Origin of the sequence: Streptomyces vulcanius, from assembly GCF_042653945.1 — a bacterium.
In the GTDB taxonomy this organism is placed as follows: domain Bacteria; phylum Actinomycetota; class Actinomycetes; order Streptomycetales; family Streptomycetaceae; genus Streptomyces; species Streptomyces mangrovi.
In genome coordinates this window covers 109,756-217,915 of sequence record NZ_JBHSFK010000018.1, presented here as the reverse complement: position 1 = coordinate 217,915, position 108,160 = coordinate 109,756, and the positions used below count along the sequence as shown (strand labels likewise).

Below are 108,160 nucleotides of genomic sequence, written 5' to 3'. Positions count from 1 at the left end.
GAGATACCCGGCCACCACCCCCACCCAAGCGACCCCCGCGCCGACCAGCGCAACCTCCCGGTCCTCGCCTCCCCCGTCCAGATCCCCGCTCCCGTCCCCGCCGCCGTCCACCGCGTCGCGCGCCGCACGGTGGACCAGCCACACCGGCAGCAGGAGCAACAGCAACGGCGTGACACCGACCGGCGCGGGCACCCCGGACAGCGTGTCGGTGCGTACGAGTTCGGCTCCATGGGCCAACAGCCACAGCGCGGCGGCGACATGCAGCGCCCCGCCCGGCCCGCTGTCGGGATACGGCGAGCTGATCCACAGCACCATCACCAGCGCCGCGAACGAACCGAGCCCCAACCCGGCCGCCAGCGCGCCCCCCAGCACACTTGCCCCGAGCCCGCTCGAACGGTCGCGCAGCCGCGCGCTCATCTGGGTCACGCCCGCCATGGTCCCAACGACACGCGCTTTCCCGTCGTAACGGGCGAACCCCCGCCGTGTCGCTCAATATACGCTTATGTTCTTTTCCGTACGGCGGAGTGTCCGAGGGGGTGTCAGATGAGGCCGGAAACAGAGCACGCGCGCGTACCGAACGAACCCCTGCGCTCCACCACCACCCTGACGCCCGCTCAGGCCTTCGACGCCCTCTACGCCTTCTGCACCCCCGCCCTCGTACGCCAGGCCTACCTCCTCTGCGGCCGGCGCGAACTCGCCCGCGAGTCGGTCGAACAGGCCTTCCAGCTCGCCTGGCAGCGCTGGCCCGAGGTGGCGGTCGACCGTGACCCGGCGAGCTGGGTACGGGCGGCGGCGTACGAGTACGCGCTCTCCCCGTGGCACCGGTTCCGCCCGCGCTACCGGCACCCCGAACCGCCGCCCGCCGGCGCCGCCGACCGCGCCCTGCTCGCCGTACTCCTCACGCTCCCACCGCCCCACCGCCGCACGCTCCTGCTCTACGACGGTGTCGGCCTCGATCTGCCGGAGACGGCGGCGGAGACGGAGGCGAGCACACCGGCCGCCGCACACCGTCTCCTGCACGCGCGCGAGGAGATCGCCGCGCTCCTGCCCGACCTCGCGGACCCCGCCACGCTGCACCGCCGCCTGGCCGAACTGGGCTCCGCCGAACGCCTGCGCGCACCCCGCCCCTCGACCGTACGGGCGAGCAGCGAACGCCGGGCCCGCTACTGGACCCGCGCGGCCATCGCCTTCACGGTCGCCCTCATCAGCGCCACGGCCCTCACCCTCCACACGGCCCCCGCCCAGTACACCGCCCCGATCCCTCCAGGCGAAACAGTCCAGGGAGTCCCCCCGAAACCGGCCCCGGGCCCCCTGACCCCCAAGGAACGCACCCTGAGGAAAAAACTCAAATCCACCCCACCATCCGGCCCCGAACGCCTGACCCCGGACACCCGCTAGCCCCCCGCCCAACTGCGGGCAGGCGAAACGCCGGTAGGCCCGCCCCCACCCCGGGGAACGGGCCTACCGGCGTTCAGTGAGATACCTCAGCCGGCCAGAATCTCCCGCGCCAGCTTCGCCGTCTCGGTGGGCGTCTTGCCCACCTTCACCCCCGCGGCCTCAAGGGCTTCCTTCTTCGCCGCAGCCGTACCGGAAGACCCGGACACGATCGCACCGGCGTGGCCCATCGTCTTGCCCTCGGGCGCGGTGAACCCGGCGACGTACCCGACGACCGGCTTCTTCACGTTCTCCTTGATGAACGCGGCCGCCCGCTCCTCCGCGTCGCCACCGATCTCACCGATCATCACGATCAGGTCGGTGTCGGGGTCGGCCTCGAACGCGGCGAGCGCGTCGATGTGGGTGGTGCCGATGACGGGGTCGCCACCGATGCCCACCGCCGACGAGAAGCCGATGTCCCGCAGCTCGTACATCATCTGGTACGTCAGCGTGCCGGACTTCGACACCAGACCGATACGGCCCGGCTTGGTGATGTCGCCCGGGATGATGCCGGCGTTCGACTGACCGGGGGTGATCAGACCCGGGCAGTTCGGACCGATGATCCGGGTCTTGTTGCCCTTGGACACGGCGTACGCGTAGAACGCGGCCGAGTCGTGGACGGCGATGCCCTCGGTGATGACGACCGCGAGCGGGATCTCGGCGTCGATCGCCTCGACGACGGCGGACTTCGCGAAGGCCGGCGGCACGAAGAGGACGGACACGTTCGCGCCCGTCTTCTCGATCGCCTCGGCGACCGTGCCGAAGACCGGGATCTCGCTGCCGTCGACGTCGACGGACGTGCCCGCCTTACGCGGGTTCACGCCACCGACGATGTTGGTGCCGTCGGCGAGCATGAGCTTGGTGTGCTTCATGCCCGTGGAGCCGGTCATGCCCTGGACGATGACCTTGGAGTCCTTGCTGAGGAAGATAGCCATGGCTGTCTGAGTCCCTCTTCCTTACTTCGCAGCCGCGAGCTCGGCGGCCTTGTCGGCCGCGCCGTCCATGGTGTCCACGCGCTGCACCAGCGGGTGGTTGGCGTCGGAGAGGATCTTGCGACCCAGTTCGGCGTTGTTGCCGTCCAGCCGGACGACCAGCGGCTTGGTGACTTCCTCGCCCTTGGACTTGAGAAGCTCCAGCGCCTGGACGATGCCGTTGGCGACCTCGTCGCACGCGGTGATGCCGCCGAAGACGTTGACGAAGACGGACTTGACGTCCGGGTCGCCCAGGATGATCTCCAGGCCGTTCGCCATGACCTGCGCGGAGGCACCGCCGCCGATGTCGAGGAAGTTGGCGGGCTTCACGCCACCGTGCGCCTCACCGGCGTACGCGACGACGTCCAGGGTGCTCATGACGAGACCCGCGCCGTTGCCGATGATGCCGACCTCGCCGTCGAGCTTGACGTAGTTGAGGTTCTTCTCCTTGGCGGCGGCCTCGAGCGGGTTGGCCGCGTCCTTGTCCTGGAGGGCCTCGTGCCCCGGCTGGCGGAACTCGGCGTTCTCGTCCAGGGAGACCTTGCCGTCCAGGGCGATGACGTCACCGGAGGCGACCTTGGCCAGCGGGTTGACCTCGACGAGGAGCGCGTCCTCTTCGATGAAGGTCTTCCACAGGGTGACCAGGACGTTCACGACCTTGTCGGCGACCTCGGCCGGGAAGTTCGCGGCCTCGACGATCTCGCGGGCCTTCTCGGGGGTCACACCCTCGTTGGCGTCGATCGGCGTCTTGGCGACGGCCTCGGGGCGGGTCTCCGCCACCTCCTCGATCTCCATGCCGCCCTCGACGGACGCGATGGAGAGGAAGGTGCGGTTGGCACGGTCGAGGAGGAAGGAGACGTAGTACTCCTCCAGGATCTCCGGAGCCGTCTCGGCGATCATCACCTTGTGGACCGTGTGGCCCTTGATGTCCATGCCGAGGATGTCCGTCGCGCGGGCGACGGCCTCGTCCGGGGTGGCGGCGAGCTTCACGCCACCGGCCTTGCCACGGCCGCCGACCTTCACCTGGGCCTTGACGACGGACTTGCCACCAAGACGCTCGGTGGCTGCGCGAGCCGCCTCAGGCGTGTCGATGACTTCACCGGCCAGCACCGGTACATCGTGCTTGGCGAAGAGGTCCCTCGCCTGGTACTCGAACAGGTCCACGCGCTTCCGTCCCTATCAGTGATCTCGCGGTTCGTTGGATGCGTGGGCGTGCCGCGAAGGGCAACGTGACGTCCGCTAGTCACAGGGGAGGCGCACACGGTGTCCGAGCGCGCGGCATGTCCGTCTCGCAGGTTATCGCTGCTTGCAGGAGGCCCCTAAATCGAGGGTCACACCTGAGCGGTGATACCTGTCACATGATGCCGCCCTCACTGGCACGGCGTGCCGCGTGTGAGCCGTCGGCCCTGGTCATACGCCCCGTCCGTCGGTGTCCGGTACGGGAAGCGGGCGTTTCTCGATCGCCGCCGCCATCACCTCCGGGAACAGCTCGGGCGTGCAGGCGAAGGCCGGTATGCCGAGGGCCGCGAGCGCCGCCGCGTGGTCACGGTCGTAGGCCGGTGTCCCCTCGTCCGAGAGGGCGAGCAGCGCCACGAACCGCACCCCTGACGCCTTCATCGACGCGACCCGCTTCAGCATCTCGTCGCGTATCCCGCCCTCGTACAGATCGCTGATGAGCACGACGACCGTCTCGGCCGGCCTCGTGATCCGCTCCTGGCAGTACGCGAGCGCCCGGTTGATGTCCGTACCGCCGCCGAGCTGGGTGCCGAAGAGGACGTCGACGGGGTCGTCCAGCTGGTCGGTGAGGTCGACGACGGCCGTGTCGAAGACGACCAGCCGAGTGGTGATCGACCTCATCGACGCCAGCACCGCACCGAACACCGACGCGTACACCACCGACGCCGCCATCGAGCCGGACTGGTCGACGCAGAGGACGACCTCCTTCTTCACCGACTGCGACGCCCGCCCGTACCCCACCAGCCGCTCCGGTACGACCGTCCCGTGCTCGGGCAGGTAGTGCTTGAGGTTGGCGGCGATCGTGCGGTTCCAGTCGATGTCGCGGTGGCGCGGGCGGTGGACGCGGGCGCTGCGGTCGAGGGCGCCGGTGAGGGTGGCCCGGGTGCGGGTGGCGAGCCGCTTCTCCAGGTCCTCGACGACCTTGCGCACCACCGCCCGTGCCGTCTCCCGCACCGTGTCCGGCATCGCCTTGCTGAGGGAGAGCAGGGTGCCGACGAGGTGCACGTCCGCCTCGACCGCCTCCAGCATCTCCGGCTCCAGCAGCAGCGCGGACAGTCCCAGCCGGTCGATGGCGTCGCGCTGCATCACCTGGACGACGGAGGTGGGGAAGTACGTCCGGATGTCGCCGAGCCAGCGCGCCACGGACGGCGCCGACGCCCCGAGCCCCGCCCCACGGTCCCGCCCCGTCGCCGGGCGGTCCTGGCGGGCCTGGCGGTCCCCCTTGCCGTAGAGCGCGGCGAGCGCACCGTCCATCGCGGCGTCCCGCCCGGACAGCCCGCACCCGGTGCCGTCGGCCGAGTCCCCGCCCAGCACAAGCCGCCACCGCCGCAACCGCTCCCGCGCGATCTCTGTCTCTGTCATGCGCCGCCCACCCCCACCAGGCCGTGGCCCGTCTCTCTGTCTTCCTTCTCTTCTTTCTCCTCTTGCCGCGTCCCGAGCAGCAGCCGCACCACCGGCAGCACGGCGTCCGCCCGGCCCGCGTCCAGCGCAGCCGCGAAGCCCCGTATCCCCGCGCCCGCTGCCACCGCGCTTTTCCGCCCGTCTCTGCGGACCAGTTCGCCCAGCGTCCTGCGCACCCCCGGCTCGTATGCCGAGAACGTCCGCCGCAGCAGTGGCAGCACGTCCGTGAACGCCTCCGCCGGCACCCCTGTGAGCCACCCGTCGACCAGCCCGAGCAGCTGCTCGTCGTGCACGAGCAGCAGCCCGCCCCCGGACCCTCCGACGAACCCCTCTATCCACGAGGCCGCCTCCCCCGGCGCCGTACCGGGCGACAGCGCGAGCCCCATGAGCCGCGCCACCTCGTCCCGCTCCACCTCCCCGCCGTCCAGCAGCAACCGCACCACCCGCCCCCGCACCACCCCGGCCGCCCGCTCCCTTCCGGCCAGCCCCCGCAACACATCCCACCAGCGCGCCTGGAGTCCGCCGCCGGCCGGTGTCTCCTCCAGCAGCCCCACCGCCCCGTGCACCCCGTCCACATGGCGCCGCATGTCGCGTGCCGCGTCCTCGTTGAGGGCGGTGCAGGCCGGGGGCAGGCCGACGAAGACCCGCTCGGCGAGGCCCACGGCGACCTCCGCCAGGGCGGTGGTGCCGGTACCGCGCACGTCGCCGTAGCGCAGGGAGCGGACCAGCGCGGGCAGGGCCTCCGCGAGGCGGCCGACGTCCGTGTCGAGGGCGGCCCGGTCGGCGAGGATCCGCATCACCGTGGGCAGCGCGTCCGGCAGGCCGGCCAGGAGGCAGCGCTCGGCCAGCGCGGTCACGTCGGCCAGGTCCGGCGCGGCGACCGCGTCGGTCTCGACGCGGGCGGTCGCCGCCGCGAGGACCGTCGTCCCCCACACCCCCGCTTCGGCGACCCGCACGGACAGCTCCGGCTCCCAGCGCAGCCGCCATGTCTCCCGGAACGTGCCCGTGCTGCCGCGCGAGACGACCGGCTCCCCCCACTCCACGCCCAGCAGCCGCAGCCGGTGCAGCAGCCGGCTGCGCCCGGCGTCGGTCTCCTTGCGCAGGTCGAGCTCCAACTCCCGCTCCGCCGCCTCCGGTTTGAGCCGGAGCCGACGCCGCTCCCGGTCGAGATCCCGCTGCAACGGCACCGCCGGCGCCCCCGCCGGCACCTCCCCCAGTGCGTCCCCGACCACCAGCCGGTCCCGCACCAGCGCCAGCGGCACGTCCGACCCCTCGCACATCACGGCCCGCACCGCGTCGGTCGTCTCGCCCAGTCCGGCCAGCGGACGCCCCCGCAGCGCGGCCAGTGTCTCGGCGAGCCGGACCGCCTCGATGACATGCGCCGGGGAGACGATCCGGTCCTCCCCGCGCAGCAGCCCCGCCACCTTGGTCAGCCACCGCTCGACCGGCCGGTCCGGCACGCCGAACAGATGCGCGTACCAGCCCGGCGAGTCGATCCCCGCCCCGTATCCCCCGTCCCTGGCCAGCCGCCGGTACGTCCACGGCACCCATGTCAGGTCCACCTTGACCTTGGCCAGCCCCTTCAGCAGCGCCCGGTCGTCCGCGACGGCGGCCTTCCGGCGCAGGGCGGGAACATGCCACGCGCCGCACACCACGGCCACGCCGTCGTCCCCGAACTCCCTCTGCGCCGCCCGCACTTGGAGCCGCATATAGGCCTCCCGCACAAGATCCCGGGCATCCCCCTCAGCGCCGCCCCCGCCGACGCCGCCCCCCTCCGTGCCGTCCGTCTCGGTGCTTTCCGTCTCGGTGCTTTCTGTCTCCCGCAGCGCGCCCATGGCCTCCTCCAGGGCGTCGAAGGGCGCGAACGGGTCCCCCTTCCCCGCTCCCCGGTGCTCGACGACGTCCTCCCACCAGCGCTCGGCGTCGTCATACCCGGCGGCCCCGGCGAGCGTGCCCAGCGGATCCGCCCGCAGCTCCCCGCCGGGCACGCCGCCCTCCTCCCCCTCTCCCCCGTCCTTCTCCCACGCCAGCGTGTGCGTGGCCGGCAGATCGACGAAGCGGGCGGGCACACCGTGCGCCAGGGCCCAGCGCAGCGCGACCCACTCCGGGGAGAACTCGGCGAACGGCCAGAAGGCCGCCCGGCCGGGTTCGTCGACGGCGTGGGCGAGCAGCGCGACCGGCGGTCGCATGTCCGCGTCGCCGGCCAGCGGAATCAGCGCGTCGGCCTCGGGCGGTCCCTCGATCAGTACAACCCGCGGGCGGGCGGCGTCCAGCGCCGCCCGCACCGCCCGTGCCGACCCCGGCCCGTGGTGCCGCACCCCGAGCAGGCGCGGCCACCTCGTGTCGTCGTCCCGGCCGGTCTCCCGCATGCCCGTTACGGCCACCGCGTGTCCTTGTCGTCCCGGCCGATCTCCCGCATGCCCGTCATCACGTCCCCCATGGCTGCCTTCCCCCTCGTCATGTTCCTTGTGTTCACGTCCTTCGTCATGGCGTCCCCCGTCATCGTGTGTCCCCTCCTTTCGGTGTCGTGTCTCTGCTGTTCGTCTGTCGCCGTTCATGCGCTCACGCGCTCACTTCTCTGCAGGCCCGGTAGAAGTCGGTCCAGCCGTCGCGCTCGCGGACCACCGCCTCCAGGTACTCGTGCCAGACGACCCGGTCGGCGGCCGGATCGCGGACGACAGCGCCGAGGATTCCGGCGGCGATGTCGCCCGGCCTGAGCACTCCGTCGCCGAAGTGCGCGGCCAGCGCAAGCCCGCCCGTGACGACGGAGATGGCTTCGGCCGTCGACAACGTGCCTGTTGGTGATTTCACTTTGGTTCGGCCGTCGGAAGTGACCCCGTCACGCAGTTCGCGGAAGACGGTCACCACGCGGCGGATCTCGTCGATACCGTCGGGTGCGGTCGGCAGATCGAGGGAGCGCCCGATCTGGCCCACGCGCCGTGCGACGATGTCGACCTCGGCCTCGACACTGTCCGGCAGCGGCAGCACCACCGTGTTGAAGCGGCGGCGCAGGGCGCTGGACAGCTCGTTGACCCCGCGGTCGCGGTCGTTGGCCGTGGCAATCAGGTTGAAGCCTCGGACCGCTTGGACTTCCTGTCCCAGCTCCGGTACCGGGAGCGTTTTCTCCGACAGGATCGTGATGAGTGTGTCCTGTACGTCGGCCGGTACGCGAGTCAATTCCTCGACGCGGACGGTCATTCCGTCCGCCATGGCCCGCATGACCGGGCTGGGCACGAGGGCGTCCCGGCTCGGTCCGTGAGTGAGCAGCTCCGCGTAGTTCCAGCCGTAGCGGATCGCCTCCTCCGGGGTGCCGGCCGTGCCCTGCACGAGCAGCGTCGAGTCGCCGCTGACCGCCGCGGCCAGGTGTTCGGAGACCCAGGTCTTGGCGGTTCCGGGCACTCCGAGCAGGAGCAGGGCTCGGTCGGTGGCGAGGGTGGTGACGGCGACCTCGACGAGGCGGCGCGGGCCCACGTACTTCGGTGTGATCACCGTGCCGTCCGGCAGGGTGCCGCCGAGCAGATAGGTGGCGACGGCCCATGGCGACAGCTTCCAGCGGGCCGGGCGGGGACGGTCGTCCTGCGCGGCGAGCGCGCCGAGTTCATGCGCGAAGGCGTCCTCCGCGTGCGGGCGCAACGCCTCGTTCGGCGCGTCGCCACTTGGTTGAACGGACCTGGGATCTACGGACACAGACATGGCTGAGGCCCCTCCAGCTTCGGCCGGTTCCGATCTGGTGTCCACACTGCACCACGCCACTGACAACGCGTTCCGACCTGCGGAAACGTCCTCGCGGCAGGTTCGACGGGAGCACGGCGGAGCCGATTGTCAGTGGGAGGATCTACCTTCGATGGCATGACTCAGCAGGGGGTGCGTTGGACAGCGGACCAGGTGCTGGCACTGGCGCCTGACTCCGCGTCACGCAAAGCGGGGAGCAAACTCGGCACGGCCGGCCCGTGGTCCGGGACGGGCTGTTCGCAGAAGGAGCCGAAGGCGCGGGAAGCGCAGGAGGGGCAGGAGGGGGCGGTGTGGGGGGTGTGGGGGGTGTGCAAGGGCAGCGGCGACACGCCGTACCGCACGGTCGTGGACCTCGCGGACCGGCCCGGCGCGCCCGGCCCGGCCTGCAACTGCACCTGTCCGAGCCGGAAGTTCCCGTGCAAGCACGCCCTCGGGCTGCTGCTGCTCTGGTCGGACGGGGAGGCTGCCGTCCCGGCGGGGCAGGTGCCGGACTGGGCGGAGGAGTGGATCGCCGGGCGGCGCGGGCCCGCGCAGGAGGAGCGGGAGGAAAAGGGTCTCGCCGATCCGGAGGCGGCGCGCAGACGGGCGGAGCGCCGTGCCGAGCGGATCACCGCGGGAGTGACGGAGCTCGAGCAGCGGCTGGCCGACCTGCTGCGCTCCGGGCTGGCCACGGCCGAGCAGGCGGGCTACGGGCTGTGGGAGGAGACGGCGGCCCGGATGGTCGACGCCCAGGCCCCCGGACTGGCCGCGCGAGTCCGGGAGTTGGGGGCGCTCCCGGGGTCCGGCCCGGGCTGGCCGGTGCGGCTGCTGGAGGAGTGCGCGCTGCTCCATCTCCTCGACCGGGGCTGGCTGCACCGCGAGGGGCTCCCGCAGAACCTCGCGGCAACGGTCCGCACCCGTGTCGGGCTGCCCGCCGCACCGACCGGACCTCCGGTGCGCGACCACTGGCTGATTCTCGCCCAGTACGACCTGACGGACCCGAAGCTGACGACCCGCCGCATCTGGCTCCACGGCACCGCCTCGGGCCGCACGGCGGTCGTCCTCTCCTACGGCGCCGCCGGCCGCGCCCCCGAACTCGCCCTGCCGGTCGGTCTGGCGCTGGACGCGGAGCTGTCCGCCTACCCGGGCGCAGGGCGGCAACGGGCGGCGCTGGGCGAGCAGTTCGCCCCGCCCGCGCCGACCACGGCCCGCCCGCCGGGCCTGACGACCACCGAGGCTCTCGCCCGCTACGGCGAGGCCCTGCGCGAAGACCCCTGGCAGGACTCGGTCCCGGTGACGCTGGACGACGTCGTACCGGCCCGCGACGGCGACTCCTGGCAACTGGCGGACGCCGAGGGCGACACGGCGCTGCCGCTCACCCCGGCCGCGACCGCCCGCCCCGGCCTGTGGCGCCTGGTCGCCCTCTCGGGCGGCGCCCCCGTCAAGGTCTTCGGCGAGTGCGGCCACCGGGGTTTCACCCCACTGACGGCCTGGCCCACCGACACGGGAGAGGCAGTACACCTTTGAACGGAACACACGGAACCCACGGAACAGAGGGAACACGCGGAACAGACGGAACAGAGGGAGTCCGGATGAGCGCGCCCACCCCCTCCTGGGACGACCTGGTCACCGTCGCCCTCCTCGGCACGGACCGCCGTACGCCCCCGGGAGCCGTACCCGGCCGGGAGGCGCCGGCCGCCCTGCTCGACGCGGCAGCCGCGGAGACCGTGCGGCGGCGGGCCGGTCTGCGGCCGGGCCGGGCGGCACCCCGGCCCGACCCCGCCCCCGTCGACCCTCGCCCGGCCCTGCCCGCCCCCGCCGCCCGCAGGCTCACGCTGCTGCTCGCCGACCGCCCCGGCGCCGGGGGAGGCCGCCGCGGCACCACCCCCGACCTCATGGAGCTGCTGCCCCAGTGGCTCGCGGCTGCCAACGCGCGTGGCTTCGCGCCACCGCCCGAGTCCCTGCCCGCCCTGCTCGACGCGGCACGCGGGCGTACGGACCTGCGCCCGGCCGCGCTGGCGTTCGCGGGCCCACGGGCCCTGTGGCTGGCCCGGCTGAACCCGGACTGGCGGTTCGCCCTGCGCGCGGCACCGGGCGGGGACGCCTCGCTGCCGGGCCCGGAGGAACCGGATCGTGTGGCGGCGCTCTGGCGCGAGGGACTGTTCGCCGAGCGGGTCGCCCTGCTGGCCTCGCTGCGGGCCCGTGACCCCGGGGCCGCGCGTGAGCTGCTCGTGTCGTCCTGGCCGACGGAGCGTGCCGAGGACCGTCTGATGTTCCTCGACTCGCTGCGCACCGGCCTCGGCGCGCGCGACGAGCCGTTCCTGGAACAGGCGTTGGCCGACCGCAGCCGCAACGTGCGGGCGACGGCGGCGGAGTTGCTGTCCGCGCTGCCGGAGTCGGCGCTCGCCGCGCGGATGGCGGCCCGGGCCGCAGCGTGCGTGGCGCTGGACCACACGGGTGACACGCCGACGCTGGTCGTGGAGGCGCCGCATGAGTGCGATCCGGCCATGGAGCGCGACGGCGTGACCCCCAAGGCACCGGCCGGCCGGGGCGAACGGTCCTGGTGGTTCGGGCAGTTGGTGGAGGCGGCCCCGCTCACCGTGTGGCGGCGTCGACTGGGCGGCCGTACGCCGGAGGAGATCGTCGCGCTCCCGGTGGCCGACGACTGGCTGGACGAACTGCACGCGGCGTGGTGCCGGGCCGCCGTACGGCAGCGGGACGCCGTCTGGTCCCGGGCGCTGCTCGGGCGGCCCTCGGCGCCCGGGGCGGGCGGCCCCGGCGCGGTCTCCCTCGCCGAGCGGGCGAAGCTGCTGGGCAACCTGCCGGTGGGCGCACGGGCCGAGTGGGTGGCCGGATTCATCGCGGTGCACGGTCTGTCGGAGGCGTTCCAACTGCTCGGCGTGTGCGCGGTGCCCTGGGCCGCGCCGCTCGGCCGGGCCGTGCTCGACGCGCTGAACATCGCCCGGGACGCGGGGAGTTACCCCTGGAGCTTCAGCGGGGTGATGGGCCTCGCCGAACGCTGTCTGGACCCCGCGGAGGCCTCCCGCCTGGACGCCCTGCTCGCCGCCCCCGACGAACCGGAAGACGCCGCACCGGGCGCCGGAGGCTACTGGGCAGAGGCCTTCCAACGCCTGGGCACAACACTCCGGCTGCGAGCGGTAATGACCCAGGAACTGGGTCCGTGAGCCGGAGCACCCGAGCCGGGCGCGCCCTGTGGACACCCGAGCCGGCGCACCTGAGCCGCGGCCCGAGCAGAGCCGGAGCCCCGAGCCGGGGTCCTGAGCTGAAACCCCGAGCCGGGGCCGAGAGGCCCGAGACGGCCGGCACGGTGGCGAGCACGATCATCCAGCGCCACCCCGAGCGGGCACCGCGAGCCGGAGCCTTTGGCCGCAGCCCTGAGCCCAAGCCCTGAGCGGGGGCCCGAGCCCGAGCCGGAGCCCTGAGCCGAACGGGGCTCAGCAGCCCGCCGCCGAGCCCTGTGAGGCGAGGGTTAGGCATCCGGCGCACGGCCTGCCCGAGGCACGGCGGAGGCTGCCGCCCTGAGCCCTGAGCCCAAGCCCCGAGCTCGGGGACCCCGAGCCCCGATCCCTCAGCCTGCACCCCCAGCCCGAGCCCCGAACGGGACCCCTCAGCCGACACCCCGAACCCGAGCCCCGAACGGGACCCCTCAGCCCGGGATCCCGAGCCTGAGTCCCAGCCACGAACGGGCGCCCTGAACCGCAGCGCCCAGCCGGGGGCCCTGGGCCTTGGGCAAGGGGCCGCCCCGGGTGGGCCCCGCGCTCGGGGCGGCCCCGCGGGCCTTGGGTTAGGCCTCCGTCGGCTGGCCGACGTTCTCCCGTACCCACTGCACGATCGAGGCCGTGGTCGCCCCGGGTGTGAAGATCTCGGCGACGCCCTTCTTCTTCAGCGGCGCGATGTCCGCCTCGGGGATGATCCCGCCGCCGAAGACGAGGATGTCCGCCGCGTCGCGCTCGTCGAGGAGGTCGATCACGGCGGCGAAGAGCGTGTTGTGGGCCCCGGACAGGATGGAGAGCCCGATCGCGTCGGCGTCCTCCTGGATCGCGGTGCCGACGATCTGCTCCGGGGTCTGGTGGAGACCGGTGTAGATGACCTCCATACCGGCGTCACGCAGCGCCCGTGCGATCACCTTGGCCCCGCGGTCGTGGCCGTCGAGCCCGGGTTTGGCGACCACCACACGGATCGGACCGGATGCCACACCCATCACTTCCTCTCGATTCCTCCCGAGGTGAACGAACGTTGTCTACAGGATCCTGCAAACTGCAGTTTCGTGACGTGGGCCGACGGGGCATTCTGACCTTGGGACAAGAACGGGAGCCGCACAGAGGTCGCCGTACCGCCGCGTCGCAGGCCGCGCGCCGCGGCGGTACGGCGCATCGGCGCCGGCACGAAGGGCGTACGGGCCGATCTCCTCGGCCGCGGGTTCCACGAGGGCATACGGGGGACAGAGGCGTCCCTCGTGTGCCGACAGGAGGTCGGCCATGCAGGTCACCAGGGTGCTGGAGTCCTTTCGCCCGTTGTGTCAGCGTCTGTTTCCCGCCATGCCGAGCCTGCCAAGCTTTCCCGCCCTGCCAAGCCTCCCAAGCCTTCCGGCCGGGCTGGCCGGGCTCTCCACGGCCCTGCTGAAGGCCACCGTCCTGGATCTCGCGATCCTGGCCGGCCACCTCCTGCTGTACCCCTCCGGCATCGCCCAGGAGCGCCGGCCCGCGCTTCCGGCGGCCGACGGCACCGGCGTTCCGGCAGCGCTGCCGACGCAGGCCCCGCCCCCGGTGGTCCTCCTGCACGGCTTCATCGACAACCGTTCCGTCTTCGTGCTGCTGCGCCGCAATCTCGCCCAGCACGGCAGGCACCGCGTGGAGTCGCTCAACTACTCACCGCTGACCTGCGACATCCGCACCGCGGCCGAACTGCTGGGCCGGCACATCGAGGAGATCTGCGCGCGCACCGGCAGCAGCCGGGTCGACGTGGTCGGACACAGCCTCGGTGGCCTGATCGCCCGCTACTACGCACAGCGACTGGGCGGCGACCTCCGGATCCGCACCCTGGTCACACTCGGCACCCCGCACTCCGGCACCCGGGTGGCGCCGCTGGCGAACGCGCACCCCGTCGTGCGCCAGATGCGCCCCGGTTCGGAGGTGATCGAGGAGCTGTCCCGGCCCGCCCCCGGCTGCCGTACGCACTTCGTGAGCTTCTGGAGCGACCTCGACCACCTGATGGACCCGCTGGAGACCGCCTCCATCGACCATCCCGACCTGCTGGTACAGAACGTCCGGGTGACCGGTATCGGACATCTCGCCCTGCCCGTGCACCCGGCGGTCGCGACGGGCATCCGGCAGGCCCTCGACGCACCGGAGACGGCCACCTCGCGCACCTCGGCCACCTCGGCCACCTCGGCCACCCCGCGCACCGGCGGACTGACGGTGGCCTGACGGTGGCCCGACCCGCCACAGGGGCCCACCACGGCCCCACGGCCCCCTCACCGCTCGAACGCTCTTCGAACATAGGGCCAAACCCGCGCCCGCCGTCCCCCGAAACACGGCCGAATGCCCGTTTCCTTCGAGCACGAAACCTGCGGAAGATTGTCGTGCCCTCGTACTGCCGGGTACAGTCGCCGCACTGCTCTGGCAGCCCTTGTTGTCGAGGCGAGTCGAGGCGAGAGAGAAGTTGGCGAACGACCGTCACCCGTCGGGGACCATGACCACCCCGACTCCGGCTTCCGACGCCGACCCCGCGCCCTACGGCGCGTACGGCACCCAGGAAGCCCAGCACGACGGCTTCGCCTCTTTCCACGGCTACGACACCGGCGCCCACGGCACCGGCCACTTCGCGGCCGACCCCCTCTTCGGCAGCCTCCCCGGTGACGGCACGGACCCCACCGGCGGGTACGACAGCGGCCAGTGGGCGGTCGGCGGCCACCCGACGACGGTGGACGCGAGCGGGCATCAGGTCCTCGACACGGGCAGCCACCAGACCCTGAACTACGACCCGTACGCGGCCCAGCACCACGCCGTCTACGACTCGGGCGCCTACGACACGACCGGCTGGCTCGGCCACCAGCACCATCTGTCGGCCGTTCCGCAGCAGGGCGGCGCGCCCGAAAGCAGCGGTCAGTGGGACGCGAGCACCTGGCTGCAGCCCGACCAGTCCGGCGGTCCGGCCGAGCAGACCCAGCACTGGGAATGGGGCACGCAGGCCTTCGACACCGGTGCCTACGACGCCACCCAGTGGAACTCCGACGGCGGCGAGACCGGCACGGTCGCCTCCGACGAGTACGAGCAGCAGTCGGCCGAGGTTCCCTTCGACCAGCAGGCCACCACCACCTTCGAGACCGTCGGATACGACGAATCCGCCCCGGACGGCGGCGAGTTGGCCGCAACCGGCGAGCTGCCCGTCGTATCCGAGCAGCAACTCCTCGACGGTCAGGAGGAGTCCGCTTCGGCGCCCCCCTCCCGGGTGGCGGCCCGCGCCGCGAACCGTTCCCGCCGCCGGCCGCCCGCGAAGCGCTCCGCGCTGCTGACCGTGGCCGTGCCCTCGGCGTGCGTGATGGGCGTGGCGGGCATCGCCGCCGCCTCCGTCGGTACGCTGACCAGCGGCGACGGCGACAAGGACACCACGGCGTCCGCCTCGGACGCGCAGGCGGTGAAGCCGTCCGCCGCCAACAACAAGCTGGACGCCCAGCTCGAGACGCTCTCCGCCGAGGCCGACGACTTCGCCGACCGGGCCAGCCGGACGCAGGAGCGCATCGACCTGAAGGCGCAGCAGGCGGCCGAGAAGAAGCGGGCGGCTGCGGAGGCGGCCCGCAAGGAGCGACTGCGCCCGAAGTACGCGCTGCCGGTCGCCCAGCGCGGGCTCAGCGCCTACTTCGGCCAGGCCGGCATCAACTGGATGTCCCAGCACACCGGCATCGACTTCCCCGTCTCCTACGGCACGACGGTGATGGCCGCCACCGACGGCACCGTACGGACGCAGTGGAACAGCGCCTACGGCAACATGCTGATAGTGACGGCGATGGACGGCACGGAGACCTGGTACTGCCACCTCTCCACCTACCGTGTCGCCTCCGGTACGACCGTGAAGGCCGGCGACCCGATCGCGTACTCCGGCAACTCCGGCAACTCCACCGGTCCGCACCTGCACTTCGAGGTCCGGCCGGCCGGGGGCTCGGCGATAGACCCGCTGCCGTGGCTGCGCAGCCACGGCCTCGACCCGACGTAACCCCGGCAGCCGGCCCCCGCTGTCGCAGCGGGGCCCCACTTGTGTCTAGAGCTTCTCCACCGGCGCGTACCGCAGCAGCAGCCGCTTCGGCTTGGCGTCGCCGAAGTCGACGGTCGCCTCCGCGTTCCCGCCCGTGCCCTTCACTCCGACGACCGTGCCGAGCCCGAACTGGTCGTGGGTGACACGGTCGCCGACGGCCAGCGCGACCACCGGCTTCTCCGCCGCGCCCCGGCGTGTGGCGAAGCCGGAGGCGCCGGCGGCCGAGGAGCGTGAGCGGGACGAAGCCAGCGAGGCGGTGACCCCGGAGACCGGGCCGGAGGACACGGGCGCGGTGGCCCCCGTCCGCTTCCAGTCCACATGCGTGGCCGGAATCTCCTCCAGGAACCGCGAGGGCGGGTTGTACGACGGCTGCCCCCACGCGCTGCGCATCGCGGACCGGGTGAGGTAGAGCCGCTCACGCGCGCGTGTGATGCCGACGTAGGCCAGGCGGCGCTCCTCCTCCAGCTCCTTGGCCTGGCCGAGGGCGCGCATGTGCGGGAAGACGCCGTCCTCCATGCCGGTGAGGAAGACCACCGGGAACTCCAGGCCCTTGGCGGTGTGCAGGGTCATCAGGGTGATGACGCCGGCGCCTTCGTCGTCGTCGGGGATCTGGTCGGAGTCGGCGACGAGCGCGACCCGCTCCAGGAACGCGGCGAGCCCTGCCGGTGTCTCGCCCTCCCCGGTCTCCTGCTCGAACTCCAGGGCCACGGCGGCGAGTTCCTGGAGGTTCTCGATCCGGGTCTCGTCCTGCGGGTCGGTGGAGGCCTGCAACTCGGCGAGGTAGCCGGTGCGTTCGAGCACGGCCTCCAGGACGGTGGCCGGTCCGGCGCCGGACTCGACGATCGTGCGGAGTTCCTCCATCAGCACATTGAACCGCTTCACGGCGTTCGTCGACCGCGCGGCCATGCCGTATGCCTCGTCGACGCGCTTCAGCGCCTGCGGGAAGCTGATCTTCTCCCGCTGGGAGAGGGCGTCGATCATCGCCTCGGCGCGCTCGCCGATACCTCGCTTGGGCACGTTGAGGATGCGGCGCAGCGGGACCGAGTCCTCCGGGTTGGCGAGGACACGGAGGTAGGCCAGGACGTCCCGGACCTCCTTGCGCTCGTAGAAGCGGACGCCGCCGACGACCTTGTAGGGCAGGCCGACACGGATGAAGATCTCTTCGAAGACACGGGACTGGGCGTTGGTGCGGTAGAAGACGGCGACATCACCCGCCTTCGCGTCGCCCGCGTCCGTCAGACGGTCTATCTCCTCGGCGACGAACTGCGCCTCGTCGTGCTCGGTGTCGGCGACGTAGCCGGTGATGCGCGCGCCCGCGCCCGCGTTGGTCCACAGGTTCTTGGGGCGGCGGGACTCGTTGCGCTCGATGACCGCGTTGGCGGCGGTGAGGATCGTCTGCGTGGAGCGGTAGTTCTGCTCGAGCAGGATCGTCGTCGCGTCCGGGTAGTCCTCCTCGAACTGGAGGATGTTGCGGATCGTCGCGCCCCGGAAGGCGTAGATCGACTGGTCGGCGTCACCGACGACGCAGAGCTCGGCGGGCTGGAGGTCGGACTCGCTGGGCGGTACGTCCACCGGGTGCTCGGCGGTGCCGACCAGCTCGCGCACGAGGGCGTACTGGGCGTGGTTGGTGTCCTGGTACTCGTCGACCAGGACGTGCCGGAAGCGGCGGCGGTAGTGCTCGGCGACGTCCGGGAAGGCGCGCAGCAGGTTGACCGTCGTCATGATCAGGTCGTCGAAGTCGAGCGCGTTTGCCTCGCGAAGACGCGACTGGTACATGGCGTAGGCCTGGGCGAGGGTCTTCTCGAAGCCGTCGGTGGCCTGGGCGGCGAAGTCCTCCTCGTCGATCAGCTCGTTCTTCAGGTTGCTGATCTTGGCGCTGAAGGACTTGGGCGGGAAGCGCTTGGGGTCGAGGTCCAGGTCGCGGCAGACCAGGGCCATCAGGCGCTTGGAGTCGGCGGCGTCGTAGATCGAGAAGGAGGAGGTGAAGCCGAGTTTCTTCGACTCGCGCCGCAGGATGCGTACGCACGAGCTGTGGAAGGTCATCACCCACATCGCGTTGGCGCGCGGGCCGACGAGCTGTTCGACGCGCTCCTTCATCTCGCCCGCGGCCTTGTTGGTGAAGGTGATCGCGAGGATCTGGCCCGGGTGGACGCTCCGCTCGGCGAGCAGGTGGGCGATGCGGTGGGTGAGCACACGGGTCTTGCCGGAGCCGGCCCCGGCGACGATGAGCAGGGGGGTGCCGGCGTGCGTGACGGCCGCGCGCTGGTTGTCGTTCAGCCCCTCCAGGAGCGCTGCCGCGTCGATCACCGGGCGCGGGGCGCCGTCGCGGTAGTAGGCGTCCCGGGGGTGAGCGCCCTGGTTCTGGGCACCCTGGCCGTGGGTGTCCCGGCCGCGGGCGTCCCGGTCCGGGGGCATGTCGAACTTCCCGCCGAACAGATCGTCCGGAAGCGGCTCCGGAGTGTGATCGCCCTCGGGCGGCGGGGGTTCCTCCTCGTGGCCGGCGGGGGCCTGGAGGTTCGCCAGGAAGCTGTCGTCAAAGAGGCTGCTCATCGCTCTCCGAGTCTAGGGTGCCCCACTGACAACGCGTCGCCGTCCCCCGGACATCGCCGCCCTCACCTTCCGGCACGGCGCTATCACAGCAGGTGATCCCACGTGCGGGCTTCGCTCAAGGTCACGAAAATGTATCGGGCATATCGCCCATCAACCTTCACAGGAGCCACACGAGTTGGCTACCGTGCCGAGCAGGCCACACGGATCCCCACCGGCGAACCTCGCCGGGCCGCACGGCCTCCGCCGAATCCGGTGCGCCCCCTGAGCGGCGGCCGGAGCCGGGGACCCACCGAAACTCTGGGGTGAATCGGCCCGACTCCCCTGCGGGACACGGCCGTAGGGCGCCCATCCGCCCGAACCCGACAGCTAACCCGGTAGGCGGACGATGGAAGGAGTCGCCAGTCTTGGCGTCGCAGCACCGCAAGCCGCGTTTCCCGGGCACGCGCGTGGCGGGCATACGCACGCCCGCCCTCGCCACCGCCGCCCTCACCTCCGTGGCCCTGCTCTCCCAGTCGGCGAACGCCGCGCCCGCCGACGACGGCAACCCGAGCCTGGAGGAGGTGGAGAAGAAGGTCGACGATTTCTACCGCCAGGCGGAGTCGGCGACCGAGAAGTACAACGCCGCCAGCGAGAAGACGACCAAACAGCGCAAGCAGGTCGACGGCCTGCTCGACGACGTCGCCCGGCGCACTCAGAAGCTCAACGAGGCGCGCGAGGAACTGGGTTCCTACGCCGCCGCCCAGTACCGCACCGGCGCCTCCGCTCCCGACACGTCGACCTTCGTGCTCGCGGACTCCCCGCAGGACTACTTCGACCAGACCCAGCTGATGGGCCGGCTGACCGAACGCCAGAAGGACGCGGTCGACGACTTCGTCACCGAGCAGTCGGCGACGATGAAAAAGCGCCAGGAGGCCACCGCGAGCCTCGAGTCGCTCAATGACACGCAGAGCGAGCTGAAGACCGCCAAGGCGACCGTCCAGAAGAAGCTCAGCGACGCGCGCGAGCTGCTGTCGCAGCTGACGGCCCAGGAGAAGGCGCGGCTCGCGGCGATCGAGAAGCAGAAGCAGGAGGAGGCCGCGCGCAAGGCGGCGGAACTGGCGCAGCAGCAGGCTGCCGCGGAGCGGGAGAGCGCCGCCGCGTCGTCGGACACGTCTTCCTCGTCGTCCACGTCCTCGTCGTCCTCGTCGTCCTCCAGTGACTCCTCGTACGGCACCAAGGCCGAGAAGGCGCTCGCTTTCGCCCGCGCGCAGATCGGCAAGCCGTACGTCTGGGGCGCCACCGGGCCCGACTCCTACGACTGCTCCGGCCTCACCCAGGCCGCCTGGAAGGCCGCGGGCGTCTCCCTGCCGCGCACGACCTACGACCAGGTGAACGCCGGCACCACCGTCTCCCTCTCCGACGCCCGCCCCGGCGACCTGGTCTTCTTCTACGACGACGTCAGCCACGTCGGCGTCTACATCGGCAACGGGATGATGATCCACGCGCCGAAGCCCGGCGCCTACGTCCGCGAGGAGTCGATCTACTACGACGGCGAGTCGGGCATCCACAGCGTGGTGCGACCGGCCTGAGCACGCGCCTACGGCGCCCCCGTCTGTCCTGCGCCCGCGCGTATTTCGTCGCTCCCGCGCGCGTGCCCTCCCGCAAGCCGTGCCGTGCTCCTTAGCATCGGCATCATGTCCGGCTCCCCCTCCTCCCTGCGCGCCTGGTGGGCGCGGCGTCCGCCGGTGGCCGGGGCCGCCGTACTGGCGACCGGCGTCCTGTCCGTCGGGCTGCGGCTCACGGGTTACGAGGTGCTGTCGCGCGTGACGCTGGCGCTGGCCGGCGTCGGCTGGGTGGCGCTGGGCGTGGAGTTCGTCGTACGGCTCGTGCGGGAGCGCGCGCGGTGGCGCGCCGAGGCGGGCACGCCGGGGGCGCTCACGGCGGTGGCCGCTACGGCCGTGCTGGGGACGGCCGCGTCGGCCCTGGGGTGGCAGACCCTGGCGGCGGTGCTGCTGGCCCTGGCGGCCGTGCTGTGGCCGGTGCTGATGGTGCCCGTCATGCGGCACTGGGAGCGGCGGATGCCCGGGGCCGTGTTCCTGTGCTGCGTGGCCACACAGAGCCTCGCGGTGCTGGGGGCGAGCCTCGCCGAGGCCGAGTCGGTGGCCTGGCCGGCCCGCGCCGCGCTGGTGCTGTTCTGGCTGGGGCTGGTGCTCTACGGGCTGATGCTGATCCGGTTCGACTGGCGGCAGATCGTCGTGGGCGCCGGGGACCAGTGGGTGGCGGGCGGCGCGCTCGCCGTCTCGGCGCTCGCGGGCGCGAAGCTCCTCTCGGCCGACACCGGGAGCCTGTACCTGTGGAACGACGACGACCGGGGCGTCCTGCGCACGGTGACCGTGGCGCTGCTGGTGCTCGACCTGTGCTGGTACGCCGTGCTGCTCTTCGCCGAGGTGCGATGGCCGCGCCCGCGCTACGACGTACGGCGGTGGGCGACGGTGTTCCCGATGGGGATGACGGCCGCGGGGCTGACGGCCGTGGCCACCGCCGTCGACGCCCCTGGGCTGAAGGGGCCGGGGCAGGTGCTGCTGTGGGTCGCGGCGGCCGCCTGGCTGGCCGTCGCGGCGGGCGCGGTGGCCGAGGCGTCGCGAGTGACGAGATCGTCGAGATCTACGTCCAGAGGACGGCGATGAAGATGTTGGCCACCGTCAGCAGGCCGACCAGGCCGAACAGGGGTTTCTCCACCTTCTCGTCGTCCCGTTTCACATAGACCAGGCCGAGGATCACGATCAGCAGGGCCAGCTTCACGCCGATCTTGATGTTGTTGACGTGCTGGTCGTCCGCCTGGTTGAGGCCGACCAGGATCACGCCGGTGACGAGCATCGTCGCCGCACCGTGCAGCATCGCGGGCACGAAGCGGGCCGTGCCCTGGCCCATCGCCTTCATCTGCGTGAGGAAGCCGCCCAGGAGCGCGGCGATGCCGATGATGTGCAGACCGACGAAAAGGTGGATGAGTACGTCCATGAGGCCGGATGCTAATCAGACGGGCACATGCCGCCCGACACCGCCCCTCCGCATGTGCCCCGGCTTGGATATATGTGCCATAGCAGCTCGCCGCGGCCCGATGTCCCCAATCCCCGCATCGGTCAGGGCCCCGCGCGAACCCGACGCACCAGCCCAGGGCACTGGGCGGATGCGGTCGCCCGGCGATCCGATCGTGCCATTTCCGCACATCACGTAACCAACCTCACACAGCCGGGCCTAGCGTCCTTCCCCAGGTGACCGGCTCCCCACCGCCGCCCGGGCCAGGGGCGGCAGTCGGCCACCACCGCCGAGAAAGTCCGGCGGTGGCCTGCTCCCCCTGTGCGGGCCGCCGCCGGACGCGTCAGCCGCTCTCCTCGGTCGCCGTCCGCTCCCCAGCGACGGCCGAGGCGGACCGTCTGACACCCCGTGTGTCCGTCCGACGGCCCTCGTCCGACGGCCGCACGGCCGAGGCGGTCGTACGAAAGGACGTGCAGTCCCACGTGGCAGTGCACCGTAAGTCCCGTCAGCGCCCGCTCGGCGGCAACACCGCTCGCACGGCGTTCACCCTCGCCCTCGCGGGAGCCGCGACCGCGACGGCCTTCGACGGGACCGGACAGGCCGAACCGCAGCTGACGACAGCACAGGTCAACGCCAAGGTGGACAAGCTCTACCAGGAGGCGGAGACGGCCACCGAGAAGTACAACGGCGCGCAGGAGAAGGCCACGGCCGCCGAGCGGACCCTGAGAACACTGCGGGACGAGGCCGCCCGCAAGGAGGAAAAGCTCAACGCCGCCCGGGAGGAACTGGGTTCGATGGCGGCGGCCCAGTACCGCGACGGTGGGCTCGACCCCGCAGTCCAACTGGCGCTCTCCGACCGCCCCGACACCTTCCTCGACAACGCCTCCTTCGCCGAACGCGCCGGCGACCGCCAGTCCGCCGCCGTCACCCGGGTCCGCCGGCAGCTCCGCGAGATCGAGCAGTTGCGCGGCGCGGCGCGCGTCGAACTGTCCTCCCTCAAGACCCGCCAGGCCGAGCTGCAGAAGCACAAGAAGACGATCACCGGCAAGCTGGACACGGCCCGCCGCCTGCTGTCCCGGCTGTCGGCCGCCGACCGGGCCCGGGTCGAGGCGGACCCGACCGCCGGCCGACCCGGCGACCACGCCTCACGCACCACCCCCGGCGCCCGCGAAAGCCTCCGGGCGCCGTCCGGCTCCACTGACACCCCCGCCCCCAACTCCCGCGCCTCAACCGCCGTTTCCTTCGCCTACTCCAAACTCGGCAGCCCCTATGTCTGGGGCGCGACCGGCCCCGACTCCTTCGACTGCTCGGGCCTGATGCTGGCCGCGTACCGCTCCGCCGGGGTCTCCCTGCCCCGCACCACCTACGCCCAGATCGGCGCCGGCCAACGCGTGTCCCGCGCCGAACTCCTCCCCGGAGACCTGGTGTTCTTCTACTCCGGCATCAGCCACGTCGGCCTCTACATCGGCAACGGCCAGATGATCCACGCCCCGAACCCCTCGGCCCCGGTACGCGTGGCCCCGATCGACGAGATGCCCTTCGCGGGGGCGACCCGGGTGGTGTGATCCGTACGACGGGACAACCCGCGTCGGCCCGCGCCGCGTGCCTCGCGCCGCGTGCCCGGTCAGACCAGTCGCCGTGCCGTCGCCCAGCGGGTCAGCTCGTGCCGGTTGGACAGCTGGAGCTTGCGCAGCACCGCCGAGACATGGGACTCGACCGTCTTCACCGAGATGAACAGCTGCTTGGCGATCTCCTTGTAGGCGTAGCCCCGCGCGATGAGGCGCAGCACCTCGCGCTCGCGCTGGGTGAGACGGTCGAGGTCCTCGTCCACCGGCGGGGCGTCGGTGGAGGCGAAGGCGTCGAGGACGAAGCCGGCCAGGCGCGGCGAGAACACCGCGTCGCCCTCCTGCACCCTGAAGACGGAGTTCACCAGGTCGGTGCCGGTGATGGTCTTGGTGACATAGCCGCGGGCGCCGCCGCGGATCACCCCGATCACGTCCTCCGCCGCGTCCGACACGGACAGGGCGAGGAAGCGCACCGGCCGCTCGGCGTCGGCCATCAACGCGGCACAGCGGCGCAGCACTTCGACCCCGCCGCCGCCGGGCAGATGCACGTCCAGCAGGACCACCTCGGGCCGGGTCGCGGTGATGACGGTGACCGCCTGGTCGACGTCCGCGGCCTCGCCGACGACCTCCACACCGGTCTGCTCGGTCTGGCCGATCTCGGCCTGCACTCCCGTGCGGAACATACGGTGGTCGTCGACGAGAACCACGCGCACCCGACGCCCTCCCGCGCCTGCGCCCGCGCCAGAGGTTTCGGTCTGCTCGGCCGGCTCCCCCGCTGTCGCCCTTGTGTTCGCCTCGGTCGGCTCGCTCATGACTGTCTCTCCGCCCTCTCCATCTCCAGCTCGACCTCCGTGCCGCCGCCCGGGACCGCCCGCAGCCGCGCCGTGCCGCCGTTGCGCTCCATGCGGCCGATGATCGATTCTCTGACGCCCATGCGGTCGGCGGGTATCGAGTCGAGGTCGAAGCCCGGGCCCCGGTCCCGGACGGACACGAAGACCGTCCGTCCCTCGACCTCGGCGTAGACCTGCACGGCGCCGCCCTCGCCACCGTACTTGGCGGCGTTCACCATTGCCTCGCGTGCGGCCTGCATCTGTGCGGCCGTTCCGTCGTCGAGTGGGCAGTCGCCGACGACCACGACCTCGATGGGGACGCCGTGCTTGTCCTCGATCTCGGCGGCGTTGCGCCGGACCGCGTCGGCCACGGTGGCCGGTTCGTCCTCCTCGTCCTTGCCGGTGCCCTCGGGTTTGTAGAGCCAGGTCCGCAGGTCGCGCTCCTGGGCGCGGGCCAGGCGGCGCACCTCGTTCGCGTTCTCCGCGTTGCGCTGGATCAGGGTCAGGGTGTGCAGCACGGAGTCATGGACATGGGCGGCGACCTCCGCACGCTCCTGTGCTCGGATGCGCATCAGGCGCTCCTCGGACAGGTCCTGCGTCATCCGTACCAGGTAGGGCCCGGCGAGGAGGGTGATGCCGACGAGGACGGCGAGCGCGGCCTGCAGGACCGAACCGAGGTGGGCGGCGGATCCCTGGAGGACGAAGATGCCCGAGACACCGGCCGTCACCAGGAGGACGCCCGCGCCGGCCCTCAGGAGTGTGAGTGTGCGGCGTCTGCGCCCCACCTCGACCCAGCGGGCCCGGCGGGCGTTGTCCGCCTGGCGCCAGACTAGGGCGACGCCCGCGCCGACGAGGACGGCGGGGAGCAGATAGGCCTTGGCGCCGCTGCCCAGATTGACGTTGCCCACGAAGACCATCGCGACGACGACCATGAGGAGCAGGGCGACCATCTGGCCTCTGTCCGGTCTGCGGGCGACGAGTCTGCGGCGGCCGTCGGGTGCGGTCTCGGTGGTGACGAGGGACGGGGGCCTCTGGTCGCCGACGCCGCCGATGCCGAGCGGCACGAAGAACCAGAAGGCGGCGTAGAGCAGAGCCCCGAGCCCGTCCGCCATGAACAGGCCGACGAAGACGAGCCGCACCCACACGACGGGCAGCCCGATATGCCCGGCGAGCCCCCGCGCCACGCCACCCAGCCAGCGTCCGTCGCTGCTGCGGTAGAGCTTGCGCGGCGGCCGCGGTTCCACGAGTGGCGCTGCTGCGGCTTCCGGCATGCCAACGATGTTCACACGGCGGGCGGGGCGAGGCATCAGGGTTCGCCCCCGAGACCCCCCTGATCTTCGGCCCCGCCCCGGCTCGAACACCTCCCGGGCCGGGACTCCGGGCCGATATCAGGGTCCGACCAGGGTCGTTCCGACTGCCGCTGGGGCCGCTCGACCGCCACCATGGACGCATGGCAGATCACCAGCACGCCGCGGACGCCGTGCCCGACGGGGGCACCGCGCCCGACGCGGCCACCCCGTCCACCGGCGCCCCCGGCGCCGCAGGTGAGAAACCCCCCGCGCACGGGCGCACGGACGCACCCGCGCACGGAGAACAGGGAGAAGCCGGCACGTCCGAGGGGACGGGCCGGGTCGGAGAGACAAGCGTGACCGAGGAGACAGGAGCAACGGGGGTGGCACGGGAGGAGTCGGGCGCGGCGAGGGAACAGGCAGCTGCGGCGCGGGACAAGGCACCGTCAGCACAGAACACGCCGCACGCCGCCCCCACTGCGGCGGAGACCGCGATCACCGACGCCATGCTCAAGGCAGAAAAAGGGCCCGGGGCAGGGGCAGGGCCCGGGGCACGGGAAGCGGGCTCGGCAAGTGGGTGGAGCACCGGGGCAGGTCCCGGCTCGACTCACGGCGCCGGGTCCGGGCCTGGGCCCGGACCCGGATCAGGGGAGGGCGCAGGCTCCGGCGATGGCTCGGGCTCCGGGAAAGGGCCGGGCTCGGGAGAGGGGGCCGGGTCGGCGGAAGGGGGTGGAGTGGGGTGGTCGCCTGTCGGGTTTCGGCGGGATCGGGGGCACAAGGTGATTGCCGGGGTGTGCGCGGGGCTGGGCCGCGAGTGCGACATGGATCCGGTGATCTTCCGGATCACGCTCGCCGTGCTCTCCGCGACCGGCGGCATCGGTCTGATCTTCTACGGCTTCGCCTGGCTCCTGGTCCCGTACTCCGACGACGACCAGAACGAGGTGCGCAAGCTGCTGACCGGCCGCGTCGACGGCCAGGCCCTCACGGCCGTGCTGTTCGCGCTGGTCGGCTGCGGTGTGTTCCTGTCGATGCTGAGCAACGGCGGTGTGCTGACCTTCGCCGTCGTCCTCTCCCTCCTGCTCGCGGGCGCCGGGTACTGGTCGCGGCACCGGGACTCCTCCGATCCCGACCCGCTGGCCGCGCAGGCCGTGGCCGACGCCCCGCCGGAGGCACAGGCGCCGCCGGTGCCGGCCGCCCATTCCTCGTGGTGGCGCGACCCCATAGTCAAGGACGGCACCCACTCCGGCGGCACCGGCTATCTGTGGGGCCCGGGGGACTCCCTTGGCCGGGACATCGCGGCGGCCGTCAACGTCGGCCTGATCCGGCACGCGGGCGAGCGCGAGAGCATACGCATCCCGCCCGGCGACCGCTCCCCCACCCCGCGCGGACCGCGCTGGACGGGCGGCTGGGTCTTTCTGCTCGCCGCGCTCGCCTGCGGCGTCGTCACCCGGTTCACCTGGGACGAGCACCCGCTCGGCACCAGTCTGCAGGCCGGCCTGGCGGCGGCGCTGATCGTGCTCGGCGCGGGCATTGCGATCAGCTCGCTGCTGGGACGCACGGGTGCGGGGTCGGTGTTCCTGGCGATCGTCACGGCGGGCCTGGTGGCCGGTGCGGCGACGCTGCCCAGGGACATCGGCACCCACTGGATCGACGTGACCTGGCGGCCCGCGACGGTGGCGGAGGTCCGGGACAGCTACGACCTCGGCACCGGTGCGGCCACGCTGGACCTGTCCGGGCTGGACCTGGGCAAGGGCCGGACGGTGAGCACCAACGCCGAGGTGGGGGCAGGCCGGCTGCGGGTGATCGTGCCGCCGGACGTGACCGTGAAGTTGACCGTCGACGTGGGGCTCGGCGACATCCAACTGCCAGGAGAGAAGAAGGAGGACGTGGACGTGGAACCGGGCAAGCACCAGGAGACGACGCTGTCGCCGACGTCGGGCGCCAAGAACGGCGGGACGCTCGACCTCGACCTCCAGGTCGGGGTGGGACAGGCGGAGGTGAGCCGTGCTGCGTCATGAGTTCCAGCCCGGCAGGCTGGTCGCCGGCGCCTTCTTCACCCTCACGGGCATCGTCTACGCAGGTGACGCGGGCGGACTGTGGGAGACGCCGTGGGTCGCGGTGATCCCGCTCGTCCTCGTCGGTCTGTTCCTGGCCGGCGCGACGGGTGTGGTGGCCCGGTCCATACGCAGACGCCGCAGAAGAACGGCACGAGCGGTACCGGCCGACCCCACGGGTACCGACAGCCCGCTCTGACCGGACGGTCACCCGGGAGGCAGCCGCAAGGGGGGCGTGGGCAGGCAGCGGAGTGTCGAGCCGGGGGACGGAGCTAGTCGAAGTCTCCGGCTCGCTGGCGGCGGCGGTTGTGCCAGGCGGCGTCGAGGGAGAGGTAGGGGGCACCGGCGAGGACGAGGGGGAGCCAGGCCATGAGGTAGACGAGGTCGTTGCCGTAGTAGTAGGGGTCGGAGGCCCAGCTCACCGTCAGCCAGAGGCTGAGCGAGATCAGCGCGCCACCGAGGGCGGCGAGGCGGGTGAGCAGGCCGATCAGGGCGCCGATACCGACGGCGAGTTCGCCGAGGGCGATGGCGTAGCCGAAGCCGACGGGGTTCTTCAGGGCCAGGTCGACCAGGGCCGGGATGGCCGAGGAGTCACGGACGGCGCGCATGGTGTCGCCGATCGAGCCGGCGCCGCCGTCCTTCATGAAGGCGCTGTCGGTGAGTTTGTCCAGGCCGGCGTAGATGAAGGTGACGCCGAGGAAGATCCGCAGAGGGAGGAGGGCATACCGGGTGGCGGAGTCCCGCCAGCCGTGACCGCCGCCGTCGAGATAAGGGGGGTAGGTGTCCGTGCGCATGCCGTGAGCCATAGCCTGTCGCCGCCTCTCGCCCGCCGTGGTGGACCCCTCAACAGACCATACGTACGAAATGGGGGGTGCGCTCAACCGTTTGCACGAGCTGTCGGTATCGACAGGTTCACTTCGGGGCGGCCGTTCACTCGGTGACGTCGATGGTGTACCGGTTCGTCTCCACGCCGGCCGCGGTGACCACCTGGACCTCCAGCCTGCCGGGTTCCACGTCCACGGGGACGGGGACGGTGAGGACGGCGTCGGTGGGGTTGCTGAAGCCACCGGTGACCGGGACGAGGGGGACGTGGACATGGACCGGGCCGATGCGGACGACCATGCGGGAGAGCCGGTCGGCGCTCTGGGCGCCGGGCGGGACGAAGCAGGCGCCGCGGATCTCGATGTCGTCGCCGGTGCGGATCGGGGCGTCGAGGTCGCCGGCCTCGCGGGAGCGGACGACGGAGAGGATGACGGGGCGACCGCCCTCGGCGTACTTGCCGGCGAGGTAGGTCGCGGCCGAGACGAGGACGACCACGGCCAGGCCCCAGGGCAGGTCGGGCAGCTGGTCGGGGCGGCGGGCCAGCCGGACGGCGGCGAAGACCAGGGCGACGGCGCTGATCACGACGTACTGGATGTCGGCGAAGGTGCCGCGGCCGGAGTCGTCGGTGAGGAGGTCGGCGGCCCGGGGGCGGTGGGCGCGCACCTTCTGGAGCCGCTGGCCGAGGACCCGCAGTCCGACCACCCGGCGGACCAGGACGGCGATGCCGCAGACCACGGCGAGGACGGTCACCACGCCCGCGCCTCGGGCGAGGTCGAGGCCGGAGATGAGGGCGTCGCGTTCGGCGTGGCCGGAGGCGGCGGCGAGCCGGCCGACGAGGACGAGCACGGCGTAGGCGACGAGCAGCACCCAGGCGGCGGCGACCGCGCGGGAGGTGGACAGGCGGTTGTCCTCGCCGATGACGGGGGCGAGGACGCCGCCGCGCGCCCGGTGGAACCAGGAGGAGGCGGTGAGGGTGCCGGCGACGAGGAATGCGGCGAGGAGTCCGGCGGTGCGGGCGGTGCTCCAGCCCGCGCCGATCGCGGTCAGCGACTGGATGAGGAGAAGGGCTGCGACGGCCGCCCAGACCGTGATCGCCGTGCGCCGCCAGAGGTGGGCCAGCCAGGCCTCGCCCTCGGCGCGGCCTCGTTCGGCGACGAGTTCGGCGGACTGGGCGAGTTCCTCGGAGACCCACTGGCGGGAGGCCGAGGCGGAGTGGGCGACGGCGGCGGGCAGTCCCTGTCCGGCGGCGAACTCGTCCCGCTTCAGCAGGAACGCGGCGACCGCGCGCCGGTGCCCCTCTCGGGCGCCGTGCGGGCAGCTCCCGCAGGTGCAGCCGCCGTCGTGCGCGCCCGCGCCCGTGCCCGGGTTCGCACCCTGTCTCGCCTCCTGCACCGCCACGTCCTACGCCTGCCTTCCCCGTGACCTGAACAACCGGATGACCTATATGACCATATGGCCGAATGACCCAGATGACTGGACCCCGATGGCTGGACGCCCCAGACGACTGGATGACTCGGGTGACTCGGATGACCTAATGACCCGAATGAACCGAATGACCGAAAGAGCGGTGGCCCTCGCGGAACCCGGTGCGGGCCCCGGTCGCCGGCCCCCGGCAACTCCCCCTTGATGACAGCGAATTGTGCCCTACGGCACACCGTGTCCCGTCGGCAGGTGTGGTCAGGGCGGGTGAAGCGGGCCGGGGCCGTGTTGACCCGGCTGCGAGAATTTGCGTATGGCCGAGATCATCCAGCGTGACGGGAGCTGGGCCTTCGACGGCACGACGGTCCGGATCACACCGGGACTCCACCGTTCGGTGCCGCTGTTCCGGCAGACGTACGGGGAGATCGCCGTGCCGTTGGAGGCGGTCGCGGGGATCGTCTACGAGCCGGAGCGCAGACGCGGGCGGCTGCGGTTACGGCTGCGCGAGGGCGCCGATCCGCTGCTCCAGGCCACCGGTGGGCGGCTGCCGGACGCGGCGGACCCGTACCGGCTGCTGGTGGACGTGGACCGGTCCGGGGTCGCGGAGTACGTCGCGGAGGAGATCCGGCACGCGCTGCTGCTCGACCAGATCCCGAAGGAGCCGACCCGGGCCTATCTGCTGCCGGGGCCGCCGGTGCCGGTCTCGGTGCGTTCGTCGGACGGCACGGTCTCCTTCGACGGCGGACAGGTGCGTATCGACTGGGCGGACACCTCGGACCGGGTGAAGCGGGCGACCGGGCCACGGGTCATCGCCGTCGGCGATCTCGTGCGGGTGGAGTGGCTGCCCAACTCCGGCCACGAGGACGGCTTCCTGCGCTTCGTGACCCGGGAGGCGGTGTTCTCGAAACTGCCGGCGGAGAAGGACCCGTACGCGCTGGATCTGTGGGGCAGTGTGCGCCGCGATCTGCTGACGGCGCTGGTGGCGGCGGCGGTGACCGCCCGGCTGCCGCATCCGTCCACCCAGGTGAGCGTCGAGGAGGCGGCTCGCGCGGATCGGCGCACGGCTGCCGTCCCGGCCCAGGCCGACCATCACGACGTACTGCTGCGCCGGCTGCGGGAGCTGGGGGAACTGCACCGGGACGGGGTGCTCACGGACGAGGAGTTCGCGAGGACCAAGGCCGTGATACTGCGCGCCTTCTAGCGCGGGAGGTATCAACTCAGGAGGTCCGGTTCGCTTCTGCTGATGTCCTGCCACAGGGGCTGGTAGTTGATCCAGGCCACCAGGTCGCCGCCGAGTTGTTCGCGGGTGGCGGTGGCGGCCCGGTGGTCGATCAGGAGGGGCCGGCCGGCCGCTCGGGCGGTGAGCTGGACCTGGCAGGAGCGTTCCATGGACATGAACCACCAGGCCGCCGCGTCGATCGAGTCGCCGACGGTCAGCAACCCGTGGTTGCGCAGCACGAGCGCCTTGCGGGAGCCGAGGGCGGTCGCGATACGGCGGCCCTCGTCGGCGTCGACGACGACGCCGGTGTAGGCGTCGTAGAGGGCGTGGTCCTCGTAGAAGGCGCAGCTCTCCTGGGTGATCGGGTCGAGGAGTTCGCCGAGGGCCGCGAGGGCGCGGCCGTGCACGGAGTGGCAGTGCGCGACGGCGACGACGTCCGGGCGGGCCGCGTGGACCTGGGCGTGGACGGTGAAGGCGGCCTGGTTGACGTGGTAGCCGCCCTCGACGACCTGCCCGTCGGCGTTGGCCAGCACCAGGTCGCTCACGGTGACGTGCTTGAACGGCATCCCGAACGGGTTGACCCAGAAGCAGTCGCTGAACTCCGGGTCGCGGGCGGTGATGTGCCCGGACACGCCGTCCTCGTAGCCGAGCCGGCCGAACAGCCGTACGGCGCCTGCCAGGCGTTCCTTGCGGTGCCGGCGCTCGTCCTCCACCGAGTCGTGCATCGGCGGCATCGCGAACTGCAGCCGGTCGGTGGGCAGCGGGGCAGGCGGCGTGGGCCCGTGCATCGGTCCTCCAGCACTGGGTTGGTGTACGGGCGGAAGTTACCGTCGGTCAGCGCAGGAGAACAGGCTTGTTATGGAAAGATGACGTACGGCGTCAGAACTCGACACGGCGGTGGACCGAAACACGCCAGAAGTTGTCGGGTATCGGGGTCAGACTCGGTGCATGTCATCGAACTGGGCGAACTGGGCGGCTTTCGCCGCGGCCGAACCCGACCTCGCGACGACCGTCGAGGAGCGCTTCGGCGCCTACACCCACCATGTGCTCGCCACGCTCCGCGCGGACGGCTCGCCGCGGACCACCGGTCTGGAGGTCCGCTTCTTCGCCGGTGAGCTGTGGCTCGGCATGATGCCGGGCTCGGTCAAGGCGCTCGACCTGCGCCGGGACCCGCGCTTCGCGCTCCAGGCCAACCCGGGCGAGGGCACGGGGATGGGTGGCGGGGACGTACGCGTCGGCGGGCGCGCGGTCGAGGTCGACGACCCGGCGGTCAAGGGCGCGTACATGAAGGAGGTGGAACCGCCGGAGCCGTTCCACCTCTTCCGCACCGAGCTGACGGAGGTCGTGCGGACCTACGTCGAGGACGACACGTATCTCGTCGTCCAGATCTGGAAGCCCGGTCAGCCCTTGCGCGTCGTCAGGCGCAAGTGACTACTCCCATTCGATGGTGCCCGGGGGCTTCGAGGTCACGTCGAGGACGACGCGGTTGACGTCGCTCACCTCGTTGGTGATCCGGGTCGAGATCTTCGCGAGGACGTCGTACGGCAGCCTCGACCAGTCGGCGGTCATGGCGTCCTCGGAGGAGACCGGGCGCAGGACGATCGGGTGGCCGTAGGTGCGGCCGTCGCCCTGGACGCCGACGCTGCGGACGTCCGCGAGCAGGACCACCGGGCACTGCCAGATGTCGCGGTCCAGGCCGGCGGCCGTCAGTTCCTCGCGGGCGATGGCGTCGGCGTCGCGGAGCAGGTCAAGGCGCTCCTTGGTGACCTCGCCGACGATCCGGATGCCGAGGCCGGGCCCCGGGAAGGGCTGCCGCTGGACGATCTCCTCGGGCAGGCCCAGTTCCTGGCCGACCATGCGGACCTCGTCCTTGAACAGCTTGCGGAGCGGCTCGATCAGCTTGAATTCGAGGTCTTCCGGCAGCCCGCCGACGTTGTGGTGCGACTTGATGTTGGCCGTGCCGGTACCGCCACCGGACTCGACCACGTCGGGGTAGAGGGTGCCCTGGACGAGGAACTCGACCGCCGGACCCTCGTCCGCGATGATGTCCGCCTGTGCCTGCTCGAAGACGCGGATGAACTCGCGGCCGATGATCTTCCGCTTCTGCTCGGGGTCGGAGACCCCGGCGAGCGCGGCGAGGAAACGCTCCTCCGCGTCCACGACGATCAGCTGTACGCCGGTCGCGGCCACGAAGTCCTTCTCGACCTGCTGGGTCTCACCCTTGCGCATCAGGCCGTGGTCGACGTAGACGCAGGTCAGCTGGGAGCCGATGGCCTTCTGGACGAGGGCCGCGGCCACGGCGGAGTCGACACCGCCGGACAGGGCGCAGATCGCGCGCTTGTCGCCGACCAGTTCGCGGATCGCGGCGACCTGCTCCTCGATCACGTTCCCGGTGGTCCAGGACGGGGTGAGGCCCGCGCCGCGGTACAGGAAGTGCTCCAGGACCTGCTGGCCGTGCGTGGAGTGCATGACCTCCGGGTGGTACTGGACGCCGTACAGCTTCTTCTCGTCGTTCTCGAAGGCCGCGACCGGGACGACGTCCGTGGACGCGGTGACGGAGAAGCCCTCGGGGGCGGCGGAGCAGGCGTCGCCGTGCGACATCCAGACGGCCTGTTCGGCGGGGGTGCCCTCGAAGAGGGTGGAGGACGACCGGGAGACATGCAGATCCGTACGGCCGTACTCACGCGAACCGGTGTTGTCGACCCTGCCGCCGAGGGACTGCGCCATCAGCTGGAAGCCGTAGCACATGCCGAAGACGGGGACGCCGGCCTCGAAGAGGGCGCGGTCGACGGTCGGGGCGCCCTCCTCGTACACGGACGAGGGGCCGCCGGAGAGGATGATCGCCGCCGGGTTCCTGGCGAGGATCTCCGCGACCGGCATGGTGCTCGGCACGATCTCGCTGTAGACCCGGGCCTCGCGGACTCGACGGGCGATGAGCTGGGCGTACTGCGCGCCGAAGTCGACGACCAGGACGGTGTCGGGGGTGGACGCAGCGGGAGTCGCTGATGACACGGGAGCCTTCCGGCGGTGGGGCGGGGGTCTGTGTTTGCCGCCGATTCTACCGAGGTGAACGTCGGAACGGTCCCGCTCCCGGGGGCGCCGCCCCCGGACCCCCGACCTGTGCCCACCCACCGCCGGTCTCGGTGGGCTGAAGAGGTGAGGACGCGGAAAAGGCGCTGTGGCATACTCGGCCCCATGCTCACGCACCCGACCTTCCTCTTTACCTATGGCAACCGGCCCACCGGCTGCCATGGTCGTGCTGCTTGAGCAACTGACAAGCGACTTCCCCAGGCGCCCCGGGCCGACAAGGTCCGGGGCGTCTGCCGTTTCTCCCGGGCCTGCCGCCCCGGGGCACCTTCCGACAAGGAGCCCCGAATGACCGCCCTCGACGTGACCGGCGCCCGTACCACCGAGGCCGCCGACGTGATCACCGGCGCGCGTGAGCGCATCGACGCGCTCGACGACCGGATCATCGGTCTGATCCAGGAACGGATGGCCGTCTCCACCGTCGTCCAGGAGGCCCGGATCACCTCCGGCGGGCGGCGCGTGAACCTCTCCCGTGAGATGGAGGTTCTCGGCCACTACCGGGACGCGCTGGGCAGGCCCGGCACCGCGCTCGCCATGACGCTGCTGGAGCTGTGCCGGGGTCGCATCTGAGTTCGGCCCCGTTCTCACCCGTACGGCGCGTGACCGGCACCGGCGCGCTTCGTTGGTCCCGGTGTCCGCTCCAGCCAGGAGCGGGCTCGGAAGAACCACGCGTGGCTCGCTGGAGCGATGAGGCGTACGGATCGTGCCGTGCGCCGTGGGACCTCGCTCCGGGAAAGTGACCGGACGGCAGGGGACAGCAGCCCGGTCACCCAAGAGAACGGTCGGCCCCGGGGACGCCCGGGGCCGACCGGCGGAATTGCAAAAATGCACAAGGGCTGGGTCAAACGGTTGCGGGCGCCGCGTTCATCCAGCACGATGCGTAGAAAGCCCCAGGATCCCCTCTCCGCAGCTCCAAGTCCCCTTCCGGACAACCGCATTGCGCGCACTGCTCGGTTGTCCGGGGTAACTGCCAGAGGTCCAGACCATTAACAGCGGCGCAACCCCCCGGCGCCGCTCCCCCAGGCACCGGCGCTGCCCTGACGCCGGTGCTGACGATAAGAAGGGCCCCGCGGCTCCGTGCCGCGGGGCCCTTCTTTCATGATCACTCCTCCGGCAATTGAGTGACGTAGATCACATAAAGTTCCTGTGAGGCGAGGGCAACTGTTCACAGAGGTCGCGGGTCACACCTGGCAGAACAACGGCAACTCCCGCGCCCTCCGTAAGGTCCCCATGAAGCTTCGCCGCTCCCTCCTCACCGCAGCCGCGACCGCCGCACTCGTGCCGCTCGCCCTGCTGACCCTGAACGTGGCACCCGCCGCGTTCGCCGAGGAGAACGGCACGCCGTCCGCGGGGACCACCGAGTCGCAGGACTCCACCGCCTCACCGACCGGCACACAGAGCGGGACGACGCCGTCCGCGTCCGACACGACGTCGCCCTCCGCGTCCGGGACGCCGAGCGGCCACCCCGGCGAGCCGCAGGCCGCCTCGTCGTCCCAGTCGTCGTCATCTCAGTCGTCATCCCAGTCGTCTTCCGCCACGCCCTCCTCGTCCGCGCCTTCGTCGGCCGGCGCGAGCGAGGACCCGTTCGACCCGGCCCGGGACTGCCGGTCCGTGGACTGGGACGACGATCTCAGCGCCACGCTCACCGGACTGCCCGGCAAGATCGTCGCAGGCTCCGGCTGGCACGACTTCACGTACGTCGTCGAGAACAACACCGACGCCGACATCAAGAACGTCTACCTGGCTACGTACCTCGAGTACGACGAAGAGGAGATCGACGATTTCCTTTCCGACGGACTCGCGGTCATCCAGGTCAAGGAAGACGGCAAGTGGACCGACGCCTACCAGCAGTCCTGGGGTGAGGGCGACGACACGATCAACATCAGCAGCTCCTTCGTCGCCCTGCTGGACGAGCTGAAGAAGGACACCTCCGTGACCTTCGACCTCCGGGTGAAGGTCAAGGCGTCGGCCCCGGCGGGCTCCTCGCTCGCGATGAGCGAGGCCGTCTACGCGGCCGGGGACTCCGCGTGCCACGTCAGCGGTGACGAGTACGACGTCACGATCCTCGCCGCCGGCAGCGAAACGGGCGGCGCGAGCGACGCCGGCGAGGCCACGCCGAACGGCGACAGGCCCACCGACCGCACCCGGCCCCAGGGCGGCGCCAGGCCGATCAGCGGCAGCCTCGCCTCCACCGGCGCCGACTCCCCGCTCCCGCTGATCAGCCTCGTCGGCGGAGTCGCCGTCGTCGCGGGTGCGGGTGCGGTGTTCGCCGCGCGGCGCCGGAAGGCCGGCGCGCACGTGTGACACAGACCAGCGAAGGGACCTGCGCTCGGAGGGGGGTGCAGGTCCCTTCGCTTATTGCTCGTTCGCTTATTGCTTGGATCGCTTATTGCTCGGACGGTTCGGACGGCTTGGCCGGTACCGCGGGCATTCCCAGGAACGGCAGCCGCAGCGCGCCGAACGCGTCCGCCGGGACGGCCGGCCGGAGCGGCTCCACCGGCTTCAGCCGCTCGTACGCCGCCCCCGGCGCCGGACGCGGGTCCTTCTCGCCCTTGTTCGGCCAGTACGACATCGCGCGCTCGGCCTGCGCGGTGATGGTGAGCGACGGGTTCACTCCCAGGTTCGCGGAGACCGCGGCACCGTCGACGACCGAGATGCCGGGATGGCCGTGGAGGCGGTGGTACGGGTCGATGACCCCCGTCTCCCGCGACTCGCCGATCGGGCAGCCGCCGAGGAAGTGGGCGGTGAGCGGGGTGCCCATGAGCTCGCCCACGTTGGAACCGGCGAAGCCGTTGATGTCGGCGGCGATCGCGGTGGCGGCCTCCGAAGCGGCCCTGATCTGCTTGGGGTTGGGCGCGCCATGGCCCTGACGTGCCGTCAGCAGCCCTTTGCCCACGCCGTTCGGCTTCAGGTGGGTCGTCAGCGAGTTGTCCAGCGACTGCATCACCAGTCCGATGATGGTCCGTTCCGACCAGCGCCGGTTGGAGAGTGAGCGCAGGACGAGGAGGGGGTGCCGGACGGCGTTCGCCAGCCAGCCTCCGACGCGCGACGAGCCCTCCGCGTAAGGCACTTGGAGGATGGAGAGGCCGCCCATCGAGTTGGAGCCCTTGCCGTAGCGGACCGGCTCGATGTGGGTGTTCTCGTCGGGGTGGATGGAGGAGGTGATGGCGACTCCGCGGGTGAAGTCGGCCTTCGCCTCGCCCGTCGCCCTGCGGTAGCGGCGGTCGTCGGTCTGGGCGCCGACCAGGGCCTCGGAGTTGGTGCGGGTCAGCTCGCCCAACCGGTCGGACAGGTACGGGAGTTGGCCGCCCGTCTTCATCCGGTGCAGCAGGGTCTGGGTGCCGTAGGTGCCGGCGGCGAGGACGACCCGGCGGGCCTTGAAGGTGCGGCCCGGGCTCTTTTTCCCGTCCGTGGGGAGGGTCGCCACCGCGTAGCCGCCCTGCGAGTCGTCCGTGACCGACACGACCGTCGTCATCGGGTGCACGGCCGCGCCCGCCTTCTCGGCGAGGTACAGGTAGTTCTCGTTGAGGGTGTTCTTCGCGCCGTGGCGGCAGCCGGTCATGCACTCGCCGCACTCGGTGCACGCGTTGCGGGCCGGGCCGGCGCCGCCGAAGTAGGGGTCCGCGACCGGTTCGCCGGGTGCCGCCTTCGCCTCTCCCCCGGCGTCCTCGCCGTCGCCGAAGAAGACGCCCACCGGCGCCATGTGGAAGCTGTCGCCCACGCCCATCCGCTGGGCCGCCGCCTTCAGATGGACGTCGGACGGGGTCATGGTCGGGTTGAGCCGTACGCCGAGCATGCGCCGGGCCTGGTCGTAGTACGGCTTCAACTCCTCCTGCCAGTCGGTGATGTCACGCCACTGGGGGTCGTCGAAGAAGGGTTTCGGCGGGACGTAGAGGGTGTTGGCGTAGTTGAGGGAGCCGCCGCCGACGCCCGCGCCGGCTAGGACCATGACGTTGCCGAGGAGGTGGATGCGCTGGATTCCGTAGCAGCCGAGCCTGGGAGCCCACAGGTAGTTCCTGAGGTCCCAGGAGTTCTTCGGGAGGGAATCGCGGGTGAAGCGGCGGCCGGCCTCCAGGACGCCTACGGTGTAGCCCTTTTCTGTCAGGCGCAGGGCGGTCACCGAGCCGCCGAAGCCCGATCCGACGACGATGACGTCGTAGTCGTAGGCGTCCTTGGACACGGGGTCTCCTCGTGGGGAACAGGTCCTGTCTAGCGCAGGCGGAGTGCCTTCATGACCCTCAGGCTCGTGCTCATGAACTGGGCGTACTTCTCGTCGTCCATGCCCAGCGCGGGTGCCATCGGGAGGAGTCGCTGCTGGGCGACCGTCTGGGCCTCCGTGTACTTGAGGATGCCCTCGGAGCCGTGGCGGCGGCCGAGGCCGGAGTCCTTCATACCGCCCATCGGGGACTGGACGCTGCCGTAGGCCGAGGCGTAGCCCTCGTTGACGTTGACCGTGCCGGTGCGCAGCCGGGCGGCGACCTCACGACCCCGGCGGCCGTCCTTCGTCCAGACGGAGGAATTGAGGCCGTACGGCGTGGAGTTGGCGAGCTCGACCGCCTCGTCCTCGGTCTTGAAGCGGTACAGGGAGACGACCGGGCCGAAGGTCTCCTCCGTGCACACCGCCATGGGCTCGGTGACGCCGTCGAGGATGGTGGGCTCGTAGAAGTAGGGACCGATGTCGGGGCGGGCGGTGCCGCCGGCGACGACCTTGACGCCCTTGGCGACGGCCTCCTCCACGTGCCGGGTCACCGTCTCCAGCTGGCGTTCGCCGACCAGGGAGCCCATGTCGGCGCCGTAGGCGAGGGAGTTGCCGAGGCGCATGCCCCTGGTGCGGGTGGCGAAGCGCTCCAGGAACGCGTCCGCGATCGACTCGTGGACGTACAACCGCTCGATGGAGATGCAGAGTTGGCCGGCGGAGGAGAAGCAGGCGCGGACGGCGCCGGCCGCCGCCTTCTCGATGTCGGCGTCCTCCAGGACCAACATGGCGTTCTTGCCGCCGAGTTCGAGGGACACGCCGACCAGGCGGGCGGCGGCGCCCTGGGCGACCTCGCGGCCGGTGCGGGTGGAGCCGGTGAAGGAGACGTAGTCGGCGCGCCGCACGACCTCGGGGCCGACGACGGGGCCCTCGCCGAGGACGACCTGGAAGACACCGGCCGGCAGACCCGCCTCGATCAGCAGGTCCCGGGCCCAGAGCGCCGTCAGACAGGTCTCCGTGTCCGGCTTCATGACGACCGCGTTGCCCGCGACGAACGCGGGGAGCGCGTCGCCGACGGACAGCTCCAGGGGGTAGTTCCAGGGGGCTATCTGGCCGACGACCCCGCGCGGGTGGCGCAGTTCGGTGACCTTCGTCAGGGTCGGCATGGCGCCGGCGTGCCGCTTCGGCCTCAGATAGGCGGCGGCCCGGCGGCCGTAGTGGCGGGCCGCCACGGCGACGGCCTGCACCTCCTCGTGCGCGTGCAGCCGCGCCTTGCCGGTCTCCAGCTGGATCAGGTCGAGCACCTCGGCCTGGCGCTCCAGGACCAGATCGTGGAAGCGCAGCAGCACGGCGGCGCGCTCCCGCACGGGTGTGCGCGCCCACACGGCCTGCGCGGTACGGGCCGACTCGAACGCGCGCTCGACGTCCGCGGGGGTGGACTCTGGCAGGTCGGCGAGCTTCTCACCGGTGAACGGTGTGTGGTTCGCGGTACGGCCGGAGCCGACGACGCCCTTGGTCAGCTGAGCGACGAGCTGGGGGGTGACCACGTCGGCGGCGGTGCGTGCGCCGACGGGGGCCGGGGCGAGGGGGTTGGTACCGGTGCTGGTGCTGGTCTTGGTACCCGTCGTTTCCGGGGCCTGCGAGTCCGTCATGAGCCGCAGGGTATGCCGTGGGGAAGGCCATGGGGAAGGCTTTGGGTACCCGCCGGTAACGGTTTCACCGACCGCTTACAAGGCGTCGGCGTTCACGATCTCCAGACGGTCGCGGGCCTCCTCGAACACCGCCGTACCCTGCTCCTCCGGTGTTCCCTTCGGCATGTCGACGCGCAGTTCGTACATCCGGCTGTCGTCGGTGCGGACGAAGAGCTGCATGACGCGGATCGGGGACGGTGCCGGTCCGTAGGTGGTGTCGGCGAGGGCGGCCTCCTCCCCGTGGAGGGTGGTGGGGGCGGTCCGGGTGCGCGCGTCCGGTTCCTGCCCCGCCCACGACCGGCGTGCCTGCTCCGCCCGGTCCGCCGGCGCGTCCGCAGCCCGATCCCACCGCGTCAGGCGTACGTCGACGGAGGCGGCCGAGTAGACCACCACCCTCGGCTGCCGCCCCGTCCCGCCCTTCCGCGCCGCCTCCCGGAACCGTCGCGGCAGGAACAGCACGGCGCCCATCGCCTGCTCCCGGTGCCCCACCCAGCTCCCGGACACCTCCGAACTCGCCGAGACCACTCCATCACTCCCCGACTCCCCCAGCAGCGACGCGCCCAGCCAACCGGCTGTGGCGAGAAGCACGGTGAGAAAGGCGAGGGGGAAGGGACGGCGGAGGAAGGGATGGCGGAGGAAGGGATGGCGGAGGAAGGGACGGCCCGATGCCACCGGCACCGGCGCGTCGGACACCGTCGCCCCGCCCCCGGACGCCACCGCCTCCGGCACCTCGGACACCGTCGTCCCGCCCCCGGACGCCACCACCTCCGGCACCGTCGCCCCGCCCCCGGACACCACCGCCCCCAGCGCCTTCTCCGTCTCCGGCGCGGACGGGCGTTCCTCCGGGGCCTCGGCCAGGAGGCTCAGGACGATGGGGGCCAGGGGGCCGAGGCGGTTCGCGGAGAGGGGGGTGGATCGCGGGGCCGTACCGCGGAGCGGCGGGTGGCCCTCGACGGCCGTGTAGAGGAGGACGCCCAGGGACCACAGGTCGGAGGAGGGACCCGCGCCGCGGCCGGCGATGCCTTCGTGGGCGATGCCGAAGTCGGTGACGACGACCCGGCCGTCCGGGCCGAGCAGGACGTTGGCCGGTTTCACGTCGCGGTGGACGATGCCGACGGCGTGCGCGGCGCGCAGCGCGCCCAGGACGGCGAGGCCGATCCGGGCGGCCTCGGCCGGTTCGAGCGGCCCGCGCCGCAGGACGTCGTGCAGGGACTCGCCGCGGACCGACTCCATGACGATCCAGGGCAGTCCGTCCACGGTGTCGTGCCGCCCTTCCTCCTCCACCACCACGTCGTGGATCAGGACGGCGGACGGATGGTCGACCCGCGCGGCGGCCCGCGCCTCGTGCTGGAGGCGGTGGGCGGCCCGCCGGTGGGCCTCGTCCTCGGGTCCGCCGGGCAACCGCGGTTCCTTGACGGCGACTTCACGGCCCGTCACCTCGTCGTGGGCCCGCCAGACGGTGCCCGTGCCGCCCGAGCCGATCCGTTCGAGCAGCCGGTAACGGCCGCCGACCGTACGGCCGTTGGCGCCTGCGGGGTCACCGTCGTTGCGCATGTCCCATGACTACCACGAGCCCCTCCTCAGAGCGTGTCGGCCGCCAGGTTCGCGATGGTGGTACGGGCCACCTCCCGGCCGCGCTCCGTGAAGTCGCCCCGGCCCGGGTACCCGATCGTGAGCTTGTACATGTCACCGGCGCCGGACTTGTAGTAGAGGATCCTGAGTTCGCGCGGCAGCGGGTTCTGGCTGTCGTCAGTGGTGTAGACGACCGTGTTCTCGGCGGCGTCCCGGCCGTGGAACGTGGCGTCGTCGTCCGGCACGGTCCGCTTCGGCTTCGGCATGTCGAGGTCGTAGTCGCCGGACGCCTTGAAGGTCTCGTCGTCGGCGTACATCTCGTTGTCGGCGGAGGGTTTGATCTCGTTGGCCGTGGCCTCGGCCTTTCGGGTCACAAGCAGCACGACCGAGATGGCCCCGCTGGGGTCGGTGTAGCCGACCCAGTGCGTGTCGTCCCGTTCCCGGTCGGGTGCGCTGCGCACATAGCTGCCGGGCACCGCCAGGGTCGCCGTGACGTCCTTCTCGTGGTGGGTCTTCCAGCCGTCGGGCAACGGTCCGGCCCACGGGTCCGCGAGCACCAGATACCCCGCCACCGCCGCCGCGACGACCCCGGCACCGAGCCCGATCCACGCCGTACGGCCGAACCGGCGCCGCCGCACGGCCACCGGCTGCGGAGGCGGTGGAGGCTGCGGAGGCCGGGCAGGCTCCGGCGCGGGCGGGTTCGCGGCGGCCTCCAGCAGGGCCCGTACGCGCGCCGCGCCGGGACGGCGGGCCGGGTCCTTGTCCAGCAGCCCGTTGACCGCCTCGGCGAGCGGCCCCCGCGCGGCGGGCGGCGCGGGAGTGGCGTTGATGACGGACTGGAGGGTGGCCGGCGTGTTGCTGCGGCGGAACGGGGACACGCCCTCCGTCGCCGCGTAGAGCACCACCCCGAGCGACCACAGGTCGGACGCCGGCCCGGGCCGCTGGCCCAGCACCCGCTCGGGCGCAATGTACTCGGGCGAGCCGACGAAGCCGCCGGTGTCGGTCAGGCTGGTCTCGCCCTCGATCTGGGCGATGCCGAAGTCGGTGAGGACGATCCGGTCGTGCCGGCCGAGCAGGATGTTGTCCGGCTTCACGTCCCGGTGCAGGATGCCCGCCACGTGCGCGGCCTCCAGCGCGCCCAGCACCTCCAGACCGATCCGGGCGGCCTCGCGCGGGCTGAGGGTGCCCTCCTGGAGGGCGCTGCCGAGCGAGCGGCCGTGGACCAGCTCCATCACGATCCAGGGCTGTCCGTCCACGACCGCGACATCGTGCACGTTGACGACGGCGGGATGGTCGAGGCGGGCCGCGGCCCGCGCCTCGCGCCGCATCCGCTCGAAGGCGTTGGCCCGTTCACGTTCGGGAAGGTGGTCCGGGACCCGGGGTTCCTTGACGGCGACCTCGCGGTCCACGGTCTCGTCCTTGGCCCGCCACACCGTGCCCATGCCGCCGTGCCCGAGCTTGGCGAGCAGCCGGTAGCGGCCCGCGACCAGCCGTCCGACCCCGGGTTCCCCCGCCTGCGGGGGTATCGCCGCCGCCTGCGGGTTCGGCGGTTGCAGAACAAAACTCGTCGTCTCGTCGGACTCATGGCCGACGCCCCCGTGGTGACTCATGGTCCATCCATATCGCGCCAGGCAGGCCGGTTTCCACCCGAGGAGCGCAACTACCCTGTCACGAACGTGTCGACGGCGACGTCGAAGTACTCCCGTGCCTCCCGCACCTTTCCGACCGGCGCCGACACCCACACGTCGTACATCCGCCCGCCCTGCTCCCAGCACAGGTCGTAGGTGTGCCGGGGGCCCTCCGCCGCGCTGAAGCCGTCCCAGGTGAACTCCCAGAGGGCGGCCGGGTCTCCGGCGTGCGTGGTCTCGGTGACCCTGCCGTCGTGGTAGCCGGGGTTGGTGTCCGGGCCCTCTTCGGCGGCCCGCCGCATCACACCGAGCGGGCCGCCGGACTCCGGGGCGGCGGTCTTGATGCCGAGCCGGAAGGTCTGCCCGGCGGACATGTAGAAGACCCGCTCGCCCTGCGGCACGCGCGTGAAGCCCTCCGGCACGGCGAGCGAGAACCCGGCGGGGTCGTCGGCGACCCGGTACCCGGAGGGCGCGCTGGGCCGGTCGACCGAGGCGGGGGACGCCGTGGCGGACGAAGACGAGGACGGGGACGGGGACGGGGACGCCGACAGGGACGAGGACGAGGAGGGAGAGGGGGACACCGACGAGCCGGGCACCGTACTCGCACTCGGCCCCGCGCCCGTCCCCGCACCGGCACTCGCGCTCACCGACTCGCGCGACGCCGAAGGACCGGGCGAACCGCCCCCGCCGCCGTCCCGGTTCACCAGCAGCGCCGCCGCCGACACGCCCGCGCCCGCCATCGCGGCGACCAGCAGCGCGGCGATCAGCACCCCCCGCGTGGAACGCTCCCGCGCGGCGGGCGGCGGCTCCTGCCCCAGCCGGGACGGCACCGACCGGGCCTCCTCGGGACGCCGGGGCCGCGTCGGCAGGTCCTCCTGGGTCGGCGTGTACCCGGACGCCACCGCCTGCGGCGTACGCCCGGTGTCCCGGAAGGCCCACAGCAGCCGTTCCGCCTCCGCCGCGCCGAGCCGCCGTTCCGGATCGCGTTCGAGGAGCCCCCGCACCACCGGAAGCAGTGGCTCCGCCTCCGTCGGCGTACGGATGTCGGCGAACACGACGGCGTGCAGGATGCCGCCCAACGAGTCGCGCCGGAACGGCGACTCGCCGCTGAGCGCGGTGCACAGCAGCGCGCCGAGCGACCACAGGTCCGACTCCGGCCCGGTGTGCGCCCCGGACATCCGCTCGGGCGCGGTGTACTCGGGCGAGCCGACGAAGGAACCGGTCTCGGTGAGCGTGGTGGCGCCCGCGACCTGCGCGATGCCGAAGTCGGTGAGGACGACGCCGTCGCCGTCGCGTTCGAGCAGGACGTTGGCCGGCTTGATGTCCCGGTGCAGGACCCCGGCGGAGTGCGCGGCGCGTACGGCTCCCAGCAGGGCGATGCCGATCCGGGCCACCTCGTCCGCCCCGATCGGGCCCTGCTCGGCGATCCGGTCGGCGAGCGAGCCGCCGTCGATCAGATCCATGACGATGTACGGGCGTTCGCCGTCCTCGACGACGTCGTGCACGACGATGATGTGCGGGTGGCGCAGCTGGGCGACCGCGCGGGCCTCGCGCAGGGTGCGGTCGCGGCGGCCCCGCGCCTCCTCGGCGGACAGCGTGTCGTCCTGGATGAGCTCCTTGACGGCGACACGCCGTCCCAGCAGTTCGTCGGTGGCGCGCCACACGACGCCCATGCCGCCACGCCCGAGCCTCGCCTCCAGCCGGTAACGGCCGGCGATGACGCGTACGTCGTTGTGGCCCCCGTCGGTCACCATGGGCCCATCATGCCCCACCGGACGGCCCGCCTCCGGGTCACCGACCGGCCATCCCTCGTCAGGAGTCGCTCGGTTCCCGCCAGCTCTGCAGGACCGACTTGAACTGCTTGGCCGTCGTCTTCCAGTCGGCCGCCGGGGACGACATGTAGATCGCGTACTCCGTGCCGTCGTGGGCGAAGTACGTCTCCTCGATCGCCCGGCGCGGCCCGGGGAACTCGGTGTCCTTTCCGAGCGCGGTCCAGGTGTACTCCCACTCGGAGCCGTCGCGGTCGCGGTAGAGGTTCCTCTCCAGGGTGACCCGGTCGTAGTCGACCAGCCGCTGGAGCTGCTTCTCCAGGTCGACCTGGTGCAGGTACGGGTCGGCGTAGTCGGACGACTTGTCGAGCGCGATACGGACGAAGTGCTCGCCGTTGTCGGGCGAGTAGTCGATCTGCTTGAGGTCGCCGGCGTCCTGGTAGACCGAGCGGGTCCAGCCCTTGGGCAGCGAGAGCCCGAAGCCCAGCGGGTCGTCGATCGGCTCCCAGGACGCGGGATCGGCGCCCTGCCCGACGGGGCTGGTGCCGGAGGACGAGGGGGTCGGCGAGGGAGAGCCGGACGTGGTGACCCCGTCGTTCCCCGACCGGCCCTGGTCCCACTTCTGCAGCCCCACCGCCGTGCCCCCGCCGACCAGCGCGGCGACGACCACGACCAGCGCGAGCGTGCGCAGCCGACGGCGGCGCGGGGGCTCGGGGGGAGGGGTCGGGCCGAGCATCGTGGGACCGGTGGCCAAGGGCCCGGGCGCGGGCGTCGGCGCCTCCGAGGCGTACGGCGTCCCGGTGGTCCCCGAGTTGCCTGTGTCGCTGCTCCCCGTCCCCCGCTCCCTTTGCCCGCCGGGCCCGCCGTACTGCGTCGGTACGAAGGCCTGGGCCGCGTGCGGGCGGCGTCCCTCGACCGCCTCGGCCAGCAGCTGCGCGGTCTCGGCGGTGTCGGGGCGGGTGGCCGGGTCCTTGCGGAGCAGGGCGGTGATGACGGGGCCGAGCGGGCCGGCGTACTGCGGGTCCGCGGCCTCCTCCTCGACGACGGCCTGAAGGGTGGTCAGCGGCGAGGTGCGCCGGAAGGGCGAGCGGCCCTCGACCGCGGTGTACAGAGTGGCGCCGAGCGCCCACAGGTCGGAGGACGGGCCGGGGTCGTGGCCGCGCACCCGCTCGGGGGCCAGGTAGTCGACGGAGCCGACGACCTCACCGGTGCGGGTGATGGTGGTGTCGCCCTCGATCTGGGCGATGCCGAAGTCGGTGAGGAGGACGCGCCCGTCGTGCGAGAGGAGGACGTTGCCGGGCTTGACGTCGCGGTGCAGGACCCCGGCCGAGTGCGCGGCGCGCAGGGCGCGCAGCACCCACATCCCGATGCGGGCCGCCTCGGTGGGCTCGACGCGCCCGTCCTCCTTGACGGCGTCGGCCAGCGAACGGCCTTCGACCAGCTCCATCACGATCCACGGCCGGCCGTCGTGCTCCAGCACGTCGTGCACGGTGACCACGGCGGAGTGGTTGATCCGCGCCGCCGCCCGCGCCTCGGCCCTGGTGCGCGCGAGCAGGATCGCCCGGTCGGCCTCGGCGACGTAGAGCGCGGCGGTCAGCTCCTTGATCGCGACGGCCCGGTGCAGCAGCTCATCGTGTGCACGCCACACCCGTCCCATGCCGCCGCTGCCGATGGAGTCGGCGAGCCGGTAGCGGCCCGCGAGGAGCAGGCCCTGCATCTGATTCACGTTGCCCCGCAATGTTCTTGACAGAGCCAGCGTAAAGACAAGTGCCGGGTCCGGGGAACCAGCGGCGTGCCATGGAGACAGCACTGTGACGGTTGTCGCTTCTCCGGGATCACGGGAACCTCGGCGGCCGGGCCATCCTCAGCCTGTGTACCGGTAGGTGGCCGACGCCTGCTCGTAGAGCCGGGTGACCTCGTCCCGTTCGGCCTCCGGCCCCCGGACCTGTACGACGTGGTAGCGGCCGTTGATGAGAATCGCCGCGTTGCGCACGTACAACTCGCGTCCGTCGCCGCCGGTCCAGGTGAACTGGCCCTCGGCCATGGTCCGGGTGCCCACCGTCGTGGTGCGCAGCCCGGAGGCCGTCGCCCAGCTGGAGTCGCGGTAGGGCTGCAACTCGCTCTCCTTCTCCCGCTGGTAGACCATCGCGTCGCTGCCGTAGGCGGACGCGCTGTCACGGCCGGGTACGACGATCAGCTCGAAGTTGCCGCGCGAGTAGACGACCTGGCCGCGCCCGTTCTTCGGGGTGCGGTTCCAGCCGTTGGCCACGGCGACCTGGAAGCCGGCGTCGTCCTCGCGCAGGGCGAAGCCGTCCGGGACGTCGGCGCCGGACCCGGTCTGCGTCTCGGTGGCCTCCGCGCCGGCGGTGCTGCTCGGCGAGGTCTGGTCGGGCCTCGGCTCACTGCTCGCCTCGGGTTCCTGACCCTCCTGCGTGGTCGCGGTGGCCCCCGCCCCGGTCTGCCGGGTGCCGTCGGTGCCGCTCGCGCCGTCCTCGCCCGACTTGGGCATGAACAGCAGGGCATAGGCGAACGCCGCCGCCAGCAACAGCAGTATCAGCACCAGCAGGATGCGGCCGAGGCTGCGCGGTGAACCGCTCGTGTCGTGCCGGGCGCGCTTGTGCCGGCCGTGCGTGGCGGGCAGTCCGGCGCGCCGCCTGCGCACCAGTTCGCCCTTGCGGCGCACGATCGGCAGCCGGCGCGGGTCGGCGGGCGGCGTGGCGACGACGTACGTTCCCGCCTCCGGCTCCGGCGCGGACCGCACCAGCGAGCGCAGCCAGCCGCTCAGTTCCTCGAAGTCGAGGCGCTCGGTGGGGTCCTGACGCAGCAGCGACTCCACGACCGGCCTCAGCGGCCCGCACTCCTCGGCGAAGGCCGGCGGCTCGGCGCACACCATCTGCACCAGCTCCGCCGTGGACTCCTCCGGGTAGGGGGCGTGTCCCTGTACGGCCCGGAAGAGCAGCGAGCCGAGCGCCCACAGGTCGGTCGCGGGACCGATCGGCGCGGCCAGCTGCCAGTTCTCGTGCACCGGCCCGGCCTGTTCGGGCGCCCACCGCTCGGTGACCGGCCCGACCACGGCCATCCGGGCCTGCCGCGCCCGCTCGGCGGCCAGCGCGGTCGCCGGCCCCCGCCGAACGCCCCCGCCGGCCCGGCCTGCCGCGACGAGATCGTCCCAACGGGCCCCGGAACGGCTCTCCCCGGCGAACCCCGCCTCCTGCGGACCTTCCTGGTGGACCTCATGGGGGGAACCCGGCGCGAAGGGCTGCGGCGCCGGGGCGTACGGGGCGTGGGCGGAGGGCACCGCGCCGGGCGGTGCGCCTCGGACGCCGTAGGGGTCGGCGATCTGCCCCGGCGGATTCCCGGCGGAGGTGCCGCCCGTCGTCCCGCTCGCCAGGCCGTACGGCGACTGCGTCATGGCCCCGTTGGCGGTGGCGCCGACGTGGCCTTCCCCGTTCTCGGCCGGAGGCCGTGCCCCCGGCAGGGCGGCCCGGCCGTTCTGCTGGGCCTCCTGCACCTGGGCCGCCGCCCGCGCGCCCGCCCGGTACGCGGCGATCGCCCCGGCCCGCGCGGCGCGGATGTCCCCGCCGGTCTCCACGGCCGGCGCTCTGCGGGCCACCGTCCCGGACGTTCCGGCCCCGTTCGCCGGCTCGCCCGCGGCCGGCAGCCCACCGGCGGCCCGTGCCTCTATGGCGGCCCGCCGCGCGGCCTCGGGATCACCCGCGAGGGCACCACCGGCACCACCGGGTCCCCCGGCGCCACCAGGTCCGCCGGACCGATCGGGCCCGCCCACGGCGCCGGGAGCCGTTGGCCGCGGCGAAGGCAGGGAAGTGGCCGACGAGGGGGGCGGCGGCGCATCCGTCTCGTCCACCGGTACCGGGTCGTACCCGCACAGCGCCTCTTCCGCTGCCCCGACCGCCAGCCCGGTCAGCATGACCCGCCCGTCGTCGCAGACGAGCACCGTGCGGGCGGTGATGTTCCGGTGCACCCAGCCGTACGCGTGCAGCACCCGCAGGGCCATCAGCACGTCGGAGGCGACCTCGGCGGCCCGGTAGGGGGTCAGCGGCTGCTCGGCGAGGAGCGCGGAGAGCGGCCGGGCGGCCACGAACTCGCTCACTATCCACAGCGAGCCGCCCTCGGCGAACACGTCGAAGACCTGGTCGAGCCGGGGATGGTCGGGAATGCTCGCCGCGGCCTGCGCCGCCTCCACCGCGCGCCGTACGACGGGGTCGGCCGACCGCCGCGTCCCGGCGCCCACGCCTGCGCGTGCTCCCGGCGCACGCGCCCCACGGTCACGCGCAGTGAACCCGGCGGGCAGTCCCTCGGCGTCGAGCACCTCCGCCTCGACGACTTCCGGCAACGGCACCTGGCGCACCAGGACTTCCTGACCGCTGTAGGTGTCGAAGGCCCGGGTCTCGGTGAGTTCGTACTCGTCGGAGGGCGGCAACGGCAGGCGGTAGCGGTCGGCGAGTACTCGTCCCGCATAGTCGTCCACGTTGCCTCCCCCGGCCGCCCGGTCGGTCAATTCCGTTCGTCGCGCGGGCCGTTCCATGCCAATCCGGCCAAGGAGCTGGATGCGTACGGTCCGCAAGCCTTCACGATACGTGCCGGAGGCAACTCTCCGAGAGGGGATGCCATATCTTACTTTTCGCCCTGCTTACTTCTCGCCCTTCGGCTTGAAGGTGACCGCCAGCGTCTGCCAGGTGCTCTCCCGCAGTTCGGTACCCCAGGCGGCGGCCTTCGCCGTGTACATCAGCGCGTACCCCTGCTTGGCGTTCACCACGAACCCGCGGTCGATCACGCGGTACTTGGTACCGCCCTCGGCGTAGGTGAACTCCCAGTCGGCCGTGTTCCAGCCCCGGTAGTTCACCGACTCTATTCGGATCTTCTTGTACTGCGAGCGCGTCATGTAGCGCGCCTGGTTCTCCCAGTCGGCCACCGGGTTGTCCTTGGGCGTGGTCGTCCAGGCGATGAGCAGCCGCTGTCCGTCGGGTCCGGTGAACCGGTCCCCGGCCGAGCTCGCCGTCTGGAACTTCCACCCGGCCGGCAGCCCGATCGAATACCCCTGGCCGCCCTCGTACGTCGTCTGGGCGGTGCTGCCGTCGGCGGAGGTGTCGCCCTGCGCGGACCCGGCCCCGGCCTCGGCGGACTGTGACGCCGACCCGTCCGTGCGGGTCCCACCGGTCTCGTCGCCCTTGCTCCCGGTGTCTCCCTTGTCTTCCTTGGTGCCGGTGTCTTCCTTGGTGTCGGCGCTCGCGCTGCCACTGGCGACGGCCTTGCCACCGCCACCGCCCTTCGAGCCGCTCGCGCTGTCCTCGTCACCGCCGCCCAGCGTGAGCGCCAGCACGGTACCGAGCACCGCGAGCACCACCACGACCGCGATGATCACCAGCGTCCGCTTCGGCACCACGTCGGTCAACGGCGCCCGGGGCACGTGCCGCGGCGGCAGATCCGGCGGCGTCATCACGGGCCACCCGGAACTCCGCCCGCCGGTCCCGCCGGTCCCGCTCGCGGACGGCGACGCGGCCGAAGCCTTCGACGCGGCGGGGGCCGAGGGAGCGGGAGCCGGGGCCGAGGGAGCGGGAGCCGAGGGAGCGGGGGCCGTACCCGTCACCTGAGAAGCAGAGGAGGAGGCAGAGGAGGAGGCAGAGGAGATGGGAGATGTCTTCGCGTCGGAACCGGGAGCGGAGGTCGACGTCGCCGCGGCGACCCCGCCCTTCCGCTTCTCCTCCACCCCCACGGAAGCCGAAGCCGCCGCGGCGCCGGCCGACTTGGTGCGGGACCCGGCCGCCGCGGTGGCAGCACCCGACGCCCCCGCGGTGACGGCCTTGCGCATCGAACGCAGCGCCCCGCGCAGCTTCTCGCCGCCCTCGCCGGCCGAACTCCCCTTGCGGTCGGGCCCGTCCGGCTGGGCCGGCAGCGGCACGACCCGTGTCACGTCCGCCGGTTCGGCCTCCTTGGGTCCGGTCCCGTGGATCACGCTGGTGAGCATCGCCCGCGCACCGGCGTCGTCGAGCCGCCGCTCGGGGTCCTTGGTGAGGAGCCCGTAGATGACGTCCTTCAGCGGGCCCGCGTTCTTCGGCTCCTCCAGCCGCTCGGTCATCACCGCGGTGAGCGTCGCGATGGCCGAGCCCTTGTCGTACGGGGGCGAGCCCTCGACCGACGCGTACAGCAGACCGCCGAGCGACCACAGGTCGGCCGCCGGTCCCGGCTTGTGGCCGCGGGCGCGCTCCGGGGAGATGTAGGAGGGGGCGCCGACGAGCATGCCGGTGGAGGTGATGGAGGGGTCGCCCTCGACCTGGGCGATACCGAAGTCGGTGAGTACGACCCGGCCGTCCTCCGAGATCAGCACGTTGGACGGCTTCACGTCCCGGTGCAGGATGCCCTCGCGGTGCGCCGACCGCAGCACGTCCAGGATCGCGAGCCCGACCTCCGCCGCCCGCTTCGGTTCCAGCACGCCGTCCTCACGGATGACCTCGGCGAGCGACTTGCCCTCGACGAGTTCCATCACGATCCACGGCCGGTCGTCCTCCTCGACCACGTCGAAGACCGTCACCGCGCTGTTGTTGCGGATCCGTGCGATGGCCTTGGCCTCGCGCAGCGTCCGGGTGATCAGCCGGCGTTTCTCGTCCTCGTCGATGTTCCCCGGGAACCGCAGCTCCTTGACGGCGACCGTGCGTCCGAGGGTCTCGTCCTCGGCGCGCCACACCGTCCCCATGCCGCCGCGGCCGAGTACGTCTCCCAGCCGGTACCGCCCGGCGAGGAGACGTGCGCTCTTGTCCTGACGGGATGTCCCCACCGCCCGCTCCGCCTCCGACATGCGTCCCCTCATGCAACCCGCCCTGAAAGAGCCTCCATTGTCTCTCACCCGACAAGTGCCCGACGCCCAGGGTGCCCCTCCGGACATCTGCACTTCCCACCGGGACGGAATCATTCCGGCCAGAAGCCCGGGCGAACTCCGGCCAACACCCCGTACGCACCCAGGCCAACACCACCTGCGGGCGGCCGCGGGAACCCGCCGAACGCCCCGCGGAGCCCTCGGCCGACTGCGATGAAGTCCCTTCCGACCAGCACCGCATGACACTCCGGAGATCCCGGAGCAGCCGGAGAACCCGAAGCAGCCGAGGGGCCGGCCGGTCGGTCATCGCGGCATGATGTCCGGCGCCCCCAGCCGCGCCGCGTCGGCCGTCAGGTCGTCCGGCTGGAGCTGGGACTCCCGCTCCGCCTCCACCCGCTTCTCGTAGTGCTCGACCTCGCGCTCGGTCTGCGCCTTGTCCCAGCCCAGCACGGGCGCCATCAGTTCCGCCGTCTCCCGGGCACTGCGGGTACCCCGGTCGAAGGTCTCGATGGAGATGCGGGTACGGCGGGTCAGTACGTCGTCCAGGTGCCGCGCGCCCTCGTGGGAGGCGGCGTAGACGATCTCGGCGCGCAGATAGTCGTCGGCGTACTGGAGCGGCTCGCCGAGCGACGGGTCGGCGGCGATGAGGTCCAGCAGTTCCTCCGTCATGGCCCCGAAGCGGTTGAGCAGATGCTCCACCCGCACCACGTGCAGCCCGCTGCGCGCGGCGATCCGCGCCCGCGCGTTCCACAGCGCCCGGTAGCCCTCCGCGCCGAGGAGCGGGACGTCCTCGGTGACACACTCGGCGACGCGCATGTCGAGTCCGTGCACGGCCTCGTCGACCGCGTCCTTGGCCATCACCCGGTACGTCGTGTACTTGCCGCCCGCCACGACCACCAGACCGGGTACCGGATGGGCGACGGTGTGCTCGCGCGAGAGCTTGCTGGTGGCGTCCGACTCGCCGGCCAGCAGCGGCCGTAGACCCGCGTACACGCCCTCGACGTCGTCCCTGGTCAGCGGGACCGCGAGGACCGAGTTCACATGTTCCAGCAGATAGTCGATGTCGGCGCTGGAGGCGGCCGGGTGGGCCTTGTCGAGGTCCCAGCCGGTGTCGGTGGTGCCGACGATCCAGTGCCGGCCCCAGGGGATGACGAACAGGACGGACTTCTCGGTGCGCAGGATCAGGCCGGTGGAGGAGCTGATGCGGTCGCGGGGCACGACGAGGTGGATGCCCTTGGAGGCGCGGACGTGGAACTGGCCCCGCTCCCCCACCATCGCCTGGGTGTCGTCGGTCCACACACCGGTGGCGTTGACGATCTGCCGGGCGCGGATCTCGTACACGCCGCCCCCCTCGACGTCCTGCACGCGCGCGCCGACGACCCGCTCGCCCTCGCGCAGGAAGCCGGTCACGCGGGCACCGTTGGCGGCCTTCGCGCCGTAGGACGCGGCGGTGCGCACGAGGGTGGCGACGAAGCGGGCGTCGTCCATCTGGGCGTCGTAGTACTGCAGGGCGCCGACCAGCGCGTCCTTCTTCAGGGCGGGCGCGACGCGCAGGGCGTGACGGCGGGTCAGATGACGGTGCAGGGGAAGGCCGCGTCCGTGGCCGCGGGCCATGGACATCGCGTCGTAGAGCGCGACGCCCGAGCCGGCGTACCAGCGCTCCCAGCCCTTGTGCTGGAGCGGGTAGAGGAACGGAACGGGCTTCACCAGGTGCGGCGCGAGCCGCTCCAGGAGCAGTCCGCGTTCCTTCAGGGCCTCGCGGACGAGTGCGAAGTCGAGCATCTCCAGATAGCGCAGGCCACCGTGGATCAGCTTGCTGGACCGGCTCGACGTGCCCGAAGCCCAGTCGCGCGCCTCGACCAGGCCCGTGGACAGGCCGCGGGTCACGGCGTCGAGGGTGGTGCCCGCGCCGACCACGCCGGCTCCCACGACCAGCACGTCCAGCTCGCGCTCGGCCATGGCCGCAAGTGACTCGGCTCGCTGCGCCGGGCCCAGTGTCGCTGTCCTCACCGCTGCCTCCCGATATCCGTGACCCCCCGCGTCCCCCTTCCCAAGATTCTGACCGGGATGCCCGACTTCAGCCACCAGTCACCCCCAGCCTGTGGACAACTCTCACGGAACCGGAGGGGGCCGACCGGCGAACAGGGCCGATTCTGCGGCTCAACACAGTCGATCAATCCCACATAACGGTCATATTTACTCCTAGTCTGACATTGCGCGCGTCCATCCTGTCCACAGGGCTTGCGCACCTGTCCCGCTTCGGTTACTGGGAAGGACGGCCCACGCCATGCCCGCAGATCTCGCCGTCATCGGACTCGGCCCGCTCGGACTGCCCCTCGCCCAGGCCGCCGTAGCCGCCGGCATCACCACACTCGGCTACCGCACGGGCCCCGAGCCGGGCTCCCTCAGCCCCGCCGAGCTGCGCCGGATGCTCGCGGGGGGCTTCCGGCCCGCCACCAACCCCGCCGAGCTGGGCCGGGTGCGCACCGCCGTCATCTGCGCGCCCACCCCGCGCGACGCCGACGGCGGCCTTGACCTCACCCAGGTGGAGGCCGCCGCCCGCACCCTGGGCGCCCAGCTGCGCCCGCACACCACCGTGATCCTGGAGTCGCCGGTGCACCCGGGGGCGACGGAGGAGTTCCTGCGCCCACTCCTGGAGGAGACCTCCGGACTGCGCGCGGGCCGCGACTTCCACCTCGCCTACTCCCCCAGCCGGGTCGACCCCGGCAACCGCGCCTTCACCCCGGCCACCACACCGAAGGTGATCGGCGGCCTCACGCCCGCGTGCACGGAATCCGCCGCCACCTTCTACGGCCGCCTCACCGACAAGGTGGTACGCGCGCGTGGCCTCAGGGAAGCCGAGACCGTGCAGCTCCTGGAGACCAACTTCCGGCACGTCAACATGGCCCTCGTCAACGAGATGGCCGTCCTCTGCCACGACCTGGGCGTCGACCTCTGGGACGTCATCCGCTGCGCCGAGACCAAGCCGTTCGGCTTCCAGACGTTCCGTCCAGGGCCCGGCGTCGGCGGCCACTCCGTCCCCCTGGACCGCACCGGCCGGACCGGCACCCCACTGCGCATGGTGGAACTGGCCCAGCAGGTCAACAGCCGGATGCCCCGCTACGTCGTCCAGCGCGCCGCCGCCCTCCTCAACGAGCACGGCAAGTCGGCCCGGGGCGCCCGCGTCCTCCTCCTCGGCGTCACCTACAAGGCCGACCTCGCCGACCAGACCGGCACGCCCGCGCGCGAGATCGCCATCCGCCTGATGGAACTCGGCGCCGCCGTCAGCTACCACGACCCCCACGTCCCGTCCTGGAGCATCCTGGACCGCCCGGTCCCCCGCGCCGACTCCCTCTACGAGGCCGCCGCCGACGCCGACCTCACGATCCTCCTCCAGCAGCACCGCACCTACGACCTCCAGGGCCTGTCGGTGAAGGCCCAGCTCCTCCTGGACACCCGGGGGGCGACCCCGACGGGGGCGGCGCACCGGTTGTGAAAGGGGGCGCGTGGGGTGACTGAGCCTCTGGGTCGGTGGCACACGGCCCCGAGCGCCGGTAGCTTGGGAACAGGTGGAGCCCACCGCAGCGGCCACTGCGGCAGGCTCCTTGATGGGTTACGGGTGTCCGCCCCTAGGTTTTGTGGGGGCGGCCGCTCACCATCCGTGAATTCGCAGGATCCACCTCCTCTTGAACTGGACCATCCGAAGACGGATCCGGTCCACCTGGGGCGCTGAGAGGGACGCTATCGCCCGCGACCCCCCTGACCAGCCCGGATTCGCCCCGAAGGCAACCGTGCGCCCCCGCCTCGCACCACGCGCCACCGGGCAGAGCAAAGGGGCCGGTCACCCCACCGAAGTGAGCTGACCGGCCCCTGAAGCCACACCGCGAGTTACTACCGCTGGTGGACCGAGTCCGCGACCGCGACCTCGACCCGCTGGAATTCCTTGAGCTCGCTGTAACCGGTGGTGGCCATCGCGCGGCGCAGGGCGCCGAAGAAGTTCATCGAGCCGTCGGGGGTGTGGGACGGGCCGGTGAGGATCTCCTCGATGGTGCCGACCGTACCGAGGTCGACCTTCTTGCCGCGCGGCAGTTCCTCGTTGACCGCCTCCATGCCCCAGTGGTGGCCCTTGCCCGGCCCGTCGGTCGCGCGCGCGAGCGGCGAGCCCATCATCACCGCGTCGGCGCCGCAGGCGATCGCCTTGGGCAGGTCGCCGGACCAGCCGACCCCGCCGTCCGCAATGACGTGCACATACCGCCCGCCCGACTCGTCCATGTAGTCGCGGCGGGCCGCCGCCACGTCGGCCACCGCCGTCGCCATCGGGACGCGGATGCCCAGCACGTTGCGCGTGGTGTGCGCCGCGCCGCCGCCGAAGCCGACGAGCACGCCCGCCGCGCCGGTACGCATCAGGTGCAGGGCGGCGGTGTAGGTGGCGCAGCCGCCGACGATCACCGGGACGTCCAGCTCGTAGATGAACTGCTTCAGGTTCAGCGGCTCGTGCGAGGACGACACGTGCTCCGCCGAGACCGTCGTACCGCGAATGACGAAGATGTCCACGCCCGCGTCCACGACCGCCTTGGAGAACTGGGCGGTGCGCTGCGGGGAGAGCGCGGCGGCCGTGACCACGCCGGAGTCGCGCACCTCCTTGATGCGCGTGCCGATCAGCTCCTCCTTGATGGGGGCCCGGTAGACCTCCTGGAGGCGGCGGGTCGCGGCCTCGGCGGGCATCTCGGCGATCTCGTCGAGCAGCGGCTGCGGGTCGTCGTACCGCGTCCACAGGCCCTCGAGGTTGAGCACGCCGAGGCCGCCGAGTTCGCCGATGCGGATCGCGGTGGCCGGGGAGACGACCGAGTCCATGGGGGCGGCCAGGAAGGGCAGGTCGAAGCGGTAGGCGTCGATCTGCCAGGCGATCGAGACCTCCTTCGGGTCCCGCGTACGGCGGCTGGGGACGACGGCGATGTCGTCGAAGGCGTACGCCCGGCGGCCGCGCTTGCCGCGCCCGATCTCGATCTCAGTCACGTGTGTGGCCTTTCCCTGATGCGTTCAGCGTCTTCCAGTATCGCCGACGGGTACGACGAAGGGCGGCCCCCTGCTCCGGGGCCGCCCTTACGGGACCGGGTGTCCGCTACTTGTTGCTGTAGTTCGGCGCCTCGACCGTCATCTGGATGTCGTGCGGGTGGGACTCCTTCAGACCCGCCGAGGTGATGCGGACGAAGCGGCCCTTCGACTCCATCTCGTCGATCGTGGCCGCGCCCACGTAGCCCATGGTCTGACGCAGACCGCCGACCAGCTGGTGCAGCACGTTGGCCAGCGGGCCGCGGTAGGGCACCTGGCCCTCGACGCCCTCGGGCACGAGCTTGTCGTCGGAGGCGACGTCGGCCTGGAAGTAGCGGTCCTTCGAGAACGACCTGCCCTGGCCCCGGGACTGCATGGCCCCGAGCGAGCCCATGCCCCGGTACGACTTGAACTGCTTGCCGTTGATGAACAGCAGTTCGCCCGGCGACTCCTCGCAGCCCGCGAGGAGGCTGCCCAGCATCACCGTGTCGGCGCCGGCGGCCAGCGCCTTGCCGATGTCGCCGGAGTACTGCAGACCGCCGTCGCCGATCAGCGGGATGCCCGCGGGACGGGCGGCGCGGGACGCCTCGTAGATGGCGGTGACCTGCGGGACTCCGATACCGGCGACCACGCGCGTGGTGCAGATCGAACCGGGGCCCACACCCACCTTGATGCCGTCGACACCGGCGTCGATCAGCGCCTGCGCGCCGTCACGGGTGGCGACGTTGCCGCCGATCACGTCGACGGACACGCTCGACTTGATCTTCGCCATCCAGCTCAGGGCGTTGCTGTTGTGGCCGTGCGAGGTGTCGACGACCAGGAAGTCCACGCCGGCCGCGGCGAGCGCCTGGGCGCGCTCCAGCGCCTCGGGGCTGGCGCCCACGGCGGCGCCGACGATCAGCCGGCCCTCGGCGTCCTTGGCGGCGTTCGGGTACTTCTCCGCCTTGACGAAGTCCTTGACGGTGATCAGGCCCTTGAGGACGCCCTCGTCGTCCACCAGCGGAAGCTTCTCGATCTTGTGCTTGCGCAGCAGATCCATCGCCTCGACGCCGGAGATGCCGACCTTGCCGGTGACCAGCGGCATCGGCGTCATGACCTCGCGCACCTGGCGAGTGCGGTCGCTCTCGAAGGCCATGTCGCGGTTGGTGACGATGCCGAGCAGCTTGCCGGCCGGGTCGGTGACGGGGACGCCGCTGATGCGGAACTTGGCGCACAGGGCGTCCGCCTCGGCGAGCGTCGCCTCCGGGTGCACCGTGATCGGGTCGGTGACCATGCCGGACTCGGACCGCTTGACCAGGTCCACCTGGTTCACCTGGTCCTCGACCGAGAGGTTGCGGTGCAGCACGCCGACGCCGCCCAGACGGGCCATCGCGATCGCCATGCGGGACTCGGTCACCTTGTCCATCGCCGCGGAGAGCAGCGGGATGTTGACCCGGACGTTGCGTGAGATGCGGGACGAGGTGTCGACCGCGTTGGGGAGCACCTCGGACGCTCCCGGCAGCAGCAGCACGTCGTCGTAGGTCAGCCCGAGTGTGGCGAACTTGTCGGGCACTCCGTCGACGTTGGCAGTCATGACACCTTCCCCAAATGGCCTTGATCGGTGCGGATGTCCATGCTAACGGGAAGTGCACCTCCCGAATTCCACGCTCCGACGCCCTTCCGGGCCTCGTATGTTCGTACGGAATCGGCGGGCGTCCTGCTCGACGAAAGCGCCGGAAACCGAAAGCGGCCGGAGTTGCTGCCGTTCGGCGTCCGCTCCGCTCACTGCTCGGCGAGCGCCCGCAGCCTGCTCAGCGCCCGGTGCTGGGCCACTCGGACCGCTCCGGGTGACATTCCCAACATCTGGCCGGTCTCCTCGGCGGTGAGGCCCACCGCGATCCGCAGCAGCAGCAGTTCCCGCTGGTTCTCCGGCAGGTTGGCCAGCAGTTTCTTGGCCCACTCGGCGTCGCTGCTGAGCAGGGCGCGCTCCTCGGGGCCGAGGGAGTCGTCCGGCCGCTCCGGCATCTCGTCCGACGGCACCGCCGTGGATCCCGGATGTCGCATGGCGGCACGCTGCAGATCGGCGACCTTGTGGGCGGCGATGGCGAACACGAACGCCTCGAAGGGCCTGCCGGTGTCCCGGTAGCGGGGCAGGGCGAGCAGCACCGCCACGCAGACCTCCTGGGCGAGGTCCTCCACGAAGTGCCGCGCGTCGCCCGGCAACCGGGACAGCCGGGTGCGGCAGTAGCGCAGCGCCAGAGGGTGGACATGGGCGAGCAGGTCGTGCGTGGCCTGCTCGTCGCCGTCCACGGCGCGATGGACGAGTGACCCGATCGTCCCCACGGCAGTGACCGCCTCGTCCTCGCGCATCGGTCCATGGTGCACTGCGCCCGATCCGTCCGTGGCGCCGTGCCTGTCGTTGTGCACCGAAGCGTTATGAGCAGGTGCGCCGGAACTCATCCCTTGCGCCCTCCCCTTCCGCTCGACCGACTCGTCCCCGAGAGACTCCACATCTCAAGGATGCGGCATCCGCGCCGAAACGAGCAGCGGGCACCCGACAGACGCCCCGCCGAAGGCCCGCCCCCGAGCACCCCACACGCCCGAACACGGCCCAAGACCGCAGGTGACGACCGATACGACCAAAAGACTGAGCCTCCACTCATCGCCCCGCCAACACCTCCCACCCGCCCCCGACCAACCACACCGACACCACCCCACACGCCCGCACCCAACCCAACCCCGAACGACACGAGGCCGATCGGACCGACGCCGTTCGGGCCGACGCCGTTCGGGCCGACGGCACGCGGCACGGCCGCACGAGGAGCGACCGCGCGCGGGGAAGCGCCGCGCAGGGCAACCGCACGGAAAGCCACCGTGAGCGGGGAATCACCCCGCAGCACAACCGCGCACAGGGCAACCACCCCTGGCCCTGCGGTGCGCGAGCCGGCCGGGCGCGGGGCAACGGCGTGGCGGCCGAACGCATGTGGGACGGCAGCACGTCGGGATACCTTGCGCCGCAGGACGGCGGCGCGTGGGGAAGCCGCACATGGCGCAGCGGCACAGCGGGAAGCCACAGCCAGAACGGCGGCACGGCAGCAAGCCGCACATGGCGCAGCGGCACGGCGGCAGGCCGCAGCCGGAACGGCGGCGCGGGGAGCGGGGGCGCATGGCGCGGTGGGGTTCGGGGCGGTCGGTGCCCGGTCGCGACGACGCCGGGGTCCGCCGACCGGAGCGCGGCTGCCGGAGCCCGCGTCCCCGGGACGATGCGGGCGACAGCCCCCGGCCCCGGGTCCCGTGCCGACCCCACCCGAGCAGGGAGGTTCCGTCATGCCCCGGCTCCTCTTCAGTGACGGTCCGGCCGACTGGTCCGCCGACCGGGTTGCCGATCGATCAGGCAGTGGCAGGGCCGCCGACCGGCTGGGGGGAACAGGGTCGTCGCAGGGACGGGGGGGACGACCGACCGTCACCCCGCGACCCACCGGATTGGGCGGGGACGACCGCCCCCGCCCCGAATCAACCGATCGGCCAGACCGGCCCGGGCCGGCCGAGCCGAGCCGCCGGACAGCCGAGCCCGTGCCCGCCGGGCAGCCCCGTCACCAGCCCGCCGGCGGCCTATGACCGCCGCACGTCAGACCCCGGGCCCGGGGCCCAGGCCCCGCCCACCCGACCGCTGTTCCCGCACGGCGGACCCGGCCCCGACGGACGTCGGCGCGCCGAGCGGTCCTACCGGACCAGGCCCCACCGGAAACCGAGTGCCACCGCGTGTGCGCGGTCCGAGGCGCCGAGCTTCTTGAAGAGGCGGCGCGCGTGCGTCTTCACCGTGTCCTCGGAGAGGAACAGCTCACGCCCGATCTCCGCGTTGGAGCGGCCGTGGCTCATCCCCTCCAGCACCTGGATCTCACGCGCGGTGAGCGTCGGCGCCGCGCCCATCTCGGCCGAGCGCAGCCGCCGCGGAGCCAGCCGCCAGGTCGGATCGGCGAGGGCCTGCGTGACGGTCGCCCGCAGTTCCGCGCGCGAGGCGTCCTTGTGCAGATACCCGCGCGCCCCGGCGGCGACCGCGAGGGCGACGCCGTCCAGGTCCTCGGCGACGGTGAGCATGATGATGCGCGCGCCCGGGTCGGCGGACAGCAGCCGCCGCACCGTCTCCACGCCGCCCAGTCCGGGCATGCGCACGTCCATCAGGATGAGGTCCGAGCGGTCGGCGCCCCAGCGGCGGAGGACTTCCTCGCCGTTGGCCGCCGTCGTCACGCGCTCGACACCGGGCACGGTCGCGACCGCGCGGCGGAGCGCCTCTCGGGCAAGCGGGGAGTCGTCGCATACGAGGACGGAAGTCATGGCCGCCCTCCGCAGCTGATGGTCACCTTGTGCCTCCAGGCTGGTACGAAATCGTCACCTGTGCGGTCGACCGTCTCGGACGCCTGCCCGAGCGTTTGTGTTCTCAACCGCCACCGCACTCTCAACGATGGTCACTCGAAAGAGTTACGGGGCCGCATGCATTCTTCGGCACTCTACGTGAGGGCGCGGACACGGTGGAGACAGCCGCGCGGACCCTCAAGCTTTCATCACAACCGGTGCCCCATTTAGCCCCATTTCTTCCCTTTAGCTGGTGTCTGAGGCTAGATTCGCAATGAGTCATATTTTCATCTCCTTAGATCGTAGTTGTACGGTCGTGGGCACCGTATCCGCTCAGAACGGCTACAAGGGGTCACACAATGGCAGATTTCTCCCGCCTTCCCGGACCGAACGCGGACCTGTGGGACTGGCAGCTCCTGGCTGCCTGCCGCGGGGTGGACAGCTCGCTCTTCTTCCATCCGGAGGGGGAGCGCGGGGCGGCTCGGAGCGCTCGAGAGAACTCGGCCAAGGAGGTCTGCATGAGGTGCCCGGTCCGCGCGCAGTGCGCGGCGCACGCACTGGCCGTACGCGAGCCGTACGGCGTGTGGGGCGGGTTGACCGAGGACGAGCGCGAGGAGCTCATGGGGCGGGCGCGCAACCGCCTGGTGTCGGCGTCGTCCGGCTCCGGCGACCCTGCCTCGAACACATGAAGGAACGTTTCTGCAAGTCCAGCGCACTGAAAGCGGCGGGTACGCGTGCGTACCCGCCGCTTTCACATGGGACGCGCCGCCGCCCGCCCCAGCTGCTCCAGCGTCGCCGCCACCGCCGGCACCTGCGCCAGGTCGGGCAGGGTCAGCGCGACGATCTCCCGCCGCACCGCCGGTTCCAGCGTCACCGCGCGCGCCCCACGGGGCCGTACGGACTCGATGGCGAGCTGAGGCAGGACGGCCACGCCGAGGCCCGCGCCCACCAGGCCGACGACCGCCGGGTAGTCGTCGGTGGCGAAGTCGATGCGGGGCGTGAAGCCCGCGGCCTCGCACACCTCCACCAGCTGGCCGCGGCAGCGCGGGCAGCCCGCGATCCACGGCTCGGCGGCGAGGTCGCCGATGGCGACGGACTCCACGCGCGCGAGGGGGTGCCGCTCCGGTACGAGGGCGACGAGGCGGTCGGTGAGCAGGGGCCGTACGACGAGATCGCCCCACTCCTCCGCGTCCGCGCCCTCCGCCCCCGCTCCCCTGCCCGCCACGCGCGCGTAGCGGAACGCGAGTGCCACGTCGCAGTCGCCGCCGCGCAGCAGTTCGACCGAGTTCGGCGGTTCGGCCTCCTCCAGGGAGACACGGGTGCCGGGGTGGTCGGCGCGCAGGGCGGCGAGGGCGGTGGGGACGAGGGTGGAGCTGCCGCTCGGGAAGGAGACCAGCCGGACCCGGCCGGCCCGCAGGCCCGCGATGGCGGCGACCTCCTCCTCGGCGGCGGTGAGTCCGGAGAGGATGCCCGCCGCGTGCCGTACGAGGGCCTCGCCGGCCTGGGTCAGGCGCATCTCACGGCCGTTGCGCACGAGCAGGGGCGTGCCCACGGACGTCTCCAGGGCCTTCATCTGCTGGCTGACGGCCGGCTGGGTGCAGCCCAGCTCGCGCCCCGCCGCCGAGAAGGAGCCGGTGGCGGCCACGGCGCGCAGGACGCGGAGATGACGGGCCTCGATCATCCACCGAGCATAAGCGCAGCTTGGGTAAGTCGTCGAAAAATGCGTCGACACTTTGAGGTGCGTTCCCGTACCGTGCCGTCATGAGGCTTCTGTCTGTGAACCTGGGCCGTCCGAAGGCGGTGCCGTACACCGAGCAGCCCGAGGGGCTGACCGGTATCGACAAGCGCCCGGTCGAGGGACCGGTGCGGATCTCGGCGCCCGGGCCGAAGGGCGTCGGGGGCAGCGGGCTGGCCGGCGACGCGGTCTGTCATCTGCGCCACCACGGCGGGGACGACCAGGCGGTGTACGCCGTCGCGCGCGAGGACCTCGACGGATGGGAGCGCGAGCTGGAGCGCACACTGGCCAACGGCGCGTTCGGGGAGAACCTCACGACCAGCGGTCTGGACGTCTCCGGGGCGCGGATCGGCGAGCGCTGGCGGATCGGGTCCGAGGTGGTGCTGGAGGTGACCTCCGGCCGTGTCCCCTGTCTGACCTTCCAGAACCACCTGGGAGAGAAGGGGTGGGTCAGGCGGTTCACGCAGAAGGCCGCCACGGGCGCGTATCTGCGGGTGATCACACCGGGCGAGGTGCGCGCGGGGGACGCGATCGAGATCGTCCATGTGCCGGAGCACGAGGTGACGGCCCGGATGGAGTTCCAGGCGACCACCACGCACCGGGAGCTGCTGCCCCGGCTGCTGGCGGCGGCCGACACCCTGCATCCAGAGGCGCTGGCGGCGGCCCGGAAGTATGTGGCGAAGTACGGCGGCTGAGGCGCGGCCGCGGGCGGGTGCGCACGGCGCCTCCACACTCGGGAGGCCGGGTGAAGAGGCACCGTGGGCAGCACGGACGCGCACAGTGCGGGTCATTAATCTTGCGCCATGACAACGGCTCTCATTACGGGTTCGACCGCGGGGATCGGCGCCGCGTTCGCGCGCAGACTCGCGGCGGACGGGCATGATCTCGTCCTCGTGGCACGGGACACCAAGCGGCTGCGCGAACAGGCGACCGAGTTGCACGACCGGCACGGCATCGAGGCGGAGGTGCTCACCGCCGACCTGGCCGAGGACACCGGCATCGAGGCGGTGGCAGCCCGGCTCGGCAACCGCAAGAACCCCGTCGACCTGCTGATCAACAACGCGGGCTTCGGCAACAAGGGCCGCTATCTCGACGTGTCGATGGCCGACGAGCTGAAGATGCTCAAGGTGCACTGCGAGGCGGTGCTGCGGCTGACGTCGGCCGCGGCGGAGGCGATGCGGGAGCGGGGGCGGGGCGGGGTCGTCAATGTCGCGTCGGTGGCGGCCTTCGTACCGCGCGGGACGTACGGGGCGTCCAAGGCGTGGGTCGTGCAGTTCACGCAGGGTGCGGCGAGGGATCTGGCGGGCAGCGGGGTGCGGCTGATGGCGCTGTGCCCGGGCTTCGTGCGTACCGAGTTCCACGAGCGGGCCGGGATGGGCACGGACAACATCCCCGGCTGGATGTGGCTGGACGCGGACAAGCTGGTCGCGGCGGCGCTGGACGACCTGGCGCGCGGGAAGTCGCTGTCGATCCCCGACCCGCGTTACAAGGCGCTGATGGGGCTGGTGAAGGTGACGCCGAGGTCGCTGCTCGGCGGGATCTCCTCGCGGACGGGCCGCAAGTACGGCCCGCAGTAGGGGCGTTGTGAGTGCGGGGTGAGTGAGCGGGCGGCGTCATGGCCTCCGGTGGGAGAATGGACGGGGAGACACCGGACCCAGGGGGACCGGAGGCGGCGCCATGACATTCGTACAGCTCATCGACTGCAGGACCAGCCGGTTCGACGAGATGGACCGGCTGATGGACACATGGGTCGAACAGACCAGAGGAAAGCGGACGGCGACGCACGCGGTGGTCGGCAAGGACCGCTCCGACGCGTCGCACTTCGTCGAGATCGTGGAGTTCCCGTCGTACGAGGAGGCGATGCGGAACTCGAACCTGCCGGAGACCGACAAGGTCTTCCGGGAGCTGGTGGCCCTGTGCGACGAGATGCCGACGTTCATGGATCTGGACGTCGTACGGGACGAGAAGCTGTCCGCGGCGACCGCGCGGCGGTTCTTCGAGACGGTGGCCATGCGCGGTGAGCTGCCCCCGCTCGACGGGCTGCTCGCCGAGGACTACCACGACCACGATCCGTCCAACGAGCAGGACACCATCGGCATGGATGCGATGCGGCGGGAGGTCGGCATGTGGCGGAGCGGCTTCGACTTCGCCTTCGACATCGAGGACCAGATCTCCCAGGACGACCGCGTGTGCACCCGGTGGACGATGCGCGGCACGCACAACGGCGAGTTCATGGGCCTCCCGGCCACCGGCAGACAGGTCACCATGACGGGGACGACAGTCTTCCGTATCGACGGCCACGGAAAGATCGCCGAGGGCTGGTGGCAGAACGACCGCCTCGGCCTGATGGCCCAGCTGGGAGCGCTGGACACCCTGGAGACCTGAGAGCCGCAGATACCGCCCGCGAAGGGAGAAGCCCCCGTTCCGTCGTCACGGAGCGGGGGCTTCTTCGAGCGGGGTGCCTCAGTGGGCGTGGCCGTGGCTGTGGCCGCCGGCGGCCGGCTCTTCCTCTTCCTTCTTCTCGACGACGAGGGTCTCGGTCGTCAGGAGGAGGGAGGCGATGGAGGCGGCGTTCTCCAGGGCGGAGCGGGTGACCTTGACCGGGTCGATGACGCCGGCCTTGACCAGGTCGCCGTACTCGCCGGTGGCGGCGTTGAAGCCCTGGCCCTTGTCGAGCTCGGCGACCTTGGAGGTGATGACGTAGCCCTCCAGGCCGGCGTTCTCGGCGATCCAGCGCAGCGGCTCCACGACGGCGCGGCGGACGACCGCGACACCGGTGGCCTCGTCGCCGGTCTTGTCGAGGTTGCCCTCGAGGACCTTGGCGGCGTGGACCAGCGCGGAGCCACCACCGGAGACGATGCCCTCCTCGACCGCGGCGCGGGTCGCGGAGATGGCGTCCTCCAGGCGGTGCTTCTTCTCCTTCAGCTCCACCTCGGTGGCGGCGCCGACCTTGATCACGCACACGCCGCCGGCCAGCTTCGCGAGGCGCTCCTGGAGCTTCTCGCGGTCCCAGTCGGAGTCCGTGTTCTCGATCTCGGCCTTGATCTGAGCGATGCGGCCCTGGACGGCCCCGGAGTCGCCGGCGCCGTCGACGATCGTGGTGTCGTCCTTGGTGACGGTGACGCGGCGGGCGGAGCCGAGTACGTCGATGCCGACCTGGTCGAGCTTGAGGCCGACCTCCTCGGAGATGACCTCGGCGCCGGTCAGCGCCGCCATGTCCTGGAGCATCGCCTTGCGGCGGTCACCGAAGCCGGGGGCCTTGACGGCGACCGCGTTGAAGGTGCCGCGGATCTTGTTCACGACGAGGGTGGAGAGCGCCTCGCCCTCGAGGTCCTCGGCGATGATCAGCAGCGGCTTCGAGGAGTTGGTCTGGATGACCTTCTCCAGCAGCGGCAGCAGGTCGGCGATGGAGGAGATCTTGCCCTGGTTGATGAGGATGTAGGGGTCCTCGAGGACGGCCTCCATGCGCTCCTGGTCCGTCACGAAGTACGGTGACAGGTAGCCCTTGTCGAAGGCCATGCCCTCGGTGAAGTCCAGCTCCAGACCGAAGGTGTTGGACTCCTCGACGGTGATGACACCGTCCTTGCCGACCTTGTCCATCGCCTCGGCGATGAGCTCGCCGACCTGCTGGTCCTGGGCGGACAGCGCGGCGACGGCCGCGATGTCGGCCTTGTCGTCGATCGGACGGGCCGAGGCGAGCAGCTCGTCGGAGACGGCCTTCACCGCGGCGTCGATGCCCTTCTTCAGGGCGGCCGGGGAGGCGCCGGCGGCGACGTTGCGCAGGCCCTCGCGGACGAGCGCCTGGGCCAGGACCGTGGCGGTGGTGGTGCCGTCGCCCGCGATGTCGTTGGTCTTGGTCGCCACCTCCTTCACCAGCTGCGCGCCGAGGTTCTCGTACGGGTCGTCGAGCTCGACCTCGCGGGCGATGGTGACGCCGTCGTTGGTGATGGTCGGGGCGCCGAACTTCTTGTCGATGACGACGTTGCGGCCCCTGGGGCCGATCGTCACCTTGACCGTGTCGGCCAGCTTGTTGACGCCGCGCTCGAGGGCGCGACGGGCGTCCTCGTCGAACTTCAGGATCTTCGCCATGGGAGCGGTTCAGCCCTCTCGAAAGCTTGGGAGAAACGAACTGCGCTCCCAGCGCCCGGCTTCACAAAGTCGCGGGGGCCAGGAGCGCAGTTCACTGCAAAACTGGGTGAAGCCGGTGAATTACTTCTCGATGATCGCGAGCACGTCGCGAGCCGAGAGGACGAGGTACTCCTCGCCGTTGTACTTCACCTCGGTGCCGCCGTACTTGCTGTACAGGACGATGTCACCGACCTGGACGTCGAGCGGCAGGCGCTCGCCGTTCTCGAAACGGCCCGGGCCCACGGCGAGGACAGCCCCCTCCTGGGGCTTCTCCTTCGCGGTGTCCGGGATGACCAGGCCAGAGGCCGTGGTCTGCTCGGCGTCGAGCGGCTGGACCACAATGCGGTCCTCGAGCGGCTTGATGGCAACCTTGGTGCTGGCGGTCGTCACGATCCGACCTCCCCCTTCGGAGATCTCACGGGGTTAACTGTCTGAGGTGGCGACCAGGTGGATCCGTCGTCGCGGGTGCCGGACCTGCCCGTCGCTGTGTTGGCACTCTCAACTGCCGAGTGCCAGAGCCGAGACTATGACCGCGATTAGCACTCGGTCAAGCGGAGTGCCAATCCCTGCGGGGCGTGGCGGGTTTTCGGTGGCCGGTGTCGGTGTGGCCGTCACCGGGGGCTGCCGCCCCCGCGCCCCCGCTTTCGGCCCTGAACGGGCCTTGTCCGCAAACGCCGGACGGGCTGGATGTGGTGCCCCTAGAGGTAGTCCTCCAGGCGGCCCGCCTTCAGGCCCTGTTCGCCGAGCCACCGCAGCAGGCGCGTCGTCCGTTCCGTCAGGCTCGGGCCCGCCGTCTCGTCCGGGTCGACGGCGATGATGTCTCCGGGGCGCAGGCGGTGGGCGCCGTGGGTGTACGTGAGGTCGGCCGGGCCCATGGCGGCGCGCCAGAGGACGAGGGCCGTGATGCCGCAGTCGGCCGCCGCGCGCAGGGTGGTCGTGTCGTACGTGCCGTAGGGCGGGCGGAACAGACGGGGGCGCAGGCCGAAGCGGGACCGCAGCTTCTCCTGCTGGCCGCAGATCTCGGCGCGCTGGCCGGCGTAGGGCAGACCGCGCAGGGCCGCGTGGTCGAGGGTGTGGTTCTGGAGGGTCGCGCCCACGGACCGCAGACGCGCGAAGTGGGCGTAGCCGGGGCCGACCACGCTGTCCGTGAGAAACATGGTGACCGGGAGGCGCCGTTCGCGGACCAGGGTGATGAAGCGGGGGTCGCGTTCGGCGCCGTCGTCGTAGGTGAGGAAGACGACGGGGTCGCGGGTGGGGATGTGATCGACTACGGGCGGGAGACCGGCACCCCCGAGACCGACACCGGCACCCCCGGGCCCACGCCCGGCACCGACACCGGCACCCCCGGGCCCACGCCCGGCACCGGCTCCGGCTCCGGCTCCGGCCCCACGCCCACCGGCCCCACCATCGCTGCCACCAGGGCCGCCCTTGCCACCGTCTGCCCCGCCGCCATCGCCACCGCTGCCCACCCCACCGCCGACAGCCCCGCTGCCGACCCCGCCGCTCTCCCGCCCGCCGCCACCACCGCCGCCGGCCTTGTCACCGCTGGCCCCGCCACCATCGGCACCGCCGCTCGCCCCGCTGCCGCCAGTCCCACCACCGCCACCAGCCCCACCGCCACCGCCATCACCACCGGCCCCGCCACTGCCGCCACCGCTCCCCGCCCCGCCGCCATCCCCTCCGCGACCGCCACCGAGAGCCCCGCCCCCGCCATCCGGCCCGCGATCACCGCCACCGACGGCCCCGCGATCGCCGCCGCCAACGGGGGCCTCCCCGCGAACCCCCGGATGGACCCGTTCCGCCGTCTTCCTGCCCAGGCGTTCGATCGGGTCGACGGACTGGGCGCAGCCGGTCAGGGTCGTGGCCGTCAGGGCCAGCAGGGCGGCCAGGGCGGCCGGCGCCCGTGTCCTCACAGGTAGTCCTCCAGGCGTGCCACCGCGTATCCCTTCTCCGTGACCTTGTTCAGGAACCGGCGGACCATGTCGGGCATGGTGCCCTTCCATTCGCCCCGGCCCCGGAAGTGGCTCAGGACGATGTCGCCGGGGTGGAGGTCCTGGTCCCCCTCTCGGTACTCCCAGTGGTCGACGAAGACCTCCTCGTTCCAGAGTGGGACGTACTTCACCCCGCAGGTCTTCGCGGCGACCAGCGTGTCGCGGTCGTAGTTGCCGAAGGGGGGCCGGAAGAGGGCGGGCCGTCTGCCGTACTGCTCGCGCAGCACCCTCTGCATGCCGCAGATCTCGCGCTTCTGGCGGGTGTAGGAGAGGGCCGGCAGGTAGGGGTGGTGGAGGGTGTGGTTGTTCAGCGTCACGCCGAACTTCTGCATCTTCCTGAAGTAGGCGTAGTCGTCCTTGACGACGTAGTCACTGAGGAAGGCCGTGTAGGGGATCCGCAGTTCCTTCATCATCTTCAGGAACGCCGGGTCCTTCTCGGCGCCGTCGTCGATGGTGAGGAAGACGACCTTCTGCCTGGTCGGGACCGTGGTGAAGAGCGGGGGGAGGTCCAACTCCTCGTGGTCCTCGACCTCGAAGCCCTCCCGGGTGGTGATCCTCGGCTTCCTCACGGGCGGGAGGGGCGCGGCCAGCGGGACCTCCCGCAGGCCCCAGTGCCTCGCCGCGGCGGCCCGCGCGAGGGCCTCGGCACGCAGATGGGCGGCGTACAAGCTCAGGGCGTGCGCCGGGAGCGCGGCCGGGTCGGCGACCTGCTGGCCGGGCGCCGGAGTGCCCCCCGCGACCCCGCTCTCCGCTCCCCCACCCGAGGCCCCGCCCTGCGCGCACCCCGAAACGATCGCCGCCAGCGCCAGCAGCGCGACAACCCCACGAGCTCCAGACGCGGCAGGAAATGCGCCATTGTTGTCATTTTGTACGACGGATCCCATGGCGCCGGATCCTCCCAGCCCACCCCCGCCGCCCCCGCCCGACACCGCCACCGGAAGCACGTCATCCACCGACTGGCCCACAATGACCCGGTGAACCCGGTGAACGACCTCGCTCCGCTCCTCACCCCCGAGGGCCGCGCCCTCCTCGACGCCGTGCGCGGTACCGCCCCCGCCGACGAACTCGCCGTCGCCACGCGGCTGCGCCGCGACCATCCCGCCGGACTGGTGTCGGCGGCGCTCGGCCAGGCCCGGCTGCGGCAGCGGGCGGAGGCGAAGTTCGGTGCCGAGGACGCGCGGCGGATGTTCTTCACGCCCAACGGGGTCGAGCAGTCGACGCGCGCGAGTGTCGCCGCGTACCGGGCCGGGCGGATGAAGGAGCTGGGTGTCACCGCCGTGGCCGACCTGTGCTGCGGGATCGGCGGCGACGCCGTCGCGCTGGCCCGGGCGGGGATCCGGGTGCTGGCCGTGGACCGCGATCCGCTGACCGCGGCGGCGGCCCGGGCCAACGCCGAGGCACTCGGGCTCACCGGCCTCATCGACGTACGGGAGGCGGACGTCACGGAGGTGGACACGGACGGGTACGACGCCGTGTTCGTGGATCCGGCGCGAAGGGGCGGGCGGGGGCGGGTCTTCGATCCGGAGGCGTACTCGCCGCCCCTGTCCTGGGCCGTCGCGGCGGCTCTGAAGGCCCCGCACGCGGCCCTCAAGGTCGCCCCGGGCATCCCGCACGAGGCGATCCCCGCCCAGGCCGGGGCCGAGTGGATCTCGGACGGGGGTGATGTGAAGGAGGCGGTGCTGTGGTTCGGCGGGAGCACACGGAACGACGTGCGCGCGACGCTGCTTCCCGGCCCCCGCACCCTCCTCGGCACCGGGCTGCCCAATCCCGCCGTGCGGCCCCTCGGCCGCTATCTCTACGAGCCCGACGGCGCCGTCATCCGGGCCCATCTGGTCGCCGAGGTCGCGCAGGAGCTGGACGGGGGGCTGGTCGACGAGACCATCGCGTATGTCACCGCCGACGCCCTGCGCCCCACCCCTTACGCGACCGCCTACGAGATCACCGACCAACTCCCCTTCAACGTGAAGAAGTTGAAGGCGCTGCTGCGGGAGCGCGAGGTCGGGATCCTGACCGTGAAGAAGCGTGGGTCGGCGGTGGAGCCGGAGGAGCTGCGCAGGAAGGTCCTCCCGAAGGCGCAGGGGCCGCACTCGGCGACGGTGTTCCTCACGCGGGTGGCCGGGGCCCCGACCATGCTCGTCGGAGCCCCGGCACCAACGGCTACTGCCGCTGGAGGGTCCTGAGGTCGCCCAGGTGCGGGTCGGCGCCGACCGGGCCGGACCGCTGGAGCGTGGTCGCGGCCTCGCCGCCGTCGGTGCGCTGCGCGAAGGCGGTTGCGGCCTGCGTGGCGGTGGGGACGACGCCGTTGTAGTACGGGCGGTACTGGAAGTACGCCTTGCCCGCGCTCATCGAGGCGCCCGCGGAGTTCAGCGAGGTCGCGGTGACCCCGCCGCCGAAGGCGACCGTGAAGTCCGTGCTCGCGGACTCGCGCAGCAGATAGCTGTTGACCTCGGCCGACAGGGCCGGGCGGGAGGTCCACAGCAGGGGCCCGAAGACGTTGAACGCGGCGGCGCCGGACACGCCGTCCCGCCAGGCGCCGGAGTAGGCGACGGCGGTCTGGCCGGGCGCGGTCCACCAGAACTTGGCGATGGCGACCGAGATCGCCGCGTCCGTCTTGCCCGAGAGCGGGTAGTAGTAGTACGTCGACGGCCAGCGCGAGAAGCTGGAGTGGGTGAGCGCGTACTTCGCCGCCGCACCGACCGTGATGACCATGGTCTTGTCCGGGTTCAGGCTGTTCAGGTACGACTTCACGGACGCGGTCAGCTTGTTGCCGTTGGTGAGGACGACGCTGCCCGCGCTCGCGCCGCCGTCGGCGCCCGCCGCGGCCGCTGCGGAGAGCGCCGCCCGGGTCTCGGTGCCGCCGGCCAGGAACACGTACTTCGGGGCGGTGCTGACGGACTTCGCCACGGCGACCGAGGTCGCGTAGCGGTCCGCGCCCGACAGCCGCTTCGGGACGTAGCCGAGGGTCTTGAGCTGGGAGGCGACCGTGCCGGTGAGGATGGACGTGCCGCCGACCAGGTAGACGGTCTTGCCCTTCTTCAGGGTCCGCTTGAGCTCCGTCTTCACCGCCGACGACAGCCCCGTCTTCGGGGTCATCAGCACCGGGCCCACCTTCTTGCCGGCCAGGGCTGGCGCGGTGAGGGAGTACGCGGCGTCGTCCCGGTTGACCAGCACCGCTGACTTGGCGTTCATCAGGCCCGGCACGCTCTTCCCGAGGGTGTTCCAGGTCCAGCGGGAGGAGGCGATGTTGGTGGCGTAGGCGTCGGAGCCCCAGACCCGGGCGGTGGTGTTCTTCCGCAGCGGCTCCCAGCTGGGGTTGTTGACGAAGCTGCTCTGCGACGCGTTCATGACCGGGGTCAGCGTGCCGGTCGCGAGGTCGACGTACTCGGCCGTGCGCACGTCGTCGCTGAACTGCGAGGTGTGCGCCTCGAACAGGATCCGCTTGCCGGTGGGCGACCAGGACGGGTTGGCGTACCAGCGCGGGCCGGTGGTGAGCTGCTTGACGTCGGTGCCGTCGGCCTTCGCCGTGAAGACCTGGGTGTTGCCGTCGGCGTCCTTGCGGACGAAGGCCAGCTTGGTGCCGTCCGGCGAGTAGGAGGGCTGCTCGGCGTCGGCGAGGACGCGCTTGACCGTGGTGCCGTCGTAGACGTACACGCCGGGCGCGGTGGTGCAGTTGGCGGTGCGCCGCTCGAACGCGAGCAGGCCCTTCGGGTTCACCGTCGGCTCGCTGTCGCAGACGGAGGCCGGTTCCTGGGCCGTGGTCAGCAGCGGGCGGGGCGCCCAGGAAGCGTCGGAGGGGCCGTAGACGAGCTGGCCGCCGGTGGAGAAGACGACGTAGCGTCCGCCCCACCAGAAGGTCAGGTCCTCGTACGACGCGCTGGAGCGGACGCCCGTCGCCCAGGGCAGGGTGACCTTGCCGGTGCCGTTGCCGCGGACGCTGGAGATCTGGCCGGCCGAGCTGATCAGCCGGCTGCCGTCGGGCGCCCAGGCGGCGTAGCTGCCCACGTTGGGGACCTGGGTGAGGGTGCCGGTGGCGGGGTTGACCAGCGTCCCGCCGTCGTTGAGGACGCGGCCCTCGGTGCCGGGCCAGGGTCCGGCGTCGTCGGCGGTGGCGCCGGACGCGCCGGACAGGACGCCTGTGGCGGCGAGCGCGGCCACGGTGGCGAGCGCCGCGGCGCGGTGCCTGCGGCGGTGTGTGAACGATCTCAAGTTGTTGACCCCCCGGGTCACATGACGTCAGAAGTGCCGCGCACGGGCCGGGTCGGCGCCTCTCCCCACGGGGTTTCCCCAGGCGGACCGCACAGCCGTGTCACAGCGGCTGGATCACTGTAGTACTCAAGTGGACGGAATGGGAACAGAGTTACGAGTCCCCCGCACACGTCAGACCGAGTCCCCCCGCACGTCACCCCGAGTCCCCCCGCGCGTCACCCGCACGCGCTCGCAGCAGCTCCCGCTCCCGCGCGTTGCCGGTCAGCTCGGCCGCCCGGGTGAACTCCGCCGCCGCCTCCGCCGTACGGCCCAGGCGCAGCAGCAGATCGCCGCGGACGCTGGGCAGGAGGTGGTAGTCGCGCAGGGCGGGTTCGGCGGCCAGGGCGTCGACGATCTCCAGGGCCGGGGCCGGTCCTTCCGCCATCGAGACGGCGACCGCGCGGTTGAGTTCGACGACCGGGGAGGGGGCGCGGGCGGCGAGGAGGCCGTAGAGGGTGGCGATGGCCGCCCAGTCCGTCTCCTCGTAGGTGTACGCGTGCGCGTGGCAGGCGGCGATGGCGGCCTGGAGGGCGTAGGGGCCCGGCGCGCCGGATGGGGGTCCCCCCGCTCGAGCGAAGCCGAGAGTGGGGGACGTGGCGCCGGCCCGGTCCAGGGCGGTGATGCCCCGGGCGACGAGCATGCGGTTCCAGCGTCGGCGGTTCTGGTCCTTCAGCAGGACCGGGGTGCCGTCGGGGGCGGTGCGGGCGGCCGTGCGGGACGCCTGGAACTCCAGGAGGGAGACCAGGCCGTGCACCTCGGGCTCCTTCGGCATCAGGGCCGCGAGCTGCCGGGCGAGCCGCAGGGCGTCCTCGCAGAGCGCCGGGCGCAGCAGGTCGTCGCCGGCGGTGGCCGCGTACCCCTCGTTGAAGACGAGGTAGATGACGTCGAGGACCGAGCCGAGCCGGGCCTCGCGGTCGGGGCCGTACGGCACCTCGAAGGCGACGTTCCTGGTGGCCAGGGTGCGCTTGGCGCGGACGACGCGCTGCGCGACGGTGGCCTCGGGGACCAGGAACGCGCGGGCGATCTCGGCCGTCGTGAGGCCGCCCAGCAGCCGCAGGGTGAGGGCGGTGCGGGCCTCGGGGGACAGCACCGGGTGGCAGGCGGTGAAGACGAGCCGGAGCAGGTCGTCGTCGATGTCCTCGGGGGCGGCCGGCTCTTGCGGCGGGGGCACGTCCGCGAGGTCGCGGCCGATCTCCTGGAGCTTGCGGGCGTAGTTCTCCCGGCGCCGGACGAGGTCGACGGCGCGACGGCGGGCGGTGGTGGTGAGCCAGGCGCCCGGATGGTCGGGCACACCCTCGCGCGGCCACTGCTCCAGCGCCGCGACCAGCGCGTCCTGCGCGAGTTCCTCGGCGATGCCGACGTCCCGGACGACCCGGGTGACGGCGGCCACGACGCGGGGGAACTCCATCCGGAAGACGGTCTCGATCGCGCGTGCGGTGGTGGGTCGTGATTCCACAACCCACCATAACGCGGCCGGCTCAGCCCTCCGCGATCTCCCGCACCTCGCAGGTCACCGTCCAGAACTCCTCGTGCACCCTCAGGAACCGCTTGGTCCACTCCAGCGCCTCGGCCATGTCCTTGCACTGCATGATCGCGTAGCCGCCGACGACCTCCTTCGACTCGGTGAAGGGCCCGTCGGTGACGGAGATCTTCCCGCCCTCCCAGCGCGCGCGGACGCCCTGCGCGGACGGGGTCAGCCCTTGGGTGTCGAGCATGACGCCCGCCTTGGTGACCTCCTCGATCAGCTCGCCCATCCGCTGCATCAGCTCGGGGCTGGGTCCCTCGGCGGGGGCGGTGGCCTCGTCGATCTTCACGAGCGACAGGTAACGGGGCATGGTGACTCCTTCGGTTCTGAAGCCGGGCTGATCCGGCCTCTCACCCCTGCGTCGAACGGGGTACGGCCGGATCGACACCCTCACCCGATTTTTTTCCGGGAAGGAGTCCGCCGCTACTCCGCCGCTACTTCAGCGACTCCCACAGCTCGCTCGCCTCGGGTTCGTCGGCGACGACCCGGTTGGGGTCGGAGGGGGCCGTGACCACCGGCATGGTGAGTGTCCTGACGTTGTCGGCCTTGAGCCCCTTGAGGCTCTGGCCGAGTTCCATGAGTTCGGTGAGGGAGTTCAGGCCGGTGTCGGTGGTGAGGCTGCCGGTGATCGCGTCGGCGACCTCGTAGAGCTTGGTGGGGCTGGTGAGGAGGTCGGTCGAGGCGATCTGTTCCAGCAGGGACTTCACGAGCTTCTGCTGGAGTTTGATGCGGCCGAGGTCGCTGCCGTCGCCTATGCCGTGCCGGGTGCGGGCGAGGGCAAGGGCCTGCTTGCCGGTGAGGTGGTGGGTGCCGGCGTCGAGGTGCAGGTGGCTGTCGTCGTCGTCGATGTCCTCGTCGGTGGTGACGGTGACCCCGCCGAGCGCGTTCACCAGCTTGGCGAAGCCGGAGAAGTCGACCTCGATGTAGTGGTCCATCCGGACGTTCGTGATCGACTCGACGGTCTTGACCGCGCACACCGGCCCGCCCAGCGAGTACGCGCTGTTGAACATCGTCCCGTAGGCCACGGACGACGTGCCGCCGGACGACAGCGGGCAGGACGGGCGGGTGACGAGGGTGTCGCGCGGGATGCTGACGACCGTGGCGCTGGTGCGGCCCGCGTCGATGTGCACGACCATCGCCGTGTCGGAGCGGGCGCCGCCGCTGTCGCCGCCGCCGAGTGCCTGGTTCTCCTTGCCGCTGCGCGAGTCGGAGCCGAGCACCAGGATGTTCATCGCTTCCGTGGGAAGCGGGGTGGCCGATGCCGAGCCGGACGGGGTCGGGGTGGTGACGACCCTCGCGGGGCGGTTGTCGCCGAGCGCGCTGTCGATGTCGACGCTCTTGATGTTGTCGTTGAGGTGCCAGTAGACCCAGCCGCCCGCCCCGATGCCCACCACCAGGGCGCCCGCCAGGGCGAGGCCGGCGGCCTTCAGCACTCTCGACCGCCGGCCCGCTCTTCTGCCGTCTTCGCCGTGCTCCTCATGTCGCGTCACGGTGAGGAAAGTAAGTCCGGATTATTAGCGGACTGTTAGGACGGCGAAAGTGCGGCGGATTTCTTGTGAAAATCTCACGATTCTCAGCCCACCATCACCAGACATCACTCCAGTGTCACCGCCGGTACGGGGTTGCTGCCGCTCCAGTTCGCGTTGAAGCCGAAGCTCACCGAGCCGCCGGCCGGCACCGACCCGTTGTACGAGGCGTTGACGCAGGACACCACCGCCCCCGACTGGGTGCAGGTCGCGTTCCAGGCCTGGGTGAGCTGCTGCCCGGCCCCGAACGTCCAGGTCGCCCGCCAGGACGACAGGGCGGCGCCCGAGCAGGAGATCGTCACGTTCCCGGTGAACCCGCTGTTCCACTGGCTCTGCACGCTGTACGTCGCCGTGCAGGCACCCGTCGGGGGTGGTGTGGTCGTGCCCCCGAGCGCCTCGGAGATGCCGTAGTACGCCGGTTTCGGCGCGTAGTTCGCGTCGTAGGGGGTCGCCGCGCCCTGCCCCGGGAAGGTGCTCTCCACCCAGGAGTCGGAGTCGGTGAAGCCCCACACGGTGAGGTTGACGCAGCGCGCGACGGCGACGCAGGCGGCGGTGACCGCCTTGTAGTCGGCCTTCTGCTGGGCGAGCTTGGCGCTGTCCGAGGGCAGCGTCATCCGGATGTCCAGCTCGGTGATCGCCACGTCCACACCGAGGTCGGCGAAGCGCTGGATGTTCTGCTGGAAGGTGGACGGCACCTGCCCGAGGATCAGATGGGCCTGGAGGCCGACCCCGTCGATCGGAACCCCGCGCTCCTTCAGCGACCTGACCAGGTTGTAGAGGGCCGTCGACTTCGCGTTGACGCCTTCCACGTTGTAGTCGTTGATGTAGAGCTTCGCGGCCGGGTCGGCGGCCCGGGCCCAGGTCAGGGCGCTGGCGATGTAGTCGGTGCCGAGGCCGTTGGACCAGAGGGTGGAGCGGTAGGTGCCGTCCTCGTTGAAGGGCTCGTTGACGACGTCCCAGGCGGCGATCCGCCCCTTGTAGCGGCCGACCTCGGTGTTGATGTGGTTCTGGAGCAGCGTGCCGAGCTGGGCGGACGTCCAGGTGCCGTTGGTCAGCCAGTTGGGGTTCTGGCTGTGCCAGACCAGGGTGTGGCCGCGCACCTGCTGGTTGTGGGCCTGGGCGAAGGCGACGATCTGGTCGGCCTCCGCCCAGTTGAAGCTGCCCTGGGTGGGCTCCACCGAGCCCCACTTCATGGCGTTGCCGGGGGTGAGGGAGCCGAACTGCGTCCCCGCGATGTCGCCGTAGGTCCCGGTGAGCTTGGAGCCGGTGACCGCCGTACCGATGACCTTGCCCTTGGCGGCGCCGAGGTCGCGCAGAGGGGTGTCGGCGGCGTGCGCCACCGGTGCGGTGAGCAGCAGCGCGAGGCCGGACACGAGTGACGCCAGGGACAGGCCTGTGCTCAGAGATCTCATGCGGGTGGATCTCATGCGGGTGCCTCCGAAAGTTTCGGCCGTGCAACCGATTGGCTTCGGAGGAGTGTCGAGGCGCCCGCCACACCCGTCAATACGTCAGCTTCCGGCCAGCGGCGGCGGGGCCGTGCTCGTCCGCACCACCAGGCTGGTCGCCAGCTCCACCCGGGTCGCCGTCGGCGCCGCGTCGCCCGTGGACCGCGCCAGCTCGAGGACCAGCCGCGCCGCCGCCTCCGCCATCTCCGTCAGCGGCTGCCGTACGGTCGTCAGCGGCGGGCCGACCCAGCGGGCCACCGGCAGATCGTCGAAGCCGACCACGCTGACGTCCTCCGGGATGCGCAGCCCGAGTTCGCGGGCGGCCTCGTAGAGGCCGAGGGCCTGGAGGTCGTTGCCGGCGAACACGGCGGTGGGCCGGTCGGGGCGGTCGAGCAGCTCGCGGCCGAGCCGGTAGCCGGTCTCGTGATGGAAGTCGCCGGTCATGACCAGCCCGGATTCCACCGGCAGTCCGGCGGTCTCCAGAGCGGCCCGGTAGCCGTCGATCCTGGCCCGGCTGCACATCATCTGCGGGGGTCCGCTGATCGCCCCGATCCGCCGGTGGCCCAGCTCGACGAGGTGCCGGGTGGCGGCGAGTCCGCCCTGCCAGTTGGTCGCCCCGATGGAGGGGACGTCCGCGCCGGGGTCGCCCGCCGGGTCCATCACCACGAACGGGATGGATCGGCTGGTCAGCAGCGCCCGCTGGGACTCGTCGAGCCCGGAGAGGACGAGCACCACACCGTGCGGGCGGCGAGCGGCGACCTGGTCGGCCCAGGTCCGGCCGGGGGTGAGCCGGCCGGCGCTCTCGCTCAGCACCACGCTCAGCCCGGCGTCCCGCGCCACGTTCTCCACACCCCGGATGACCTCCATCGCCCACGCGCTCTCCAGCTCGTGGAAGACCAGGTCGATCAGGGGCGAACGGGTCGCCTCCGCGCGACGGCGCCGGTAGCCGTGGGCGCGCAGCAGTTCCTCGACCCGGGTGCGGGTCGCGGGGGCGACGTCCGCACGGCCGTTGAGGACCTTCGAAACAGTCGGTGCCGAGACACCGGCCTCACGGGCGATCTCCGCGAGCGTCGCGGTCTGCGTCCGCGTTTGGGCGGTCTGCGGCCGCGGTGACGCGGGCTCGGAGTGTGTCATGGCCGCGATCGTATCCCCGCGCCACCTCTTGACTAACCTCTCGCGGCGCCATAGGTTCCCGGAACATTCGATGTGTGTTACGAAACATTCGAATCCTTGGACAGGATCGGGACAGAATCCCCCGGGATCCTTCGGGACAGGAGTTTCATGACCACCGCCCCCTGGCGTGACCGCGCCCTGCCCGCCGCCGCCCGCGTCGACGACCTGCTCTCCCGGATGACCCTGGAGGAGAAGACCGCGCAGCTGTACGGCGTGTGGGTCGGCGCCGCGACGGACGGCGACGGAGTCGCCCCGCACCAGCACGACATGACCGCCGACTACGACTGGAACGAGCTGATCACCAGGGGGCTCGGCCAGCTGACCCGCTCCTTCGGCACCGCCCCCGTGGACCCGGCGCTCGGCGCCCGCGCGCTCGCCCGCGCCCAGCGCCGGATCGCCGAGGCGGGCCGCTTCGGCATCCCGGCCGTCGCCCACGAGGAGTGCCTGGCCGGCTTCACCGCCTGGCAGGCCACCGCCTACCCGGTCCCGCTGGCCTGGGGCGCCGCCTTCGACCCGCCGCTGGTCGAGGAGATGGCCCGGCTGATCGGCCGCGACCTGCGCTCGGTCGGCGTCCACCAGGGCCTCGCGCCCGTCCTGGACGTCGTACGGGATCCGCGCTGGGGCCGGACGGAGGAGACGATCGGGGAGGATCCGTATCTGGTCGGCACGGTCGGCGCGGCCTACGTCCACGGGCTCGAATCGGCGGGGATCGTCGCCACGCTCAAGCACTTCGCCGGGTACGCCTCCTCGGCGGGCGCCCGCAACCTGGCCCCGGTGCGGGCGGGAACGCGCGAGTTCGCCGATGTCACTCTTCCCCCCTTCGAGATGGCGTTGCGCGAGGGCGGCGCGCGGTCGGTGATGGCGGCGTACACGGAACGCGACGGCGTCCCGGCCTCCGCCGACCCCGACCTGCTGACCGCCCTGCTGCGCGAGGAGTGGGGCTTCACCGGCACGGTGGTCGCGGACTACTTCGGCATCGGCTTCCTGCAGACCCTGCACCGGGTCGCGGACACCCCGGCACAGACCGCCGGGCTGGCCCTGGAGGCCGGCGTCGATGTCGAGCTGCCGACGGTGAAGTACTACGGCGACTCGCTGGTGGCCGCCGTACGGGAGGGCGAGGTCCCGGAGGAGCTGATCGACCGGGCGGCCCGCCGCGTCCTGCTCCAGAAGTGCGAACTGGGCCTCCTGGACGAGGACTGGCAGCCCCCGGTCCCGGAGACGGTCGACCTCGACCGGGCGGAGAACCGTGCGCTGGCCCGCCGGCTCGCGGAGGAGTCGGTGGTCCTGCTGGACAACCCGGACGACCTGCTTCCGCTCGCCCCCGACACCCGGATCGCGGTGGTGGGCCCGAGGGCGGCGGACGCGCTCGCGATGCTCGGCTGCTACTCCTTCCCCTCCCATGTCCTCCCCCACCACCCGGGGGTGGAGATGGGCATCGGGATCCCCACCCTCCTGGAGTCCCTGCGGGCCGAACTCCCGGACGCGAAGTTCACGTTCACGGAGGGCTGCCCGGTCTCCGACCCCGACCCGTCCGGCTTCACCGAGGCCATCGCGCGCGCCTCGGAGGCGGACGTCTGTGTGGCCGTCCTGGGCGACCGGGCCGGACTGTTCGGACGGGGCACCTCCGGCGAGGGCTGCGATGTGACCGACCTCGGACTGCCCGGCGTCCAGGGGGAGTTGCTGGACGCTCTGGTCGCGACCGGCGTCCCGGTGGTCCTGGTCCTCCTCACCGGCCGCCCATACGCGCTGGGCCGCTGGCACGGGCGGCTGGGGGCGGTCGTCCAGGCGTTCTTCCCCGGGGAGGAGGGTGGTCCGGCGGTCGCGGGAGTGCTGTCGGGCCGCGTGAACCCCTCCGGGCGCCTCCCGGTGAGCGTCCCGCACGTGCCCGGCGGCCAGCCCTGGACCTACCTCCAGCCGCCGCTGGGCCTCGCGGGCCAGGTCAGCAACCTGGACCCGACCCCGCTGTACCCGTTCGGGCACGGCCGCTCGTACACGTCCTTCGCCTGGGAGGACTTCAGCGGCCCCGACGCCGAGATCTCCACCGCCGGCTCGTACGACGTGTCGGTGACCGTCCGCAACACCGGGGACCGGGCGGGCGCGGAGGTGGTCCAGCTGTATCTGCACGACCCGGTGGCGAGCGTGACCCGCCCCGACGTACGGCTGATCGGCTACCAGCGCCTCGAGCTGCCCGCCGGGGAGTCGGCCCGGGTGACCTTCCGCTTCCACGCCGACCTTTCGGCCTTCACCGACCGCGCGGGGCGTCGGGTGGTCGAACCGGGCGCGCTGGAGCTGCGGTTGGGGACGTCCAGCGCGCAGGTGCGGGAGGTGGCACGGCTGCGGTTGACCGGCCCGGTGCGGGAGGTCGGGACGGACCGGCGGCTGCGCTGCGAGACGGACGTATCGCAGAATTGACATGCGACAGGTGGGTGCCCATGTGTCACAATCCGCCGACCTCCTGACCTCCAGGCGCGCGACGGGAACCGCCACTCATGGACACCCCCATACCGGACCCACCTGCCCGGCACTGGCTGCTGGGCGCCGCCCTGCTGACGCTGGCCTGGCTCCCGACGGCCGTCGTCGGCACGGCGGTCGTCGTCGGCTGTCTGCTCTGGGGTCCGGACTGGTCGCCGCTCGCGCCCCTGGTGGTGTTCTGGTTCGGCATCACCGGCGCCGTCGCGCGGGAGCACGGACCGCTCCCCGGCCGCGCCGTGAACCCCGACGACGAACCCGAACTGGCCGCGCTCGTACGGGACGTGGCCGACCGCCTGGGCTTCCGCGAACCGCTCCTCGTCCGGATCGTCCCGGTCGTCCAGGCGTCCCTGGGCCGGGTACGGGTCTCCGGGGTGCGTTCCCACGTCCTCCTCCTGGGCCTCCCCCTCCTGCGCACCCTGACGGAGACCGAGCTGGCGTCCGTCGTCGCCCACGAACTGGCCCACGAACGCCATGTGAGCAGCCGCCGGGCCGCCTTCCTGCGGTACGCCCGGGCCCGCCTCGCCCACCGTCTGGACGGCCGTTTCCGCCCCCTCGCGCCCCTGGCCGCACCCCTTCTGCGCGTCTCCCAGCCGCACCTCTGGCAGGCCGAGACCGCCGCCGACGCCGACGCGGCCCGAGTCGCCGGCGCCGAGGCCACCGCGTCGGCACTGGAGCGGACCGTCCGCCTCCATGCCGCCTTCGAGGGCCTCGGCGAACCCTGGCTGTCCGAACTGGCCGAACGGGACGCCTGGCCCGAGGACTTCTACGCCGCCCTCGACACCGCGCTCGCCGACCCGCACGTGGCCCGCCGCGCCGACCGCACCGCCGCCGAGGACGACGCGATCGACCCGTACGCCACGGCCGACCACCCACCGGTGGCGACCCGCCTGGCCGCACTCCCGGCGCTGCCCGGGACGGGCACGTACGCCACCACACCGGTGCGTCTGAGGTCGGCGGCGGAGATCGACCGCTGGTGCGTCGCCCGACTCGCCCTCCAGGACGGCGAGGAGGGGGAGGACGACGTGGTACCGGTACGGCTGCTGGCCATGCCCCCCGACGAACTGCGCGAACTCGACGACGAGCGGGGTACGGCCCTGCTGTTCCGCGCCACCGGGACGGACATGCCCGCGGCGGCGGTCAACGCGGCCCTGGACACCCTCGCCGACGGCTCCTGGCGGCGGCTGGCCCGCCAACTGGAACCCGGCCTGCGCTGGGTACCGGCCGCCTCGCGCGAGCAACTGGCCCGTACGGTCTTCACGGCGGCGGTGGCCGGGGTGCTGGCCGAGGTCCTGGAAACCTCCGGCTGGACCCCGGCCACCCGCTGGATGGCCACCGCCCTGACCTCCCCCGACGGCCGGACGGTGGACCTCCGTGAGGTGATCGGCGAGGCCGTGGCCGCCGCGGACCCGACCGTCCCTCGCTCTCTGACTGCCAAGGAGACACCCGCATGAAGGGCGGCCCCCTGCGCACGGGTGTCCTCGGCATCGCCGCTATTTTTGTTGGTTATGCCCTGTTCGCCACCTGGCTGGGCGTCCACGCCGTGAGCTACCTGGACGCCCGCGACCGCGCCACGTCACGGACCACGGGCAGGGTCGTCGAGGACGGCATGGGCGACGACCTGGACATCCGCGTCCGCTGGACGGACGCCGACCACCACACCCGCGTCGACCGCTTCGCCGTCTACGACACCGACCGCTACGCCAAGGGCGAGAACTTCCCGGTCGCCTACGACCCCTCCGCCGCCCACCCCCAGGGCTTCCCGGCCGACCCGGAGGAGACGGCGACGGAGGACGACCTGATCATGCCGATCCTCCTGGGCGCGGTGGTGGCCGTTCTCCTGACCGGGATCTGGCTCTGGCGAGGCCTGCGCTTCCGCCTGACGTCCCGCCGCCCCGGCCGCCCCATGACGGCCCACGTCCGCATCGGCACCCGCCGGAGGACGTACTGGCGGAGCCCGACGACAACCTGGCTGGAACTGACGACACCACAGGGCGGCCTGCACTGGCAGCGAGTCATCTGGCACCCGGCCCTGCACGAAACCCCGCCGACCGCACACACAGCACCACCCGAACCCCCGGCGACCACACACGACGCACCACCCGAACCCCCGACGACCACCCACCGCACCCCGCCCGCTCTTCCGGTGACCGTGCACGGCACCGCCCGCCCGGGCAGCCGCCGCCCCGCCGTCCCCGTCCTCCCCGACGGCACCCGGCTGGTCCCGCTGGGCCGCCTACGGGACCATGCCCCCGCCGGCCTCTTCTTCGACGACGCCCCGGTCCGCACCGACCTCCGCGACGCCTTTATCCTCCCGCCCGACACCGCCGCCGCACCCCTTTGGCACGAGGGCGCCCTGACGGCAGCCCTGGGCACCCTCCTCGGCACCGTCGCGGGCCTCGCCCTGACGGACGCCGCCCTGACCACCACGGTGGCCATCGCCCTGTGCGGCGCGGCCCTGGTCACGTCGTCCTGGGCGCTGTCGGCGCCACAGCCGTAGGGGTGTTGTGGTCCTCCTGGTCTAGTCGGACTGCCGGTCCGCGCACATACGGTCCCAGGCCCTCGCCGCGACATGCCCCCGGAAACCGAAGGACAGCGCGGAGCCGTGGGCCCCCGCGTACTCCACCAGCCACTCGTCGTCCGCAGCCGCCACCCGGCAGTGGTCCGCCGGGGCAGGCAGGGCCGGCCACTCCGTGGGTTTCCAGTCGTCGGAAGTCCGCTCCAGCACCCGCCAGCCGTCGGCGCCGCCGGTCGCCCTCAGCTGCCCCCCGGCTTCGGAGGGCGGAGCGCAGGCCGTCTGTTCCACGAGTTCGTCGAGCGCCAGTCCGCCGTCCGCGGTGAGGATGCGCTGTGCCTGGCCGCTCCCGACCTCCTCGCGCAAGGCTGCCGACCGGGGTCCGATCAGCAGCGAGAGCATGCCCTCGCACTCCTTGTCCGAGCAATGCGCGGACCGTTCGCCCGGCTCGGCGGGGCCGGCGCCGAGGGCGCGAGCGGCCTCGCCCGACCAGCGTTCCGCCAGGTGCTTCCAACGGTGGGCGGGGAGGCTGCCGTCCTCTCCGGGCAACTCCTCCCACCAGCCTGCGCACAGCCGGGCCACCGTGGCCAGTGCGGCAGGGGCGGAGAAGCGTACGGCGGGACCGAACCGGTCCTCGGCGGCCGACGGGCGCAGCAGGTCCGCGCCGATGACGGCGACGGGTCCGCGCTGGGTGGTGGCCAGCACCAGGTCGGTGGCGACGGGAGCGGACGTGCGGTTGAACGCCACCTTGCCGGTTCCGGGGGCGCCTCGGGCGGCGCCCAGTCCGCGCGCGATCTCCTTCTCGGCCGTCCCGTCGGCGTCGTCGGTGTCCGCAGCCGCGCCACCGAGTGACCACAGCAGGTCCGCGTTCACCCCGCGGCGGCGGAGACCGCTCAGTACCTCGCGGGCGACGCCGGCCTTCTCCTCGTCCATGCGGGCCACGACGAGCATGACGTTGCCCGTGCAGTCGGCGAGGACGGACTCGGCGAGACTGCGCCCTGCCCGAGCGGTCAGCGCCAGGTCGGCGCAGCGTACCGGCGCCTCGGCGAAGGGGTTGGCGGACAGGGTGCCCGCCGTGCCGCGCGAGGTGCGCCGGCCGTTCTCCGTGGCGCCGGCCAGCATCAGCTGGCTCAGCTTCTCCTGGAACACCGGATCGTCGGCGAAGTCCTCCTGCCGGGCGGTCACCTCGTCCAGGATCATGGACTTGAGGGTCCGCCACTGGTACGGCAGCCCCATCACCTCGGCCGCCGCCAGGTCCACCTGAACCGGGAGGTAGTACAGGTCCTGGTTCAGTCGGGCGACCGAGTCGATCCAGCGGATCCACTCCTGCTGGGTGCGTGAACGCGGCAGCAGGGGCTCGGTCTCACCACCGTTGATCTTCGTGCGCTGCATACGGGGGGTGAGCGTGTACTTCTTCCAGCTGCGGACCCCGGTGGCGCGCACGGCGTTCGGGCCCGTGACGAGTCGCAGGTCCGAGGACCGCGCGAGCTGACCGGTGAGGTTCTCCCTGACGATCCTCGCGTGCCGGGTCTGCACACGCAGCTTGCTCGGTCTGCGCCCGTGCTCAATGGTGAGCCGCCCCTCCTTGGTGACGAGGTAGTGGACCTCGTTCTCCTGCTGCACCATCGCCACCCACCCTTCCTGGATGAGGGTGACCAGGGCCTCGGTCAGCAGCCGGTCGTGCACCAGGAAGGTGTCGCGCAGTTCGCCGAAGGTACGGCCGGTGGATCCCTCCGCGTCGTTGACCGCTCTGAGGAGGAGTTCCTCCAGCTTGCTGTAGGGGCGGCCATGGGCCACCTCGTAGGTGACGCGATACATGTTCAGTGGCAAAAGGACACGCAACAACGGCTTGCCTCCCCGTTTTCTGTGATCCGGCCGGCGCTCCCGCTCCCGCCCGGCGTTGTTCAGACCCGACGCCCCGAGGGCTGGAAACCCTGCACCTCGGCTTCCAGGCGCACGGCGCGGCCGGTGGAGAACCACTCCTCCAACTGGTCGATGGCCAGCCCCCAGTGGCGCAGCGGGTCGTTCTCCTCCTCCTTCCGTGACACATGGGCGACCTGGTTCCTGAAGAACTCCCAGGACCCGACCAGAACGAGGAGGAGTTCGGCGCGGGAGATGAGCACGTTCATCCGCGGCGCCTCCTTGAGGAACCCCAGCCCGTCGCCGGGCAGCTTGGTGTTGTTGCGGACCAGACTGACCGCGATGATCTTCGCCTGGTTGCCCTGGAACGAGTCGACGGTGAAGAACCCGTCTTGGCGGTTCTCCGCCGGTTCGGAGGCCGCACGGCGTGGGTCGGAGGCGAGTTTGAGTCCGTTGGCCGCGAGCCGTGCCCGCAGGTCGGGCGAGTCGAGATGGTTCCTCAGCAGACCCACCTGCTGCGCGTAGGGGGAGAGGACGGCGAGTTCGAGCGGATGCTCCGGATCCCGGTCGGTGCCCGCCTTCAGCGAGCGGAGAAACCTGTCCAGGGCGTACGCCTCGGCCGGATTGCTGTACTTGGGCACCGCGTCCTCGTACATCCCCGGCTTGCCCTCGGCAGCGGGTATGTCGAGCCACACCACCGCCTTGCCGCGGATCTCGGGAGGTGCGACGAGTCCGTGGAGGATCTTCTCGTGCGGGTCCTGCGTGCCCTCGGCGTAGGTGTAGTGATGCAGGCGGCCGTCGTAGTACGTCTTCGACACCAGTTCGCCGATGTCGGGGTGCATGCGGTGCTGACCGGTGAGCAGCCCTTCGTCGTGCTCGTGGTAGGAGCACAGTTTGTGCAGCTTCTCGAACAGCTTCAGCCAGTTCTTGCAGTACTCCCCGAACTGCGTGCGCTGTTCGTCGGTCTGCGCCCGCCAGCCGTTCAGCAACTCCCGGTCGAGCAGCTTGCCGAGGCCCTCCATGTGCTCCAGCGCCTCGACCGTCTCGTCCATGGCGGAGACCGCGCTCTGGTAGTCCTCGATCCGGTACGGCGGCAGCTGCTTGGGATCGCCGATCAGCAGCCAGCGGTGGCCCAGCGAGAGCGGGAGCGCCAGCTCGAAGCCGTGCGCCTTGCCCGCCTCTTCGACGATGGCCCAGTCGTAGCTCACCTCACCGGCGAGCGCGGCCAGGTCCCCGTCGGCGGCGGTGCTGTACGTGATGCTCGCACTCCGCTTCACGAGTTCACGGAACTCCGTCGCCGACGAGGCGTCCCTGGTGCGCAGTTCTCCGAGCATCGTGCGGCACGCGGCCAGCCAGTCCGCCTGCACGCCTGTGAGGACCTGCTTCCCGGCCGCGCCTTCCAGCCGCGCGATCGTCCGCTCCAGGACGTCCCGCGCGACGTGGCGCTCGGAACCGGGTTCGTCGCGCGAAAGGTCCCCCGCCTGGTTGGCGTTGGCGCGCCGCAGCCGGATGGCAAGCGGTCTGCGGTCCTCGGGAACCGTCTTGAACGCCTCCTTCTCGACCTTGGAACGCAGGACGTCCACCGCGGGGTGGGCCTGGGCGGTGATGAGGATCTGGGCGACGGGATCCTCCTCGAGGATCTCGCGCAGCAGCCACGCGACCATGTGGGTCTTGCCCGTGCCGGGAGGCCCTTGCAGGGCGTAGATCGGCCGCACCCCGAGAATCTTCTCGATCTGGCCGCGTTTGCTGGGGTCGACGGTCTCCTTGGACAGCGGGAGAGGCAGTGTCACCGGGCCGCTGTCCATGATGACCTGGCCGGGCTCCGAGAGGCTCTCCAGCAGGTAGGTGTGCTTCGCCAGCCGGCTGATGGCCTCCTTCCGGCGTCTGATCAGGTCGACCTGCCCCTTGAGCCCCTTGGTCCGCAGCACCCCGATGTCACCTAGCCGCGGCGGTTCCAGGATCTCCGTCTCGGGGCGGAGCGTGGCGCTGTGGCCCCGGACACTGACCTTGTCGACCCGCCATTCGGGCTCGGTCGGCGGGATCTGCCAGCCGACGCTCTCCGAATCCGGGGAGCACAGGTGGATCAGATTGCTGCCGGGTTTGCCGCTGTGCTTCTCCCTGAGCATGAACTCCGCCATGCCGTCGTCCAGTTGGAACATGGACATCGGCTCGTTGAGCCTGGGTACCTCCTCGACGGTGACGGAGTCGACCATGCCGTTGGGCGCGTGCTGAACGTCCGTCACACGGCAGCGGAACAGCTCCGCGTCCCGGATCAGGATGTCGATCTGATTGGTGAAACGGACGAACTCCGCGAATCGCTCCTGGTCCTCCCGGCGTTTGCGGGCTTTGTCGTTCTTGGGTAGCAGCGTCTCCCAACTGGGCGAGGAGCCCAGCGTGTTGGCCTGCTGCCGGTAGTTCTTGGCGTTGAAGAACGCGATCCGTCCCGCCGGGATGTCGACCTGGCGGGTCGCGTCGGCGGTGAAGAAGTCCCTCGTCCCCTCGCAGAACGCGTTCTGCCAGCTGGTGGAGGTGCCTGTCATCGTCCTCGCCGGACCGATGACCAGGTGCACGGACCGTCCGGAGAGGATGTACGCGTCCCGGTTCGTGATGGGCGCCAGGGTCGCCCCCTCGGAGAAGTCCTCGAAGAGGAAGCTGAGCAGCTTGCTGCTGTGCTCGGGGCGCCGCGGGTCGAACGGGTCGGCGGGGCCCAGCAGCAGCGCCTCACGCAGGCCGAGTTCCAGGCAGGTCCGCTGCAGGGACCGGTTGCCGGGGTCGATGACGACGAGATGCCGGGGAGCGCCGTCGGCGCCGGCCGGCGGCTGCTGGAGCGCGTGCACGATGTCACGGATCGCGGCCGACACCTCGACACCGTGCTTGGGGCGGATCTCCGGCTCGGCGGCGATGAGCAGTTCGATGAAGTCGTGCTCCTGCGCACTGAGTTTGCGCCTGGCCTTGTCGAGGTTGTCGAGGACGAGCCGGTATCGCCTCATGGGGTCCGGCATCGTGCTCAGGTGTTCGATGGAAAGCATGCACCGCGCCACCAGCATGCCGAACGCGAACCAGTCGGCGTCCGGTCCGAACGCGGTGCCGCCCCCCAGCGTCTCGGGGGCGACCTCCCAGGCTGCCCGTGACGGCTGCGCGGAGGTGGGACGCCCCAGTCTGACGCTCCATTCGAAGCCGCCCAGCAGACACGACTCCGGTCCCTTCCCGGGGTCCAGGAAGACCGACTCCGGAGAGACGCTGCGGTGCACCACCTGCTGTTCGTGCAGCAGGGAGAGCCCCTCGGCGATCCTGCCGAGCATCTGCCAGAGTTCCCTGCGCCCGGAGTCCCGTCCGGACAGCCACTCCTGTTCGTCGCGTCGCGCCAGAAGCGAGGCCAGGGTGTGCAGGCCGCCCGTCTTGAAGACCATGACGAAGCAGCGCTGTTCGCCGTCGATGCCGACATCGTGCAACTGGAGCAGGGAATCCTCGGAGCCGGGCGTGCTGCGCACCTGGTAGAGCGTGCGCAGTTCCGCATCCCACAGGGCCCGTTGGACGTCGTCCGGCTTGCTGTCGTAGAAGTGCCAGGTTTTCAGCAGATACGGCGGCACGAACTCCATCGTGTCCTGGGCAGCCCACAACTGCCCTTCCCCGGTCCCCGAATCCAGCCGCCCCGTGATCTCGTACCTGCCGTTGAGCAGGAGAACCCCAGCTGCGAGACTCACACGCCCTCCCCCATACGCGCGCAATGAGTTTCGAAGGTAACGGTTACTCAGACGTAGGGATCCCCAACTGCCTCAAACCGCCATCGATGCACCGGACGGGTCACCAAGTCACCCGCCGGTTCCGGGAGTTCGGGGAGGTCTGCGGCGTACTCCGCGTCCCACCAGGTGATGACCAGGACGCGGTCCTGCGGGGCCCGGAGGGTTTCGCGGCGGAGCGGGCTGACCGGGAGGCCCTGGGCCTGGGCCCAGGCGAGCAACTCCCCGCCCTTCCCCGGGACCGCGCGGGCCTCCCACATCAGCGCGACCGTCATGTGTAGAGGTTCTCCTTGCTGACCTCGTGCACATGGTCGTGCCCGGGGACGTGGGGGTCGGTCACGGGCAGGGAGGAATCGGCCGACAGGTCCCAGCTGGAAGCGGCCCGGTTCCTGGCCACCATCTCCGCGCCCAGGGCGGCGACCATCGCGCCGTTGTCCGTGCACAGCTTGGGGCGCGGGACGCGCAGGCGGATGCCGGCCGCCTCGCAGCGCTCCTGGGCGAGGACCCGCAGCCGGGAGTTGGCCGCGACGCCGCCGCCGATCATCAGGTGGTCCACGCCCTGGTCGCGGCAGGCGCGGACCGCCTTGCGGGTGAGGACGTCGACGACGGCCTCCTGGAAGGAGGCGGCGACGTCACGGACCGGAACCTCCTCACCGGCAGCGCGCCTGGCCTCGATCCAGCGGGCCACGGCGGTCTTCAGCCCGGAGAAGGAGAAGTCGTACGCCGGGTCGCGCGGGCCGGTGAGGCCGCGGGGGAAGGCGATGGCGGCCGGGTCGCCCTCGCGGGCGTAGCGGTCGATGACCGGTCCGCCGGGGAAGCCCAGGTTCAGCACGCGGGCGATCTTGTCGAAGGCCTCGCCGGCCGCGTCGTCGATGGTGGCGCCCATGGGGCGGACGTCGGAGGTGATGTCGGAGGACAGGAGGAGGGAGGAGTGGCCGCCGGAGACCAGGAGCGCCATCGTCGGCTCCGGGAGCGGGCCGTGTTCCAGCTGGTCGACGCAGATGTGGGAGGCGAGGTGGTTGACGCCGTAGAGGGGCTTGCCGAGGGCGTAGGCGTACGCCTTCGCCGCCGAGACGCCGACCAGCAGGGCGCCGGCCAGGCCGGGACCGGCCGTGACGGCGATGCCGTCGAGGTCCTTGGCGGTGACCCCCGCCTCCTTCAGCGCCCGCTCGATGGTCGGGACCATCGCCTCCAGGTGGGCGCGGGAGGCGACCTCGGGGACGACCCCGCCGAAGCGGGCGTGCTCGTCGACGGACGAGGCGATGGCGTCGGCGAGAAGAGTCGTGCCGCGGACGATGCCCACGCCGGTCTCGTCGCAGGAGGTCTCGATCCCCAGGACCAGGGGTTCGTCAGCCATTGATGTCGGTTCCTTCGCCTGGCGGTGCTGAGGGTACTGAGGTGGTGGGGTCGGTGAGGCGCATCACGAGGGCGTCCACGTTCCCCGGCTGGTAGTAGCCGCGCCGGAACCCGATGGGCGCGAAGCCGTAGCGCTCGTACAGCTTCTGGGCGCGGACGTTGTCCACCCGGCACTCCAGCATGACCTCGGCGCACTCGAAGGCGGTGGCCGCGCGCAGCAGTTCGGTGAGCAGCACCCCGCCGAGGCCGGTGCCCCAGTGTTCGCGGGCGACGGCGATGGTCTGGATGTCGGCCAGCTCGCCCTGGGCGGCGAGCCCGGCGTAGCCGAGGATTCGGCCGGCGGTGACGGCGACGACGTAACGGCGGGTCGCCTCGGGCCCGCGCGCGTGCGCCAGCTCGGACCAGAACATGCCGCGGGACCAGGCGTCCTCGGGGAAGAGGGCCTTCTCCAGCTCCAGTACGGGATCGATGTCCCACCAGCGCATCTCGCGCAGCGAAGGCGTCATGGACACGGATACGGGTCCGGGTGCGGAATCGGTCACTTGGGGGTGACCACCTTGTAGTTCTTGGGGACCTGGGCGTCCGGGCGGCGCAGGTACAGCGGGCGGGGCGCCGGGAGCTCCTCGCCCGCGGCCAGCCGCTCGGCCGCCAGCGCGGCGAGGGCGGCGGCGGAGACGTGCTCCGGCGCGTGGACGTTCGGGAAGACCTCCGGGTACAGCAGGGCGCCCGCGCCGACGGCCGGCAGTCCGGCCACCCGCTCGGTGAGGTCGGCGGGACGGTCCACGGCGGGCTCCGAGAGGCGGGTGCGGGAGTCGGCGTACGTCGCCCAGTAGACCTCCTTGCGGCGCGCGTCGGTCGCCACGACGAAGGGCCCGGACCCGATGTCGGCGGCGTACGCGAGGCCGTCCAGCGTGCACAGGCCGTGCACGGGGACGCCGAGCGCGAGCCCGAAGGTGTCGGCGGTCATCAGCCCGACCCGCAGCCCGGTGTACGGGCCGGGGCCGACGCCGACGACGATCGCGGTGACGGCGTCCAGTGGCCGCCCCGCGTCGGCGAGCAGCCGGTCGACGGCGGGGAGCAGCAGCTCGCCGTGGCGGCGCGCGTCCACCTGACCGGAGGAGGCGATGACGTCCGTGCCGTCGTGCAGGGCGACGGTGACGGCGGGCGTGGCGGTATCCAGAGCGAGCAAGAGCACGCGCCCAGCCTACGGCTCTCCGGCGCCCGTGTCGGAAGTCCCGGTCACGCCCGTGACGACTACGATCGTGACGCTTATGACGATGAGGTGATCGCTGGTGGCAGGCAGCAGCTCCACGTTCGTCGCCGCACTCACGGCGGCGGCCGTGGCGACGGTCGGGTTCCTCGCCTACCAGGCGTCGGCGAGCGTGCCCGGGGATCTCGGCGGACCGCGCGCGGGCGCCTCCTCCGCCGCGACCAAGAAGGCGCCCAGGGACAAGCGGCACCCCGCCGCTCTGCCGGGGAACTCCGGCACCGGCCGGCGGGTGGTGTACTCGGTGGACGACGACCGGGTGTGGCTGGTCGGGGACAAGGCCGAGGTCGAGCACACCTTCGCGGTCACCCCCGGCACCGTCGACCCGCCCCCCGGGACGTACTACGTCACCTCCCGCTCGAACTCGGTCACCGGCACCGACGGCACGCCCGTCGAGCACGTCGTCCGCTTCGCCACCGTGAAGGGCGTGACCGTGGGCTTCAGCGCGGCGGTCGGCACCACGAGACCGACGACGTCCTCCGGTACGCCGGTCAGGACGGGCGGCATCCGCGAGTCCCGCGCCGACGGCACCGCGATGTGGGCCTTCGCGACGATCGGCCGGCGGGTGGTCGTGATCCGTTGAGCGGCCTTGGGGCGCTCGACGGAACGTCCGGCGTCAGGCGGCCTTCGGGCGCTCGACGGAACGTTCGGCGTCCAGTCGGTCGGGCAGGCGCGGGGGCGTCGAGACCGTCTCCGCCGCCGCGCACGAGGCCAGCAGGTCGCGCATGGACGCCCCCGCGAGCGTGAACGGGCGCGGCGGCTGGGCCTGGGGCTCGGTGGCCGACATGGGCGCCTCCTGAGTGCGGGGCGGACCTAGTTAGGTACACCTAACCAAGGACTGGATACCATGTGACCACGCACAAGACGAGGAACGCAACATTTTGCCGACGTCCTGTCGGAAACGTTCACGCGTGCGGCGAGGCTCCGAGCACGCCCAGGTCCGCCGCCGCCCACCGCTCCCCGAGCCCGGTGACGGTCAGGTGCCGCACCTCGTCCGTCGTGTCGCCGACGGCCCGGTGGATCCGTACCTGGAGCCGCTCGTCGGCCAGCTCCTCGACCTTCCCCTCGCCCCACTCCACGACGATCACCGACTCGGGCAGGGACACGTCGAGGTCGAGGTCCTCCATCTCGTCGAGCCCGCCGCCCAGGCGGTACGCGTCGACGTGGACGAGCGGCGGCCCGTCCCCGAGGGAGGGGTGGACGCGGGCGATCACGAAGGTCGGCGAGGTGACGGCACCCCGCACCCCGAGCCCTTCCCCCAGCCCCCGGGCCAGCGTCGTCTTGCCCGCGCCCAGCTCCCCGCTGAGCATCACGAGATCACCGGGGCGCAGCAGCCCGGCCAGGCTGCGGCCCAACTCCCGCATCTGTTCCGGGGAGTTGATGGTCAGCTCGATCTCAGCCAGGTTGTGCGGTGCCGTTGGTGCTTCCATAACCGCCCACGGTACTTCCTGCCGGCACGGCGCCCGCGCGGGTGAGCAGGTCGGCGAGACGGTCGGTGACCACCTCGGGGTGTTCCAGCATCACCAGGTGCCCGGCGTCCGGGACCAGCACCAGTTCGGCGTCCGGCAGCAGGTCGGCGATCACCTCGCTGTGCTCGCTCGGCGTGATCAGATCCCCGGTACCGGCCAGCACGAGCACCGGCATGTCCGCGAACAGCCCCAGCGCCGCCGTCTTGTCGTGGTCGGTGAACGCCGGATAGAACTCGGCGACGACATCGATCGGCGTCCCCTCGATCATCCGCTCGGCGAACCGCACCACCGCGGGATCGACGTCCCGCGAAGCGAACGAGTACCGCTTGATGATCCCGGCGAACAGGTCGGCGGTCGCCCGGCGCCCCTTCTCCACCAGCGCCGCCTGCTGTCCGAGCGCCTTCAGCACGCCCGGCAGCACCCGCCGCACCGCGTTCACCCCGGCGACCGGCAGCCCGAAGCTGACCTCGCCGAGCCGCCCGGACGACGTCCCCACGAAGGCCGCGGCGACCACCCGCTCCCGCACCAGCTCCGGATACTGCGCGGCGAGCGCCATCACCGTCATCCCGCCCATGGAGTGCCCGACGAGCACGATCGGCCCCTCGGGCACGGCCGCGTCGATCACGGCCTTCAGGTCCTGCCCCAGCTGGTCGATGGTGACCGGCGCACCCTCCGCGAGCTGGGCCGCGCCGCGCGCGGACCGGCCGTGGCTGCGCTGGTCCCAGTGCACGGTCCGTACGACGCCCCGCAGGGCCGCGCGCTGGAAGTGCCAGGAGTCCTGGGTGAGGCAGTAGCCGTGGCTGAAGACGACGGTGACCGGCAGCGGCGCCTTCCGCCCGAACAGCCGACGGCGCCGGCCCGCGGGCCCGCCCTGCGGCTCGACGTCGTCGACCTCGTAGTACAGCTCGGTGCCGTCGTCGGCTGGCGCCTTGCCCGGGGTGCCGCGCAGCGCGCCGTACGGCCCCGCCGAGTCGAGGGCGAGGCGGGCCTTCGCCCGTATGCCGCGCCCCACCGTCATCCGCTCCAGGGCCACGCCGGCCGCCGCGCCCGCGGCGATCACGCCTATCGCGGCACCGGCGATACCGGTCGCCCGGCGCCAGCCGCCGCCTCCGGCCGCCCCCGTGGCGGAGACGACGGCGACGGCCGCCGAGGCGGCAGCCGCCACTGCCTCCTCCGCACTGCTCTCGCTCACGTACCGCTCCTTCGGTTCACAGGCTCGCCCACCAGGTGGCCGGGTCCGCCCACACGGATACCCATTTCGTCACTCGTTCACATGGACACATTCACATGAACGCGCTCACACGGACGCACTCACACAGACGCACCCACATAGACGCGGGGAACGCGTGCTCCGATGCGCGTGACGATCTCGTATCCGATGGTCCCGGCCGCCTGCGCCCAGTCCTCGGCCGTGGGCTCGCCGTGTTCGCCCGGCCCGAAGAGCACCGCCTCCGCACCCGGCTCGGGCTCGTCGCCGCCCAGATCGACGACGAACTGGTCCATCGCGATCCGCCCGGCGACGGTGCGCCACTTGCCGCCGACCAGGACCGGGCCGGTCCCGGAGGCGTGCCGGGGCACTCCGTCCGCGTACCCGAGCGGGACGAGCCCGAGGGTGGTCTCACCCGGCGTGACGTACCGGTGCCCGTAGCTCACGCCGTGTCCGCCGGCCACGTGTTTGACCAGGGCGAGCGAGGCGGCCAGCGTCATCACCGGCCGCAGCCCCAGGTCGGCGGCGGAACCGAGCGCCGGACCGGGTGAGACGCCGTACATGGCGATGCCCGGCCGGACGAGGTCGAAGTGGCTCTCGGGAAGCGTGAGCGTGGCGGGCGAGTTGGCGATGTGCCGCACCTCGGGCCGTACGCCGGCCCGCTCGGCGCTCGCCACCATCTCCTCGAAGAGGGCGAGCTGGACGGCGACGGACGGATGCCCGGGTTCGTCGGCGCAGGCGAAGTGCGACCACAGCCCGGTGACCCGGACCAGACCGGCGCTCTCGGCCCGCACCGCGGCGGCCACCAGTTCCCCCCAGTCGGCGGGCTGGCACCCGTTCCGCCCGAGCCCGGTGTCGGCCTTGAGCTGCACGAGCGCCGGCCGCCCGGCCGCCCGCGCCGCCTCCGCGACCTCCCGCAACGCCCAGAGTCCGCTCACCGAGACATCGATCCCGGCCTCGACCGTCTCCCGCCAGGGCCCGCCCGGTGTCCACAGCCAGCACATGATCCTGACGTCCGCCGGGAGCTCACCGGAGGCCCGCAGCGCGAGGGCCTCCTCGGGCGTGGCGGTGCCCACCCAGCCGGCCCCGGCCTCGACCGCGGCCCGGGCACACGGCAGGGCACCGTGCCCGTACCCGTCGGCCTTGACCACGGCCATGAACGCCGCCCCCGGTGCCTGGGCACGCAGGGTCCGCACATTGGCCCGCAGCGCGGCCAGGTCGATCTCGGCGCGGGCGCGCGGCGGGGTGGCGGGCGTCTTGGCAGTCTCACTCATCGTGCCCAGTGTCTCAGAGGGCTCGGACAACACCTCAGGTGCCGGGCCTACGCCCCCACACATAGACCTGGTCCCCCTTCTTGAGCACATCCCAGAGCTTGCGCGCGTCACCGACCGCGAGATTGACGCACCCCATGGACCCGACAGTGGTGTGGATGCTCCCGTAGACGGCGTGGAAGGCCTGCCCGCCGTCGAAGAACTGCGCATAGGGCATAGGGGTGTTGTAGAGAGTCGACCAGTGGTTCTTGTGCTTCCAGTAGACGCTGTGCCACCCCTTGCGGGTCGGGTACGCCGTCCGTCCGCTCCGCATGGTGAGGGGCCCGAGGACGACCTTCGACCCCTTCTGCACCCAGGTCAGCTGCCGGTCGAGATCGACACAGGCGACGCGGACGTTCTTCTCGGGGCACTTCTTGGCGGCGTTGGGGTTCTTCCGCGCCGAGATCCACATCATCCGCGCCCAGGTCACAGGCCCCGCGAACCCAATGGCAGGCTTGATGTTCTCCTTCTTCTGAAAGGCCTGGATCTTCTTGCAGTCGGCGGCGGACTGCTGCCCGTCCACCTTCAGCTTCAGCCACTTCTCGACCGCCTTCTGATACGGCCCGGTCGACTTGCTGCACGTCACACGCGAGGCCGCGTCGGCGAGCGGCACGTACTCGACGAGCGCGTACGTCCCCTCCGGCGCGTCGCTCGGCTCGACGGCGTCCTCGCCGGCGGTCGGCTGATACGGCGTCGGCGCGAGCACCTGGTCGGGGGTGTCGATCTGCCAGGGCTGATAGGGCCCCGGCGCCACCCCGGGCACCAGCTCGCTCTCGGGAACGGGCGGTTGAGGGACACCGACGGCGGCCGTGGGCGTGGCCAGCAGGGCCATCGCGGCCAGCAGGCCGGCAAGGGAGGGCGATGCAATATGTCTGCCAATCATGCGATCAGACAACCGCGAGCCCCCCAACCCCCCACGCTGCCACACGGCAGGGTCACCTCTTCAGCGCAGCCCTGGCTGTCGCCTTTCAGCCCGTCCGGCGCTTGAGGACGAGGCCCGCCAGGGCCGACAGCGGGGGCCTGGGGGCGGCAGCCCCCAGGGACGGGACGGGTAGGGGCGGCGGGGGCGAGAAAACCCCCACCTCACCCCCGCCGCACATCCCGCCACGCCCCAGGAACCGCCTCGGCGACCTCATACGCCCCCACCGGCGCCCCATCCGCCGCGAACCGCCCCGCCAGCCCATGCAGATACGCCCCCACACTCCCCGCGTCACGCGCCCCCAGCCCCGCCGCCAGCAACGACCCCGTCAGCCCCGACAGCACATCCCCGCTCCCCGCGGTGGCGAGCCAGGGCGTCCCGGTGGCGTTCACCCGTACGGGCGACCCCACGTCAGGGTCGGCCACCAGCGTCGTGGACCCCTTCAGCAGCACGGTCGCCCCATACCGCGCCGCAAGCTCCCGCACGGACGCCAGCCGCGCCCCCTCCACCTCCTCCCGCGCCACCCCGAGCAGCGCGGCGGCCTCCCCGGCATGCGGGGTCATCAACGTCGGCGCGCCACGACCCCGTACGGCATCCCGGTCCGCGAGCCGCAGCCCGTCCGCGTCGAGCAGCACGGGTACGTCCGACTCCAGTACCTCGGCGACGGAGGCGGCGTCGTCCCCGGCCCCGGGCCCGACGACCCACGCCTGCACCCGCCCGGCCCGCTTGGGCCCCTGGTCGGACACGAGGGTCTCCGGGAAGCGAGCGAGCACGGCGTCCCCGGCGGGCCCGACGTACCGTACGGCTCCCGCCCCGCCCCGCAGCGCGCCCGCGACGGCGAGCACGGCGGCGCCCGGATACCGCGAGGACCCGGCGGCGATCCCCACGACCCCCCGCCGGTACTTGTCGCTCTCGGCCCCGGGCACCGGCAGCAGCGCGGCGACATCGGCATGCTGCAAGGCCTCGAGTTCGGGTACGGCGGGCAGTTCGGGGCCGAGGCCGATGTCGACGAGCCGGACGCTCCCGGCGTACTCCCGGGCGGGGTCGACGAGCAGCCCCGGCTTGTGCGTGCCGAAGGTGACGGTCAGATCGGCCCGCACGGCCGCCCCCCGCACCTCCCCGCTGTCCGCGTCGACCCCGCTGGGCAGATCGACGGCGACGACGGCGGCCCCGGACTCGGCGACCACCGAGACCAGCCCGACGGCCTCCCCCCGCAGCCCACCCCGCCCGCCGATCCCGACGATCCCGTCGACCACGAGGTCGGCCCGCCGAACGACCCGCTCCGCACCCGCCACAGCCACCACGGAACCCCCGGCCCGCCGCAGGGCGGCCAACCCCCCGCCATGCACCCGCTCGGGCGAGAGCAGCACGGCGCTCACCCCGGCGCCCCGCCGGGCCAGCCGCGCGCCGGCGTACAGGGCGTCGCCCCCGTTGTCCCCGCTCCCCACCAGCAGCACGACCCGCCGCGCGTACACCCGCCCCAGCAACTCCGCGCAGGCGGCGGCCAGTCCGGCCGCGGCCCGCTGCATCAACGCCCCCTCGGGAAGCCGCGCCATGAGCACACCCTCGGCCGACCTGACCGTCTCCACGCTGTAAGCGGTACGCATAATCCCGAGTCTGCCACCCCCCAACCGCCCCCCTCCGGCAACCACCCCCGAACGGTCACCCCTCGGCAACCACCCCCGGCCACCAACCCGACAGTCACCCTCCGGCAATCACCACCACCCGCAGCCCGCCACCCGGGCAGGCCCCCCAACCGCCACCCCAGCCCGTCACCCCTTCGGCAGTCACCCCCGACGGCCATCTCCACCCAGCAGTCACCCCTGGAAGTCACTCCGGGCCGCGACCCCCGGCGATCGCCCCCCGGCCGCCACCCGCAAAGGTCCCGCCCGTCACCCCTCCGCGATCACCACCGCCGAAGCCACCCCCGCATCGTGACTCAGCGACACATGCCACGACCGCACGCCCAGTTCGGCCGCGCGGGCCGCCACGCTCCCCCGTACCCGCAGCCGGGGCCGCCCGCTGTCCTCGACGTAGACCTCCGCGTCGGTCCACAGCAGCCCCGCCGGTGCCCCCAGCGCCTTGGCCACCGCCTCCTTCGCCGCGAAGCGGGCCGCCAGCGAGGCGACGCCCCGGCGCTCCCCGCTGGGCAGCAGCAACTCGCTCTGGGAGAAAAGCCGTTGGGCGAGTGCGGGCGTCCGCTCCAGGGACGCCGCGAACCGCTCGATCTCGGCCACGTCGATACCGACCCCGATGATGCTCATGCCGAGCACCCTACGGCCGGGGCGGTGCCTCGCCGTCACGCCGGATAGGGAGCGGCCTCGCGCGCCGACCGGAGGGCGGACGTCCACCAGGCCAACTGGTCGAGCATCGTCTTGGCGTACCCGGCGGCCTCGGGGTCGAGGGGGCGGCCGTCCCGCCACGAGAGGTAGTAGTTCGGGAAGGCGAGACCGTCGCGGATCGTCACCGCGTGCAGTTCGGTGAAGACGTTCTCCAGATGCAGCACGGCGTGGCGGCCGCCCGCCACGCTGCCGTAGCTGACGAAGGCCACGGGCTTGGCCGTCCACTGGGAGTAGTGCCAGTCGATGGCCGCCTTCAACGACGCGGGATAGCTGTGGTTGTACTCGGGCGTGACCACGATGAAGGCGTCCGCGCCCACCAGGGCCGATGTCAGAGCCGCCATACCGGCCGGGCGGGGGTAGGTGTCCCCGGCGGACCTCGGCGAGTCCGCGGGCAGCGCCAACGGGATCTCGATGTCGGCCAGATCGACGACGTCCACCTCGAACCCGCCGTACAGACGGGCCTGTTCGGCGACCCACGCCCCCGCGACCGGACCGAACCGTCCCTCCCGGACGCTTCCCACGATGATCACCAGCTTGTGCTTGCTCTCGTTTTCCATGCCCACCACGATCCGGCTGCTCCGCGGGGCGGGCCAGACCGTGCTCAGGCTGGCCCCCGCAGGGCCACCCTGAGCGCTCCACGACCGCGGGACGGCATCGTAGGCTCGTGGCCATGGGCACTCCGTTGGGAGACTTCGTCCGCGCCAAGCGCGACAGCATCCAGCCGGACTCACTGGGACTTCCGGATCACGGCCGCCGACGGTCGCCGGGGCTACGGCGCTCGGACCTCGCCGCCCGGGCCGGCATCAGCGTCGAGTACCTGACCCGTCTGGAACAGGGCCGTGACCGCAATCCGTCGACGGCGGTACTGAACGCGCTCGCCGACGCGCTGAGCCTCGCCCCCGCGGAGCGCACACACCTGCGCTACCTCGCGAAGATCACCAGCGGGGCGTGCCCCTCCCACACCCAGGCCGCGCCCCCGCCCCGCGAGGTCCGTCCGTCGGTCCTGGAGACGCTCCGCCTCCTCGAACCGGGGATCGCGACGGTGACCAACCGGCTCGGCGACATCCTCGCCCGCACCAACGGCTTCGAGTCGGTGGCGGACGGCACCGGCCTGCTCGACACCGACACCCCGAACCTCACCCGCTATGTGTTCACCGACCCCCGCGCCCGCACGTTCTTCGGCGACTGGGACGACATCGCGGACGAGCTTGCCTTCGACCTGTGGCTGGGACCGTCCGCCACCGCTTCCGAGTGGTTCACCGAGGAACTCGCCCCCGCCGCCGGCCCCGACTTCACCCGCCGTCTGAACCGTCACCTGGTTCCGCGCCGCGGCCCGCTCCTCCTCAACCACCCGTCCGGCAGCGCACTCCGCTTCCACCGCGAGACACTCGAACTGACCTCGGACGCCCAGCAGTTGATCGTCTTCCTCGCCGCGGACGAGAGCACGGCGCAGGCCGTGGAACAACTCACCCAGCGCCCTCGTCCCCGCCTGCGAGCCATCTCGTAACAGCTTCGAGTCTCATTCGAGCGCGACGGCCGCCGCCCGCAGCTCGTCGAGCGCCCGGCGGGTGAGTTCGGCGAAAGTCCGCTCGTTGGCCGGGGCGGTCCAGCGCTCGAAGCCGCGGATGCCGAGGTCGGCGGCGAGGCTCGCGGTGGGATCCGGCACCCCGCGGGTCAGGCCACCGCGCCGGCGACTCCGGTACGACCCTCCGGAACGCCGACGATCGTCACGATGACCTGCTCACGGATGCCCTCGCCGAGCACGCCGACCAGGGCCTCGGTGATGGTGCCGACCAGTCGGGCGGGGGCGTCCGGGATCTCCGGCAGGTGATAGGCGGCCTCGCGCATGCTGAGGGTGACGAGCGGGGCGTCGATCCCGGAGGGGACCCCGCCGATACCCCGGCGGTGCTGCGGGATCCCGATCAGGTCCACCCCGACCAGCCGGCGGAGCCGCTCCCCGTACACGGCACCGACCGCGTCGGTCAGGGCGCTGATCAGCTTCGGTTCGACCGTCCCGTCGAGGGCTTCCTCGCGGATGTGCACGCTGAAGTGCGGCATGGTGGAATCTCCGTTCGCACTGGTGAGTAGCATGAAGAGTTCACTTTGCAAGCAAAGCAAAACATCTTTGAAGACAAAGGTAACTGGAGAGGGGTGTGCGATGTCAATGCCCGACGCGCACGACGCCGGAGTCGATGACACCGTCCGGGCCCTGCTGCTGCTGATGCCCCGGATGGTGGGCCGGGCCAAGAAGATCCCCGTGCCCGAGGCGCTGCGGTCCTTCTCGCTGGCGCCGCGCCACCTCTCTCTGCTTTCCTACCTGCTCTTCGACGGGCCGATGACCGTGAACGAGCTGGCCGACCGCCTCCAGGTCGCCCCGACGACGGTGAGCCTCCTGGTCGGCGACCTGAGCCGACAGGGAATCCTGGAGCGGCGCGAGGACGACGCGGACCGGCGCCGGCGGATCATCGGCATCGCACCCGCCCACCAGCCCGCGATCACCTCCTGGCTCGCCCCGGGTGCGGCGGCATGGCGCAAGGCACTGGCCCCCCTGACACCGGATCAGCGCCAGACCTTCGTCGACACGCTGCTCACCTACGAAGCGGCGGTCAGCGGCGAGGAGGACCGGCCCGCGGAACCCTAGGGCCGGTCCGGGCTGCGCCTGAACGGGCTGGTGGGGTACCCGAATTGACGTGGCCAGGCCCGTGTTCAAGGTCATAGGGTCGGGCGATGACCCAGGAAACATCCACACAGACCTCGTCCGCCGCGCCGTTCCCGCCGGTGCTGACCCGTGGTGCCGACGCCGAGACCTGCGCCGACCCCAGCAGTGTGATGACGCTGCTCGCCGACTCGGACAGCACGGCCGACGGCTTCACCAGCTACCGGTCCACGTTCGCCAAGGGGGCCGTGGGAGCACCCGCGCACTTCCACACCAAGGCGACCGAGATCTTCTTCGTGCTCAGCGGATCCCTCAGGGTTCTGGTCGGGGAGGAGATCACCGTCCTGGAGGCGGGCGACTTCCTGGCCGTACCGCCGCACACCCCGCACGCCTTCGCCGCGGCGCCCGGCTGCGAGGCGGACGTGTTGTTCGTGTTCACGCCGGGCATGGGCCGGTTCGACTACTTACGCCTGCTCGGCCGCGTGATGCGCGGCGAGGCCGACGCGAAGGCGCTCGCCGAGTCGGCGGAGCGGTTCGACAACCACTACGTGGACAGCCCTGTCTGGCGTGCCGCACTGGAGGCGTCGACGTGATCGACTCGACGGTTCATGTCCGGGTGGCCCGGCCCTCGGGCGACCTTGCCGCCGCCGAACGTTTCTACGTGGACGGCCTCGGCCTGACCGTCCTGTGGCGCACGGCCGAGCGCGTCCCCGGCGAGCACGACCTGGTGATGGTCGGCCCGCCCGACGCCGCGTGGCACTTCGAGCTGACGCACGACCCGGACGATCCGCTGGAGCCCACCCCGACGGTGGACGACCTGTTCGTGCTCTACCTGGGCAAGCCGGCGGACAAGGAGTTGATCGACCGCCTGGTGGCAGCCGGCGGCACCCGTGTCCCGGCGCACAACCCGTACTGGGAGGAGCATGGAGTGACGATCGCCGACCCGGACGGCTACCGCCTGGTGCTGTGCTCCCGCACCTGGGCCTGAACGGCGTCCGCTAGGCGGCGGCCAGCTCGCACCACACGTACTTGCCCCGGCTGCCGAACCTCGACATCGGCTGCCAGGCCCACAGGTCGGAACAGGCCTGCACCAGGGCCAGCCCCCGCCCCTCCTCCGCCTCACCCCCGAGCGCCGCGAACCGTCCCGGGGGGCGGGGTGGCTCCGGGTCCGCGTCCCAGGCCCCGACCTGCAACACCCCGTCCCGCCACCGCACCCGCAGCGCGGCGGGCCCTTTCTGATGCCGTACGGCATTGGAGACCAGCTCGGCGGCGAGCAGCTCGGCGGTGTCGATCAGACCGGCAAGCCCGTTGACGGTGAGGATCGCCCGGAGGGTGTGCCGGCTGACGGTGACGGCACGGGGGTCGTTGGGGATGGAGAGGAAGTAGTCCCAGGGTTCGATTTCGGGGGTTTCGGGCATGCGGGGGCTCCCAAGTCGATTTCATAGAGTGCGCGTTGCGTCACCGAAGGTAGACCTGACAGTTTCGGTGGAGCAAGCCGATCGCGTAATCTGAACCCGAACGAGGAGGAGCAGCCGATGTCGACGAGGCGCGAACCAACAGCGCGTCAGATGCGCCTGGCGGTCGAACTCCGCAGGCTCCGCGAAGCGTCCGGCCTCAAGGCTCGCGAGGCGGCGGCGTTACTCGGCGTGAGTCACGTTCAGATCAGCCAGATCGAGGCCGGCCTCACGGGCGTGAGCGAGCAACGACTCCGGCGCCTCGCGTCCCACTACGCCTGCACGGACGATGAGTTCGTCGATGCTCTGATCGCGATGGCCACCGATCGGACGCGGGGCTGGTGGGAGGAGTACCGGGGCCAATTGCCCACGTCGTTCCTGGACCTGTCCGAACTGGAACACCACGCCCGGTTTCAGCGCCACGTTGCCATCTTGTACGTCCCAGGCCTGTTGCAGACGAAGGACTACGCCCGTGCCGTGTTCTCCGACAGGATCCCCGAACTGACCGAAGAGGAAATGGACTTGCGGGTCCACCACCGCATGGCGCGCCAAGAGCTCACCGTCCCTTATGAAGCGGTGATCCACGAAGCGGCGCTGCGCATCAGGGTCAGCGACCGCGCCGTGTCACGAGCCCAACTCGACCGCATCCTGGAACTCTCCGAAGCGGATCACATCACAGTGCGTGTGATCCCCTTCGATCTGGACGGCTTCTCCAGAGCCGCGAACACCATGACCTACGTGGGCGGCACCGTGCCCAAGCTGGACACTGTCACCCGCGACACACCTCTTGGCACGGTCTTCATCGACTCCGAAGCTCAACTCAGCGCCTGTCGAACACTTTTCCGTAGGGTGGAGACCATGTCGCTCGACCCCGAACGCTCGCGCGACTTCATCCACAAGCTGGCGAAAGAGCTGTGAGGCAGTCCATGGACACCTGGCGCAAGTCGTCCTACTCAGGCCCCGGCGACGGAAACGAATGCGTCGAAGTCGCCACCTCCCCCACCCACACCGCCATCCGCGACAGCAAGGCCCCGGCCAGAGCAACCCTCACCTTCCCCACCGCAGCCTTCACCGCCTTCGTCGACGCCCTCGAGCCCTGGCGGAAGTCGTCCTACTCCGGCGGCGGCGACGGCAACGACTGCGTGGAAATCGCCACCACCCCCACCCACACCGCCATCCGCGACAGCAAGGCCCCGGCCGGAGGCACCCTCAGCTTCCCGGCCGGAGCCTTCGACGAATTCCTCCGCGCTCTACTCCACCGTGACGGACTTCGCTAGGTTGCGCGGCTGATCCACCTCGTTCCCCCGCGCCGTGGCCAACTCGCACGCGAAGACCTGCAACGGCACCGTGGCCACCAGTGGCTGAAGCAACGTCGGCGTCGCGGGGATCCGTACGAGATGGTCGGCGTACGGGACGACCGCCTCGTCCCCCTCCTCCGCGATGACGATCGTCCGCGCACCCCGGGCCCGGATCTCCTGGATGTTGGAGACGATCTTGTCGTGGAGGACGGACCGCCCCCGGGGCGAGGGAACCACGACAACCACCGGCAGATCCTCCTCGACGAGAGCGATCGGCCCGTGCTTCAGCTCACCGGCGGCGAAGCCCTCGGCATGCATATAGGCGAGCTCCTTCAGCTTCAGGGCCCCCTCCAGCGCGACCGGATACCCGACGTGCCGCCCGAGGAACAGCACGGTCCGCTTCTCGGCGAGCGACCGAGCCAGCTCCCGCACGGGCTCCATGGTCTCCAGCACCCGCTCGACCTGGCCGGAGATCTGCGCGAGGTCGCGGATGACGGCACGGATCTCGTCGGCCCACTTGGTGCCGCGCACCTGCCCCAGGTAGAGGGCCACCAGGTAACAAGCCACCAGCTGCGTCAGAAAGGCCTTCGTCGACGCCACCGCCACCTCGGGCCCCGCATGCGTGTACAGCACCGCATCCGATTCCCGAGGAATGGTCGACCCGTTGGTGTTGCAGATGGCCAGCACACAAGACCCCTGCTCCCGCGCGTGCCGCAACGCCATGAGCGTGTCCATGGTCTCCCCGGACTGCGAGATGGCGATCACCAGCGAACGGGAGTCGAGAATGGGATCCCGGTACCGGAACTCGCTCGCCAGCTCCACCTCGCACGGGATGCGCGTCCAGTGCTCGATGGCGTACTTGGCGATGAGCCCGGCGTGGAAGGCCGTACCGCAGGCGACGATGACGACCTTGTCGACCTCCCGCAGCACCCCCGGAGGGATCCGCACCTCGTCGAGCGTCAGTGAGCCGGCCGCGTCGATCCGGCCGAGCAGGGTATCGGCGACAGCCTTGGGCTGCTCGGCGATCTCCTTGAGCATGAAGTAGTCATAACCCCCCTTTTCCGCGGCCGACGCGTCCCAGTCGATGTGATACGACCGCACCTCGGCCGGACGCCCGTCGAAGCCGGTGACCACCACCCCGTCCCGGCGCAGCTCCACCACCTGGTCCTGACCCAGCTCGACCGCCGACCGCGTGTGGGCGATGAACGCGGCGACGTCCGAGGCGAGAAAGGCCTCACCCTCCCCAACGCCCACCACCAGCGGCGAGTTCCGCCGCGCCCCGACGACCACGTCCGGCTCGTCGGCATGCACCCCGACCAGCGTGAACGCCCCCTCCAGCCGCCGGCACACCAGCCGCATGGCCTCGGCGAGGTCGGCGGTCCCCGAGAACTCCTCGGCGAGGAGATGCGCCACGACCTCGGTGTCCGTCTCCGACAACAGCTCGTGTCCGCGCTCGGCCAGTTCCGCCCGCAGCACGGCGAAGTTCTCGATGATCCCGTTGTGCACGACGGAGACGCGCCCGGCGTTGTCGAGATGCGGATGCGCGTTCGCATCCGTGGGGCCGCCGTGCGTGGCCCACCGCGTGTGCCCGATACCGGTGGTGCCCGCCGGCAGGGGCCGTTCCTTGATCTCCTTCTCCAGATTGACGAGCTTGCCCGCCCTCTTCGCGGCGGCGAGCCCCCCGTCCGCCAGCACGGCGACACCCGCCGAGTCGTACCCCCGGTACTCCAGCCGCTTCAGCCCGGCCATGACGACATCGAGCGCCGACTGAGACCCCACGTATCCCACGATTCCGCACATGCGCGGCAGCCTACGACCGATCCCCACCCCAAAAGACCCTCACCGTGCCCGATTTCGGAAATTCCCACGGGGATACGAACTCTCCCCTCCCCACGTGACACACCCCACCCGCCACCCCGTTCAAACTCCGTTAACAATGGACTGTGATCTCTCCGGTCTCCCCGATGCCCCGGAGCGCCCACCGGCACAGGCCGGAGGCGACTCCCTTCGTCGACCTCACCCGCCCCGAGTGGAGCGCGCTGCGCGACAAGACGCCGCTGCCACTGACCGCCGAGGAGGTCGAGAAGCTGCGCGGCCTGGGTGACGTCATCGACCTCGACGAGGTCCGCGACATCTACCTCCCGCTCTCCCGCCTCCTCAACCTCTACGTCGGCGCCACCGACGGGCTCAGAGGCGCACTCAACACCTTCCTCGGCGAGCAGGGCTCCCAGTCCGGCACCCCGTTCGTGATAGGCGTGGCCGGCTCCGTCGCCGTGGGGAAGTCGACCGTCGCCCGCCTTCTCCAGGCCCTGCTCTCCCGCTGGCCCGAACACCCGCGTGTGGAGCTGGTGACCACCGACGGTTTCCTGCTGCCCACCCGGGAGCTGGAGGCCCGCGGCCTGATGTCGCGGAAAGGTTTCCCCGAGTCCTACGACCGCCGCGCGCTGACCCGTTTCGTCGCCGACATCAAGGCGGGAAAGGACGAGGTCACTGCGCCCGTCTACTCCCACCTCATCTACGACATCGTCCCCGACCGGCGGCTCACCGTCCGCCGCCCCGACATCCTCATCGTCGAAGGGCTGAACGTCCTCCAGCCCGCCCTCCCCGGCAGCGACGGCCGTACCCGCGTCGGCCTCGCCGACTACTTCGACTTCAGCGTGTACGTCGACGCGAGCCTCGAGGACATCGAGCGCTGGTACCTCAACCGGTTCCGCAAGCTGCGCGCGACCGCCTTCCAGAACCCCGACTCGTACTTCCGCAAGTACACCCAGGTCACCGAGGACGAGGCCCTCGACTACGCCCGCACCCTCTGGCGCACCATCAACAAACCCAACCTCGTCGAGAACATCGCCCCCACCCGGGGCCGCGCCACCCTGATCGTCCGCAAGGGCCCCGACCACAAGGTGCAGCGCCTCAGCCTGCGCAAACTCTGACGGCTACCCTGCCCCCATGCTGCATCTGCGCCTGATCACGCCGTCGGAGAAGACCGACGGCGTGGTCCGCCTGATCGAGAACACCGTCGGCACCACACACCTGGTGGTCATGGAAGGCGCCGCCCGCAACCCCTCCGGTGACGTCGTGACCTGCGACGTCGCCCGCGAGGCCGGTGACGGGCTCCTCACCGGACTCCAGCGCCTGGGCATCGACAAGTCGGGCTCGATCGCCGTCGAGAACATCGACCTGTCGCTGTCCCTGCGCGCCGACAAGGCCGAGGCGGAGGCACCGGGCGAGGGCGCCGACGCCGTCCTGTGGGAACACCTCACCGACGCCAGCCACGAGGAGTCGACGCTCTCCGTCACCTACCTCGCCTTCATCACCCTCGCCACGATGATCGCCGCCTGCGGTGTGGTCCTCGACAACGCGGTCCTGATCGTGGGCGCGATGGCGGTGGGCCCGGAGTTCGGCCCGCTGGCCGGCATCTCGACGTCGATCGTGCGACGCGCGCCCCGCCTCGCCCTGCGTTCGCTCGTCGCCCTGCTGATCGGCTTCGCGGTGGCGATGGCGGTGACGGTCGGCTTCAGTCTCTTCATGGACGCGATCGACCTGTTCAGCAAGGAGCAGCTGGAGGCCGACCGCCCCCAGAC

The 108,160-nt window shown here is 71.7% G+C and carries 89 protein-coding genes, 2 pseudogenes and 1 riboswitch (1 of these 92 cut by a window edge); of the genes and pseudogenes, 33 read left to right on the top strand and 58 right to left on the bottom strand.

Going from position 1 to position 108,160, the window contains the following annotated elements:
• Positions 1–372, bottom strand: a 372-nt coding sequence (locus ACFPIH_RS27250; RefSeq protein ID WP_417801376.1) for a cell division protein PerM, incomplete at its 3' end; no start/stop codon positions are given.
• On the opposite strand from ACFPIH_RS27250, the gene ACFPIH_RS27245 reads away from it, so the two are divergent.
• Positions 289–1,398 (top strand): RNA polymerase sigma factor, encoded by a 1,110-nt coding sequence (locus ACFPIH_RS27245; RefSeq protein ID WP_417801377.1) that lies wholly within the window; start codon positions 289–291, stop codon positions 1,396–1,398. The two genes, ACFPIH_RS27250 and ACFPIH_RS27245, sit on opposite strands and share 84 nt — an antisense overlap.
• Before the next feature lie 86 nt (positions 1,399–1,484).
• Here the strand turns inward: ACFPIH_RS27245 and sucD are convergent, their stop codons facing one another.
• From sucD to ACFPIH_RS27215, 6 genes are all read right to left on the bottom strand, one after another.
• A complete protein-coding gene (sucD, locus tag ACFPIH_RS27240) occupies positions 1,485–2,369 on the bottom strand; it encodes a succinate--CoA ligase subunit alpha (RefSeq protein WP_381176702.1) in 885 nt (294 codons plus the stop codon).
• A gap of 21 nt (positions 2,370–2,390) precedes the next feature.
• The gene (gene sucC / locus ACFPIH_RS27235) at positions 2,391–3,569 is read right to left on the bottom strand and encodes an ADP-forming succinate--CoA ligase subunit beta (protein WP_381176699.1); all 1,179 of its coding nucleotides are present in this window, start codon (positions 3,567–3,569) and stop codon (positions 2,391–2,393) included.
• A 246-nt stretch (positions 3,570–3,815) separates the two neighbouring features.
• Entirely contained in the window at positions 3,816–5,003 is a 1,188-nt protein-coding gene (locus tag ACFPIH_RS27230) for a vWA domain-containing protein (RefSeq protein WP_381176696.1), read from the bottom strand.
• Positions 5,000–7,411 carry a DUF5682 family protein gene (locus tag ACFPIH_RS27225; protein WP_381176740.1) on the bottom strand — a complete coding sequence of 804 codons (2,412 nt, stop codon included), beginning with the start codon at positions 7,409–7,411 and terminating at the stop codon, positions 5,000–5,002. The genes ACFPIH_RS27230 and ACFPIH_RS27225 overlap by 4 nt, the downstream gene beginning before the upstream one ends.
• A 5-nt stretch (positions 7,412–7,416) precedes the next feature.
• Complete coding sequence (locus ACFPIH_RS27220) at positions 7,417–7,545, bottom strand: hypothetical protein (protein ID WP_381176693.1); 129 nt, start codon at positions 7,543–7,545, stop codon at positions 7,417–7,419.
• 59 nt (positions 7,546–7,604) lie between these two features.
• The gene (locus tag ACFPIH_RS27215) at positions 7,605–8,735 is read right to left on the bottom strand and encodes an ATP-binding protein (protein ID WP_381176690.1); all 1,131 of its coding nucleotides are present in this window, start codon (positions 8,733–8,735) and stop codon (positions 7,605–7,607) included.
• Between the two features lie 156 nt (positions 8,736–8,891).
• Here ACFPIH_RS27215 and ACFPIH_RS27210 point away from each other — a divergent pair, with 156 nt between their 5' ends.
• Together ACFPIH_RS27210 and ACFPIH_RS27205 are read left to right on the top strand one after the other, a co-directional pair.
• Positions 8,892–10,280, top strand: a complete 1,389-nt coding sequence (locus tag ACFPIH_RS27210; protein WP_381176687.1) for an SWIM zinc finger family protein — start codon at positions 8,892–8,894, stop codon at positions 10,278–10,280.
• Positions 10,281–10,345: 65 nt separating this feature from the next.
• The gene (locus ACFPIH_RS27205; protein WP_381176684.1) at positions 10,346–11,938 is read left to right on the top strand and encodes a DUF5691 domain-containing protein; all 1,593 of its coding nucleotides are present in this window, start codon (positions 10,346–10,348) and stop codon (positions 11,936–11,938) included.
• 620 nt (positions 11,939–12,558) lie between these two features.
• On the opposite strand, the gene ACFPIH_RS27200 is transcribed toward ACFPIH_RS27205, so the two are convergent.
• A complete protein-coding gene (locus ACFPIH_RS27200; protein ID WP_381176681.1) occupies positions 12,559–12,975 on the bottom strand; it encodes a cobalamin B12-binding domain-containing protein in 417 nt (138 codons plus the stop codon).
• Between the two features lie 277 nt (positions 12,976–13,252).
• On the opposite strand from ACFPIH_RS27200, the gene ACFPIH_RS27195 reads away from it, so the two are divergent.
• Positions 13,253–14,200, top strand: a complete 948-nt coding sequence (locus ACFPIH_RS27195) for an esterase/lipase family protein (protein WP_381176678.1) — start codon at positions 13,253–13,255, stop codon at positions 14,198–14,200.
• A gap of 265 nt (positions 14,201–14,465) precedes the next feature.
• Entirely contained in the window at positions 14,466–15,986 is a 1,521-nt protein-coding gene (locus ACFPIH_RS27190) for a M23 family metallopeptidase (RefSeq protein WP_381176675.1), read from the top strand.
• 45 nt (positions 15,987–16,031) lie between these two features.
• Here the strand turns inward: ACFPIH_RS27190 and pcrA are convergent, their stop codons facing one another.
• The gene (gene pcrA, locus ACFPIH_RS27185; protein ID WP_381176672.1) at positions 16,032–18,575 is read right to left on the bottom strand and encodes a DNA helicase PcrA; all 2,544 of its coding nucleotides are present in this window, start codon (positions 18,573–18,575) and stop codon (positions 16,032–16,034) included.
• Between the two features lie 231 nt (positions 18,576–18,806).
• Positions 18,807–18,971, top strand: a riboswitch (cyclic di-AMP (ydaO/yuaA leader).
• Between the two features lie 8 nt (positions 18,972–18,979).
• Here pcrA and ACFPIH_RS27180 point away from each other — a divergent pair.
• Entirely contained in the window at positions 18,980–20,143 is a 1,164-nt protein-coding gene (locus ACFPIH_RS27180; protein WP_381176669.1) for a C40 family peptidase, read from the top strand.
• Positions 20,144–20,248: 105 nt separating this feature from the next.
• The gene (locus tag ACFPIH_RS27175; RefSeq protein WP_381176666.1) at positions 20,249–21,241 is read left to right on the top strand and encodes a tellurite resistance/C4-dicarboxylate transporter family protein; all 993 of its coding nucleotides are present in this window, start codon (positions 20,249–20,251) and stop codon (positions 21,239–21,241) included.
• Here ACFPIH_RS27175 and ACFPIH_RS27170 read toward each other — a convergent pair.
• Positions 21,219–21,572, bottom strand: coding sequence for a hypothetical protein (locus tag ACFPIH_RS27170; RefSeq protein ID WP_381176663.1), 354 nt, complete (start codon positions 21,570–21,572; stop codon positions 21,219–21,221). The genes ACFPIH_RS27175 and ACFPIH_RS27170 overlap by 23 nt on opposite strands.
• Before the next feature lie 500 nt (positions 21,573–22,072).
• On the opposite strand from ACFPIH_RS27170, the gene ACFPIH_RS27165 reads away from it, so the two are divergent.
• The gene (locus tag ACFPIH_RS27165) at positions 22,073–23,155 is read left to right on the top strand and encodes a C40 family peptidase (protein ID WP_381176661.1); all 1,083 of its coding nucleotides are present in this window, start codon (positions 22,073–22,075) and stop codon (positions 23,153–23,155) included.
• 59 nt (positions 23,156–23,214) lie between these two features.
• Here the strand turns inward: ACFPIH_RS27165 and ACFPIH_RS27160 are convergent, their stop codons facing one another.
• A complete protein-coding gene (locus tag ACFPIH_RS27160) occupies positions 23,215–23,967 on the bottom strand; it encodes a LuxR C-terminal-related transcriptional regulator (protein ID WP_381176658.1) in 753 nt (250 codons plus the stop codon).
• Positions 23,964–25,292, bottom strand: coding sequence for a PspC domain-containing protein (locus ACFPIH_RS27155; RefSeq protein ID WP_381176654.1), 1,329 nt, complete (start codon positions 25,290–25,292; stop codon positions 23,964–23,966). The genes ACFPIH_RS27160 and ACFPIH_RS27155 overlap by 4 nt, the downstream gene beginning before the upstream one ends.
• Positions 25,293–25,780: 488 nt before the next feature.
• On the opposite strand from ACFPIH_RS27155, the gene ACFPIH_RS27150 reads away from it, so the two are divergent.
• Both ACFPIH_RS27150 and ACFPIH_RS27145 read left to right on the top strand, forming a co-directional pair.
• Positions 25,781–27,292, top strand: coding sequence for a PspC domain-containing protein (locus ACFPIH_RS27150; RefSeq protein WP_381176738.1), 1,512 nt, complete (start codon positions 25,781–25,783; stop codon positions 27,290–27,292).
• Entirely contained in the window at positions 27,279–27,527 is a 249-nt protein-coding gene (locus tag ACFPIH_RS27145) for a hypothetical protein (protein ID WP_381176651.1), read from the top strand. The genes ACFPIH_RS27150 and ACFPIH_RS27145 overlap by 14 nt, the downstream gene beginning before the upstream one ends.
• Before the next feature lie 73 nt (positions 27,528–27,600).
• On the opposite strand, the gene ACFPIH_RS27140 is transcribed toward ACFPIH_RS27145, so the two are convergent.
• Both ACFPIH_RS27140 and ACFPIH_RS27135 read right to left on the bottom strand, forming a co-directional pair.
• The gene (locus ACFPIH_RS27140; protein ID WP_381176648.1) at positions 27,601–28,122 is read right to left on the bottom strand and encodes a DoxX family protein; all 522 of its coding nucleotides are present in this window, start codon (positions 28,120–28,122) and stop codon (positions 27,601–27,603) included.
• Between the two features lie 136 nt (positions 28,123–28,258).
• Complete coding sequence (locus tag ACFPIH_RS27135) at positions 28,259–29,548, bottom strand: hypothetical protein (protein ID WP_381176645.1); 1,290 nt, start codon at positions 29,546–29,548, stop codon at positions 28,259–28,261.
• Positions 29,549–29,882: 334 nt separating this feature from the next.
• Here ACFPIH_RS27135 and ACFPIH_RS27130 point away from each other — a divergent pair, with 334 nt between their 5' ends.
• Complete coding sequence (locus ACFPIH_RS27130; protein WP_381176642.1) at positions 29,883–30,770, top strand: DUF4429 domain-containing protein; 888 nt, start codon at positions 29,883–29,885, stop codon at positions 30,768–30,770.
• A gap of 11 nt (positions 30,771–30,781) precedes the next feature.
• Here the strand turns inward: ACFPIH_RS27130 and ACFPIH_RS27125 are convergent, their stop codons facing one another.
• Complete coding sequence (locus tag ACFPIH_RS27125) at positions 30,782–31,576, bottom strand: class II aldolase/adducin family protein (protein ID WP_381176639.1); 795 nt, start codon at positions 31,574–31,576, stop codon at positions 30,782–30,784.
• A 160-nt stretch (positions 31,577–31,736) separates the two neighbouring features.
• On the opposite strand from ACFPIH_RS27125, the gene ACFPIH_RS27120 reads away from it, so the two are divergent.
• Positions 31,737–32,219, top strand: coding sequence for a pyridoxamine 5'-phosphate oxidase family protein (locus tag ACFPIH_RS27120; RefSeq protein WP_381176636.1), 483 nt, complete (start codon positions 31,737–31,739; stop codon positions 32,217–32,219).
• On the opposite strand, the gene guaA is transcribed toward ACFPIH_RS27120, so the two are convergent.
• On the bottom strand, positions 32,220–33,800 hold the full coding sequence (gene guaA / locus ACFPIH_RS27115; protein WP_381176634.1) for a glutamine-hydrolyzing GMP synthase: 1,581 nt from the start codon (positions 33,798–33,800) through the stop codon (positions 32,220–32,222). It lies immediately after the preceding gene.
• Positions 33,801–34,151: 351 nt separating this feature from the next.
• Here guaA and ACFPIH_RS27110 point away from each other — a divergent pair.
• Positions 34,152–34,445: pseudogene (locus ACFPIH_RS27110) on the top strand (chorismate mutase); the annotation flags it as partial.
• A 576-nt stretch (positions 34,446–35,021) separates the two neighbouring features.
• Positions 35,022–36,179, top strand: a complete 1,158-nt coding sequence (locus ACFPIH_RS27105) for an LPXTG cell wall anchor domain-containing protein (protein WP_381176631.1) — start codon at positions 35,022–35,024, stop codon at positions 36,177–36,179.
• A gap of 82 nt (positions 36,180–36,261) precedes the next feature.
• Here ACFPIH_RS27105 and ACFPIH_RS27100 read toward each other — a convergent pair whose 3' ends face one another.
• From ACFPIH_RS27100 to ACFPIH_RS27060, 9 genes are all read right to left on the bottom strand, one after another.
• Positions 36,262–38,055, bottom strand: coding sequence for a GMC oxidoreductase (locus tag ACFPIH_RS27100; protein WP_381176628.1), 1,794 nt, complete (start codon positions 38,053–38,055; stop codon positions 36,262–36,264).
• Positions 38,056–38,084: 29 nt separating this feature from the next.
• Positions 38,085–39,722, bottom strand: coding sequence for a succinic semialdehyde dehydrogenase (locus ACFPIH_RS27095; protein WP_381176625.1), 1,638 nt, complete (start codon positions 39,720–39,722; stop codon positions 38,085–38,087).
• Positions 39,723–39,797: 75 nt separating this feature from the next.
• Positions 39,798–41,315 (bottom strand): serine/threonine-protein kinase, encoded by a 1,518-nt coding sequence (locus ACFPIH_RS27090; protein WP_381176622.1) that lies wholly within the window; start codon positions 41,313–41,315, stop codon positions 39,798–39,800.
• 26 nt (positions 41,316–41,341) lie between these two features.
• A complete protein-coding gene (locus tag ACFPIH_RS27085; protein WP_381176619.1) occupies positions 41,342–42,943 on the bottom strand; it encodes a serine/threonine-protein kinase in 1,602 nt (533 codons plus the stop codon).
• A gap of 50 nt (positions 42,944–42,993) precedes the next feature.
• On the bottom strand, positions 42,994–44,715 hold the full coding sequence (locus ACFPIH_RS27080) for a serine/threonine-protein kinase (protein WP_381176616.1): 1,722 nt from the start codon (positions 44,713–44,715) through the stop codon (positions 42,994–42,996).
• A 58-nt stretch (positions 44,716–44,773) separates the two neighbouring features.
• Positions 44,774–46,447, bottom strand: a complete 1,674-nt coding sequence (locus ACFPIH_RS27075) for a serine/threonine-protein kinase (RefSeq protein ID WP_381176613.1) — start codon at positions 46,445–46,447, stop codon at positions 44,774–44,776.
• A gap of 147 nt (positions 46,448–46,594) precedes the next feature.
• Positions 46,595–49,219 (bottom strand): protein kinase, encoded by a 2,625-nt coding sequence (locus ACFPIH_RS27070; RefSeq protein ID WP_381176608.1) that lies wholly within the window; start codon positions 49,217–49,219, stop codon positions 46,595–46,597.
• Between the two features lie 162 nt (positions 49,220–49,381).
• Positions 49,382–51,544 carry a serine/threonine-protein kinase gene (locus ACFPIH_RS27065; RefSeq protein WP_381176735.1) on the bottom strand — a complete coding sequence of 721 codons (2,163 nt, stop codon included), beginning with the start codon at positions 51,542–51,544 and terminating at the stop codon, positions 49,382–49,384.
• Between the two features lie 321 nt (positions 51,545–51,865).
• The gene (locus ACFPIH_RS27060) at positions 51,866–53,572 is read right to left on the bottom strand and encodes a glycerol-3-phosphate dehydrogenase/oxidase (RefSeq protein WP_381176605.1); all 1,707 of its coding nucleotides are present in this window, start codon (positions 53,570–53,572) and stop codon (positions 51,866–51,868) included.
• 277 nt (positions 53,573–53,849) lie between these two features.
• On the opposite strand from ACFPIH_RS27060, the gene ACFPIH_RS27055 reads away from it, so the two are divergent.
• Entirely contained in the window at positions 53,850–55,058 is a 1,209-nt protein-coding gene (locus tag ACFPIH_RS27055; protein ID WP_381176602.1) for a nucleotide sugar dehydrogenase, read from the top strand.
• Positions 55,059–55,453: 395 nt separating this feature from the next.
• On the opposite strand, the gene ACFPIH_RS27050 is transcribed toward ACFPIH_RS27055, so the two are convergent.
• The 4 genes from ACFPIH_RS27050 to ACFPIH_RS27035 form a co-directional block, all read right to left on the bottom strand.
• On the bottom strand, positions 55,454–56,578 hold the full coding sequence (locus tag ACFPIH_RS27050; protein ID WP_381176599.1) for a GuaB3 family IMP dehydrogenase-related protein: 1,125 nt from the start codon (positions 56,576–56,578) through the stop codon (positions 55,454–55,456).
• 106 nt (positions 56,579–56,684) lie between these two features.
• Entirely contained in the window at positions 56,685–58,187 is a 1,503-nt protein-coding gene (gene guaB / locus ACFPIH_RS27045; protein WP_381176596.1) for an IMP dehydrogenase, read from the bottom strand.
• Between the two features lie 188 nt (positions 58,188–58,375).
• Positions 58,376–58,963 (bottom strand): sigma-70 family RNA polymerase sigma factor, encoded by a 588-nt coding sequence (locus tag ACFPIH_RS27040; RefSeq protein ID WP_381176593.1) that lies wholly within the window; start codon positions 58,961–58,963, stop codon positions 58,376–58,378.
• Between the two features lie 1,353 nt (positions 58,964–60,316).
• Positions 60,317–60,928 carry a response regulator transcription factor gene (locus ACFPIH_RS27035; RefSeq protein ID WP_003948568.1) on the bottom strand — a complete coding sequence of 204 codons (612 nt, stop codon included), beginning with the start codon at positions 60,926–60,928 and terminating at the stop codon, positions 60,317–60,319.
• Between the two features lie 377 nt (positions 60,929–61,305).
• Between ACFPIH_RS27035 and ACFPIH_RS27030 the strand changes: the two genes are divergently transcribed.
• Positions 61,306–61,635 (top strand): WhiB family transcriptional regulator, encoded by a 330-nt coding sequence (locus ACFPIH_RS27030; RefSeq protein WP_381176590.1) that lies wholly within the window; start codon positions 61,306–61,308, stop codon positions 61,633–61,635.
• 62 nt (positions 61,636–61,697) lie between these two features.
• Here ACFPIH_RS27030 and ACFPIH_RS27025 read toward each other — a convergent pair whose 3' ends face one another.
• Complete coding sequence (locus ACFPIH_RS27025) at positions 61,698–62,627, bottom strand: LysR family transcriptional regulator (RefSeq protein ID WP_381176587.1); 930 nt, start codon at positions 62,625–62,627, stop codon at positions 61,698–61,700.
• A gap of 80 nt (positions 62,628–62,707) precedes the next feature.
• Between ACFPIH_RS27025 and ACFPIH_RS27020 the strand changes: the two genes are divergently transcribed.
• From ACFPIH_RS27020 to ACFPIH_RS27010, 3 genes are all read left to right on the top strand, one after another.
• Entirely contained in the window at positions 62,708–63,376 is a 669-nt protein-coding gene (locus tag ACFPIH_RS27020) for an MOSC domain-containing protein (RefSeq protein WP_381176584.1), read from the top strand.
• A gap of 108 nt (positions 63,377–63,484) precedes the next feature.
• Positions 63,485–64,258 (top strand): SDR family NAD(P)-dependent oxidoreductase, encoded by a 774-nt coding sequence (locus tag ACFPIH_RS27015; RefSeq protein ID WP_381176581.1) that lies wholly within the window; start codon positions 63,485–63,487, stop codon positions 64,256–64,258.
• Positions 64,259–64,358: 100 nt separating this feature from the next.
• The gene (locus ACFPIH_RS27010) at positions 64,359–65,066 is read left to right on the top strand and encodes an ester cyclase (RefSeq protein WP_381176578.1); all 708 of its coding nucleotides are present in this window, start codon (positions 64,359–64,361) and stop codon (positions 65,064–65,066) included.
• 78 nt (positions 65,067–65,144) lie between these two features.
• Here ACFPIH_RS27010 and groL read toward each other — a convergent pair whose 3' ends face one another.
• The 4 genes from groL to ACFPIH_RS26990 form a co-directional block, all read right to left on the bottom strand.
• The gene (groL, locus tag ACFPIH_RS27005; protein ID WP_381176576.1) at positions 65,145–66,770 is read right to left on the bottom strand and encodes a chaperonin GroEL; all 1,626 of its coding nucleotides are present in this window, start codon (positions 66,768–66,770) and stop codon (positions 65,145–65,147) included.
• A 120-nt stretch (positions 66,771–66,890) separates the two neighbouring features.
• Positions 66,891–67,199, bottom strand: coding sequence for a co-chaperone GroES (groES, locus tag ACFPIH_RS27000; RefSeq protein WP_381176573.1), 309 nt, complete (start codon positions 67,197–67,199; stop codon positions 66,891–66,893).
• A 308-nt stretch (positions 67,200–67,507) separates the two neighbouring features.
• On the bottom strand, positions 67,508–68,278 hold the full coding sequence (locus tag ACFPIH_RS26995; protein ID WP_381176731.1) for a polysaccharide deacetylase family protein: 771 nt from the start codon (positions 68,276–68,278) through the stop codon (positions 67,508–67,510).
• 440 nt (positions 68,279–68,718) lie between these two features.
• A complete protein-coding gene (locus ACFPIH_RS26990) occupies positions 68,719–69,684 on the bottom strand; it encodes a polysaccharide deacetylase family protein (RefSeq protein WP_381176570.1) in 966 nt (321 codons plus the stop codon).
• A 99-nt stretch (positions 69,685–69,783) separates the two neighbouring features.
• On the opposite strand from ACFPIH_RS26990, the gene ACFPIH_RS26985 reads away from it, so the two are divergent.
• On the top strand, positions 69,784–70,980 hold the full coding sequence (locus ACFPIH_RS26985) for a THUMP-like domain-containing protein (RefSeq protein WP_381176727.1): 1,197 nt from the start codon (positions 69,784–69,786) through the stop codon (positions 70,978–70,980).
• Here ACFPIH_RS26985 and ACFPIH_RS26980 read toward each other — a convergent pair.
• From ACFPIH_RS26980 to ACFPIH_RS26955, 6 genes are all read right to left on the bottom strand, one after another.
• Positions 70,958–73,006 carry a cell wall-binding repeat-containing protein gene (locus ACFPIH_RS26980; protein ID WP_381176568.1) on the bottom strand — a complete coding sequence of 683 codons (2,049 nt, stop codon included), beginning with the start codon at positions 73,004–73,006 and terminating at the stop codon, positions 70,958–70,960. The genes ACFPIH_RS26985 and ACFPIH_RS26980 overlap by 23 nt on opposite strands.
• 193 nt (positions 73,007–73,199) lie before the next feature.
• A complete protein-coding gene (locus ACFPIH_RS26975) occupies positions 73,200–74,501 on the bottom strand; it encodes an RNA polymerase sigma factor (protein WP_381176565.1) in 1,302 nt (433 codons plus the stop codon).
• 22 nt (positions 74,502–74,523) lie between these two features.
• Positions 74,524–74,880, bottom strand: coding sequence for a YciI family protein (locus ACFPIH_RS26970; protein ID WP_381176562.1), 357 nt, complete (start codon positions 74,878–74,880; stop codon positions 74,524–74,526).
• A gap of 124 nt (positions 74,881–75,004) precedes the next feature.
• Complete coding sequence (locus ACFPIH_RS26965; protein ID WP_381176559.1) at positions 75,005–76,060, bottom strand: LCP family protein; 1,056 nt, start codon at positions 76,058–76,060, stop codon at positions 75,005–75,007.
• A gap of 104 nt (positions 76,061–76,164) precedes the next feature.
• Positions 76,165–77,508, bottom strand: coding sequence for a glycoside hydrolase family 10 protein (locus ACFPIH_RS26960; RefSeq protein ID WP_381176556.1), 1,344 nt, complete (start codon positions 77,506–77,508; stop codon positions 76,165–76,167).
• A gap of 96 nt (positions 77,509–77,604) precedes the next feature.
• A complete protein-coding gene (locus tag ACFPIH_RS26955) occupies positions 77,605–78,675 on the bottom strand; it encodes a LacI family DNA-binding transcriptional regulator (protein ID WP_381176553.1) in 1,071 nt (356 codons plus the stop codon).
• Between the two features lie 147 nt (positions 78,676–78,822).
• Here ACFPIH_RS26955 and ACFPIH_RS26950 point away from each other — a divergent pair, with 147 nt between their 5' ends.
• From ACFPIH_RS26950 to ACFPIH_RS26940, 3 genes are all read left to right on the top strand, one after another.
• Entirely contained in the window at positions 78,823–81,126 is a 2,304-nt protein-coding gene (locus ACFPIH_RS26950) for a beta-xylosidase/alpha-l-arabinosidase (RefSeq protein WP_381176549.1), read from the top strand.
• Positions 81,127–81,203: 77 nt separating this feature from the next.
• Positions 81,204–82,637 (top strand): M48 family metalloprotease, encoded by a 1,434-nt coding sequence (locus ACFPIH_RS26945; protein ID WP_381176546.1) that lies wholly within the window; start codon positions 81,204–81,206, stop codon positions 82,635–82,637.
• The gene (locus ACFPIH_RS26940; protein WP_381176543.1) at positions 82,634–83,683 is read left to right on the top strand and encodes a hypothetical protein; all 1,050 of its coding nucleotides are present in this window, start codon (positions 82,634–82,636) and stop codon (positions 83,681–83,683) included. The genes ACFPIH_RS26945 and ACFPIH_RS26940 overlap by 4 nt, the downstream gene beginning before the upstream one ends.
• 21 nt (positions 83,684–83,704) lie before the next feature.
• Here the strand turns inward: ACFPIH_RS26940 and ACFPIH_RS26935 are convergent, their stop codons facing one another.
• From ACFPIH_RS26935 to tsaB, 6 genes are all read right to left on the bottom strand, one after another.
• On the bottom strand, positions 83,705–85,516 hold the full coding sequence (locus ACFPIH_RS26935; protein ID WP_381176540.1) for a hypothetical protein: 1,812 nt from the start codon (positions 85,514–85,516) through the stop codon (positions 83,705–83,707).
• An 86-nt stretch (positions 85,517–85,602) separates the two neighbouring features.
• Positions 85,603–89,262 (bottom strand): AAA domain-containing protein, encoded by a 3,660-nt coding sequence (locus ACFPIH_RS26930; protein ID WP_381176537.1) that lies wholly within the window; start codon positions 89,260–89,262, stop codon positions 85,603–85,605.
• A 47-nt stretch (positions 89,263–89,309) separates the two neighbouring features.
• Positions 89,310–89,573 carry a hypothetical protein gene (locus ACFPIH_RS26925; protein WP_381176534.1) on the bottom strand — a complete coding sequence of 88 codons (264 nt, stop codon included), beginning with the start codon at positions 89,571–89,573 and terminating at the stop codon, positions 89,310–89,312.
• Entirely contained in the window at positions 89,570–90,655 is a 1,086-nt protein-coding gene (tsaD, locus tag ACFPIH_RS26920) for a tRNA (adenosine(37)-N6)-threonylcarbamoyltransferase complex transferase subunit TsaD (protein WP_381176531.1), read from the bottom strand. The genes ACFPIH_RS26925 and tsaD overlap by 4 nt, the downstream gene beginning before the upstream one ends.
• Positions 90,648–91,160 (bottom strand): ribosomal protein S18-alanine N-acetyltransferase, encoded by a 513-nt coding sequence (gene rimI, locus ACFPIH_RS26915; RefSeq protein WP_381176724.1) that lies wholly within the window; start codon positions 91,158–91,160, stop codon positions 90,648–90,650. Before rimI ends, tsaD begins: the two co-directional genes overlap by 8 nt.
• Before the next feature lie 32 nt (positions 91,161–91,192).
• Positions 91,193–91,849 carry a tRNA (adenosine(37)-N6)-threonylcarbamoyltransferase complex dimerization subunit type 1 TsaB gene (tsaB, locus tag ACFPIH_RS26910; protein WP_381176528.1) on the bottom strand — a complete coding sequence of 219 codons (657 nt, stop codon included), beginning with the start codon at positions 91,847–91,849 and terminating at the stop codon, positions 91,193–91,195.
• 97 nt (positions 91,850–91,946) lie between these two features.
• Between tsaB and ACFPIH_RS26905 the strand changes: the two genes are divergently transcribed.
• The gene (locus ACFPIH_RS26905; protein WP_381176525.1) at positions 91,947–92,504 is read left to right on the top strand and encodes a hypothetical protein; all 558 of its coding nucleotides are present in this window, start codon (positions 91,947–91,949) and stop codon (positions 92,502–92,504) included.
• Between the two features lie 33 nt (positions 92,505–92,537).
• Here ACFPIH_RS26905 and ACFPIH_RS26900 read toward each other — a convergent pair whose 3' ends face one another.
• From ACFPIH_RS26900 to ACFPIH_RS26865, 8 genes are all read right to left on the bottom strand, one after another.
• Positions 92,538–92,708: a hypothetical protein gene (locus ACFPIH_RS26900; RefSeq protein WP_381176522.1), complete on the bottom strand. Its 171-nt coding sequence runs from the start codon at positions 92,706–92,708 to the stop codon at positions 92,538–92,540.
• Between the two features lie 118 nt (positions 92,709–92,826).
• Positions 92,827–93,351: a tRNA (adenosine(37)-N6)-threonylcarbamoyltransferase complex ATPase subunit type 1 TsaE gene (tsaE, locus tag ACFPIH_RS26895; protein WP_381176519.1), complete on the bottom strand. Its 525-nt coding sequence runs from the start codon at positions 93,349–93,351 to the stop codon at positions 92,827–92,829.
• Positions 93,317–94,582: an alpha/beta fold hydrolase gene (locus tag ACFPIH_RS26890; RefSeq protein ID WP_381176516.1), complete on the bottom strand. Its 1,266-nt coding sequence runs from the start codon at positions 94,580–94,582 to the stop codon at positions 93,317–93,319. Before ACFPIH_RS26890 ends, tsaE begins: the two co-directional genes overlap by 35 nt.
• A 119-nt stretch (positions 94,583–94,701) precedes the next feature.
• Complete coding sequence (gene alr, locus ACFPIH_RS26885; RefSeq protein WP_381176513.1) at positions 94,702–95,871, bottom strand: alanine racemase; 1,170 nt, start codon at positions 95,869–95,871, stop codon at positions 94,702–94,704.
• A 34-nt stretch (positions 95,872–95,905) separates the two neighbouring features.
• Positions 95,906–96,790 (bottom strand): L,D-transpeptidase family protein, encoded by an 885-nt coding sequence (locus tag ACFPIH_RS26880; protein ID WP_381176510.1) that lies wholly within the window; start codon positions 96,788–96,790, stop codon positions 95,906–95,908.
• Between the two features lie 200 nt (positions 96,791–96,990).
• On the bottom strand, positions 96,991–98,433 hold the full coding sequence (locus ACFPIH_RS26875) for an NAD(P)H-hydrate dehydratase (RefSeq protein WP_381176507.1): 1,443 nt from the start codon (positions 98,431–98,433) through the stop codon (positions 96,991–96,993).
• Between the two features lie 285 nt (positions 98,434–98,718).
• The gene (locus tag ACFPIH_RS26870; protein ID WP_381176504.1) at positions 98,719–99,090 is read right to left on the bottom strand and encodes a holo-ACP synthase; all 372 of its coding nucleotides are present in this window, start codon (positions 99,088–99,090) and stop codon (positions 98,719–98,721) included.
• A gap of 35 nt (positions 99,091–99,125) precedes the next feature.
• Positions 99,126–99,725: an NADPH-dependent FMN reductase gene (locus ACFPIH_RS26865; RefSeq protein ID WP_381176501.1), complete on the bottom strand. Its 600-nt coding sequence runs from the start codon at positions 99,723–99,725 to the stop codon at positions 99,126–99,128.
• A gap of 113 nt (positions 99,726–99,838) precedes the next feature.
• Between ACFPIH_RS26865 and ACFPIH_RS26860 the strand changes: the two genes are divergently transcribed.
• Entirely contained in the window at positions 99,839–100,675 is an 837-nt protein-coding gene (locus ACFPIH_RS26860) for a helix-turn-helix domain-containing protein (RefSeq protein WP_381176498.1), read from the top strand.
• A gap of 12 nt (positions 100,676–100,687) precedes the next feature.
• Here the strand turns inward: ACFPIH_RS26860 and ACFPIH_RS26855 are convergent, their stop codons facing one another.
• The gene (locus tag ACFPIH_RS26855; RefSeq protein WP_381176495.1) at positions 100,688–100,834 is read right to left on the bottom strand and encodes a hypothetical protein; all 147 of its coding nucleotides are present in this window, start codon (positions 100,832–100,834) and stop codon (positions 100,688–100,690) included.
• Positions 100,835–100,842: 8 nt separating this feature from the next.
• Positions 100,843–101,226 (bottom strand): hypothetical protein, encoded by a 384-nt coding sequence (locus ACFPIH_RS26850; RefSeq protein ID WP_381176492.1) that lies wholly within the window; start codon positions 101,224–101,226, stop codon positions 100,843–100,845.
• Between the two features lie 100 nt (positions 101,227–101,326).
• On the opposite strand from ACFPIH_RS26850, the gene ACFPIH_RS26845 reads away from it, so the two are divergent.
• From ACFPIH_RS26845 to ACFPIH_RS26835, 3 genes are all read left to right on the top strand, one after another.
• The gene (locus ACFPIH_RS26845; RefSeq protein ID WP_381176489.1) at positions 101,327–101,809 is read left to right on the top strand and encodes a MarR family winged helix-turn-helix transcriptional regulator; all 483 of its coding nucleotides are present in this window, start codon (positions 101,327–101,329) and stop codon (positions 101,807–101,809) included.
• Between the two features lie 86 nt (positions 101,810–101,895).
• A complete protein-coding gene (locus ACFPIH_RS26840) occupies positions 101,896–102,417 on the top strand; it encodes a cupin domain-containing protein (protein WP_381176486.1) in 522 nt (173 codons plus the stop codon).
• The gene (locus ACFPIH_RS26835) at positions 102,414–102,812 is read left to right on the top strand and encodes a VOC family protein (RefSeq protein WP_381176483.1); all 399 of its coding nucleotides are present in this window, start codon (positions 102,414–102,416) and stop codon (positions 102,810–102,812) included. Before ACFPIH_RS26840 ends, ACFPIH_RS26835 begins: the two co-directional genes overlap by 4 nt.
• A 10-nt stretch (positions 102,813–102,822) precedes the next feature.
• Here ACFPIH_RS26835 and ACFPIH_RS26830 read toward each other — a convergent pair whose 3' ends face one another.
• The gene (locus ACFPIH_RS26830) at positions 102,823–103,242 is read right to left on the bottom strand and encodes an ATP-binding protein (RefSeq protein WP_381176480.1); all 420 of its coding nucleotides are present in this window, start codon (positions 103,240–103,242) and stop codon (positions 102,823–102,825) included.
• A gap of 117 nt (positions 103,243–103,359) precedes the next feature.
• On the opposite strand from ACFPIH_RS26830, the gene ACFPIH_RS26825 reads away from it, so the two are divergent.
• From ACFPIH_RS26825 to ACFPIH_RS26815, 3 genes and pseudogenes are all read left to right on the top strand, one after another.
• The gene (locus ACFPIH_RS26825) at positions 103,360–104,196 is read left to right on the top strand and encodes a helix-turn-helix domain-containing protein (RefSeq protein ID WP_381176477.1); all 837 of its coding nucleotides are present in this window, start codon (positions 103,360–103,362) and stop codon (positions 104,194–104,196) included.
• An 8-nt stretch (positions 104,197–104,204) separates the two neighbouring features.
• A pseudogene (locus tag ACFPIH_RS26820) lies at positions 104,205–104,372 on the top strand (DUF397 domain-containing protein); the annotation flags it as partial.
• Positions 104,373–104,420: 48 nt separating this feature from the next.
• Positions 104,421–104,555 (top strand): DUF397 domain-containing protein, encoded by a 135-nt coding sequence (locus ACFPIH_RS26815; RefSeq protein ID WP_381176721.1) that lies wholly within the window; start codon positions 104,421–104,423, stop codon positions 104,553–104,555.
• On the opposite strand, the gene glmS is transcribed toward ACFPIH_RS26815, so the two are convergent.
• The gene (gene glmS, locus ACFPIH_RS26810) at positions 104,529–106,376 is read right to left on the bottom strand and encodes a glutamine--fructose-6-phosphate transaminase (isomerizing) (protein WP_381176474.1); all 1,848 of its coding nucleotides are present in this window, start codon (positions 106,374–106,376) and stop codon (positions 104,529–104,531) included. The genes ACFPIH_RS26815 and glmS overlap by 27 nt on opposite strands.
• A gap of 164 nt (positions 106,377–106,540) precedes the next feature.
• Here glmS and coaA point away from each other — a divergent pair, with 164 nt between their 5' ends.
• Both coaA and ACFPIH_RS26800 read left to right on the top strand, forming a co-directional pair.
• Positions 106,541–107,509: a type I pantothenate kinase gene (gene coaA, locus ACFPIH_RS26805; protein WP_381176471.1), complete on the top strand. Its 969-nt coding sequence runs from the start codon at positions 106,541–106,543 to the stop codon at positions 107,507–107,509.
• A 16-nt stretch (positions 107,510–107,525) separates the two neighbouring features.
• On the top strand, positions 107,526–108,160 hold the 5' portion of the coding sequence (locus tag ACFPIH_RS26800) for a DUF389 domain-containing protein (RefSeq protein ID WP_381176468.1). Its footprint extends 286 nt past the window's final position; 635 of the gene's 921 nt are visible here — the first part of the coding sequence; it begins with the start codon at positions 107,526–107,528; its stop codon lies beyond the right edge, outside the window.

Bases quoted from the DNA above. Each gene is read 5' to 3' on its own strand.
- sucD (WP_381176702.1), bottom strand. From the start codon at position 2,369: ATGGCTATCTTCCTCAGCAAGGACTCCAAGGTCATCGTCCAGGGCATG.
- ACFPIH_RS27230 (WP_381176696.1), bottom strand. From the start codon at position 5,003: ATGACAGAGACAGAGATCGCGCGGGAGCGGTTGCGGCGGTGGCGGCTT.
- ACFPIH_RS27225 (WP_381176740.1), bottom strand. From the start codon at position 7,411: ATGCGGGAGACCGGCCGGGACGACGACACGAGGTGGCCGCGCCTGCTC.
- ACFPIH_RS27220 (WP_381176693.1), bottom strand. From the start codon at position 7,545: ATGACGGGGGACGCCATGACGAAGGACGTGAACACAAGGAACATGACG.
- ACFPIH_RS27215 (WP_381176690.1), bottom strand. From the start codon at position 8,735: ATGTCTGTGTCCGTAGATCCCAGGTCCGTTCAACCAAGTGGCGACGCG.
- ACFPIH_RS27210 (WP_381176687.1), top strand. From the start codon at position 8,892: ATGACTCAGCAGGGGGTGCGTTGGACAGCGGACCAGGTGCTGGCACTG.
- ACFPIH_RS27205 (WP_381176684.1), top strand. From the start codon at position 10,346: ATGAGCGCGCCCACCCCCTCCTGGGACGACCTGGTCACCGTCGCCCTC.
- ACFPIH_RS27200 (WP_381176681.1), bottom strand. From the start codon at position 12,975: ATGGGTGTGGCATCCGGTCCGATCCGTGTGGTGGTCGCCAAACCCGGG.
- ACFPIH_RS27195 (WP_381176678.1), top strand. From the start codon at position 13,253: ATGCAGGTCACCAGGGTGCTGGAGTCCTTTCGCCCGTTGTGTCAGCGT.
- ACFPIH_RS27190 (WP_381176675.1), top strand. From the start codon at position 14,466: ATGACCACCCCGACTCCGGCTTCCGACGCCGACCCCGCGCCCTACGGC.
- pcrA (WP_381176672.1), bottom strand. From the start codon at position 18,575: ATGAGCAGCCTCTTTGACGACAGCTTCCTGGCGAACCTCCAGGCCCCC.
- ACFPIH_RS27175 (WP_381176666.1), top strand. From the start codon at position 20,249: ATGTCCGGCTCCCCCTCCTCCCTGCGCGCCTGGTGGGCGCGGCGTCCG.
- ACFPIH_RS27170 (WP_381176663.1), bottom strand. From the start codon at position 21,572: ATGGACGTACTCATCCACCTTTTCGTCGGTCTGCACATCATCGGCATC.
- ACFPIH_RS27160 (WP_381176658.1), bottom strand. From the start codon at position 23,967: ATGAGCGAGCCGACCGAGGCGAACACAAGGGCGACAGCGGGGGAGCCG.
- ACFPIH_RS27155 (WP_381176654.1), bottom strand. From the start codon at position 25,292: ATGCCTCGCCCCGCCCGCCGTGTGAACATCGTTGGCATGCCGGAAGCC.
- ACFPIH_RS27150 (WP_381176738.1), top strand. From the start codon at position 25,781: ATGCTCAAGGCAGAAAAAGGGCCCGGGGCAGGGGCAGGGCCCGGGGCA.
- ACFPIH_RS27140 (WP_381176648.1), bottom strand. From the start codon at position 28,122: ATGCGCACGGACACCTACCCCCCTTATCTCGACGGCGGCGGTCACGGC.
- ACFPIH_RS27130 (WP_381176642.1), top strand. From the start codon at position 29,883: ATGGCCGAGATCATCCAGCGTGACGGGAGCTGGGCCTTCGACGGCACG.
- ACFPIH_RS27125 (WP_381176639.1), bottom strand. From the start codon at position 31,576: ATGCACGGGCCCACGCCGCCTGCCCCGCTGCCCACCGACCGGCTGCAG.
- ACFPIH_RS27120 (WP_381176636.1), top strand. From the start codon at position 31,737: ATGTCATCGAACTGGGCGAACTGGGCGGCTTTCGCCGCGGCCGAACCC.
- ACFPIH_RS27095 (WP_381176625.1), bottom strand. From the start codon at position 39,722: ATGACGGACTCGCAGGCCCCGGAAACGACGGGTACCAAGACCAGCACC.
- ACFPIH_RS27090 (WP_381176622.1), bottom strand. From the start codon at position 41,315: ATGCGCAACGACGGTGACCCCGCAGGCGCCAACGGCCGTACGGTCGGC.
- ACFPIH_RS27085 (WP_381176619.1), bottom strand. From the start codon at position 42,943: ATGAGTCACCACGGGGGCGTCGGCCATGAGTCCGACGAGACGACGAGT.
- ACFPIH_RS27080 (WP_381176616.1), bottom strand. From the start codon at position 44,715: ATGGTGACCGACGGGGGCCACAACGACGTACGCGTCATCGCCGGCCGT.
- ACFPIH_RS27075 (WP_381176613.1), bottom strand. From the start codon at position 46,447: ATGCAGGGCCTGCTCCTCGCGGGCCGCTACCGGCTCGCCGACTCCATC.
- ACFPIH_RS27065 (WP_381176735.1), bottom strand. From the start codon at position 51,544: ATGTCGGAGGCGGAGCGGGCGGTGGGGACATCCCGTCAGGACAAGAGC.
- ACFPIH_RS27055 (WP_381176602.1), top strand. From the start codon at position 53,850: ATGCCCGCAGATCTCGCCGTCATCGGACTCGGCCCGCTCGGACTGCCC.
- guaB (WP_381176596.1), bottom strand. From the start codon at position 58,187: ATGACTGCCAACGTCGACGGAGTGCCCGACAAGTTCGCCACACTCGGG.
- ACFPIH_RS27040 (WP_381176593.1), bottom strand. From the start codon at position 58,963: ATGCGCGAGGACGAGGCGGTCACTGCCGTGGGGACGATCGGGTCACTC.
- ACFPIH_RS27035 (WP_003948568.1), bottom strand. From the start codon at position 60,928: ATGACTTCCGTCCTCGTATGCGACGACTCCCCGCTTGCCCGAGAGGCG.
- ACFPIH_RS27030 (WP_381176590.1), top strand. From the start codon at position 61,306: ATGGCAGATTTCTCCCGCCTTCCCGGACCGAACGCGGACCTGTGGGAC.
- ACFPIH_RS27025 (WP_381176587.1), bottom strand. From the start codon at position 62,627: ATGATCGAGGCCCGTCATCTCCGCGTCCTGCGCGCCGTGGCCGCCACC.
- ACFPIH_RS27020 (WP_381176584.1), top strand. From the start codon at position 62,708: ATGAGGCTTCTGTCTGTGAACCTGGGCCGTCCGAAGGCGGTGCCGTAC.
- ACFPIH_RS27015 (WP_381176581.1), top strand. From the start codon at position 63,485: ATGACAACGGCTCTCATTACGGGTTCGACCGCGGGGATCGGCGCCGCG.
- ACFPIH_RS27010 (WP_381176578.1), top strand. From the start codon at position 64,359: ATGACATTCGTACAGCTCATCGACTGCAGGACCAGCCGGTTCGACGAG.
- groL (WP_381176576.1), bottom strand. From the start codon at position 66,770: ATGGCGAAGATCCTGAAGTTCGACGAGGACGCCCGTCGCGCCCTCGAG.
- ACFPIH_RS26990 (WP_381176570.1), bottom strand. From the start codon at position 69,684: ATGGGATCCGTCGTACAAAATGACAACAATGGCGCATTTCCTGCCGCG.
- ACFPIH_RS26970 (WP_381176562.1), bottom strand. From the start codon at position 74,880: ATGCCCCGTTACCTGTCGCTCGTGAAGATCGACGAGGCCACCGCCCCC.
- ACFPIH_RS26960 (WP_381176556.1), bottom strand. From the start codon at position 77,508: ATGAGATCTCTGAGCACAGGCCTGTCCCTGGCGTCACTCGTGTCCGGC.
- ACFPIH_RS26955 (WP_381176553.1), bottom strand. From the start codon at position 78,675: ATGACACACTCCGAGCCCGCGTCACCGCGGCCGCAGACCGCCCAAACG.
- ACFPIH_RS26950 (WP_381176549.1), top strand. From the start codon at position 78,823: ATGACCACCGCCCCCTGGCGTGACCGCGCCCTGCCCGCCGCCGCCCGC.
- ACFPIH_RS26945 (WP_381176546.1), top strand. From the start codon at position 81,204: ATGGACACCCCCATACCGGACCCACCTGCCCGGCACTGGCTGCTGGGC.
- ACFPIH_RS26940 (WP_381176543.1), top strand. From the start codon at position 82,634: ATGAAGGGCGGCCCCCTGCGCACGGGTGTCCTCGGCATCGCCGCTATT.
- ACFPIH_RS26935 (WP_381176540.1), bottom strand. From the start codon at position 85,516: ATGTATCGCGTCACCTACGAGGTGGCCCATGGCCGCCCCTACAGCAAG.
- ACFPIH_RS26925 (WP_381176534.1), bottom strand. From the start codon at position 89,573: ATGACGGTCGCGCTGATGTGGGAGGCCCGCGCGGTCCCGGGGAAGGGC.
- tsaD (WP_381176531.1), bottom strand. From the start codon at position 90,655: ATGGCTGACGAACCCCTGGTCCTGGGGATCGAGACCTCCTGCGACGAG.
- rimI (WP_381176724.1), bottom strand. From the start codon at position 91,160: ATGACGCCTTCGCTGCGCGAGATGCGCTGGTGGGACATCGATCCCGTA.
- ACFPIH_RS26900 (WP_381176522.1), bottom strand. From the start codon at position 92,708: ATGTCGGCCACCGAGCCCCAGGCCCAGCCGCCGCGCCCGTTCACGCTC.
- tsaE (WP_381176519.1), bottom strand. From the start codon at position 93,351: ATGGAAGCACCAACGGCACCGCACAACCTGGCTGAGATCGAGCTGACC.
- alr (WP_381176513.1), bottom strand. From the start codon at position 95,871: ATGAGTGAGACTGCCAAGACGCCCGCCACCCCGCCGCGCGCCCGCGCC.
- ACFPIH_RS26880 (WP_381176510.1), bottom strand. From the start codon at position 96,790: ATGATTGGCAGACATATTGCATCGCCCTCCCTTGCCGGCCTGCTGGCC.
- ACFPIH_RS26875 (WP_381176507.1), bottom strand. From the start codon at position 98,433: ATGCGTACCGCTTACAGCGTGGAGACGGTCAGGTCGGCCGAGGGTGTG.
- ACFPIH_RS26870 (WP_381176504.1), bottom strand. From the start codon at position 99,090: ATGAGCATCATCGGGGTCGGTATCGACGTGGCCGAGATCGAGCGGTTC.
- ACFPIH_RS26865 (WP_381176501.1), bottom strand. From the start codon at position 99,725: ATGGAAAACGAGAGCAAGCACAAGCTGGTGATCATCGTGGGAAGCGTC.
- ACFPIH_RS26860 (WP_381176498.1), top strand. From the start codon at position 99,839: ATGGGCACTCCGTTGGGAGACTTCGTCCGCGCCAAGCGCGACAGCATC.
- ACFPIH_RS26850 (WP_381176492.1), bottom strand. From the start codon at position 101,226: ATGCCGCACTTCAGCGTGCACATCCGCGAGGAAGCCCTCGACGGGACG.
- ACFPIH_RS26845 (WP_381176489.1), top strand. From the start codon at position 101,327: ATGTCAATGCCCGACGCGCACGACGCCGGAGTCGATGACACCGTCCGG.
- ACFPIH_RS26840 (WP_381176486.1), top strand. From the start codon at position 101,896: ATGACCCAGGAAACATCCACACAGACCTCGTCCGCCGCGCCGTTCCCG.
- ACFPIH_RS26830 (WP_381176480.1), bottom strand. From the start codon at position 103,242: ATGCCCGAAACCCCCGAAATCGAACCCTGGGACTACTTCCTCTCCATC.
- ACFPIH_RS26825 (WP_381176477.1), top strand. From the start codon at position 103,360: ATGTCGACGAGGCGCGAACCAACAGCGCGTCAGATGCGCCTGGCGGTC.
- glmS (WP_381176474.1), bottom strand. From the start codon at position 106,376: ATGTGCGGAATCGTGGGATACGTGGGGTCTCAGTCGGCGCTCGATGTC.
- coaA (WP_381176471.1), top strand. From the start codon at position 106,541: ATGCCCCGGAGCGCCCACCGGCACAGGCCGGAGGCGACTCCCTTCGTC.